The organism is Streptomyces sp. NPDC031365 (assembly GCF_055569765.1).
On record NZ_JBVIIM010000008.1, the window covers coordinates 1 to 111693 of the forward strand.

A 111693-nucleotide genomic window follows, 5' to 3' on the forward strand; every position below is an offset into this window, starting at 1 on the left:
CCCCCCCCTCCCCCCCCCCCCCCCCCCCCCCCCCCCCCCCCCCCCCCCCCCCCCCCCCCCCCCCCCCCCCCCCCCCCCCCCCCCCCCCCCCCCCCGCGTCGGCATGGGGTCACCGCACGGCACTGACCCGCGCACCCACCGGACACTGGCGCACGCACGGGTATTGACGCGCCGCTCGGCCAGACCATAGCGTCCGCCCATCCCTAATGTTTCGAAGTCCATTTCGAAACATTCGAGAACGACGATGGGAATGAGACTCCCCGCATGAGATCCATTCGTTTCGCCACCGTGGCCGTGGCCACCGCCGCCCTGACCCTGCCGCTCCTGGCGGGTTCGGCGAACGCCGACCCGTCCGACGGCCGCGAGGCCGCGCCGCACGCCCACGCCAAGTTCGACCGGCTGCGCGCGGCCGCCCCCGAGGGCTTCGTCGTGGGCACCGCCGTGGCAGGCGGCGGCCACCACCTGGAGCAGGACTACCCGGACCCCTTCACGCACGACAAGGAGTACCGGAAGATCCTGGCGCGCCAGTTCAGCTCGGTCTCCGCCGAGAACCAGATGAAGTGGGACTACATCCACCCCGAGCGCGACCGCTACGACTTCGCGCAGGCCGACGCCATCGTCGAGTTCGCCAAGCGCAACAAGCAGGTCGTGCGCGGCCACACCCTCCTGTGGCACAGCCAGAACCCGGCGTGGCTGGAGGAAGGTGACTTCTCCAAGGAGGAACTGCGCACGATCCTGCGCGACCACATCACGACCGTTGTCGGCCGTTACGCCGGCAGGATCCAGCAGTGGGACGTCGCCAACGAGATCTTCGACGACCAGGGCAACCTGCGCACCCAGGACAACATCTGGATCCGCGAACTGGGGCCGGGCATCGTCGCCGACGCCTTCCGTTGGGCCCACGAGGCCGACCCCAGGGCGAAGCTGTTCTTCAACGACTACAACGTCGAGAGTGTCAACGCCAAGAGCGACGCCTACCACACCCTCATCCAGGACCTGCTGGAGCAGGGCGTGCCCGTGGACGGGTTCTCCGTGCAGGGACACCTCAGCACGCGCTACGGCTTCCCGGGCGACCTGAAGGACAACCTGAACCGCTTCGACGCGCTCGGTCTGGAGACCGCCGTCACCGAGCTGGACGTCCGCATGGACCTGCCGGAGAGCGGCGTGCCGACCGCGGAGCAGGAGGAGAAGCAGGCCGACTACTACCAGCGGACGCTCGAGGCGTGCCTGGCCGTCGACGGCTGCAACTCGTTCACCATCTGGGGCTTCACCGACAAGTACTCGTGGGTGCCGGTGTTCTTCGAGGGCGAGGGCTTCGCGAACGTCATGACCGACGAGTTCGAGCGCAAGCCCGCCTTCTACGCCCTGCGGGACACGCTGAAGGAGGCGGCCCGGGAGGAGGACTGCAAGAAGCACGGCAAGCACCACCGGCACGGCAAGGGCTGAGACCGCCCACCCCTCGGACGCCCCCGGGACCGGCAGCCCACGCCCGGTCCGGGGGCGGCCCCCTTCCCGCGGGACTCACACCTTGCGGGCCACCGCCACATACGCCCCGCTGTGAACGCCCTCCTGCCCGGGAACCGGCTCACCGAGTTCCGGATGCCACTCCTCGGCCGCCACGATGCCGGGGTCGGCGATCTCCAGGCCCTCGAAGAACCGGGTGAACCGATCCCGGTTGCGCATGTCCATGGTGAGCCCGCCCGCACGGTAGAGGTCGATCACCTTCTTCGAGGCCTCCTCCGGGTGGAAGTCGGGCGTGAGGTGGGACATGACCAGGTAACTGCCCGGCGCCAGAGCCTCCTTGAGTCGCTCCACCAGCTCGTACGCCCCGTCCTCGTCGCCGATGAAGTGCAGCAGCGCGATCAGGGACAGCGCGACCGGACGCCCGAAGTCCAGTGTGTTCCGGGCCTGTTCGACGATGGCGGCGGTGTCACGGGCGTCCGCCTGTACATAGTCGACGCTCCCCTCCTCGGTCCCCCGCAGCAGCGCCTCGGCGTGGACGAGGACGATCGGGTCGTTGTCGCAGTACACGACCCGCGCGTCGGCGGCGACGTCCTGGGCCACCTGGTGCAGGTTCGGCTCCGTCGGGATGCCTGTCCCGATGTCGAGGAACTGGCGCACGCCCTGGCCGGCCACCCAGCGGGTGGCGCGATGCATGAAGGCCCGGTTCATGCGCGCCATGACCGGAATGACCGGCGCGAACCCCACGAGCTGCCGGCCCAGTTCCTCGTCCACCGGGTAGTTGTCCTTGCCGCCGAGGAACCAGTCGTACATCCGCGCGGGATGCGGCCTACTGGTGTCGATCCGTATGGGAGCGCCCATACCGGAGTCCTGCTCATCCACCGTGAGTCCCTCTGTTCCGCGCGGGAGTTGACCTGCGAAGGTGCTGTGGATCGCCACGATAGCCAGCCCCCGGCTCGCGTGGTGAACGGGGCGCCTGTGGTCCTTCGCTGTCGGACGCCTACGAGGCGCGGGGCTTCGGCGACGGCATCGCCGTCGTCCGCCGCCTCTTCGAGCGGCGTCCCGGGTCGGCCACGGCCGCGGGTGCCGGTGACCCCGACGCGGGTGGCTGGCCGGTCGAGCCGTGGTGGTGGCGGGTCCTGATGCATGGCGCCCAGGGTGGCGGCGCACCTTCACACAGGCGCGAGGCGGCGGGGATGCGGGCCGGCCGGTCCGGGACGGCGATCGGGTACGGGAGTGCCTGGTCCGCGAGGTCGACGGCGGCCGCCGCACCCGGAGGGAGACGGAGAGTCCGGTCGCTGCTCGCATGGCCCACAAGCCGGCCTTCGAGCCATCCGCACTCCGTACGCTCTGTCCAGATAGCGGACATTCAGGCCCGGCCCTTGGTATCGCGTTAACGCAGGGGTAACACTGGGAGGGTCGGCCGACCTGTCGTATACAACGGGGCGGCCGCTGTCCCGCGGTCGGCAACGGCGCCGAGCGCCCCTCACCGGTTCCCGGACCGGTGTCCGCCGTGCCAGAAAGGGACCCCGTGACCTCACGCCCTGATCCCAAGATTTCGCTCGACCAGCTGCGTGCCGAGGTGGAGCGCCGTAACCCGGCGGAGCCCGAGTTCCACCAGGCCACGCGTGAGGTGCTGGAGACGCTCGCTCCGGTGCTGACCGCCCGGCCCGAGTACGCGGTACCCGGGCTCGTGGAGCGGCTCGTCGAGCCGGAGCGGCAGATCATGTTCCGGGTGCCGTGGCAGGACGACGCCGGTCAGGTGCACGTGAACCGGGGCTTCCGGATCGAGTTCAACAGCGCCCTCGGCCCCTACAAGGGCGGCCTGCGGTTCCACCCCTCGGTGAACCTCGGGATCATCAAGTTCCTCGGCTTCGAGCAGATCTTCAAGAACGCGCTCACCGGACTCGGCATCGGCGGCGGCAAGGGCGGCAGCGACTTCGACCCGCAGGGGCGCAGCGACGCCGAGGTCATGCGCTTCTGCCAGGCCTTCATGACCGAGCTGTACCGGCACATCGGTGAGTACACCGACATCCCGGCCGGTGACATCGGCGTCGGCGCCCGCGAGATCGGCTACCTGTTCGGCCAGTACCGGCGGATCACCAACCGCTGGGAGGGCGGCGTCCTGACCGGCAAGAGCGCCGGCTGGGGCGGTTCGCTGATCCGCCCGGAGGCGACCGGGTACGGCAACGTGCTGTTCGCCGAGGCGATGCTGCGCGCCCGCGGCGAGGACCTGGAGGGGCAGACCGCGGTCGTCTCCGGCTCCGGCAACGTGGCGATCTACACCATCCAGAAGCTGGCCGCCCTCGGCGCCAACCCGGTGACCTGTTCCGACTCCAGCGGCTATGTCGTCGACGAGAAGGGCATCGACCTGGAGCTGCTGCGTCAGATCAAGGAGGTCGAGCGCGGCCGGGTCATCACCTACGCCGAGCGCCGGGGCGCCTCCGCGCGGTTCGTGCCCGGCGGGCGGGTGTGGGACGTCCCGGCGGACGTCGCCCTCCCCTCGGCCACGCAGAACGAGCTGAACGCGGACGACGCCGCCGCCCTGATCCGCAACGGTGTGAAGGCGGTCTCCGAGGGTGCGAACATGCCCACCACGCCCGACGCCGTCGTCCTGTTCCAGCAGGCCGGTGTCGCCTTCGGCCCCGGCAAGGCGGCCAACGCCGGCGGTGTCGCGGTCAGCGCGCTGGAGATGACGCAGAACGCCTCGCGCACCTCGTGGAAGGCCGACCAGGTCGAGCAGGAGCTGGCCCGCATCATGGCCGACATCCACACCACCTGCGCCGAGACCGCCGAGCGCTACGGCGCCCCCGGCGACTACGTGACCGGCGCCAACATCGCCGGCTTCGAGCGGGTGGCGGACGCGATGCTCGCGCAGGGCGTCATCTGACCGGCAAGTGACCGGAAAGCGACCACGTCACGGTGTGGGGATGCCGGCCGGACGGGCCGGGCGTCCGAAGCGGGCGGGGACGCCCGGTGAGTACAGCACGCTCACCGGCTCCCCGGCCGGCGCCGGCAGACCGGCCGCCGCGATCAGGTTCTCCTCGCACTCCACCAGCTCGGCCCGGTACAGCGGCCAGCGCGGATGCGCGTTGGGCAGATACATCGACCGCCCGAAGAACGCCCCGTGCATGCCCCAGCGCGCGGTGAGGAAGTGCTCCAGCTCCGTCGGCTCCCCGATCGCCCCGCCCCTGCGGACGGTGAGACGGCCGCCCGCGCCGCGCGGTCCGGGCCAGCGGCGGGAAGCGGTGTACCTCACCGTGCCGCCGTCGACATGCTCCACACTCATCCGGGACCAGAGGTACGGCATCCGGAACCCCAGGCGCCCGACCGCCACCGGGACCAGCCGGGAGGCGTCCAGGGAGAGGAAGACGACCCCGCGCCGTCCGTGCGCGTCCACCGAGTAGAGGCGGACGTTGGTCTCCGGGAAGTTCCCCAGATACGGGACCCCCGGCAGGCGCAGCCACCCCACCCGGTGCATCCGGAACGCGACGAGACCGACGTACGTGACCCCGTCCAGCGTGTCGGGCACGGTGCCCGGCGGGAGCAGACCGGCCACGTCGGCCGGGTCCACCGCCCAGTGCACGAACGTCAGGTCGAGCCAGGACTGGGTGAGCAGCGGGCGCGCGATCGCTTCCGGAGGGTCGGGCGTGATGGGCTCCGGGGTCAGCGGCAGCGGTGTCGACGGCACAGCGCCAGTATCACGGAGGGTCCCGCCCGCGGTACGGCTATACGGGTGAACGTGGCCGACACCACGATGTGCCCCACATGGCCCTGGTGGCTTCCGGCTTCGTGCGGGAAGGCTTGAGACCATGCAGAAGCTCTCCCTCGACGCCCTCGCCCGTGAGCACCTGGAACGCGCCGCCGCCACGTCCAGCGGGCGCAGCGCCACCACCGTCTACGGCGGCCATGAACACACCCTGCGCCAGACCCTCCTCGCGCTGACCGCCGGCACCAGCCTCGCGGAGCACGAGAACCCCGGTGAGGCGACCCTGCTGGTCCTGCGCGGCCGGGTCCGCCTCACCAGCGGCGACACGGAGTGGGAGGGCCGCACCGGCGACCTCATCGCGATCCCCCCGGCCCGGCACGCCCTGGAGGCCCTGGAGGACGCGGCGGTACTCCTCACGGTGGCCAAGACGGACTGAGGAAGCCGCCCGGCCGAACGAGCCGGTGTCGCCCAGTGGCACGATGTCGCAACGACGATCGAGTCATCGACCGAAGGGGGACACCGGCGTCATGGCCCGCTACATGGAGGCGCTGACCGTCGAACGGGGCGGTTTCCGGATCAAGGTGCCGGAGTCGTGGTGGGAGTTCGACGTGCGGCCGGAGTCGCGGGACGACTCGATCCACCAGATGGTGAACGAACGCCTGCGCGTGCACCCGGAGCTGGCCCCCCACCGGGACACGTACGTCTCCTTCCTGCGGAAGGCCGCCGCGGACGCCTGGAAGTCGGGCGCGCTGTACTGCGGCTGCATGGCGGAGAGCTTCGGCGGTGAGACCCCGATCACCGGTTCGGTGACGGTGTCCCTGGTCGGCGGTCGTACGAGCAAGGGCGACCCGCTGCCCACCGACCCGGCCGCCATCGTTGCCCAACTCGCCGTGAAGGAGGCGAAGAAGCCGGGCGACTCCTGGCGCAAGGTCACCACCGTCGACATCCCCGGCGTCGGCCCGGCCGCACGGACCTACGGCATCGAGGACATCCCCGTCCCCGGTGACGAACTCAACCGGACCATCCGCGCCGTACTGATGCAGACCTTCATCCCCGTGCCCGGCCAGGAGGGCAAGGTCGCCCTGGTCGCCGGCAGCAGCCAGGTGCTGGACCTCGCGGACTCCTTCTTCGACATCTTCGACGCGATCACGTCGACGTTCCGGTTCGTGGGCTGAGCGGTCCGGGCGCGCTTCCGTACCGGGGCCGACGGAACCGCGTCCGTATGAGGGGGAAGGAGGGCGGGGGACCCCGTGGAATCCGCGTGGGACCGGGAGACCGGCGAGGGGTTGCTCGGTCTGGACGACCCGGCATTGTGGGACGCCGCGTTCTGGCGCGGCGAAAGCCATCTCGGCACGGCGGCGATCGGGTTGGGCTTCACCTGTCCGCTGGAGGAAGCATCACCCCGGATCGTCCGGGCTGCGCGGCTGCCGGACCGGGGCCGGCGGGGGTTCGCGTTCACAGCGGTCCGGGACAAGCTGGAGGGCTGGTGGCTGCGGTCCGAGGACGCGGTGGGGGACGCCTGGCGGGCGGCGCGACGGCGACGTTCCTGACGCGGAACGGGTCGGCCTTTCCGTCGAACTGCTGTGCCTTGTAAGTTCACGGGTGCATACAGGCGTTGACGATGTGCGTGTGACGGGGGTTGCGGCATGGTGGGCCATCGGCCGAGTGATTGGCATGTCCTTGACCTGGACAAGGACCCGACCCCCGGCGATCCGCACCGGGTGCGCACCCTCGCCAGGGTCCTGCACGACTTCGCCGATGACGTCTCCGAGGCGTTGCGTCTGGTGAAGGGGATGGCCGGTGAGGGCACGCTGGCGGAGTGGGCGGGCAAGTCGGCCGATGTGTTCAAGGAGGAGTTCTCCGGGGTTCCGAAGAACCTGAAGAAGCTGGAGAAGTCGTACGCGATGTGCGGTGACGCGCTCGCGGACTACTGGCCGAAGCTGGAGCGGGCGCAGTCGCTGGCGGACAAGGCGCTGGCGAAGGCGCGCGAGGCGCGTGCCGACCTCTCCTCCGCTCAGTCGAAGCTGTCGTCGGCGGAGTCGTGGGTGGGCCGGGCGACGAAGGAGGCCGACAAGTACAAGGACGACCCCACGGGCTCCACGTCGGATGCGGACAAGCCGGACGAGGCGAAGGTGCGGGCCGCGACCCGGGACGTGCGGAGCGCCAAGTCGGCCCAGGACAAGGCGCAGTCGGACGTGTCCGAGGCGCAGGACGCGCTCGCGGCGGCGAAGAAGATGGCCGCGGACGCGCGGAAGATGCGCGAGGAGGCCGCGCGGGACGCCAAGTCGAAGATCGACGAGGCGTCGGACGCGGGTATCCAGAACCGGTCGTGGTGGGAGGAGATCGGCGACTGGTTCGTCGACAACTGGGACACCATCATCGCTGCCTGCAAGATCGTCGTCGCGGTCGTCGGCATCGTCGCCATGATCATCGGCGGGCCGATCCTGGCCGCGATCGTGCTGGTCGCAGCGCTCGCCCTGCTCGCCGACACGCTCTACAAATACTCAAAGGGACAGGCGTCCCTATGGGACGTCGGGTTCGCGGTGCTGGAATGCATCCCCGGCATGAAGGGCCTGACCACCCTCGGCGCCCTGGCCAAGGGCGCCAAAACCTTGGCCAAGGGAGGGTTGAAAGCCATGGCCAAGGGGCTCGGAAAGGGCCTGCGCCGGGAAGCCGACGACGCTGCGGCGAAGTCCAAGCCGTCCAAGGGCCGTTGCAAGAACGGCGACCCGATCGACATGGTCTCCGGCGAAATGCTCATGGAGGCGACCGATGCCGAACTTCCCGGCCTGCTTCCACTGGTACTGCGCCGCACCCACCTGTCCACATACCAGTGGGGCCGTTGCTTCGGCCCGTCCTGGGCCTCCACCCTGGACGAACGCCTCGAACTGGACGACGAGGGCGCCGTCTTCGCCACCGAGGACGGCATGCTGCTCTTCTACCCGGTGCCCCGGCCGGGCACCTCGGTCATGCCGCTGGAGGGCCCCCGCTGGCCGCTGGACTGGGACGGCACGGCGGGTGCCCCTCTCCGCGTCACCGACCCCGCCACGGGGATCACGCGCCATTTCGCACCCCGGTCGAGCCCGGCCGCGGCAAACGAGGCCTTCGCGCTGCCCCTTGCCGCGATCACCGACCGCAACGGGGCCCGTGTCGACTTCGACCGTGACGCCGGCGGTACCCCTGTCGCGGTACGCGATTCGGGCGGCCGGCACCTGCACGTCGACACGACGGACGGACGTGTCACCCGGCTCCGCCTGCGCAATACGGAAGACGGCCCCGAGGGCACGGTTCTCAGGAGCTTCGGCTACAGCCCCGAAGGAAACCTCACCGAGATCCGCGACTCGAGCGGCCGGCCGCTGAAGCTCACGTACGACGAGCGTGCCCGCATCACGTCGTGGACCGACCGCAACGACTACTGGTACCGCTTCACCTACGACGCCCTGGACCGCTGCATCGCCGGTGAGGGCGCCGACGGCAGCCTCTCCTGCACCATCGAGTACGACACCGACGACCGCCGGACGTACTACACGGACGCGCTCGGCAACACGACGACGTACCGGTACGACGACCTGTACCGGCTCACCACCGAGACCGACCCCCTCGGCCACAGTGTGCACACCGAGTGGGACCGGTTCGGGCGGCTGCTCTCCCGTACCGACGAGCTGGGCAACACCACTCGCTTCACGCTGGACGCGCACGGTCAGCCGGCACGGATGGACCGACCGGACGGGACCGGCGTCCAGGTGGAGTACGACGGCTTCCTGCCCGTCGCCGTCACGGAATCCGACGGGGCGCGCTGGGAGTGCGCCTACGACGACCGGGACAACCTCCTCACCAGCACCGATCCGCTGGGTGCGGTGAGTTCGTACAGCTACGACGAGCGGGGACACCGGATCGCGCAGACCGACGCGCTCGGCAACACGTTCCGCTTCGAAACGGATGCCGCGGGGCTTCCGGTGCGGGCCGTGGACCCGCGCGGCAGCGTCGTCACCGTGCGACGGAACGCGTTCGGGCGCGTCGTGCGGATCGAGGACCCGGTCGGTGGAACCGTCCGGCAGGAGTGGGACCCGGACGGCCGGCTGCTCTGGCGGGAGCATGCCGACGGCCGTCGGGAGACCTGGTCGTACGACGCCGAGGGCAACCTCACGTCGCACCGCGACGCCGGTGGCTTCGTCACCGCCTTCGAGTACGGCGCGTTCGACCTGCCGAGTGCCCGGACCGACCCGGACGGCACCCGCTACCGCTTCACCCACGACGCGGAGCTGCGGCTCGTGGGCGTGACCAATCCGCGCGGTGACGCATGGAGTTACCAGTACGACGCGGCGGGCCGCCTGACCGGCGAAACGGACTTCAACGGCCGCAGGCTCGGGTACGTCCTCGACGCCGCCGGCCACCAGGTGGAGCGGACCGACGGCACCGGGCAGACGGTCCGCCTCACCCGCGATGCCGCCGGGCGGGTGGTGACGGCACGGACGGGCGAAGGCGACGTCACCACCCTGCGCTACGACACGGCCGGCCGGCTGGCCGAGGCCGTGAACCCGGGCAGCAGGGTCGCCTACGGCTACGACGCCCTGGGCAGGATCCTCACCGAAACCGTCGACGGCCGTACGGTCACCAGCCAGTACGACCTACTGGGCCGACGGACACGGCGCACCACACCGTCGGGCGCCACCTCGCACTGGTCGTACGACTCGGCAGGACTGCCCACGTCGCTCGTCACCGACGCCGGAGAGCTGACCTTCACCCACGACGCGGCCGGCCGGGAAACCGCCCGCGGCCTGGCCGGCGCGGCGCTGCTGACGCAGTCCTGGGACGCGGGCCACCGCCTCGTCGAGCAGGTCATCAGTGCCGGCGCCCAGGGAGGCGAGCAGGTGCGCCAGGCACGCTCGTACGCCTACCGCGGTGACGGCCACATCACCTCGATCTCCGACCGGCTGGGCGGCACCCGCAGCTTCGGCCTGGATCACGCGGGCCGCGTCACCCGGGTGTCGGCCGACACCTGGACCGAGACCTACGCCTACGACGACCTGGGCAACCTCACCGAAGCCGCTCACCCCGCCCCCGGCGGACAGGACGCGCAGGGCCTGCTGCGGCACACCGGCACGAAGGTCACCTCGGCGGGCCGCACCACGTACGAGCACGACGGCCAGGGCCGCGTGGTCCGCATGATCCGGCGCACGCTGTCCGGGCTGCGGCGGATCTGGACCTACGCCTGGGACGCCGACGACCGCCTCACCGAGGCCGTGACGCCCGACAGAGGCGTGTGGCGGTACCGCTACGACGTACTCGGCCGGCGCACCGCCAAGTGGCGCGTGCTCGAGGACGGCTCGGTCGGCGACGAGACCCTCTTCAGCTGGGACCGCGCCAACCTGGCCGAGCAGCACAGATTCCACGACGGGCGGGTGGAGACCGACACCTGGGAATGGGAGCCGGGCACCCACCGGGCGGCGGCCCAGGTGCGGACCCGCCGGGGCACCGACGCCCAGGACGCGATCGACAGGCAGTTCTACGCGATCGTCACCGACCTGGCCGGAACCCCCAGCGAGCTGATCGACGAGGAGGGCGCGGTCGCCTGGCGGGCCGCCACCAGCCTGTGGGGACGCTCCCTGACCGGCGAAGACGACGCCCTCTGCCCGCTGGCCTTCCCGGGCCAGTACCGCGACCCGGAGACGGGCCTGCACTACAACCTGGCCCGCTACTACGACCCGGACACGGCGAGCTACCTCACCCCCGACCCCCTCGGCCTGCTCCCGGCCCCGAACCACCACGCGTATGTCGACAACCCGCTGCGCTGGATCGACCCACTGGGCCTCGAGGGCGACGAGCCGATCCGCATTTACGACGACTCGACATATGACAAGCATGGTTCGAGCAGCGGTTCGTCCGCCAAGGGAGAGATCGGGCGCGCCCCCGCGAACGGCCAGGCCGCGCTGGACCGGTCCATCACACGAGGCGACGGCAGCAACCCGGATGACTTCCGGCGCATCGGTGTGGACCACGTCAACAACGAGATCGTGGTCCTCGACCGGCACGACTACGAAACCGACAAGAACGGCAAGATCGTCAAGGAGATTTACCATGGCCACGTGCAGGCCTCGTACCCGTCGGGCGCTGTCAAGGAGAGGGACCTGACCAAACTCGTCAGGGCCGGAATGATCAACAACAAGAAGAAACAGAAGGTGCTCCCGCCCAAGTGCGACGGGTGACAGGCGAAGGGGGAAGACCGGTCATGGCGTCCGAATGGGACTGGGAGACCGGCGAGGGGTTGCTGGGTATCGACGACCCCGCGGACTGGGATGCCGCGTTCGAGCGTGGTGAGCGGCGTCTGGGGACGGCGGCGATCGGGTTGGCCTTCAACTGTCCGCTGGAGGAGGCGTCGCCCCGGATCGTCCGGGCGACGCGGTTGCCGGACATCGCTCAGCGGGGGTTCGCGTTCACGGCGGTGGGCACCGCGGCCCGGATCAACGGAGCGTTGACACCGGAGCTGTACGCCGTGTTGCGGGCGGCAGGCCCCGGACGCAGGAGCATCGCTGAGAACGCTGTCGACGACACCCTGACCTTTGTGCCCTTCCGGGAGCTGCCGCTGTGGCTCAAGTGGTGGAAGGTCGTGTCAAAGGCGCTGGACAAACTGGAGACCTGGCGGCTGGAGTGCGCCTACGCGGTGAGTGACGCATGGAAGGCCCTGCGTGGTCGGCGGCAATGAACCGGGCGAGTACGCACGGTGCGGCCGGGTGAGCGCAGTGTCCGCATGGGACTGGGGAACCGGCAAGGGTTGCTGGGGCCGGACGACCCCGAGGAGTGGGACGCCGCGTTCGAGCGTGGTGAGCGGCGTCTGGGGACGGCGGCGATCGGGTTGGCCTTCAACTGTCCGCTGGAGGAGGCGTCGCCCCGGATCGTCCGGGCGACGCGGTTGCCGGACATCGCTCAGCGGGGGTTCGCGTTCACGGCGGTGGGCACCGTGGCACGGCTCAACGGAGCGTTGACACCGGAGCTGTACGCCGCGCTGCGGGCGGCGGGCCCCGGCCGTATGAGCATCGCCGTGAACGCCGTCGACGACACCCTGACCTTCGTGTCGTTCCGGGACCTGCCGCCGTGGCTCAAGCGGTGGAGTGCGTATACGACGGTCCGGAACAAGCTGGAGGGCTGGTGGTTGCGGTCCGGGGACGCGGTGGGGGACGCCTGGCGGGCTTTGCGACGGCGACGTTCCTGACGCAGAACGGGTCGGCCTTTCCGTCGAACTGTCGTGCTGTGTAGGTTCACTTGTGCTTACGGGCGTTGACGATGTGCGTGTGACGGGGGTTGCGGCATGGTGGGCCATCGGCCGAGTGATTGGCATGTCCTTGACCTGGACAAGGACCCGGTCCCCGGTGATCCGCACCGGGTGCGCACCCTCGCCAGGGTCCTGCACGACTTCGCCGATGACGTCTCCGAGGCGTTGCGTCTGGTGAAGGGGATGGCCGGTGAGGGCACGCTGGCGGAGTGGGCGGGCAAGTCGGCCGATGTGTTCAAGGAGGAGTTCTCCGGGGTTCCGAAGAACCTGAAGAAGCTGGAGAAGTCGTACGCGATGTGCGGTGACGCGCTCGCGGACTACTGGCCGAAGCTGGAGCGGGCGCAGGCGCTGGCGGACAAGGCGCTGGCGAAGGCGCGTGAGGCGCGCGCGGACCTGTCCTCCGCTCAGTCGAAGCTGTCGTCGGCGGAGTCGTGGATGGGCCGGGCGACGAAGGAGGCCGACAAGTACAAGGACGACCCCACCGGTTCGAAGTCGGATGCGGACAAGCCGGACGAGGCGAAGGTGCGGGCCGCGACCCGGGACGTGCAGAGCGCCAAGTCGGCCCAGGAAAAGGCCCAGTCGGACGTGTCCGAGGCGCAGGACGCGCTCGCCGCGGCGAAGAAGATGGCCGCGGACGCGCGCACCATGCGTGAGGAGGCCGCGCGGGACGCCAAGTCGAAGATCGACGAGGCGTCCGACGCGGGAATCCAGAACCGGTCGTGGTGGGAGGAGGTCGGAGACTGGTTCACCGACAACTGGGACAGCATCGTCGCCGCCTGCAAGATCGTCGTCGCGGTCGTCGGCATCGTCGCTATGATCATCGGCGGGCCCATCCTCGGCGCGATCGTCCTCATTGCCGCCCTCGTCGTCCTCGCCGACACCCTCTACAAATATTCCAAAGGCCAAGCCTCTCTATGGGACGTCGGCCTGGCCGCGCTGGACTGCATCCCCGGCATGAAGGGCCTGACCACCCTCGGCGGCCTCGCCAAAGGCCTCAAGACCCTTGGCAAGACCGGCCTCAAGGGCATGGCACTCGGAGTCAAGGGACTGGGCAAGAGCGCGAGAAGCATGGTTGCGAATGGCCCGAGAGGCGCCTACAACCGGGTACGGAGCGTCGTCCGTTCTCGGGGAAGCGACCCTGTGGACATGGCCACTGGAGCCATGTATTTGCCGCAGGTCGATGTGGAACTCCCCGGTGACCTTCCGCTGTCCTTCACTCGCCGTGTCGCGTCCGATTACAGGTGCGGCTGGTGGTTCGGTCCAACCTGGTCTTCCACCGTCGACCAGCGCCTCGAGATCGACGATGAAGGCATCGTCTTCGTCACCGACGACGGCCTGCTGCTCGTATACGCTCAGCCCGTGGCACCGCACACCCCGGTGCTGCCCGAGGCCGGCCCGAGAAGGCCGCTGACTCGGCTGGGCGATGGTGGTTACCGGATCGACGACCCTCTGACCGGCCAAACCATCCACTTCACCTCACCTGTTCGTGGCGTCGCCCTCCCTGCCCGCATCACCGACCGCAATCAGCGAACGATCACCTTCGATTACAGCGACGACGGTGTTCCACGGGCGATACGCCACTCTGCCGGCTACCACATCAAGCTCACCACCGACGGGGGACGTGTCACTGCCCTGAGCCTGGTCCATGCGGCCGGTGACGGCTCCGACGTCGTCCTCAAGCGCTATGGCTACAGTGACGGCAACCTCACAGAGATATACAACTCCTCCGGTCTGCCTCTGCGGTTCACCTACGACGAACGACTGCGTGTCACGTCCTGGACGGACACGAACAACAGTCGCTACTCATACTCGTACGACGACCGGGATCGCTGCGTTGCCGAGGGAGGCGAGGCCGGACATATCACCATCACACTCGACTACGAGGGCCTCGATTCAGCCCAATGGCCCGACTGTCGTGTCACGACACTCACCACTACCGAAGGCGCGATAACCCGCTTCGTCGTCAACGACAACAGCCAGGTCGTCGCAGACGTCGATCCCCTGGGAAGCGTGGTGCGCACGGTCTACGACGATCACCATCACGTCGTTTCCAGGACAGACGAGCTCGGTGGCCGTACGACGATCAACCGCGACGAGGCCGGTCGTCCCACAGAGGTCATCCGGCCGGACGGAGAGGTCTTCAGCTTCGAGTACAGCGTCGAGGGGTTGCTGACGGTCATAGGCCGGCCCGACGGTCACAGTTGGCGCCGGACGTACGACGAACGTGGCAACTGCACGGCCATGACGGACCCGGCGGGAGGCACCACGCGGTTCACCTACGACACGACAGGGGCCGTGATCAAGGTGGTCGATACCTTGGATGGAACCCGGACCGTGCGCTGCAATGCCGCCGGGCTGCCCGTGGCCACCACAGACGCCCTCGGTGCCATGACCACGTGGAGACGGGACGCCTTCGGCAGGATCGTCGAATACGTCGATCCACTGGGTGGGAGTACTCGCCTGAGCTGGACGGTCGAGGGGCACCTGACCCAGCTGATCACCTCGGACGGTGCCGTTGAGTCCTGGGCGTATGACGGGGAGGGCAACTGCGTCAGCCACACCACCCCTACCGGTGCCATTACGTACTTCGAATACACCCACTTCGATCTGCCATCGGCGCGAACAGGACCCGACGGGGCGCGTTACGAGTTCGTCCACGATCACAGCCTGCGTCTCGTCCAGGTTCTCAGCCCGCAGGGACTGACGTGGACGTACGAGCATGATGCCGCAGGGCGCCTGGTGGCGGAGACGGACTTCGACGGGCGCACTCTCACGTATACCCATGACGCCGCCGGACGCCTCACCTCACGCACCGACATGCTCGGGCAGACTCTCCATTACTCCTACGACGCTGTCGGCAACCTGGTGCAGAAGCGCAGTGGTGACCGGGTGACCCAGTTCGTCTACGACACGAATCGGCACATGACCGCGGCGACAGCGCCCGAGGTGGAGTTGGTCCTTGCGCGCGACGCCAATGGACAGGTCACGTGTCAGAAGGTCAATGGGAGGCGGATGACCTACGAGTACGACCGGCTGGGACGTGTTTCCCGCCGCACGACGCCGTCCGGGGCCACGAGTAAATGGACGTATGACGAGGCGGGGAACCGCTCACGGCTTGACGCCTCCGGCCGCGACATACGTTTCGAGCACGACTGGTCGGGCCTGGAGACCGCCCGGTGGATAGGCGACAGTACCGTCTTCACTCAGACCTATGACGCCCTGGGACGATTGACGGAACAGAGGCTCACAAGCGGAGACGACGGGCGGATGCACCGCGCGTACGCGTACGCCGAAGACGGAAACCTAGTCGGCATACAGGACTCCCGTTCAGGGAGTCGCCGGTTCGACCTCGATGCCGCACACCGGGTCACGGTGGTGAGTGCCGAGAACTGGACCGAGCGCTATGCCTACGACGAGGCGGGAAATCTGACGGCCGCGTCCTGGCCGACTCGTCATCCCGGCTCGGAGGCGACCGGTCCGCGTACCTACAACGGGACCCGGATCAGTCGCGCGGGCCGCACTCGCTACTCGTACGACGGCTTGGGCCGCGTCGTGCAACGTCAGAAGAAGCACCTCTCCGGTACATACGAAACCTGGCGCTATACCTGGGACCCGGAAAACAGACTGATATCCGTCAGGACGCCGGACGACACCTGCTGGCGCTATCTCTACGACCCGTTGGGTCGGCGTGTCGCCAAACAACGATTGGCTCCGGACGGCGAGAGTGTCGTGGAGCAGACCGACTTCACCTGGGACGGAGTCGTCCTGTGCGAGCAGGCGGCCGGCGCGGGGCCCGGCTCTCCTTCGGTGGTGACGACGTGGGACTACGACGGATTCCAGCCGATCACGCAGACGGAGCGCATCCTTGCTGCGGACGCGTCTCAGGAAGAAATCGACTCCCGGTTCTTTTCCATCGTTACTGATCTCGTCGGCACGCCGACGGAACTCGTCGACGAAGGAGGTGATGTCGTGTGGCGCACACGCGCCACACTGTGGGGCCTCACGGCCTGGAATGTCGACGCCTCCGCCTATACACCGCTCCGTTTTCCCGGACAGTACTACGATCCCGAGACCGGACTGCACTATAACTACTTCAGGCACTACGATCCCGAGACGGCTCGGTACCTGACGCCGGACCCCCTCGGTCTGGCTCCAGCGCCCAACCCGGTCGCATACGTGGCCAACCCGCACACTGGAGTCGACCTTCTCGGACTGAGTCCCTATTACAGCGAAATCGCGCCCAACGGGCAGCGAGGCCCTGCCTACGCCGTTGTGACGCCTCAGACACTGGACGATGCTGCTGCCGGACTCATCGGCAGTCCGCCGGGGCGTGGTGCCCGGTACGCGCCTCCTGGATTCCAGGGTGGACCTGCCGGACATTCGCGCGGGCACCTGATCGGACAGCAGTTCGGTGGTGACGGCAGGGACATGCGGAACATCGTTACGCAGGGAAGCGCCCAGAACAACGGACCCATATCCGACGCCGAGGACCTCATAGCCGCTCACGTCAGGTCTTCGGGGAACACTGTCACCATGAGCGTCACTCCCGAGTATGCGAACGGGGGAGATGTTCCCAGTGACATCCTCATCGAGGCTGTCGACGATTTCGGATGGTCGTTCAGCAGAAGATTGCCCAACTTGTGAGAGGAATTCAAATATGGAGGGCGCATATCTTGGTGAAGAATTGTCCCGGCTCAAGGCGCTGTGTCCCCCTCCAGGTGATTCCGTACCTGTCCGGACAGTGATGTGTGGAGCGGGGAACCTGACCGTTCCAGTCAGTCACAAGGCTTTGACCGACGCGTATGGAACCGGTTGCTTCGACGAGTTCTTGTGGGTCTTCGTGGACGGCGCACTCAACAGCCATCTCGACATCGCCGAGCGCACTGAGCAGCTGCGTGTCATTCTCCGGGGCAAGGCGCTGACCGAACTCAGCCGTACGCTGAACAAGTACCAAGCCGGTCCCGACGACCTCGTCCAGTGGGGGGTCACGGACAATGCCGATCTGCTGGCATGGATCACCAGGGGAGACCCCGCCGACTGGCCAACCGTGATCATCCAAGCCGGTCAGCTGGGAGCAGTCGTTTCCACGGGGAGCTCGACCGCCACGATTCTCGACCTGCTCACGGGCGTACTGCGTGTTCCGTTCTTCCCCGTCGACTTCCCTGGTGAGCGGCCTGAGTTCTCCGTGAATCCGTACGGGTGAGCCCGAGGTGCACTCGCGGTTCTTCGAGGCCGGTACCGTGGCCGCCGCGGGAACGTGGGAAGTCACGCGGGCCTCGGTGGCCGGCTGGGTGAGCCGTCATCGGGGCGAGGTGGACCGGTTTTTGGTGCTCGTGCGTGAGATCCGGCGGTTCTCCGGGCCGAGCATGGCGATCGTGGACGAACTCGGCTGGCTGCGCGAGCATCCCGTCACAGCCCCCTCACTGCTGCTGTGGGCCGTCGGCATCGAGGAGATCCCGCCACGGCTCGAGGACCTGGAACAACCGCGCGCGGTACGGCGCATGGGCCGCATGGGCGCGGATCTTCAGCTCACCCGTCTGCTGCAGGCGATGGTGACCGCCGCCGTCGTCGGCCGGAGGACCCCCGACGACTCGGCAGGGAAAATCGCGGAGGCGCTGGACGTCGCTCTGCTCTGGCGAACCGGAGCGAGCCCGCCGCGGCGGCCACGGTCTTCAGGATGTGGCGGACGGCGTGCCTGTCCGACATCCTCCGTCCTGACTCGGGCGCCACCGCCGCGGGCAGGTCGGCGTTCCGCTCGTTCGCCCACGCGCTGGAGGACCGTCTCGATCCGTGACGACGTGTTCAACGCGAACATTCTCCGAAAGACGCACGAACTGCTCTGACCGCGCACCAGTGCACCGGCGGGGTTGTCGGGACCGAGATCAGGAGAGCGACGCACATGCCGGACGACACGGTGGAAGCGAAGGCGCTGCTGGAACGGGCGGACTCTCTCATCGCCGGCCGCGGATACGTGGGACGGGAGTGTGCCGAGGGCGTCGCGACGGAGATCCCCGAGGTGCGTACCCGGGTTCTCGGCTGGTTGCGGACCGTTTCGGAAGCGAAGGACTGGCGCCGGTTCGAACGGCTTGCGGGCGTGGCGGTCCACCTGCGCCCCGACGGCCTTGCCCCGCTGCTGACTTCGGTGCTCGTCTCACGCCCCTCGGGCGTGAACACCGAGGACCTGGTCGACATGCTCGGTGAGCTGCGGGCCCCGGAGGGGGTGGAGCCGATCTCCTCACTCGTCCAGGAGAGGAAGGACACGGACGGGCCCTTCTTCTCCTTCTGCGCCAAAGGCATCCAGGCGCTGGGGGAGATCGGTGGTGCCGAAGCCGAGCGGTTCCTGCGGAGCGTCGCCGTGAGCGAGCCGGGCGCCTGGCCGAACCCTTTGCGCTGGCACGCGGCGGAGGAACTGGGCATCGAGGACGAGCTCGGATTCGACGAGGACGACATGCTCGGCGGGGCATAGGCCCCATGGGCGTGGCGCGTCAGGGCGCTGCACGAGCGGACCTGGGACGGCTCTTTCCTCACCTCGCTCTGTGGCGGCGGTACCACGGGCATGGACCTGGCCGCGCACGCCGTACGACAGCAACTGGGCACCGGCGATCTGAGCATCGTCTCCGAGCGGACCTGTACGCGGACCGGGCGAGGGCCGAGGTTCGCATCTGGACGCTGGAGGCCACGATGGGGACGTGGGCCGAGCTGCCCTGAGCCTGGCCCGTACGGCCGTCTCGTCATGCGCCGAGCCGAGTCTTCGGTCACCGGGGCGGGACGACGGGCCGGGAACCGGTGGAGCCAGTTCCCACCTCGGCCCAGACGGTCTTGAGCGGGGGCGGGCCGGGGACGACTCCCCAGCGGTCGGCCAGGGCGTCCACGAGCAGCAGTCCGCGGCCGGACTCGGATTCGTCGGCGGAGTGCTGCGGGCACGGCATCCGGTCACTGCGTGTGTCGGTGACCTCGATGCGGAGGGTGTCGCCGACGACGTACAGCAACAGCCGGAAGTCCCGGCCGGAGACGCGGCCATGGGTGACAGCGTTGGCCGACAGCTCCGCGACGACGAGTTCCGCCGGGTGCGTCGGCAGTCCCCACGTGCGCAGTTGCTCGGTGGCGAGCAGCCGGGCGAGACGGGCGCCGCGCGGTGTGGAGGACAGCTGGAGGCTGAGGTTACGGACGGGGGCGGCGGCAAGTCGGGGCGCGGGGTCACTGATTTCCTGATTCACGTCACTCAGCGTGTCGGAACATGCTTCCGTGGATGAGTGACAACGCCTGCACGTACCGTCACTGTCCCGGCTTTTGTCTCGGCTGTCTCGGCTGTCTCGGCGTTGTACGAGTACGAGTACACGTACGCGCCGGAGGAGGAGCCGTGGACGAGGGTGTCGACGAGGCGGGCTGGGACGTCGAGCCGGGCGACGAGATCGAGCCGGTGGTGCAGGCGGTGGGCCGCCTGCTCAGGGTCTGCCGGGAGTCCGCCGGGATGAGCGTGTCCGAACTGGCGGACGCCCTCAGATACGGCGAGGACATGATCCGCAAGATCGAACGCGGGGCCCGCATCCCCCGCCCGGAGTGCCTGGACAGGGCGGACCAGATCCTGAAGGCACAGGGGCATCTGAGGGCCTTCATGGAGGACATGCGCAAGGCGCGGTATCCGAAGAAGGTGCGGCAACTGGCCGAGCTGGAGGAGCGGGCCGTGGAGATGCTGCTGTACAGCAACCACAACATCCACGGGCTGTTGCAGACGGAGGAGTACGCGCGGGCGCTGCTTCGCACTTGGCGGCCCGCCTACCCGCCGGACGAGCTGGAGCGGATGGCGACCGCGCGCATGGCCCGGAAGTCCGTCTTCGAGCGCTCACCCGCGCCGGAGTTCAGCTTCGTCCTGGAAGAGGTGACCCTGCGCCGCCCGGTCGGGGGCACAATGGTGCTGCGCCGACAGCTCGAACACATGCTGGACATGGCGAAGTTGCCGTTCGTGGAGCTTCAGGTGATCCCGACTGCCCGTGCGAACCACCCGGGAACCGGAGGGCGTATCCAGGTGCTGAAGTTCGCGGACGGTACGGGTGTAGGGCGTACCGACGGTGACTTCGGAGGCCGCCCGGTCTCGGAGCCCAGGCAGCTCCGCGTCCTCGATCTGCGCTATGGCATCATCCGGGCTCAGGCGCTCACGCCAGAGGAGTCTCTGGTCTTCATCGAGCAAACCCTGGGAGAGCTATGAGCACGCCGGAACTCCGCTGGTTCAAGAGCAGCTACAGCGACAGCAGTAACGGCAACGACTGCATCGAAGTCGCCCCCACCCCCGCCACGGTCCACGTCCGGGACTCCAAGAACGCGTCCGGACCGCGACTCGCGCTCACGCCGGAGGCATGGGCGGACTTCGTGTCCTACGCGTCGCAGAGCTGAGCCCACGACGCCCGCACCCCACGCGAAGCCGGAGCCTCGCGTGGGGTGTTCCGCGTTGGCGGCGGATCAGTCGGTGTCTTCGATGATGTCGAGCGGCGGGAGGTGCTTGACGATCTCGACGGTCGCGAGGCTGACCGTCACGATGCGCCTCAGCAGGTCGACGATGTAACGCGGGTCGTCGGACCATTCGTTGGGATCGTTGACGATGCCGGACTTGGGATCGGTCTTCACCTGGTACCGGTCGATGATCCACTCGATGGCGGAGCGCGCCTCGACTTCGGCAGGTGCCGGAAGACGGTGGTGGCCACAGCGTCGAAGGTCTCGCGCTCCGCCCGTTCCCTTTCGTCGGTCGGATCGGCGGAATAGGGGTAGATGCCGTCGCGCTGCCACTCGGCGACCTGCTCACGTCGTCGTTCGTCGACACGGGCGCGGAAGTGGGTACGCAAATGCTCACGCGCTGCCGCGAGCATCTCGGTCAGGGGGCCGTCCGGTGCCCAGTCGGTGAAGGCGAGTTCCTCGGAGTCGATGTCGTCGAAACCGCTCCAGCTCAGATGAGCGGTGAACTCGAAGCCGGGAGCCTGGATCCCCGGTTTGAGGTGGGCGCGGGACATACCCTCCGCGTCGCACAGGAAGAGTGCGCGGGGGACCGGCCTGCGCCACTCGACGACTCTGAGCTTCGCGGGCTCGCTGTTCCTCCCGCTGGAGGGCGCATCGAGCAGGTAGTCACCGGCGTGCAGCTGTTCCGCCGCGGGGTCGAGATCACGGCCGTCGTACTCGATACGGACGTCCGAGTACTTCTCCAGGTAGGTGGCGAAAGCCGCGGTGAGCGAGGATCTGGCGCGCTCGTCGGCGAGCACGTCCAGTTCATCGCCGCCGAAGGCCTCGAACAGTGTGCCTGTGGCCTCGTCCGCCGGCTCGGGCTCACCGATGTCGAACTCGTCCATGGAATGCCTGTCGGCCTCGGTGACGAGCTGTCGTCTCCCCTGACGGGCATCGCTCACGCTGGTCCAGCGGACGACGGAACCCAGAGCGAAGGCGCGTACCCGACCCCGTCCGTTCTTGCCGTGCAGAGCACGGTTCCTGACCGGCGTGCCCTTCGCCCGCTTCTTCCAGGACGAGCCGATGGGCCGGAAGTACTCCTCGCACTCTTCGGCGGACATTCCATGACCGTCGTCCTGGATCCGGACACGGTCCACGCCACCGAGGTCGTTTCGTTCCAGGGTGACGACGACGCATCCGCCGTCGGCGTCGAGGGCGTTCCACAGCAGCTCTTCGACCGCACCGACCGGATCCCGCAGACGTGCCAGTTCGGCGACATGCTCACGGCTGGTTTCCAGCCTCACCCTGACCATGATCGGGACCTCCCGGTGTCCGTGATCCGTGAGAGGTCAGTCTGCCCTGCTCACGTCGCGCTGAGGAGCGCAATTCGGTGAGATCACCCGACGGGAGAATGATCCGGCACCCGGAAGATCTGCACGTTGCCCGGCGGCACGCGACAGAGCGGGCGAGCCGAGCTCCGGGCGCTCCCGCGTTTGACCTACGTCACTCGCGGGGTACTGTCTTGCGCCCGATTGGCCAGGCCCCCGGCCGGTGTGGCAAACTGTCGGAGTTGCTCGGTCGAGTGTTGATGCTGCGCGCCTCCCGCCGGGAGGGCTGGAAGCGAGTCCCACAGTACTCGTCGCCCCTGATGAGGGGCGGACGTACGGGAATCTTCCGGAAAGCGTGTGTGCGATGCCGGCCAGGCGCCCGGTGGGCCTTTCGCCCTCGGTCCACGGTTCTGGTAAGGCCGTGTCAATCCCCGCAGGGATGTTCGAACGTGGGACATCCATGTCAGCGAGAGAGCGACACGCCCGACCGCGTGGGTCGGAGGACGAGAGTGTGGAGCACCGGGCTCCAGAGCGTTGAGAGAAACAGGACTACGGAGTAGCCATGGCGGGACAGAAGATCCGCATCCGGCTCAAGGCCTACGACCACGAGGTCATCGACTCTTCGGCGAAGAAGATCGTCGAGACGGTGACTCGCACTGGTGCGTCGGTCGCGGGCCCGGTGCCGCTGCCCACTGAGAAGAACGTGTACTGCGTCATCAAGTCGCCGCACAAGTACAAGGACTCGCGCGAGCACTTCGAGATGCGCACGCACAAGCGCCTGATCGACATCCTCGACCCGACCCCCAAGACCGTTGACTCTCTGATGCGACTCGACCTCCCGGCCGGTGTCGACATCGAGATCAAGCTCTGAGGGCGGTGATCTGAAGATGACCAAGCAGATCAAGGGCATCCTGGGCGAGAAGCTCGGCATGACGCAGGTGTGGGACGAGAACAACCGTGTTGTTCCGGTCACCGTCGTCAAGGCCGGCCCGAACGTCGTCACCCAGGTCCGTACGAACGATGTCGACGGCTACGAGTCGGTCCAGATCGCCTTCGGCGAGATCGACCCGCGCAAGGTGAACAAGCCCCTCAAGGGTCACTTCGCCAAGGCCGACGTCACCCCCCGTCGTCACCTCGTCGAGATCCGCACCGCGGACGCCTCCGAGTACACGCTGGGCCAGGAAGTCACCGCCGAGGTCTTCGAGTCCGGTGTGAAGGTCGACGTCACCGGCAAGAGCAAGGGCAAGGGCTTCGCCGGTGTCATGAAGCGTCACAACTTCAAGGGCCTCGGCGCCGGTCACGGCACCCAGCGCAAGCACCGCTCCCCGGGCTCCATCGGTGGCTGTGCCACCCCGGGCCGCGTGTTCAAGGGCCTCCGCATGGCGGGTCGCATGGGCAACGAGCGGGTCACCACCCAGAACCTGACCGTCCACGCCGTTGACGCGGAGAAGGGTCTGCTGCTCATCAAGGGCGCGGTTCCCGGTCCGAACGGCGGCCTCGTCCTGGTCCGCACCGCGGCCAAGGGGGCCTGAGGTAACCGATGAGCACTGTTGACATCCTTTCGCCTGCCGGCGAGAAGACCGGAAGCGTCGAGCTCCCCGCGGAGATCTTCGGCGTGGAGAAGATCAGCATTCCGCTGATCCACCAGGTCGTCGTCGCGCAGAACGCCGCTGCCCGCCAGGGCACGCACAAGACCAAGCGTCGCGGTGAAGTCCGTGGTGGCGGCCGCAAGCCGTACCGCCAGAAGGGCACCGGCCGCGCCCGCCAGGGCTCGACCCGCGCCCCGCAGTTCGCCGGCGGTGGCGTCGTCCACGGCCCGCAGCCGCGTGACTACTCGCAGCGGACCCCGAAGAAGATGAAGGCCGCGGCCCTGCGCCACGCCCTCACCGACCGGGCCCGCCACAACCGCATTCACGTCGTCACCGGCGTGATCGAGGGTGAGACGCCCTCCACGAAGGCCGCCCGGTCGCTGTTCGGCAAGATCTCGGAGCGCAAGAACCTGCTCCTGGTCGTCGACCGCGCCGACGAGGCCGCGTGGCTGTCCGCCCGCAACCTGCCCCAGGTCCACATCCTGGAGCCGGGCCAGCTGAACACGTACGACGTTCTCGTCTCGGATGACGTGGTCTTCACCAAGGCCGCTTTCGAGTCCTTCGTCGCCGGCCCGAACAAGGCCAACGACAACGAAGGGAGCGAGGTCTGATGGCTGCCCGTCACCCCTCGATCGCCTCGAAGGCCGCCAAGGCGGCCAAGGCCCGTCGCGTCGCCAAGGCGCGCCGCCACGAGGCCGAAGGCAAGAACACCGTCGTCACCCCGGTGAGCAAGTCGTACACGGACCCCCGTGACGTGCTGCTCAAGCCGGTCGTGTCGGAGAAGAGCTACGCGCTGATCGACGAGAACAAGTACACGTTCCTCGTCGACCCCCACGCGAACAAGACCCAGATCAAGCAGGCCGTCCAGGCGGTCTTCGAGGTCAAGGTCACCGGGGTCAACACGATCAACCGCATCGGCAAGCGCAAGCGGACCCGCACCGGCTTCGGCCAGCGTGCGGCGACCAAGCGCGCGATCGTGACCCTCGCCGAGGGCGACCGTATCGACATCTTCGGCGGTCCGACCGCGTAAGCGGTCGGGATCGTCCAGATTTCGGGATCACTTCCGAGGACTGAGAGACAATGGGTATCCGCAAGTACAAGCCGACGACTCCGGGCCGTCGTGGCTCCAGCGTCGCCGACTTCGTCGAGGTCACGCGGTCCACGCCGGAGAAGTCGCTGGTCCGTCCCCTGCACAGCAAGGGCGGCCGTAACAATTCCGGTCGTGTGACCGTCCGCCACCAGGGCGGTGGCCACAAGCGCGCCTTCCGCGTGATCGACTTCCGTCGTCACGACAAGGACGGCGTGCCGGCGAAGGTCGCGCACATCGAGTACGACCCCAACCGCACCGCGCGCATCGCGCTGCTGCACTACGCCGACGGCGAGAAGCGCTACATCCTCGCCCCGCGCAACCTGCAGCAGGGCGACCGCGTCGAGAACGGTCCCGGGGCCGACATCAAGCCGGGCAACAACCTTGCCCTGCGCAACATCCCGGTCGGTACGACGCTGCACGCCATCGAGCTGCGTCCCGGCGGCGGCGCCAAGTTCGCCCGCTCCGCCGGCGCCTCGGTGCAGCTGCTCGCGAAGGAGGGCACCATGGCCCACCTCCGCATGCCCTCCGGCGAGATCCGCCTGGTCGACCAGCGCTGCCGCGCCACGGTCGGCGAGGTCGGCAACGCCGAGCAGAGCAACATCAACTGGGGCAAGGCCGGCCGTAAGCGGTGGCTGGGCGTCCGCCCGACCGTCCGTGGTGTCGTGATGAACCCGGTCGACCACCCGCACGGTGGTGGTGAGGGCCGGACCTCCGGTGGCCGTCACCCCGTGTCCCCCTGGGGCAAGAAGGAAGGCCGTACTCGTTCGCCCAAGAAGGCGTCGAACAAGTACATCGTCCGCCGCCGCAAGACGAACAAGAAGCGCTAAGGACGGGTTGAGATGCCTCGTAGCTTGAAGAAGGGACCCTTCGTCGACGACCACCTGATCAAGAAGGTGGACGTCCAGAACGAAGCCGGTACCAAGAACGTCATCAAGACCTGGTCCCGTCGCTCGATGATCGTCCCGGCGATGCTGGGCCACACGATCGCGGTGCACAACGGCAAGACCCACATCCCGGTGTTTGTCACCGAGTCGATGGTCGGCCACAAGCTCGGCGAGTTCTCGCCGACCCGCACCTTCCGGGGCCACGTCAAGGACGACCGGAAGTCGAAGCGCCGCTAGTCGGCGGGGTGCAATCGACCATGACAGACACTGAAGGGACAACCATGGAAGCCAGGGCCCAGGCGCGGTACATCCGCGTCACGCCCATGAAGGCCCGCCGCGTGGTGGACCTCATCCGTGGCATGGATGCCACGGAGGCTCAGGCGGTCCTGCGTTTCGCCCCGCAGGCCGCGAGCGTGCCGGTCGGCAAGGTGCTGGACAGCGCCATTGCCAACGCCGCGCACAACTACGACCACACCGACGCCGACAGCCTCTTCATTTCCGAGGCCTACGTCGACGAGGGCCCGACCCTGAAGCGGTTCCGGCCGCGTGCCCAGGGCCGCGCCTACCGGATCCGCAAGCGGACCAGCCACATCACCGTGGTCGTCAGCAGCAAGGAAGGAACCCGGTAATGGGCCAGAAGGTTAACCCGCATGGGTTCCGGCTCGGCATCACCACCGACTTCAAGTCGCGCTGGTACGCCGACAAGCTGTACAAGGACTACGTCAAGGAAGACGTCGCCATCCGTCGGATGATGACGTCCGGCATGGAGCGCGCCGGCATCTCGAAGGTGGAGATCGAGCGCACCCGCGACCGTGTGCGTGTGGACATCCACACCGCGCGTCCGGGCATCGTGATCGGCCGCCGCGGCGCCGAGGCCGACCGCATCCGCGGTGACCTCGAGAAGCTCACGGGCAAGCAGGTCCAGCTCAACATCCTCGAGGTCAAGAGCCCGGAGACGGACGCTCAGCTGGTGGCCCAGGCCGTCGCCGAGCAGCTGTCCTCGCGTGTCTCCTTCCGTCGTGCCATGCGCAAGAGCATGCAGGGCACGATGAAGGCGGGCGCCAAGGGCATCAAGATCCAGTGCGGTGGCCGCCTCGGCGGCGCCGAGATGTCCCGCTCGGAGTTCTACCGCGAGGGCCGTGTGCCCCTGCACACGCTCCGCGCGAACGTGGACTACGGCTTCTTCGAGGCCAAGACGACCTTCGGCCGCATCGGTGTGAAGGTCTGGATCTACAAGGGCGACGTCAAGAACATCGCCGAGGTCCGCGCCGAGAACGCTGCTGCCCGCGCCGGCAACCGCCCGGCCCGCGGCGGCGCCGACCGCCCGGCCCGTGGTGGCCGCGGTGGCGAGCGTGGCGGTCGCGGCCGCAAGCCGCAGCAGGCTCCCGCTGCCGAGGCCCCCAAGGCCGAGGCTCCGGCTGCCGCTCCGGCTGAGAGCACCGGAACGGAGGCCTGACCGACATGCTGATCCCCCGTAGGGTCAAGCACCGCAAGCAGCACCACCCGAAGCGCCGCGGTCAGGCCAAGGGCGGTACGACGGTCGCGTTCGGCGAGTACGGCATTCAGGCCCTCACGCCGGCGTACGTGACCAACCGCCAGATCGAGGCGGCCCGTATCGCGATGACCCGCCACATCAAGCGTGGCGGCAAGGTCTGGATCAACATCTACCCGGACCGCCCGCTCACGAAGAAGCCGGCCGAGACCCGCATGGGTTCCGGTAAGGGTTCGCCGGAGTGGTGGATCGCGAACGTGCACCCGGGCCGGGTCATGTTCGAGCTGTCCTACCCCAACGAGAAGATCGCCCGTGAGGCCCTCACCCGCGCAGCGCACAAGCTGCCGATGAAGTGCCGGATCGTCAAGCGCGAGGCAGGTGAAGCGTGATGTCGGCCGGTACCAAGGCGTCCGAGCTGCGCGAGCTGGGTGACGAGGAGCTTCTGGCGAAGCTCCGCGAAGCCAAGGAAGAGCTGTTCAACCTCCGCTTCCAGGCGGCGACCGGACAGCTTGAGAACCATGGCCGTCTGAAGGCGGTCCGCAAGGACATCGCGCGGATCTACACCCTGATGCGCGAGCGTGAGCTGGGCATCGAAACGGTGGAGAACGCCTGATGAGCGAGAACAACGTGACTGAGACCAACCCCGAGGTCCGGGGCGACCGTAAGACCCGCGAGGGCATCGTCGTCAGCGACAAGATGGACAAGACCGTCGTCGTCGCCGTCGAGGACCGCAAGAAGCACGCGCTGTACGGCAAGGTCATCCGCAGCACGAGCAAGCTCAAGGCCCACGACGAGCAGAACGCCGCCGGTATCGGCGACCGCGTCCTCCTGATGGAGACCCGGCCGCTGTCCGCGACGAAGCACTGGCGCATCGTCGAGATCCTCGAGAAGGCCAAGTAGGTAATTCCCGCAAGGGAGTTCCCACGAGTTCGTTCCTGCGGGGCATCCCTCGCAGGGCAGTTCCGCCAGGCTCCGGGGTCCGCTCGCCCGACAGGGTGAGCGGCCCCCGGGGAACCGGCAGACAAACAGGAGATAGACGTGATCCAGCAGGAGTCGCGACTGCGCGTCGCCGACAACACGGGGGCGAAGGAAATCCTTTGCATCCGTGTGCTCGGTGGCTCCGGTCGCCGCTACGCGGGCATCGGTGACGTCATCGTCGCCACCGTCAAGGACGCGATCCCCGGTGGCAACGTGAAGAAGGGTGACGTCATCAAGGCGGTCATCGTTCGCACCGTCAAGGAGCGCCGCCGTCCGGACGGCTCGTACATCCGCTTCGACGAGAACGCCGCCGTCATTCTGAAGAACGACGGCGACCCTCGTGGCACCCGTATCTTCGGCCCGGTCGGCCGAGAGCTGCGCGAGAAGAAGTTCATGAAGATCATCTCCCTCGCGCCGGAGGTGCTGTGAGCATGAAGATCAAGAAGGGCGACCTGGTCCAGGTCATCACCGGCAAGGACAAGGGCAAGCAGGGCAAGGTCATTGCCGCTTACCCGCGCGAGGAGCGCGTCCTGGTCGAGGGTGTCAACCGGGTCAAGAAGCACACCAAGGCCGGCCCGACCGCAGGCGGTTCGCAGGCCGGCGGCATCGTGACCACCGAGGCCCCGGTCCACGTCTCCAACGTCCAGCTGGTCGTGGAGAAGGACGGCAACAAGGTCGTCACGCGCGTCGGTTACCGCTTCGACGACGAGGGCAACAAGATCCGCGTTGCCAAGCGGACGGGTGAGGACATCTGATGACGACCACCACCACTCCGCGTCTGAAGACGAAGTACCGCGAGGAGATCGCGGGCACGCTGCGCGAGCAGTTCTCCTACGAGAACGTCATGCAGGTTCCCGGCCTCGTCAAGATCGTGGTCAACATGGGTGTGGGCGACGCCGCCCGCGACTCCAAGCTGATCGAGGGCGCCATCCGCGACCTCACCACGATCACCGGTCAGAAGCCGGCCGTCACCAAGGCCCGCAAGTCCATCGCGCAGTTCAAGCTGCGTGAGGGTCAGCCGATCGGTGCCCACGTCACGCTTCGTGGCGACCGCATGTGGGAGTTCCTGGACCGCACCCTGTCGCTCGCGCTCCCGCGCATCCGCGACTTCCGTGGTCTGTCCCCCAAGCAGTTCGACGGCCGTGGCAACTACACCTTCGGTCTCACGGAGCAGGTCATGTTCCACGAGATCGACCAGGACAAGATCGACCGCGTCCGGGGTATGGACATCACCGTGGTCACCACGGCGACCAACGACGAAGAGGGCCGTGCCCTTCTCCGTCACCTCGGCTTCCCGTTCAAGGAGGCGTGAGCGAGATGGCGAAGAAGGCTCTCATCGCGAAGGCTGCTCGCAAGCCCAAGTTCGGAGTGCGCGGCTACACCCGCTGCCAGCGCTGCGGTCGTCCGCACTCCGTGTACCGCAAGTTCGGCCTGTGCCGCGTGTGCCTTCGTGAGATGGCTCACCGTGGCGAGCTGCCGGGCGTGACCAAGAGCTCCTGGTAGTCGGTTCATTCCGGACTCCCAGGGCTCTCGGTAAGCAAGGGGAACGGCAGGAGGCCCACTCCGCATGGCTTAGGCTTGCGGGGTTGGGCGCCTGCCGTGCCCACACACACGCGGGCGACGCCCGCTCATGTTTGCTTACTACGCCGTAGGTCCACCGCGCCGCACCCGTCCCGTCTCGGATCGGGGAGAGGGATGGCGCACCAGGAAACCCCGGCGAGAGAGGCCGAAGGCCAATTCATGACCATGACTGATCCGATCGCAGACATGCTTACGCGTCTGCGGAACGCGAACTCGGCGTACCACGACACCGTGGCGATGCCGCACTCGAAGATCAAGTCGCACATCGCGGAGATCCTCCAGCAGGAGGGCTTCATCACGGGCTGGAAGGTCGAGGACGCCGAGGTCGGCAAGAACCTCGTCCTGGACCTGAAGTTCGGTCCCAACCGTGAGCGCTCCATCGCGGGCATCAAGCGGATCTCCAAGCCCGGTCTCCGGGTGTACGCGAAGTCCACCAACCTGCCGAAGGTGCTCGGCGGTCTCGGCGTGGCGATCATCTCCACGTCGCACGGGCTCCTCACTGGACAGCAGGCCGGCAAGAAGGGCGTAGGCGGAGAAGTCCTCGCCTACGTCTGGTAGCGGAAGGGAACGGAGGAAACAGCTATGTCGCGCATCGGCAAGCTCCCCATCGCGGTTCCCGCCGGCGTGGACGTCACCATCGACGGCCAGACGGTCTCGGTCAAGGGCCCCAAGGGCTCGCTGACCCACACCGTCGCGGCGCCGATCGAGATCGCCAAGGGTGAGGACGGCGTGCTGAACGTCACCCGCCCCAACGACGAGCGTCAGAACAAGGCCCTGCACGGCCTGTCCCGCACGCTGGTGGCGAACATGATCACCGGCGTGACCCAGGGTTACGTGAAGAAGCTCGAGATCAGCGGTGTCGGTTACCGCGTGCTCGCCAAGGGTTCGAACCTGGAGTTCTCCCTCGGCTACAGCCACTCGATCACGATCGAGGCGCCCGAGGGCATCACGTTCAAGGTCGAGAACCCGACGCACTTCTCGGTCGAGGGCATCGACAAGCAGAAGGTCGGCGAGGTTGCGGCCAACATCCGCAAGCTGCGCAAGCCCGACCCGTACAAGGCCAAGGGCGTCAGGTACGAGGGCGAAGTCATCCGACGCAAGGTCGGAAAGGCGGGTAAGTAAGCCATGGCATACGGGCAGAAGATCCTCAAGGGCGACGCCTACAAGCGTGCTGCTATCAAGCGTCGTCACATCCGGATCCGCAAGAACGTCTCTGGTACCGCCGAGCGTCCTCGCCTGGTCGTGACCCGCTCCAACCGCCACATCGTGGCGCAGGTGATCGACGACCTGAAGGGCCACACGCTGGCTTCGGCGTCCACGCTGGACGCATCGATCCGTGGTGGCGAGGCCGACAAGTCCTCGCAGGCCAAGCAGGTCGGTGCGCTGGTCGCGGAGCGCGCCAAGGCCGCCGGTGTCGAGGCCGTCGTGTTCGACCGCGGTGGTAACCAGTACGCGGGGCGCATCGCCGCCCTGGCGGACGCCGCCCGCGAAGCCGGACTCAAGTTCTGAGTCGGTTCCGTAGCTAGCGGAAACAGAGAGAGGTAATTCCAATGGCTGGACCCCAGCGCCGCGGTGGCGGTGCCGGTGGCGGCGAGCGGCGGGACCGGAAGGGCCGTGACGGTGGCGCATCCGCCGCCGAGAAGACCGCATACGTTGAGCGCGTCGTCGCGATCAACCGTGTCGCCAAGGTTGTGAAGGGTGGTCGTCGCTTCAGCTTCACCGCGCTGGTCGTGGTGGGCGACGGTGACGGCACCGTGGGTGTCGGATACGGCAAGGCCAAGGAGGTGCCGGCCGCCATCGCCAAGGGCGTTGAGGAGGCCAAGAAGCACTTCTTCAAGGTCCCCCGCATCCAGGGCACCATCCCGCACCCCATCCAGGGTGAGAAGGCTGCCGGCGTCGTGCTGCTCAAGCCCGCGTCCCCGGGTACCGGCGTGATCGCCGGTGGTCCGGTGCGTGCCGTGCTCGAGTGCGCCGGTATCCACGACGTGCTGTCGAAGTCGCTCGGCTCCGACAACCAGATCAACATCGTGCACGCGACCGTGGCGGCCCTCAAGGGCCTGCAGCGTCCCGAGGAGATCGCGGCCCGCCGCGGTCTGCCCCTCGAGGACGTCGCTCCCGCGGCTCTTCTCCGTGCGCGTGCCGGGGCGGGTGCGTAATCATGGCGCAGCTCAAGGTTACGCAGGTCAAGTCCTACATCGGCAGCAAGCAGAACCACCGTGACACCCTGCGCTCCCTTGGTCTCAAGGGCATCAACACGCAGGTCGTCAAGGAGGATCGTCCCGAGTTCCGCGGCATGGTGCACACCGTCCGCCACCTCGTGACGGTCGAGGAGGTCGACTGATCATGGCGGAGCAGAACCCGCTCAAGATCCACAACCTCCGTCCCGCCCCCGGCGCCAAGACCGCGAAGACCCGTGTCGGTCGTGGTGAGGCGTCGAAGGGTAAGACGGCCGGTCGTGGTACCAAGGGCACCAAGGCCCGTTACCAGGTTCCGGAGCGCTTCGAGGGTGGCCAGATGCCCCTCCACATGCGTCTCCCGAAGCTCAAGGGCTTCAAGAACCCGTTCAAGACCGAGTTCCAGGTCGTCAACCTGGACAAGCTCGCCTCCCTCTACCCCGAGGGCGGGGAGGTCACGGTCGAGGACCTGGTCGCCAAGGGTGCCGTGCGCAAGAACAGCCTCGTCAAGGTCCTGGGCCAGGGCGAGATCTCCGTGGCGCTGCAGGTGACGGTCGACGCCGTCTCCGGCTCCGCCAAGGAGAAGATCACCGCCGCCGGCGGTACCGTCACCGAGCTCGTCTGACTCCATCAGGTGTCTCGATGACGTAGAGCGATCCCGACCGGGGATACCCCACAAATGGGGTATCCCCGGTTGGTCGTTCCTAGGGTGGCGGTGTCGCCGGTAAGGTGGCCTGCGCTGCCCATTGACCTCGGGCGCCCCATACGGGCACTCAGGGCGGCAGTTGACCGTTACGTATTCGTCCTTAGTCGGAATCTCAAAACCGTCACCCTTGACGCAGTCGCGCGGGGGGTCGCAGGAGGCACCGTGCTCACCGCGTTCGCCCGGGCGTTCAAGACGCCCGACCTGCGCAAGAAGCTGCTCTTCACGCTCGGCATCATCGTCGTGTACCGAATCGGTACGAACGTCCCGATCCCAGGTGTCGATTACCGAAACGTCCAGGCCTGTATCGACAACGCCGAGGCCGGCCAGGGCCTGCTGGGTCTGGTCAACATGTTCAGCGGCGGCGCGCTGCTCCAGATCACGATCTTCGCACTGGGCATCATGCCGTACATCACGGCGAGCATCATTCTGCAGCTGCTGGTGGTCGTGATCCCGCGCCTCGAGGCCCTGAAGAAGGAGGGCCAGGCCGGTACGGCGAAGATCACGCAGTACACCCGTTATCTGACGGTCGCGCTCGCCATCCTCCAGGGCACCGGCCTGGTGGCCACCGCCCGCAGCGGCGCCCTCTTCCCGGGCTGCCCGGTCGCCGGCCAGATCGTCCCGGACCAGTCGATCTTCGTGACCATCACCATGGTCGTCACCATGACCGCCGGCACGGCCGCCGTGATGTGGCTGGGTGAGCTGATCACCGACCGCGGCATCGGCAACGGTATGTCGATCCTGATGTTCATCTCGATCGCCGCGACGTTCCCCTCGGCCCTGTGGGCGATCAAGGAGCAGGGCACCCTCGCGGACGGCTGGATCGAGTTCGGCACCGTCATGATCGTCGGGTTCGTCATGGTCGCCCTGGTCGTCTTCGTCGAGCAGGCCCAGCGCCGGATCCCCGTGCAGTACGCCAAGCGCATGGTCGGCCGCCGTTCCTACGGTGGTACCTCGACGTACATCCCGCTGAAGGTGAACCAGGCGGGTGTGATCCCCGTCATCTTCGCCGCGTCGCTGCTGTACATTCCGGCGTTGGTCGCGCAGTTCGCGAGTGGAACAGCCGGCTGGAAGACCTGGGTCGAGAAGAACCTGGCGGATCCGGGAGCGACGCCGCACATCATTCTGTACTTCCTGTTGATCGTGTTCTTCGCCTTCTTCTATGTGGCGATCACGTTCAACCCCGAGGAAGTCGCCGACAACATGAAGAAGTATGGTGGCTTCATCCCGGGCATCCGGGCTGGCCGACCGACCGCTGAGTACCTGAGCTTCGTACTCAACCGGATCACCTGGCCGGGTTCGCTGTACTTGGGCCTGATCTCTCTCGTGCCGACAATGGCGTTGGCTGGTTTCGGGGCAAACCAGAACTTCCCGTTCGGCGGGACCAGCATCCTGATCATCGTGGGTGTCGGTCTCGAGACCGTGAAGCAGATCGAGAGCCAGCTCCAGCAGCGCAATTACGAAGGGTTCCTCCGCTGATGCGAATCGTCCTCGTCGGGCCGCCGGGTGCCGGTAAGGGTACGCAGGCCACCCGCCTTGCCGAGAAACTGCGCATCCCGCACATCTCCACGGGCGACCTGTTCCGCGCCAACATCAGCCGGCAGACCGAGCTCGGCAAGCTCGCGAAGTCGTATATGGACGCGGGCAATCTCGTCCCCGACGAGGTCACCATCGCCATGGCCAAGGACCGCATGGAGCAGCCCGACGCCGAGGGCGGCTTCCTGCTGGACGGTTTCCCGCGCAACGTGTCGCAGGCCGAGGTGCTGGACGAGCTGCTGCAGAACGAGGGCATCAAGCTGGACGCCGTGCTCGACCTGGAAGCCCCCGAGGACGAGGTGGTCAAGCGGATCGCCGGACGGCGCGTCTGCCGCAAGGACTCCGCGCACGTGTTCCACGTGACGTACAGCCCGCCGCAGCGGGAGGGTGTGTGCGACACCTGTGGTGGTGAGCTGTACCAGCGGGACGACGACTCCGAGGAGACGGTGCGGACGCGGCTGGAGGTCTACCACACGCAGACCGAGCCGATCATCGGCTACTACCGGGCGCAGGGCCTGGTGGTGACCATCTCGGCGATGGGGCCCGTCGACGAGGTCACGGGTCGTGCGCTGGAGGCGCTGAAGAGCGGTAAGTAGTTCGTCTTGTCGGTCACAGCCGCGGTCCCTTCGCACCAGGGGCCGCGGCTGTGGCTTGGCGGGGGTGAGTGCGCGCAGCCCGGTGTCTGAGGGGCGCGGTGTGCCTTCGCCGCTGTCGGCGTCTCCGCCACTGCCGCCTCACCCCTCCACTCCCGGCTCCGTTCGAGCGGGAGGGTTCTCATGAGCGGGAGGGGGACCCCCGCCGCCCACCCGTGCCGCCCACCCGTGCCGCTCCGAGGGCGCCTCCCAGGCCCTCGAGGGGAGGGCTGCCCGCCGCGGAGGGCGGGGCGGCCGGCGCGAGTGCCCGCGGGAGGGCCTGGAGGGCGGCGTCGGCCGCTCTCGGGGCACCGGGCCGTGGCCCTTATCGTTGGAAGCGTTCGTACGTCTCACTGGTCCCAGAAAGGCCGTCGTCCCCATGGTGCAGATCAAGAACCCTGAGCAGATCGCCAAGATGCGTGAGGCGGGGCTGGTCGTCGCAGCCATTCACGCGGCCACGCGCGAGGCCGCCGTGCCCGGGGCCACGACGAACGATCTGGACCAGGTCGCCCGCAAGGTACTCGCCGAGCACAACGCCAAGCCGAACTTCCTCGGCTACGGGGGCTTCCCCGCCACCATCTGCACCTCCGTGAACGAGGTCGTGGTCCATGGCATCCCCTCCGACGACGTCGTCCTCAAGGACGGCGACGTCATCTCCATCGACTGCGGTGCGATCATCGACGGCTGGCACGGCGACGCCGCCTACACCGCGTTCGTCGGCTCCGGTCACGCCCCCGAGCTGATCGAGCTGTCCCGGGTGACCGAGGAGTCGATGTGGGCCGGCATCGCGGCCATGAAGCAGGGCAACCGGCTCGTCGACATCTCCCGCGCGATCGAGACGTACATCCGCCGCCAGCCGAGGCCCGGCGGTGGCAAGTACGGGATCATCCAGGATTACGGCGGCCACGGCATCGGCACCGAGATGCACATGGACCCGCATCTGCTGAACTACGTCGAGCGCAAGCGGGGCAAGGGCCCCAAGCTGGTCCCCGGCTTCTGCCTGGCCATCGAGCCGATGGTCTCCCTGGGCACCCCGAAGACGAAGGTCCTCTCGGACGACTGGACGGTCATCACGACCGACGGCACCTGGTCCTCCCACTGGGAGCACTCCGTCGCCCTGACGGAACAGGGCCCCCTGGTCCTGACCGCCCCCGACGGTGGCAAGGCCAAGCTGGCGGAGATGGGCATCACGGCCGCTCCGGATCCTCTTGGTTAAGGATCTCCGGTGCGGGGCAGGATTGCTCGATTCGTGTTTCCGGGTGCGCTGACGTAGACTGACTCGTCGGCTCTTGTGCACCCGCATGTCTGCATGTAATCACGCAGGATACTCACGCGATGCACGTCGGAGTCGATCAAGGTAGTCGATTCGAAGGGCGAAGCGTGGCCAAGAAGCAAGGTGCCATCGAGATCGAGGGCACTGTCGTCGAGTCTCTTCCGAACGCCATGTTCAAGGTCGAGCTCCAGAACGGCCACCAGGTCCTGGCACACATCAGCGGCAAGATGCGCATGCACTACATCCGCATCCTCCCTGACGACCGGGTCGTGGTGGAGCTGTCTCCGTACGACCTGACGCGTGGCCGGATCGTCTACCGGTACAAGTAGATCTTGCCCGCGCCCCGGCCCGCCGGGGTGATGGCACTGACCCGGAGAACCTCACACCCATGAAGGTCAAGCCGAGCGTCAAGAAGATCTGCGACAAGTGCAGGGTGATCCGCCGTCACGGCCGGGTCATGGTCATCTGCGACAACCCGCGCCACAAGCAGCGCCAGGGCTGACCGCAGCACGATCGACCCTCTGCGACTTCCGCAGAACTTCGCGCGACGCGAGCAGTACACGTTCATACGCAGGTCCCGAGCCGCACGGCTCGACACCCCCGGCTCGGAGGCCGGGGACCCGGTCCGTACCTCGTACGGCGGGCTGGGATCCGGCCCTGTGGAAGACCTCCGACAATCAACTGGAGCCATTGAATGGCACGCGTTTCCGGTGTTGACATTCCGCGCGAAAAGCGCGTGGAGATCGCCCTCACCTATGTGTTCGGCATCGGCCGGACCCTTTCGCAGCAGACGCTGGCCGCTACCGGCGTCGACCCGAACACCCGCGTTCGCGACCTCTCCGAGGAGCAGCTCGTCGCGATCCGTGAGTTCGTGGACAACAACATCAAGACCGAGGGTGACCTTCGGCGCGAGATCCAGGCCGACATCCGCCGCAAGGTCGAGATCGGCACGTACCAGGGTCTGCGCCACCGTCGCGGTCTGCCCGTCCGCGGTCAGCGCACCAGCACCAACGCGCGTACCCGCAAGGGCCCGCGTCGCGCCATCGCCGGCAAGAAGAAGCCGGGCAAGAAGTAGTCCTCAGCGGACGCTCATCCAGCGGTCTTGCTGCAGGACCGACCACCTCCCGTAGGAGTAATAGATGCCCCCCAAGGGTCGTCAGGGCGCTGCCAAGAAGGTGCGCCGCAAGGAAAAGAAGAACGTCGCTCACGGCCACGCGCACATCAAGAGCACGTTCAACAACACGATCGTCTCGATCACGGACCCGTCCGGCAACGTGATCTCCTGGGCCTCCGCCGGCCACGTCGGCTTCAAGGGCTCGCGGAAGTCCACGCCGTTCGCCGCGCAGATGGCCGCCGAGTCGGCTGCCCGCCGCGCCCAGGAGCACGGCATGCGCAAGGTCGACGTGTTCGTCAAGGGTCCGGGTTCCGGTCGTGAGACCGCGATCCGTTCCCTGCAGGCCACGGGCCTCGAGGTCGGCTCCATCCAGGACGTCACCCCGACCCCGCACAACGGCTGCCGTCCGCCGAAGCGCCGTCGCGTCTGATCTCGCTCCACCAGGGTTTCCGGGCGGTACGGCTCTTTCGGGTCGTATCGCCCGTACCCTTGCAGTAATGGTCGGGCGTCAAATAGCGGGCGCCCCTGACTGAAGGATCTCCACATGCTGATCGCTCAGCGTCCCTCGTTGACCGAAGAGGTCGTCGACGAATTCCGCTCCCGGTTCGTGATCGAGCCGCTGGAGCCGGGCTTCGGCTACACCCTCGGCAACTCCCTCCGCCGCACCCTCCTGTCGTCGATCCCCGGTGCCGCTGTCACCAGCATCCGCATCGACGGCGTTCTGCACGAGTTCACCACCGTGCCGGGCGTCAAGGAGGACGTCACCGACCTGATCCTGAACATCAAGCAGCTGGTCGTCTCCTCGGAGCACGACGAGCCGGTCGTGATGTACCTGCGCAAGCAGGGCCCGGGTCTGGTCACCGCCGCCGACATCGCGCCCCCGGCCGGTGTCGAGGTGCACAACCCCGACCTCGTCCTCGCCACGCTCAACGGCAAGGGCAAGCTGGAGATGGAGCTGACGGTCGAGCGCGGCCGCGGTTACGTCTCGGCGGTCCAGAACAAGCAGGTCGGTCAGGAGATCGGGCGCATCCCGGTCGACTCGATCTACTCGCCGGTTCTCAAGGTCACCTACAAGGTCGAGGCGACCCGTGTCGAGCAGCGCACCGACTTCGACAAGCTGATCGTCGACGTCGAGACCAAGCAGGCCATGCGTCCGCGTGACGCCATGGCGTCGGCCGGCAAGACCCTGGTCGAGCTGTTCGGTCTGGCCCGCGAGCTCAACATCGACGCCGAGGGCATCGACATGGGCCCGTCCCCCACGGACGCCGCCCTCGCCGCCGATCTGGCGCTGCCGATCGAGGAGCTGGAGCTCACCGTTCGGTCGTACAACTGCCTCAAGCGTGAGGGCATCCACTCCGTGGGTGAGCTCGTCGCGCGCAGCGAGGCCGACCTGCTCGACATCCGCAACTTCGGTGCGAAGTCGATCGACGAGGTCAAGGCGAAGCTGGCGGGCATGGGTCTCGCGCTGAAGGACTCGCCCCCCGGATTCGACCCCACCGCCGCGGCGGACGCGTTCGGCGCGGACGACGACGCGGACGCCGGGTTCGTGGAGACCGAGCAGTACTGAGCGCTCCGCGAGGAGGCCGGTTCAACGGCTGCGGGCCCGTTGTGGCTGGTCGCGCAGTTCCCCGCGCCCCTTTGGGGCGCGGGTCTTCCGGCGCTTGCGAGAGCGACCGGATCTCCGACGGGCAACCGCCCGCTCGGATACTGACCCCGGTACCTGATACGGCCGGGGCAGACACCTAGGAGAAACACCATGCCGAGGCCCACCAAGGGTGCCCGTATGGGCGGCAGCGCCGCGCACGAGAAGCTGCTCCTCGCGAACCTCGCGAAGGCGCTGTTCGAGCACGGCCGCATCACCACCACCGAGGCGAAGGCGCGCAAGCTGCGTCCGTACGCCGAGCGTCTGGTCACCAAGGCGAAGAAGGGCGACCTTCACAACCGCCGTCAGGTGCTCCAGGTCATCACGGACAAGAGCATCGTCCACACGCTCTTCACCGAGATCGGCCCGCGGTACGAGAACCGTCCCGGTGGCTACACCCGCATCACCAAGATCGGTAACCGCCGTGGGGACAACGCGCCCATGGCCGTCATCGAGCTGGTCGAGGCGCTGACGGTGCAGCAGACCGCGGTCGGCGAGGCCGAGGCCGCAACGAAGCGTTCCGCGAAGGACGCGGAGGGCGCTTCCGCTGAGGCGAAGGCGGACCTGTCCAAGGACGAGGCGGTCGAGGCTGCCCCGGCTGAGGAGTCGAAGGACGCGTAAGCGTTCTGGTGGGGACTGTGCGTTTGCGGCTGCGGCTTCGCTGCGGCTGGTCGCGCAGTTCCCCGCGCCCCTGAGGGGCGCTCACGCGGGCCCGTTCCCTTGAGGAGCGGGCCCGCTTTTTGCGTGGGTGAGAGGATCTGTACGTGAGTGACGAAGTGCCTCCCGGGTTCGTGCGTGTCCGTCTCGACCTGTCCTACGACGGGACCGAATTCTCCGGCTGGGCCAAGCAGGCCGGCGGGCGGCGGACCGTGCAGGGGGAGATCGAGGACGCGCTGCGGACCGTGACACGGTCCGGGGGGACGACGTACGAGCTGACCGTGGCCGGGCGGACCGACGCCGGTGTGCACGCACGGGGGCAGGTCGCGCACGTCGATCTGCCGCGCGAGGTGTGGGCCGAGCATCACACGAAGCTGCTCAAGCGGCTCGCCGGGCGGCTGCCGAGGGACGTACGGGTGTGGGCGCTCAGGGAGGCGCCCAGTGGCTTCAACGCCCGCTTCTCCGCGGTCTGGCGGCGCTATGCCTACCGCGTCACCGACAACCCCGGGGGAGTGGACCCGCTGCTGCGCGGCCATGTGCTGTGGCACGACTGGCCGTTGGACGCCGACGCGATGAACGAGGCCGCGCGCGGGCTGCTCGGGGAGCACGACTTCGCCGCGTACTGCAAGAAGCGGGAGGGGGCCACGACCATCCGGACCCTCCAGGAACTGAGCCTGGTGCGGGGCGAGGACGGGATCATCACCGCCACCGTCCGGGCGGACGCCTTCTGCCACAACATGGTGCGCTCGCTGATCGGCGCGCTGCTGTTCGTCGGCGACGGCCACCGCCCGCCGGACTGGCCCGGCAAGGTGCTGGCGGCGGGCGTACGGGACTCGGCCGTCCACGTCGTACGCCCGCACGGCCTGACCCTGGAGGAGGTCGGCTACCCGGCCGACGAACTCCTCGCGGCCCGCAGCAGGGAGGCCCGCAACAAGCGCTCCCTGCCGACGGCCGGCTGCTGCTGAACCAGGGCGGGCCGGCTCAGTCGTCCGCCCGGTCGGAGAGCAGTCCGGACACGGTGTCCGCGGCCTCCTCGGCATCGCGCCCGTCACCACGGGCCGCGGGGGCGAGTCTCTCCAGCCGGGAGGAGGCCAACGGCCCTACCATCGGTGACATCGGTGGGGTCTTCCGTCTGGACGGCAACGGCTACTACGCCAAGCCGCTGCGCAGCGCCAAGCGGCTGCGACGTGCCGCCGTCGGCGGCGGCTACTCGTTCGCCGCCGCCGACGCCTGGGCCTCGCCCCGGCGGCGGATCTGACGGAACGTGAACTCCTGGAGGTCGTCGCCCGTGGCGAAGACGGCCTTGTCCTTCTCCGTCACGTCCTTGCCGTTGGTGAAACCGGCCAGGGTGAAGTAGGCGTAGCGGCCGAGGGCGTTGCGGGTGGAGCGGCAGACCGCGCCGGCACAGAAGTCCTTGACGCCGCCGCCCGACAGCGACTTGACGATGCTCTTGCCGTCGGTCTGCTGCTTGGCCCTGGCAGCCTTCGCCTGGGTGTCGAAGACGGCCACGCCGACCGTCACCGCCACGTCGCCCTTGGTGTAGGTGACCCGGATCAGGCGGGTACAGCCGTTGTCGGTGAGCGCCTTGGGGAGCGTGGCCTTCGCGGCCGAGGCGCAGTTCTCGGTGTCCGCCGTCGGGCCCTTCTTGTACACCGTCTCACCCATGGTCAGCTGGGTGCCCGGGAAGAGGATGTCGGGGCTCAGCGGGGCCTTGTCCTTCGTCGCGCTGGCGATGAAGTCGTTCGGGTCCAGCGGCGGCGGGGCGCTCGTCGGGGCGAACGACGGGACCGTGCCCGAAGGGTTCGGTGTGCCGGAGGCGCCGGGCAGCTGGGAGGAGGCACCCGGCGAGGCCTGGTTGCCGCCGTTCGCCGAGACGACGGCGACCGCCACGGCCGTGCCTATCGCGACGGTGGCCAGTGCGCCGCCGCCTATGAACAGCAACCGGCGCCGCTTGGCGCGGGCTTCGGACGCGTCGGCGAGCGCGGCCCAGTCGGGTGACTGGCCGCCGTCGCCGCCGCTCCACGGCTGCTGGGAATTCGGTTTCCAGGGATCCCACTGCTGCGGAGGTCCCCCCTGCCCAAAGCTCATGGGGCGCATCTTAGACGGGCCAAGGGGTGTGCTGGTCCGACTCAACCGGCCCCGCAGGGCCTAGCGTTGCGCGCATGGTGACGGACAAAAGCGACATCTCGGGGTGGTTGGTACGACCCGCGAGCGGCTGTGCGTGGGCCGGACTGGCGGCCGTACTGGGGGCCCTGACGGTCCATACGGTGCTGGTGACCTCGGGTGGAGGCATGGACAACGCGATCGTCGTGGACGCCGCGCGCACCTGGCTGGACGGTGGGTCGCCGTACGACGATCGGCATTTCCTCTATTTCCCGAGCGCGGTCATGGCCGCCGTGCCGCAGGCGCTGCTGCCGCGGTCCGTGCTCGACGTGCTGGTGCCGGCGGCGGCGACCGTGGCCCTCGTGCTGGGCTGGGCCTGCGCGCTGCGACTGCACCGCGTGCCGTTGCGCAGCAGGCTCGCCGTCCTCGGGCTGCTGGGCCTGGCGGCCGGTTTCGCGCCGTTCGGGCAGGTGGTCCGGCTGGGGAACTGGACCGTGACGGCCGCACTCGCGCTGCCGTTGTGCCTGCTGGCGGCGGGCCGGGGCCGATGGGTCGCGGCGGGCGCGGTCATCGGGGTGGCCGTGGCGGTGAAGCCGCTCCTCGCGCCGATGGCGCTGCTGTTCCTCTTCGCGCGCCGGTGGGGGGCGCTGGCCGTGGTGGTCCTGGTCCCGGCGGTCACCTCCGTGGTGGCGGCACTGTTCCTGCCCGACCCCACGGGTTTCCTCACCCGCACCCTCCCCTTCCTGCTGAGCGGCGACGACGCCTTCGTACGGCTCTACGAGGCGGGGCCGGCGGCCGTGCTGCCCCGGCTCGGCGTGCCCCAGGCCCTGGCCTCGCCGCTCGCGCTGCCGGCGGCCGCCGCGGGAGTGGTGTGCGCGTATCTGCGCTGGCGGGGGCCCGGGCCGGTGGCGCTGCGGCTCACGGAGACGTCGGCGGCGCTGATGCTGTCGGCGTTCCTCGTCTCGCGGCCCTCCTACAACCACTACCTCCTGGTCGTCCTGCCGCTGCTGCTCGCCGGTCTGCCGTACGCCGGGTCGGTGGCCCGAAGGCCCTGGTTCTGGCTCGCGCTGGTGCCGCAGCTGCCGGGGGTGACCTGGCCGTGGCTGGAGTCGGGGAAGCGCCGGGCGTTCCGGGACGCGTTCACGCTGTGCGTCCTGGCCGTGACGGTCGCGTACCACTGCGCGCGGGGCGTGCGCGGGGCTCGCGGGGCGGACGGGGCGCGGGAGGCGCCGGAGGAGCGGCGTGCGGCCGTAGAATCGGTGTAGCCCACCGGCGGCGGGCTCGTTTTGACCCGTCCGGCCGAGCATGGGTATTCTGCATCTCTGTTGTGTGTAGTGGCTTGCTCATTCTCACGTGAGGGGCCCTTACACCGGTCCACCGGACCGATGACCAGCGACCAGCGCGCGGTTTGCGTCACCGTAGTGCGGTCAAGGCTGTCGTGATCGTCTTCGGTGACCTTGTCAGGACCATTCACTGAAGAAGCGAAGGCTACGAACCGTGCGTACGTACAGCCCCAAGCCCGGCGATGTGACGCGCCAGTGGCACGTCATCGACGCTCAGGACATCGTCCTGGGTCGTCTGGCCTCCACTGCGGCCTCCATCCTGCGCGGCAAGCACAAGCCGATCTACGCGCCCCACGTCGACACCGGTGACTTCGTCATCATCATCAACGCGGACAAGGTGCACCTCTCCGGCAACAAGCGGACCCAGAAGATGGCGTACCGCCACTCGGGTTACCCGGGTGGTCTGCGCTCCGTCCGCTACGACGAGCTGCTCGCCAAGAACCCCGAGAAGGCCATCGAGAAGGCCGTCAAGGGCATGCTCCCCAAGAACACCCTGGGCCGTCAGATGCTCTCGAAGCTGAAGGTCTACTCGGGCGACCAGCACCCGCACGCTGCCCAGCAGCCGGTGCCGTTCGAGATCACCCAGGTCGCGCAGTAAGTCCGGCCACCCCCTAAGACTGAACAGAATCTGAGGAGCATCGTGGCCGAGACCACTGCCGAGCAGCCGCTCGAAGAGATCGACATCGACAGCTACACCACCGAGTCCGAGGTGCCCGTCGAGGGCGAGTACACCTCGGAGTCCATGGCCTCCCGCTTCGGCGAGCCCCAGCCGGCCGCCGGCCTGGGCCGCCGCAAGAACGCCATCGCCCGCGTCCGGATCGTCCCGGGCACCGGCAAGTGGAAGATCAACGGTCGCACCCTTGAGGACTACTTCCCGAACAAGGTGCACCAGCAGGAAGTCAACGAGCCCTTCAAGGTGCTCGAGCTCGAAGGCCGTTACGACGTCATCGCCCGCATCGCGGGTGGCGGTGTCTCCGGTCAGGCCGGTGCGCTCCGTCTCGGTGTCGCCCGTGCGCTGAACGAGGCGGACGTCGACAACAACCGCGGCGCGCTGAAGAAGGCCGGCTTCCTCAAGCGCGACGACCGTGCGGTCGAGCGCAAGAAGGCCGGTCTGAAGAAGGCCCGTAAGGCCCCGCAGTACAGCAAGCGCTAGTCACAAGGCGCTCGCGCGTACTCCGAACGCCCCGGCGGCACGCCACAGTGCTGCCGGGGCGTTCGTTTATTCAACGCCGTGGGCGTATAACGGCACAAGGCGCTCAAACGCTAGTGTGATCGGATGGTCGGGCGTCGGGCATGACCGCTGCGGTGCATGCCCGCAGATGCGGAGCCGCACTCGCATCGCGACCGCCGAACACATCACAAGCTTCGTCAGTGGCACAACCGTCGGCCGTACGGGTGGGTCCACAGCCTCGGCAGGACCTCTGACGGGTCCGGCGCCCCGGCGGGACCTCGGTGGCGGAGCCCTGGTTCGGCTTCCGATACTGACGCTTCCTCAGGAGGACAAGTGGGACGACTCTTCGGCACGGACGGTGTGCGCGGTGTCGCCAACGCGGACCTGACGGCGGAGATGGCGCTCGGCCTGTCCGTCGCCGCCGCGCATGTACTGGCCGAGGCGGGCACGTTCGAAGGGCACCGGCCCACCGCCGTGGTCGGGCGTGACCCGCGCGCGTCCGGAGAGTTCCTCGAGGCCGCCGTGGTCGCGGGCCTCGCGAGTGCGGGCGTGGACGTCCTGCGCGTCGGCGTGCTGCCGACACCGGCGGTCGCGTACCTCACCGGCGCGCTCCGCGCCGACCTCGGTGTGATGCTCTCCGCGAGCCACAACGCCATGCCGGACAACGGCATCAAGTTCTTCGCCCGCGGCGGTCACAAGCTCGCCGACGAGCTGGAGGGCCGGATCGAGTCCGTGTACGAGGAGCACCGCACCGGTGCCCCCTGGGACCGCCCGACCGGCGCCGGCGTCGGCCGCGTGCGGGACTACGAGGACGGGCTGGACAAGTACGTCGCCCATCTCGTCGGCGTGCTCCCCAACCGGCTGGACGGTCTGAAGATCGTCCTCGACGAGGCGCACGGCGCCGCCGCGAAGGTCTCGCCGGAGGCGTTCACGCGGGCCGGGGCCGAGGTCGTCACCATCGGCGCCGACCCGGACGGGCTCAACATCAACGACGGCTGCGGCTCGACCCACCTCGGTCAGCTGAAGGCCGCGGTCGTCGAGCACGGAGCCGCGCTGGGCATCGCGCACGACGGCGACGCCGACCGGTGCCTGGCCGTGGACCACACCGGTGAGGAGGTCGACGGCGACCAGATCCTCGCGGTGCTGGCGCTGGCGATGCGGGAGCGGTCCGCGCTGCGGTCCGACACCGTCGTCGCGACGGTGATGTCCAACCTGGGCTTCAAGCTGGCCATGGAGCGCGAGGGTATCCAGCTCGTGCAGACCGCTGTCGGGGACCGGTACGTCCTCGAGGAGATGAAGAACAAGGACTACGCCCTCGGTGGGGAGCAGTCCGGCCACGTCATCATCCTGGACCACGCGACGACCGGTGACGGCACGCTCACCGGTCTGCTGCTCGCCGCGCGGGTCGCGGGCAGCGGGCGGCCGCTGCGGGAGCTGGCGTCGGTGATGGAGCGTCTCCCACAGGTGCTCATCAACGTGCCGGACGTGGACAAGTCCCGGGTGAAGACCTCCGCGGAACTCGCTGCCGCGGTGGGTGAGGCGGAGCGTGAGCTGGGTGAGACGGGGCGCGTGCTCCTTCGGTCCTCGGGCACGGAACCGCTGGTCCGCGTCATGGTCGAGGCCGCGGACATCGACCAGGCACGGTCGGTGGCGGGGCGGCTGGCGGACGCGGTGAAGTCGGCGCTGGGGTAGCCGGGGGTGCGGGCGGGACGCCTGCGGTGAAGTCCGCCGCCGGGGTGGTCGGCGGCCAGGGAGGCCCGGGCCCACCGCCCATCCGGCCGGCGCCGACACCGGCAGCCGATGGAGCCCCGGGCTGTACAGCCCATGACCGCCCCGTGAGTCCGGCTACAGCTTGCGCAGGCTGAGGCGCTGGACCTTGTGGTCCGGGCCCTTGCGCAGGATCAGCGTGGCCCGGCCCCGGGTGGGGGCGATGTTCTCCACCAGGTTCGGCTTGTTGATGGTGCGCCACATCGTGCGGGCGTAGTCGAGGGCCTCCTCCTCGGAGACCTGGGTGTACGTGCGGAAGTACGAGGACGGATCCTGGAACGCCGTCTCGCGCAGCCGCTTGAAGCGGTGGAGGTACCAGCGCTCGATGTCCTCGGTGCGGGCATCGACGTACACGCTGAAGTCGAAGTAGTCGGCGAGGCCGACGCGGGTGCGGCCGTCCTGGCCGGGCAGCGCGGGCTGGAGGACGTTGAGCCCTTCGACGATCAGGATGTCCGGGCGGCGCACGGTGAGCTTCTCGCCGGGGACGATGTCGTAGATCAGGTGGGAGTAGACGGGGGCGGTGACCTCGCTCTTGCCCGCCTTGATGTCGGCGACGAAGCGGGTGAGCGCGCGGCGGTCGTAGGACTCGGGGAACCCTTTGCGCGACATCAGGCCGCGCTCCTGGAGTTCCTCGGTCGGCAGCAGGAAGCCGTCCGTCGTCACCAGCTCCACGCGCGGATGCTCCGGCCAGCGCGACAGCAGGGCGCGGAGCAGTCGGGCGACCGTGGACTTGCCGACGGCGACGGAGCCGGCGACCCCTATGACGAAGGGCGTGCCGGACTGGGAGCCCTGCTCCCCGAGGAACGTGTTCAGCGCGCCTCGCAGGCCCTCGGTGGCGCCGACGTAGAGATTGAGCAGCCGGGACAGCGGGAGGTAGATGTCCCGCACCTCGTCGAGGTCGATGACGTCACCGAGACCGCGTAGCTGTTCGACCTCCCCTGCCGACAGCGGCAATGGCGTCTTCTCGCGCAGCGCGCTCCATTCGGCGCGCGTGAGATCGAGGTAGGGAGTCGCCTCCGGCCGCTGCCGGTGGGCGCTCCGGGGTATCGGGGAGACCGGAGAGATCACATTCCATTGTTAACGGAGTTCGAATGGGGCGACAGGTGGGCTGCGTCACGCTCACCCGTCGCCGGGGCCGGTCCGAGATCACGTGGCGATCACGAGGGTGTACCGGGTGGTGATCCGGTGATCATTTGTGCGTCCGCTGTGTTTACAGTGCGCGCTATGCGTTGCGGTCCCTCCGCATCTTCGAGAAAGAGTTTTCCGTGAGAACCAGTCCCGTCCGTCGTACCGTGCTCGCCGCTTCCGCTGCCGCGCTCGCCCTGCTCGTCACCGCCTGCGGTGGCTCCGGTGACGAGAAGAAGGCCGACGACAGCAAGGGCAAGGCCGACGCGACCGCCTCCACCGCCCCGGCGGGCAAGGCGCTCACCGCCGCCGAGCTGGAGAAGGCCGCGCTCGCCCAGTCGGACGTCAAGAACGGCAAGGTCGCCACCAAGCTCCCGGCGACGGACGACATCGCCAAGGACCAGGTGAAGGCGGACGACGCGGCCTGTCTGCCGCTGGCCCACGCCCAGGCCGGTGTGGCCCAGGGTGAGCCGGCCGCGACCGTGAAGCGGTCCTGGACGGGCGAGCCCGTGAAGCCCTCCGAGGGCACGGACCCCGAGGACGCCCTGATGGCCGCCCTCGACGTGGACAAGATGCTGGTCAACCTCGCCTCTTACGAGGGCGAGGGCGCCGTGCAGGCGATGAAGGGCCTGGCCGCCGCCGCCGAGAAGTGCGCGGGCGGCTTCACCGCCACCGTGACCGGTGAGAAGGCCGAGGTCGTCAAGGTCGCCACCACCGCCGCGCCCGAGGGCGGGGACGAGGGCACCGCCATCACCCTGACCGTGGCCGCCGACGAGGACGTCAAGGCCCCGAACAAGATCGTCGTCGTTCGCAAGGGCGCCACCCTGGTCTCCTTCAGCGCCGTCAACCTCGCCGCCATGGCCACCGGTGAGGACTTCGAGGTCCCGGCGGACGTCGTCGCCGCCCAGGTCGGCAAGCTCGGCTGAGGTACCCCGTTTCCGTTCCCACCGGTGTCTCGTGCACCGGTGGGAATTTCCGATTTCGGGCAGGCGGTGGCCGTTTGCGGCGGCGGAGGGATCGTAGGCTGCCGGTCATGTGCGGAATCGTGGGATACGTGGGGCCGCAGTCGGCGCTGGACGTCGTGACGGCCGGACTGAAACGACTGGAGTACCGGGGCTACGACTCGGCGGGCGTCGCCGTACAGGCCGACGGCGGACTGGCCACGGCGAAGCGGGCCGGAAAGCTGGTCAACCTCGAGAAGGAACTGGCCGACCGGCCTTTGCCGGCCGGCACCACCGGCATCGGCCACACCCGTTGGGCCACGCACGGCGGCCCGACCGACGCCAACGCCCATCCGCACCTCGACAACGCGGGGCGCGTCGCCGTCGTCCACAACGGCATCATCGAGAACTTCGCCGTCCTGCGCGAGGAGTTGACCGAGCGAGGCCACGACCTCCACTCCGAGACGGACACCGAGGTCGTCGCCCATCTGCTCGCCGAGGAGTTCTCCGTCTGCGCGGACCTCGCGGAGGCGATGCGGCTGGTGTGCCGGCGCCTGGAGGGCGCGTTCACCCTGGTCGCCGTCCATGCCGACGAGCCGGACGTGGTCGTCGGCGCGCGCCGCAACTCGCCGCTGGTGGTGGGTGTGGGGGAGGGGGAGGCCTTCCTCGCCTCCGACGTCGCCGCCTTCATCGCGCACACCCGGGACGCCATCGAGCTGGGGCAGGACCAGGTGGTCGAGCTGCGCCGCGAAGCGGTGACCGTCACCGACTTCGACGGGGGCGCGGCCGACGTCCGCGCGTACCACATCGACTGGGACGCCTCCGCCGCCGAGAAGGGCGGATACGACTACTTCATGCTCAAGGAGATCGCCGAGCAGCCGAAGGCGGTCGCCGACACCCTGCTGGGCCGCATCGACGGGTCGGGTTCGCTGACGCTGGACGAGGTCCGGATTCCGGCGGGTGTGCTGCGCGAGGTCGACAAGGTCGTCATCGTCGCCTGCGGTACGGCCTTCCACGCCGGGCTGATCGCCAAGTACGCCATTGAGCACTGGACGCGGATCCCGTGCGAGGTGGAACTGGCGAGCGAGTTCCGCTACCGGGACCCGATCCTCGACCAGCAGACCCTGGTCATCGCCATCTCCCAGTCCGGCGAGACCATGGACACGCTGATGGCGCTGCGCCACGCACGTGAGCAGGGCGCCAAGGTCCTCGCGATCTGCAACACCAACGGTTCCACGATCCCGCGCGAGTCGGACGCGGTGTTGTACACGCATGCCGGGCCGGAGGTCGCGGTCGCCTCGACCAAGGCGTTCCTGACCCAGCTGGTCGCCTGCTATCTGGTCGCGCTGTACCTGGGCCAGGTGCGCGGCACCAAGTGGGCCGACGAGATCCGCGCGGTGGTGCGGGACCTGGCCTCGGTCTCCGGTGCGGTGGACCGGGTCCTGGAGACCATGGAACCAGTACGGGAGCTGGCGCGTTCCCTCGCGGCGAAGAACACGGTGCTGTTCCTGGGCCGGCACGTGGGCTATCCGGTGGCGCTGGAGGGGGCTCTGAAGCTGAAGGAGCTCGCCTACATGCATGCGGAGGGTTTCGCGGCGGGCGAGCTGAAGCACGGGCCGATCGCCCTGATCGAGGACGACCTGCCGGTGGTGGTGGTCGTACCGTCGCCGCGGGGGCGGTCCGTCCTGCACGACAAGATCGTCTCCAACATTCAGGAGATCCGGGCGCGTGGTGCGCGGACGATCGTCATCGCGGAGGAGGGGGACGAGGCGGTGGTGCCGTACGCGGATCACCTGATCCGGATTCCGGTCACCCCCACGCTGCTCCAGCCGCTGGTGGCGACGGTGCCGTTGCAGGTGTTCGCGTGCGAGCTGGCGACGGCCCGGGGCAACGAGGTGGACCAGCCGCGCAATCTGGCGAAGTCGGTCACGGTGGAGTAGGCGCGGTCGGCGTCCGCGGGGCTCGGTCCGGAACGCTCGTGGGGATGGGTCGTGAGGAATCCGGTGGTCGGCGCTCCCTGCGTGGCGCCGATCACGGTGGGGCTTGGTGGAGGGGGAGTGTGTGACGCTGGGCCGGGGTGGTGAAGGATGGAGTCCGTGAGACCCGAAGAAGCTGCAGAACCGCGTCGGCGGACCCTGCGCAAGGTGTTCACCCCGATGCGGGTGGCGGTGGCGGGCGTCGTCGCGGCGGCCGTGGTGTCCGCCTTCCTCGTGGTGGATTCCCACAGGATCGATTCCGCTCCCCGGGGCGGGACGTCCCAGTGTTCCGACGTCGTGGATCTGCTCCCCGACGAGGCCGGCGCGCACGCGCGTGACTGGGCTCTCGGTGACGGTGTCGCCTCGTGGGGCGACCGCTCGCTGGTGCTGCGCTGCGGGGTCGAGGAGCTCCAGCCCAATATCGACCTCTGTGTTTCGGCGGACGGGGTCGACTGGGTCCTGGACGAGGACAGGCTGAAAGCGGAGGGCGTGAGTGTGCTCACGACCTATGGGCGCTCCCCGGCGGTGGAACTCAGTTACGACGGCCCGCGGGAGGACGTCGGCGGAATACTCGTCGAGCTCAATGAATCGGTCGACTGGATTCCGCAGCGGCGCCGGTGCATCGGGGCCGGTGACACCTTGTAAGGGGCTTTGCGGGGCCGATCCGGCCGGCCGCCGTAGGGTGCCCGTATGAGCATCATCGGAGTCGGCATCGACGTGGCCGAGATCGACCGGTTCGCCGCCTCGCTGGAGCGGACGCCCGCGCTGGCTCAGCGGCTCTTCCTGGACAGCGAACGGCTGCTGCCCGGCGGGGAGCGGCGCGGTGTCGCCTCCCTCGCCGCGCGGTTCGCCGCCAAGGAGGCGTTGGCCAAGGCGTTGGGTGCGCCCGCGGGACTGTCATGGACCGATGTCGAGGTGTGGTGCGAGGACAGTGGGCAGCCGCGGCTGCGGGTCCGGGGGACGGTGGCGGCCCGCGCGGCCGAACTGGGCGTGCGGTCCTGGCACGTGTCCCTCAGCCATGACGCCGGAGTGGCGTCGGCGGTCGTCGTCGCGGAGGGATGAGGTCGTCGTATGAGGGTGTTGCTCGCCTTTCCCGGGGCCGGGGTCGACCTGCCGGTCTGGGGCGACGCGTTCCTCGTCGTCGCCGCCGTGCTCACCGTCGTCTTCACCCTCCTACGGCTGATCCGCGGGCGTCGCCGGTGACTCCCTTACGGTTGTTCTCGTACGGCGGTGCGTGCTCCGCCTGAACCGGGGTAGACGCATCGAGCCGGTGCCCGGACGGGTGCCGATGGATTTGGGAGGGCTTACTGTGACGTCGACGATGGCGAGGACGGACCGAGCTCAGAGCGTGACCGAGCTGCCGGAGATCGCCGATCCCGGCCAGGTCGCGCCGCAGGACGCCCGGGAGCTCTCCAAGCAGTTCTTCCGCCGGCTCACGGAGCTGGAGGAGGGCACGCACGAGTACCAGTACGCGCGCAACACGCTGATCGAGATGAACATGTCCCTCGTCCGCTACGCGGCGGGCCGGTTCCGCAGCCGCGGGCCGGAGGAGATGGAGGACATCGTCCAGGTCGGCATGATCGGTCTGATCAAGGCGATCGACCGGTTCGAGCTGTCCCGCGAGGTGGAGTTCACCTCCTTCGCGATCCCTTACATCGTCGGTGAGATCAAGCGCTTCTTCCGGGACACCTCCTGGTCCGTGCACGTGCCGCGGCGCCTTCAGGAGGCCCGGGTGCAGCTCGCCCGTGCCACCGAGGAACTGCGCAGCCGGCTGGGCCGTACGCCCACGACCGCCGAACTCGCCCAGCTGATGAGCCTGACCGAGGCCGAGGTCAACGAGGCCCGGATCGCCTCCAACGGCTACAACTCCTCCTCCCTCGACGCCACCATCGGCAGTGAGCCGGACGGCGAGAGCGTGCTCGCGGACTTCATCGGGGCCGAGGACGCCGCGCTGGAGCTCGTCGAGGACTTCCACGCGCTCGCGCCGATGATCGCCGACCTGGACGAGCGTGAGCGCAAGATCGTTCACTGGCGGTTCGTGGAGGAGCTGACGCAGGCGGAGATCGGTGAGCGGCTGGGCTGCTCCCAGATGCACGTGTCGCGGCTGCTCTCGCGGACGCTGAAGCGGCTGCGGGCGGGGATGCTCAGCACGAGCTGAGGCGACGACGGGTGTGCGTGGGCGGGGGGGGGGGGGGGGGGGGGGGGGGGGGGGGGGGGGGGGGGGGGGGGGGGAGGGGGGGGGGGGGGGGGGGGGGTGGGGGGTGGGGGGGGGGGGGGGGCCCCCCCCCCCCCCCCGCGGTCACCGTGCCGATGGCCAGGCGGTCGACGCCGTAGGTCTCCACGGCGTGGCTGGACGCGCCGGAGACGTAGACGTTGTCGATGCGCACGTTGCGCGTCCACTGGCTGGTGTCGCCCCGGTTGTCGATGCGGACGCCGAGGCCGCGCGAGAGGCGCATGTCGATCTGGCCCAGGACCACGTTCTGCACGTTGCGCAGGAAGATGCCGTTCAGCGGGGTGCCGGTGACGTTGAGGTGCTGCACCTCGATGTCGCGGGTGACAGGAGTTGACGGGCCGTCTGCGGGAGACTCGGACGCATGCGTACTGCGTACAGCGTGGAGACGGTCAGGACGGCGGAGCGGGAACTGATGGCGCGACTGCCGGAGGGTGCGCTGATGCGACGCGCGGCCGCCGGGCTCGCCTCGGCCTGCGCGGATGTGCTGGGGCGGGTGTACGGCAGCAGGGTCGTCCTGCTGGTCGGCAGCGGGGACAACGGGGGTGACGCCCTGTACGCCGGTGCCCGGCTGGCCCGGCGCGGCGCGGGGGTGAGCGCGGTACTGCTCGCGCCGGAGCGTGCCCACGCGGGCGGGCTCGCGGCGTTGCGCCGGGCGGGGGGCCGGGTGGTGGGGACGGACGGGGCCGCCGCGCTCGTGGGACGGGCCGATCTCGTCGTCGACGGCATCGTCGGGATCGGCGGTACGGGCGGGCTGCGCCCGGATGCGGTACCGCTCGCCGAGGCCGCCGAGCGGGCGCGGGCGGCGGTGGTCGCCGTCGATCTGCCGAGCGGGGTGGACGCGGACAGCGGCGAGGTGCGGGGGAGGGCGCTGCGGGCCGACCTCACGGTGACGTTCGGGACGCACAAACCGGGGCTGCTGATCGATCCGGCGCGGGAGTACGCGGGGGCGGTGCGGCTGGTCGACATCGGGCTGTCGCTCCCCGAGGAGCCGGAGGTGGAGGCGTTGCAGCACGCGGACGTGGCCCGGTTGCTGCCGGTGCCGGCCGCCGGGAGCGACAAGTACCGGCGGGGCGTCGTCGGCATCGCGGCCGGGTCCTCCCGTTATCCGGGGGCCGCGGTGCTCGCGGTGGCGGGCGCGCTGCGGGGCGGGGCGGGGGCCGTACGGTACGTCGGTCCCGCCGGGAAGGCCGTGATCGCCCGCTTCCCCGAGACGCTGGTGTCGGACCGGGGGCCGAGGCACGCGGGGCGGGTGCAGGCGTGGGTGGTCGGACCGGGGGCCGGGGACGACGCGGCGACGGTCGCGGAGCTGCTGGCGGCGGACGTCCCGGTGCTGATCGACGCGGACGGGCTGCGGCTGGCGGACGCGTCGGCGGTACGGGGGCGGCGGGCGCCGACGTTGATGACCCCGCATGCGGGGGAGGCCGCCGCGCTGCTCGGTGTCGAGCGGGAGCAGGTCGAGGAGGGTCGGCTGGCGGCGGTGCGGGAGCTGGCGGGGCGGTACGGGGCGACGGTGCTGTTGAAGGGGTCCACGACGTTGGTCGCTGGTGCTGGTGCTGGTGCTGGTGCTGGTGCTGGTGCTGGTGCTGGTGCTGGTGCGGGCGGTGGCGTCGGCGGTGGTGGGGGCGGTGGGCCCGTGCGGGTGAATCCGACGGGGACGTCGTGGTTGGCCACGGCGGGGAGTGGTGACGTGCTGTCGGGTCTCGGGGGGTCGTTGCTGGCGGCGGGGCTGTCGGCGGTGGACGCGGCGAGTGCGGCGGCGTATCTGCACGGGCTGGCGGGCCGGTTCGCGGCGGACGGGGCTCCAGTGGGGGCGCGGGATGTGGCGGAGCGGGTCGCGGAGGCGTGGCGGAGTGTGGTGCGGGGGTGAGAGGGGGAGCGGGGGAGGGGGTGTTGCGCGGGTGGGGGAGGGAGGGGCGGGGGGCTGATTGCGGTGCTCTGAGAGACTGTGCGGGATGAACGAGACAGTTGCCCCGACAGGCGCGGAGCTGCGGGCCCGTGCCGAGATCGACCTGGCCGCCGTGCGGGCCAATGTGCGGGCCCTGCGTGAGCGCGCGCCCGGCGCCGCCCTCATGGCCGTCGTCAAGGCCGACGGGTACGGGCACGGCGCGGTCGCCTGCGCCCGGGCCGCTGTCGAGGCCGGGGCGACCTGGCTGGGCACCGCCACCCCGCAGGAGGCGCTCGCGCTGCGCGCGCCCGGTGCCGGGCTGCCGGATCACGTACGGATCATGTGCTGGCTGTGGACACCCGGCGGGCCCTGGCGGGAGGCGATCGAGGCCGGTGTCGACGTGTCCCTGAGCGGGATGTGGGCGCTGGACGAGGTCACACGGGCCGCGCGTCTCGCGGGGCGGCCCGCGCGGGTGCAGCTGGAGACCGACACCGGGCTGGGACGTGGCGGCTGCCAGCCCGGCGACTGGGCGGAACTGGTCGCGGGGGCGCTGCGCGCCGAGGCCGAGGGGCTGCTGCGGATCACCGGCCTGTGGTCCCACTTCGCCTGCGCCGACGAGCCCGGGCATCCCTCCATCGCCGCCCAGCTGTCCCGGTTCCGGGAGATGATCGCGTACGCGGAGGGCCGGGGCCTCGACCCCGAGGTGCGGCACATCGCCAACTCGCCCGCCACCCTCACCCTCCCCGAGAGCCACTTCGATCTCGTCCGGCCCGGCATCGCGCTGTACGGTGTCTCGCCCAGCCCCGCGATCGGCACCTCCGCCGACTTCGGACTGCGTCCGGTGATGACCCTGACCGCCTCGCTGGCCCTGGTGAAGCACGTCCCCGGCGGCCACGGTGTCGGGTACGGCCACCATTACGTCACCCCGGGCGCGACCACCCTCGGGCTGGTCCCGCTCGGCTACGCGGACGGCATCCCGCGGCACGCCTCCTCCGCCGGACCGGTGCTGGTCGAGGGCAAGTGGCGTACGGTCGCGGGGCGGGTCGCGATGGACCAGTTCACCGTCGACCTGGGCGGGGACCTCCCGGGGGCGGGCGCCGAGGCCGTGCTCTTCGGCCCCGGCGACCGCGGCGAGCCCACCGCCGAGGACTGGGCGCAGGCGGCCGGGACCATCGCGTACGAGATCGTCACGCGGATCGGAACCCGCGTTCCGCGCGTCCATGTGAACGAGGATCCGGTCGGTGGCCCGAGGGGGAGCGGTACGTGAGCGAGAGCATCACGGAGGCCGTGGCCTCCGCGGCGGAGGTGTCCCGCGGGGGCTGGCGCCGGGCCACCGGCGTCGCGGGCGTCGCGATAGGCGTGCTCGCGACCGGCGCCGCCGCGGGCGTCGCCATAGAGCGGATGACGGTCGGCCGGGGCATGCGCAAGAAGGCCAGACTCGCCCTCGACTCCGCCGGACCGTACGGCTCGATGCGCGGCACACCCGGCAAGGCGTACGCCGATGACGGCACCGAGCTGTACTACGAGGTCGACGACCTCGACCCCGACCCGGAGGCGACGCCCGCCCGGCGGCGTCGGCTGTTCGGCCGCAAGTCCCCGGCTCCGGTGACCGTCGTCTTCAGCCACGGCTACTGCCTCAACCAGGACTCCTGGCACTTCCAGCGGGCCGCGCTCAAGGGCGTCGTACGGACCGTGTACTGGGACCAGCGCAGCCACGGCCGCTCGGCGCGGGGCGCGGCCCAGACGGAACGGGGCGAGCCGGTCACGATCGATCAGCTGGGGCGCGACCTGAAGGCCGTCATCGACGCGGCGGCGCCCGAGGGGCCCGTGGTGCTCGTCGGTCACTCCATGGGCGGGATGACGGTGATGGCCCTCGCCGAGCAGTATCCGGAGCTGATGCTGGAGCGGTGCGTCGGTGTCGCCCTGGTCGGTACGTCGTCGGGGCGGCTCGGCGAGGTCAACTTCGGGCTGCCGGTGGCCGGTGTCAACGCGGTGCGGCGATTGCTGCCGGGGGTGCTGAAGGCGCTGGGGCAGCGGGCCGAACTGGTGGAGAAGGGGCGCCGGGCCACCGCGGACCTGTTCGCGGGGATCATCAAGCGGTACTCGTTCGCGTCCCGGGACGTGGACCCGGCCGTCGTCCGGTTCGCCGAGCGGATGATCGAGGGCACGCCCATCGACGTGGTCGCCGAGTACTACCCGGCGTTCGACGACCACGACAAGACCGAGGCCCTCGCCCACTTCACCGGACTTCCGGCGCTGGTGCTGGCCGGGACCCAGGACCTGGTGACGCCCAGTGAACACAGCGAGGCGATCGCCGACATGCTCCCCGACGGGGAACTGGTGCTGGTCCCGGACGCCGGACACCTGGTCATGCTGGAGCACCCGGAGGTGGTCACCGACCGGCTCGCCGACCTGCTCGTCCGCGCGGGTGCGATACCCGCGGGCGTTACGGTGGGTGGCTATGGAAGCAGCAGCACCGCAGAACCCGGCTGAACAGGGGCCGGCCGCGAACTCCGTCGAGCTGACCGTCACCTCCCCCGAGCAGATGCGTGAACTGGGGCGCAGGCTCGCCAAGCTGTTGCGCGCGGGCGACCTCGTCCTGCTCTCGGGCGAGCTCGGCGCGGGCAAGACGACGCTGACCCGGGGGCTCGGCGAGGGGCTCGGCGTGCGGGGCGCGGTCACCTCCCCGACGTTCGTGATCGCCCGCGTGCACCCGTCGCTGGGGGACGGTCCACCGCTGGTGCACGTCGACGCGTACCGGCTGGCCGGCGGGCTGGACGAGATGGAGGACCTGGACCTCGACGTCTCGCTGCCGGAGTCGGTGATCGTCGTGGAGTGGGGCGAGGGGAAGGTCGAGGAGCTGACCGACGACCGGCTGCGGATCGGCATCCACCGGGCGGTCGGGGACACCACGGACGAGGTGCGGCAGGTGACCGTGACCGGTCTGGGCGCGCGGTGGGCGGGGGCCGGCCTGAGCGTGCTGTCGGCCTGAGCGGGTGCGGCGCCGTACCTGGTTGCGATCCTCCTGGTGAAGCGCCCTGCGGACCTCGTTCCGACACAGTGTCGGCAAAGTGTTGCGTTCGGTGTCCTCGGCGTGGTCACATGGTATCCAGTTCGTAGTTAGGTCTGCCTAACCACGTCCGCCCCCGGCCTTCAGGAGGCGTCCATGCCGGCCACCCAGAACTCTCGTGAGGCCACGGCGCAGCCGCAGTCGCTTTCCGGGGTGCCCATGCGTGATCTGCTCGCCGCCTGCGCCGCCGCGGCGGCGGTCTCCACCCCGCCGCGCGCTCCCGAGCCGCGCGCCCCCGAGTCCCGGCGCTCCGAGCCGGTCCGGAACCACCGCGAGGCGGCGTAGCCCCGGGGTTCCGGGGGCGGCGGCCGTCCGTCCGGTCGTCGCGTCCCCGGGTTCTACGGGACGACGACGACCGTGCGTCCGATCGTCGCGAACTTCCACATGGCCGCGCCGTCCGCGCGCGTCTCGCGGATGCCGCCCGTGCGCTCCCGCGGGTCGAGCGCCGGCGCCGCACCGTCGACCGCCGCGCTGAACCCGATCGCCGTGCCGTCCACGCCGGCGAAGCGCACGACGTGCTCGATCGGAACACCGTCCGATCCGGTGACCGCCCCGGACCGGGACGTGACCCGGTAGGTGCCGGGAGCCGGGTCCACCGTGCTGGGGCTGACCCCGAAGGTGTGCCGCACCGTGTCCCCGTCCTCCACCAGCCACACCCGGTCGCCCTTCAGCGAGTACACGACCCGTTTGCCCCTTCCCGACCACGCGGGCAGTGCGGTGGGGTGGTCCTTGTCCGGCAGCGCCTTGCGTGCGGCCCCCGCCGCCCCGGCCGCCGCGGCGCGGCGCAGCTCGGGCGGGACGTTCGCCGACGCCTGGTGGCCGAGGAAGCCGACCGTCGAGAGGGCCGCCGCGGTCAGCCCCGCCACGACCATCGAGCTGGTGCCTGACACCGCCGTCACCTCTGTCCAGATCTGCTCCGCTATGTACGTATACCGACCGACGGTAGCAGTACGTGACCGTCCACCCGGTGCGGCCGTGGCCGGGGCGCGGGAGCCGTAGGCTGTTTGCGTGCTCTTGCTCGCTCTGGATACCGCAACCCCCGCCGTCACCGTCGCGCTGCACGACGGCGACGACGTCATCGCCTCGTCCAGCCAGGTGGATGCCCGCCGGCACGGCGAGCTGCTGCTCCCGGCGGTCGACCGGGTCCTCGCCGAGGCAGGCCTGCGGCTGGACGCCGTCACCGGGATCGTCGTCGGCGTCGGACCGGGCCCGTACACCGGACTGCGGGTCGGCCTGATGACGGCGGACACCTTCGGGCTCGCGCTCGGTGTGCCCGTGCACGGCGTGTGCACGCTGGACGGCCTCGCCTACGCGGCCGACCTGGAGGGCCCCTTCGTCGTGGCGACCGACGCCCGCCGCAAGGAGGTCTACTGGGCGCGCTACGCCGACTCGCGCACCCGCCTCACCGAGCCGGCCGTGGACCGGCCCGCCGACATCGCCGGGGAGGTCGCGGGCCTGCCCGCGGTCGGCGCCGGCGCGCTGCTCTACCCGGACACCTTCCCCAAGGCGCACGAGCCCGAGCACGTGACCGCGGCGGCGCTGGCCCGGCTGGCCGTGGAGCGGCTCGCGGCGGGCGGGGAGCTGCCCGCGCCCCGGCCGCTGTACATGCGCCGGCCCGATGCCCAGGTCCCCAAGAACTACAAGGTGGTCACCCCCAAGTGACGGGAACCGAGACGGCCGTGCTGCGTGAGATGCGCTGGTGGGACATCGACTCCGTACTGGAGCTGGAGCGGAACCTGTTCCCCGAGGACGCCTGGTCGCGCGGGATGTTCTGGTCCGAGCTGGCCCATGCGCGCGGGCCCGGGGCGACCCGGCACTATGTCGTGGCCCAGGAGGGCGACCGGATCGTCGGGTACGCGGGCCTGACCACATCCGGCGCGGAGTCCGAAGGTGGCGGCTCCGCCGAGGGGGCCGACATCCAGACCGTCGCCGTCACCCGGGACCACTGGGGCACCGGCCTGGGCTCACTGCTGCTGACCGAACTGCTGCGGGCGGCGACCGTGTTCGAGTGCGCGGAAGTGATGCTGGAGTGCCGGGTCGACAACGTCCGCGCCCAGAAGCTCTACGAGCGCTTCGGCTTCGAGGTCATCGGGGTCCGGCGCGGCTACTACCAGCCGGGGAACGTGGACGCCCTGGTGATGCGCCTGACCGATCCGTCCACCTCAGTGAACCCGGCGAGTCCCGTCGACGGGAACGGCGTACAAGGAACCGAGACCCATGGCTGACGAACCCCTGGTACTGGGGATCGAGACCTCCTGCGACGAGACCGGTGTCGGCATCGTGCGCGGGACCACCCTGCTGGCGGACGCCGTCGCCTCCAGCGTCGACGAGCACGCCCGCTTCGGCGGCGTCGTCCCGGAGGTCGCCTCCCGCGCCCACCTGGAGGCGATGGTCCCCACCATCGAGCGTGCCCTGAGGGAGGCGGGCGTCGGCGCCCGCGACCTCGACGGCATCGCCGTCACCGCCGGTCCCGGGCTGGCCGGCGCGCTGCTGGTCGGCGTCTCGGCGGCCAAGGCGTACGCCTACGCCCTCGGCAAGCCGCTCTACGGCGTCAACCATCTCGCCTCCCACATCTGCGTCGACCAGCTGGAGCACGGCGCGCTGCCCGAGCCGACGATGGCCCTGCTGGTCTCCGGCGGCCACTCCTCGCTCCTGCTGTCCGCGGACATCACCTCCGACGTCCGGCCCCTCGGCGCGACCATCGACGACGCGGCCGGCGAGGCCTTCGACAAGATCGCCCGCGTGATGGACCTGGGCTTCCCCGGCGGCCCGGTCATCGACCGCTACGCCCGCGAGGGCGACCCGGACGCGATCGCGTTCCCGCGCGGACTGACCGGCCCCCGGGACCCGGCGTACGACTTCTCCTTCTCCGGGCTGAAGACGGCCGTGGCCCGCTGGATCGAGGCCAAGCGGGCGGCCGGGGAGGAGGTGCCGGTGCGTGACGTGTCGGCGTCCTTCCAGGAGGCGGTCGTGGACGTCCTCACCCGCAAGGCCGTACGGGCCTGCAAGGACGAAGGCGTCGACCATCTGATGATCGGCGGCGGAGTGGCCGCCAACACCCGGTTGCGGGCGCTGGCCCGGGAGCGCTGCGAGGCGGCCGGTATCCGGCTGCGCGTGCCCCGCCCCAAGCTGTGCACGGACAACGGCGCGATGGTGGCCGCGCTGGGCGCGGAGATGGTCGCCCGGGGCCGCACGGCCTCCGACTGGGACCTGTCGGCCGACTCCTCGCTCCCGGTGACGGAGCCGCACGTGCCGGGCGGCTCGCACTCCCACGACCACGTGCACGAGACCGCCAAGGAGAACCTGTACTCATGACGGTGGCCCTGATGTGGGAGGCCCGTGCGCTCCCCGGCCGTTGCCCGGACCTGCTGGCCTGGACCGAGGAGCGGGTCCGCGAACTCACCGGGCGCCCCCTGCGCCGCGAGACCTTCCGCGCTCCGCAGGACCGCGTCCTGGTCATCACCTGGTGGGACGCCCCGTTCGACGCGGACCTCCCCGAACTCCCGGAACCGGACGACGAGCTGATCACCCGCCCGGTGCACCGGTGGCGGTTCGAGTCGCTGGGTGGCGTCTGAACGCCGGCGTCACACGCCTTGGGGAGGGCGCCCGGCCTGACGGATGGTGAGGTGCCCTCTCGTCTGACGGTGGCCCTGACATCCTCCTGTCCCCGCGGAGTCTCGGACGCGTCACGCGTGCCCATCCCGAAGGCCGGGGACGACTGCCCCCGGGTGAGGGCGCGGTGACGGAGTCCGAGAGGCTCTGCCCGGAGCGGGAGCGGGAGCGGGAGCGGGAGCGCCCCGCATCCGTACCTGTGGTTGCCCGGCCGGTCAGGGGTGTCGTCGGGTCACCCCAGCGGCGACACCTCCGCGTCGCACCGCAGCCGCCGCCCCGGGCCGAGTTCGCGTACCGGGCCCGTGAGGCGCAGCCGGACCGTGTGGCGGATGTCCGCGCTGGAGGCCGCCAACCGCAGCTCCAGTGCGCCCGGTTCGACGACCCGGCGGCCGGAGCGGTCGGTGAACGACGACAGGTCGGCGTGGAAGCGGAAGGTCACGCGCGCCGCCTCGCCCGGGGCGAGTTCCAGTCGCCGGTAGCCGATCAGGCGGACGTCCGGGCGGGTCACCGACGCCACCGGGTCGTGCAGGTAGAGCTGGACGACCTCGGCGCCGGCGCGGTCGCCGGTGTTGCGGACGGTCAGCGGGACGTCGTACGAGCCGTCCGTACCCAGCTCCACTGGCGCGGCGCCGGCAGAACCGCCCTCCCACGCGAACGTCGTGTACGACCGGCCGTGGCCGAAGGGGTACAGCGGGGTCGGGTCGAGGTTGCTGACCTCGCCGGCCAGACCGAGCGGGGGCTGGAGGTAGGTCCATGGCTGGCCACCCGGCAGGCGCGGGACGCTCACCGGGAGGCGGCCGGAGGGATGGACGCGGCCCGACAGCACTCCCGCCACCGCCGGGCCACCCTCCTCCCCGGGGAAGAAGGCCTGGACGACGGCGCCCAGGCGGCCCTGCCAGCGGCCCAGCGCGTACGGGCGGCCGGTGAGCAGCACCAGGACGACGGGGACGCCGGTCGCGACGAGTGCGTCCAGCAGCTCCGCCTGGACGCCGGGGAGGTTCAGGTCCGTGGCGTCGCAGCCCTCGCCGGAGGTGCCCCGGCCGAACAGGCCTGCCCGGTCGCCCAGCACCGCCACGCACACATCCGCCTCGGCGGCGCGCGTGACCGCGTCTTCCAGACCCACGGTGTCCGGGTCGGAGGTGTCACATCCTGTCGCGAACGTCACCTTGGCGTCGGGCAGTTCGGCGCGCAGCGCCTCCAGCACGGTCGGGATCGCGATACCGGCCGGGACGCCGGGGTGGTGGGTGAGGACATGGGAGGGGAAGGAGTAGCAGCCCAGCATGGCGAGCGCGTCGGCCGCGCGGGGGCCGACGACCGCGATCCGGGTGTCGGGGGAGAGGGGGAGCAGGCCGTCGGGGTTGTCGAGGAGGACCACGGACTCCTCGGCCAGGCGGCGGGCCAGCTCTCGGTTCCCGGAGGAGTCGAGGTCGATCAGCGCCTTCGGCTCCGGGACCCAGTCCTCGTCCAGGAGGCCCAGTTCGCATTTCTGGAGCAGTACGCGGCGGGCCGCGCGGTCGACCAGTTCCTCCGGGATATCGCCGGCCCGGACGGCCGCCGACAGGGGGCTGCCGTAGCAGTTGAGCGTGGGCAGTTCGACGTCGATGCCGGCCAGCAGCGCCGTGTGCGCCGCCTCCGCGGGGGTGCCGGCCACCCGGTGCAGGCTCTGCAGGAAGCCGACACCGAAGTAGTCGGAGACGACCGTGCCGGTGAAGCCCCATGCTCCGCGCAGGAGTTGGGTGAGCAGCCCGGGGTCGGCCGACGCGGGCACGCCGTCGGTCTCGGTGTACGCGGCCATCACCGAGCGCGCCCCGCCCTCGCGCAGCGCCATCTCGAACGGCGGCAGGGTGATGTCCGCGAACTCCCGTACCCCGGCCCGTACCGGCGCCAGGTTGCGCGCCCCTGCCGAGGACGCGTACCCGGCGAAGTGCTTGAGGGTGGCGACGACCCCGGCGGATTCGAGGCCGCGTACGTAGGCGGCACCGATGGTGCCGACCAGGTACGGATCCTCGCCGATCGTCTCCTCCACCCGGCCCCAGCGTGCATCCCGTACGACGTCCAGGACGGGCGCGAGACCCTGGTGGACGCCCGCCGAGCGCAGGTCGTGGCCGATGCGGCGGGCCATGTCCTCGACCAGGTCGGGGTCGAAGCTCGCGCCCCAGGCGAGCGGCACCGGGTAGGCGGTGGCCTGCCAGGCGGTGAAACCGGCCAGGCACTCCTCGTGCGCGACCGCCGGGATGCCGAAGCGGCCGGCCGCGGTGATCTGCCGCTGGGCGCGGGCCAGCGCCTGCGCGCCGAGGTCGGGATCGACGGGGGCCGTGCCGAAGGAGCGGGTGAGCTGACCGAGGCCGTGGGTGATCAGCTCGTCCCAGTCGTGGTCGGCGGTCATGTCGTGCTGGTGCGGGGCGACTCCCCCGCCGTCGGTGTCGGCGCCGACCCAGACGCCGTACAGCTGGGCGGTCTTCTCCTCCAGGGTCATCCGGGAGAGCAGGTCGTCGACGCGGGCGGCGGCGGGCAGGGCGGGGTCACGCCAGGGCGCGGTGGTCATGGAGCTCCTGTCGGGTGGACGAACGGCTCTCTCACGGACACGGCTGCTCGAATGTTTCGGCATAATTGCCGAATGTTCCGGGAACCTATGGTGTGCGGAGGTCTTCGTCAAGAGGGCAGGCGGGGATACGATCGCGCCCATGACTTCCCCGCAGCCCGCTGAAACCCGGACGCAAGGGCGCAGCGCACAGACCGCGACGCTTGCCGAAATCGCCCGCGAGGCCGGTGTCTCCGCGCCGACTGTTTCGAAGGTCCTCAATGGTCGTGCTGATGTCGCTCCCGGCACCCGGAGCCGGGTCGAGGGACTGCTGCGCGCCCACGGCTACCGGCGCCGGCGCGCCGAGGCCACCCGCTCCCCCTTGATCGACCTGGTCTTCCACGAGCTGGAGAGCGCCTGGGCGATGGAGGTCATCCGGGGCGTGGAGAACGTGGCCCGGGACGCGGGGCTGAGCGTGGTGCTCTCCGAGAGCGCGGGGCGACTCACACCGGGGCGCACCTGGGCCGACCAGGTCGCCGCGCGCCGCCCGCACGGCGTGATCCTCGTACTGTCCGGCCTCGACGAGTCCGGGCGGGCCCTGCTGACCAGCCGCTCCATCCCGTTCGTGGTGATGGACCCGGCCGGTGACCCGGGCACCGATGTCCCCTCCATCGGCGCGACCAACTGGCAGGGCGGACTGGCCGCCACCCGGCATCTCATCGAGCTGGGGCACACCAGGATCGGCGCGATCAGCGGACCCTCGCGGATGATGTGCAGCCGCGCCCGTGTGGACGGCTACCGGGCCGCCCTGGAGACGGCCGGGCTCCCGGTGGATCCGGGACTGATCGTGGCCGGAGACTTCCACCACGACGCCGGCTACCGGCAGGGTCTCGCCCTGCTGGACCGCGAGGACCGGCCCACCGCGATCTTCACCGGCAACGACCTCCAGGCGCTCGGTCTGTACGAAGCCGCCCGGGAGCTGGGTCTGCGGATCCCGGAGGACCTGAGCGTGGTCGGGTTCGACGATCTGCCGTTGGCCCGCTGGGTGGGGCCGCCGCTGACGACCGTACGGCAGCCGTTGACGGAGATGGCGGAGGCGGCGGCCAAGCTGGTCCTCGACCTCGGCAAGGGCGGGGACGTGGCGGCGGCGACCCGGGTGGAGCTGGCGACGAGTCTGGTGGTGCGGAGCAGTACGGCGGCGCCGGGTGGGGCGTGAGTCCCTTCGAAAGTTTCGAGACGTCGGAAGTCTGAGAATTTCGCAAGAAACTGACCCGTAGTCGTTGCTCGTCATAATTCGGACTTATGTTCACGCTTGTGACGGGACATCAGGGGAACGACGGGGCCGGGAACGGCGGGGCCGGGGACAGCGGGGGCGCCGGGAGTGACGGGGACGGCGCCGACGGTGCGGGCATACGGGCCGGCCGGCGGGCGCGGGTACTGAAGATCACAGGGCTCTCACTGGCGGGCCTGCTCGTGCTGGGTGCCGGAGCGGCCGGCTGGGTGTACTGGCAGCTCAACGACAACATCACCGTGACCATGCCGGTGCTGCCCGCGCCCTGGGACCGCGACCGCGTGGTGGCGGACGAGCCGGAGGCGGGAGAGCTGTGGGCCTCGCTGCGGTGAGCGGCGAGCGCCGGTCCGCGGCGGGGACCGACGCCGAAAAAAGGTGCCGCGCGGATGTCGATTCCCACTCCTCCCGTTCGACACGGGGATGAGAGGCCGGGAAGGACCCGGCCCGCACGATGCGAGGAGCCACCATGCCGCGCTATCTCTCCATGATCCGGATCGACGAGAACAACGCCCCCGAGGGCGGCCCCAGCTCCGAGCTGATGCAGCGGATGGGCGAGCTGATCGAGGAGATGACCAAGGCCGGGGTCCTGCTGGACACCGCCGGGCTGACCCCGACCGCCCAGGGCACCCGGGTGCACTACGAGGGCGGCCGGCTGTCCGTGACCGACGGCCCGTTCACCGAGACCAAGGAGGTCATCGGCGGCTACGCGATGCTTCAGGCCAAGGACAAGGCCGAGGCGATCGAGTGGACCAAGCGCTTCCTGAAGGTGCACGAGGAGCACTGGACGGTCACCTGCGAGGTGCGGGAGGTGGTGGAGGGCTGACACCCCCCGCACCCCGTTCCTTCCTTGGATCCGCCGCCGTACGGGTGTCTGATGGGGGGTTGTGACACCACAGCCCTCCACAGGCCCCCGCGGTACAGGCACGGACGCAGGCACGAGCACGGGCGCAGGCACGAGCACGGGCATGGACGCAGGCGCAGGTGCGAGCAGGGACGCAGGCGCAGGCGCAGGCGCAGGCACAGGCACGGACGCAGGCGCAGGTGCGAACGCAGAGACGGCGCGGACCGTCGAGACCGTGTTCCGCATGGAGTCCCCCCGGGTGATCGCCGGCGTGACCCGCATCGTCCGGGACGTCGGCATCGCCGAGGAACTCGCCCAGGACGCCCTCGTCGCCGCGCTGGAGCAGTGGCCGAGGGACGGGGTCCCCGACAACCCGGGCGCCTGGCTCACGGCCACCGCCCGCAACCGCGCCGTCGACCTGATCCGCCGCCGGGAGACCTACGCCCGCAAGCTGGCCGAGATCGGCCGGGACCAGTCGATGGTGACGGCCCCGCCGGAGGAGCCCGCCGACCCGGAAGGCATCGACGACGACCTGCTCCGCCTCGTCTTCACCGCCTGCCACCCGGTGCTGTCCGCCGAGGCCCGCACCGCCCTCACCCTGCGTCTGCTCGGCGGCCTGACCACGACCGAGATCGCCCGCGCCTTCCTCGTACCGGAACCGACGGTGGCCCAGCGCATCGTGCGCGCCAAACGCACCCTGGCGACGAAGAACGTCGCCTTCGAGGTTCCCCACGGTCCCGATCGCGCGGCCCGCCTGGGCTCGGTCCTCGACGTCATCTACCTGATCTTCAACGAGGGGTACGCCGCCACGGCCGGCGACGACTGGCTGCGCCCCGCGCTCTGCGAGGACGCGCTGCGGCTGGCCCGGGTGCTGTCCGGGCTGATGCCGAAGGAGCCCGAAGTGCACGGGCTCACCGCCCTCCTGGAGTTCCAGGCATCCCGCGCCGCCGCCCGCACCGGCCCGGACGGCGAACCGGTCCTCCTCAGGGACCAGAACCGCTCCCGCTGGAACCGCATGCTCATCGCCCGCGGTGTCACCGCCCTCACCCGCGCCGACGCCACCGCCGCCGGGGCCCCGGGCCCGTACGTCCTCCAGGCGGCCATCGCCGCCTGCCACGCGCACGCCCACCGCTACGAGGAGACCGACTGGCCCCGCATCGCCACCCTGTACGCCCTGCTGGCCTCCCGCGCCCCCTCACCGGTCGTCGAACTCAACCGCGCGGTCGCCGTCTCCATGGCCGAGGGCCCCGCCGCCGCACTGCCCCTCGTCGACGCCCTGACCGGCGTTCCGGCGCTTCGGGACTACCACCTGCTGCCCAGCTCCGCGGCGACCTGCTGGCCCGCCTCGGCCGTACGCGGGAGGCCCGGGCGGAGTTCGAGCGGGCGGCGTCGCTCACCCGCAACGCACGTGAACGGGAGCTGCTGACGCGCCGGGCGGTGGAGGCCGACGGCTGATCGGCGCACCGGGTGGCGGCAGTGGCACGCCGGGATGCGGTGGACGCGGGGTGGGGCGGGAGGACCGCGGCGGAGGGGGCACCGCGCGGCGGGCGTGGGGCTGTGCGGCGCCGGGGGTGCCGGGGGCGCCGGCGGTTCAATCGCGGGGTCGCTGCCGCGCCGCCGGTGGGGGCCGGTGTGGGGGCCCCACGGCCGTACGGGCCGCCCTCGCGTGATTACCGCGCCGGGTGCCCCAGCAGCATGGCCGGGGCACCGTCGACGCGGGTCAGGAAGACCGTGACGGACGCGGAGCCGTGCGGCTTGGGCAGGACCTTGCGGCGCAGTTCCTCCGGTTCGACGGCCGATCCGCGTTTCTTCACGGTCAGCGTGCCGACCCCGCGCTCCCGCAGCAGCGCCTTGAGTTTCTTGACGTTGAAGGGGAGCCGGTCGGTGAGTTCGTAGGCGGTGGCGTACGGCGTCGGGCGGTGTTCGTCCGCCGTGATGTAGGCGATGGTCGCGTCGACGAGCCCGCCGTCGAGCCGCTCGGCGACCTCGGCGACGAGATGCGCCCGGATGACGGCGCCGTCGGGCTCGTACAGATACCGGCCGGGCGGACGCACGGCGGGATCGGGCAGTCCCCGGGAGGGGAGGGTGCGCGGGCCGGGAAGCAGGGTCGCGCGGACCGGGGCCGCCTGCCCGGCGCCGAACCACAGCACCGCCTCCTTCACGTCCCCGCGGTCCGAGATCCACTCGGCCTCCGCGTCGGTGGGGACGGCCTCGTGCGGGATGCCCGGCGCGACCTTCAGCGCGGCGGCACGGGATGCCGTACGGGCCGCCTCGACCGCCCAGGACAGCGGGGGCGAGTACGCCTCGGGGTCGAAGATGCGGCCCCGCCCGCCGCGCCGGGCCGGGTCGACGAACACGGCGTCGTAGCCGGCGGTCTCCACCTCCGTCACGTCCGCCTCCCTCACCTCGATCAGGTCGGCGAGCCCCAGCGCGTCGGCGTTCGCCCGCGCGGCCGCCGCGGTGAGCGGGTCCCGGTCCACCGCCAGCACCCGGATGCCGGCGCGGGCCAGCGCGATCGCGTCCCCGCCGATCCCGCAGCACAGGTCGGCCACGGAGGCCACGCCGAGCTCCTTGAACCGCCCGGCCCGGTACGCCGCCACACTCGCCCGGGTCGACTGCTCGACCCCGTTCGGTGTGAAGAACATCCGCCGGGCGTCCTCGGCCCCGAACTTCGCCACCGCCCGCTGCCGAAGCCGCGCCTGGCCGAGTGCGGCCGACACCAGTTCGGCGGGGTGTTCGCGGCGCAGCCGGGTCGCGACGGCGAGTTCGTGCGCCGGTTCGGTGTCGCGCACCTCGTCGAGGAGGGCGCGGCCTTCGGGGGTGAGGAGCGGGGCGAGGTCGTTCACCGGGTCATTGTGGGCCAGTCGGTGGACCGTACGCCTCAGGCCGCGGTGTCGGGCCGGAGCCGGACGGTCCGGCTGCGATGATCCAGCCCCATGCGAGCAGTAGGACAAAATGATAAAAAGTGGCCGCTGCGGGGTGCGCGGACCGGTCTCGCCGTACTCGCTCTCGCCACCCTCGCCTCGGCCTGCGGACCGGACGGCGGCGAGAGGGTCGCACCGGCGGGCGGCCAGCAGCCCCTCCAGGCGCCCCCGGCCCGCGCGCTCGACTCCTACGCCACCAAGCTGCGTGCCGCACACGCCGCGCGGGTCGCCGCCGCGAAACGCTGGGGCCTGAAGAAGGTGCCTCTGACGGCCCCGGCACCACCGGCGAAGAAGCCGAAGATCACCACCCGCGACGGCTTCGAGGTCGACGGCCACCGCCGGCTGGGGCTGCCGCCGGTCTTCACCACGGTCCCTACCAAGAAGAAGATCCTCTTCCTCACCATCGACGACGGGGAGGAGAAGGACCCGGCGTTCCTGCGGATGATGAGCGAACTGAAGATCCCGTACACCGCCTTCCTCAGCGACTACCTCGTCAAGGAGGACTACGGCTACTTCAGGAAGATGCGGGACCGGGGCGTCGGCCTGCACAACCACACCCTCCACCACCCCTACCTGCCGGCCCTCTCCCACGCCCGCCAGAAGCGCGAGATCTGCGGTATGCAGAAGATCATCGAGAAGCGCTACGGCGAGCGCCCCGCCCTCTTCCGCCCGCCCTACGGCAACTACGACAAGAACACCCTGCGCGCCGCGAAGTCCTGCGGGATCACCCATGTCCCTCTCTGGAACGAGGAGGTCTTCGTCGACCGCTGGGAGTACCGCGAGTGGGACCGCTCCCTGCGCCCCGGCGATATTGTCCTCACCCACTTCCGGGGCCGCGACGACTGGAAGGGCACCATGGCGGACATGATCCGCCGCTTCCTGGACAAGGCCACGGCCGAGGGCTACGCGGTGGCGCGGCTGGAGGACTACCTGTGAGGCGCGGGAGGGTCCTGACGGCCCTCCTCGCGGCCGTCGTCCTGCCGGCCGCGACCGCCGGATGCGCTCCGCCGGACGGGGCGGGCCGGCTGCCCGCACCGGCCGGGGCGACGGCAACGGACGGTGCCCCCTCCCCGGCCGCCCTCCCGCCCGTCATCGACCACATCCCGACCGACGACCGGGTCGTCTTCCTCACCTACGACGACGGCGCCGAACGCGACCCCCGCTTCATCGACCTGGTCCGCGAACGCCGGCTCCCCGTCAGCATGTTCCTGACGGACAGTGTGATGGGCCCCGGCTACGCCCACTTCGCCCGCCTGCGCGCGGTCGGCGCGAGTCTGCAGAACCACACCCTCGACCATCCCGCCCTGCGCGGTCTGCCCTACGCCGGTCAGCGCGCCGAGATCTGCGGCCAGCAGCGCAAGCTCACGTCCCGCTTCGGCATCAGGCCCCGCCTCTTCCGCCCGCCCTACGGCACGTACGACACCACCACCCTGCGGGCCGCCGCCGGCTGTGGCATCGCGGCGGTGGTCCTGTGGCGGGTCACCCTGGAGGCCGACGGCCACCTCACCTACGCCCGCGGCCCCCACCACCTGAAACCCGGCGACATCATCTCCGTACCGTCGGGCGAGGCGCCGTCGCTGTCGCTGACGGAACGGACCGTACGGCTGCTGGGCGAGTTGGAGCAGCGAGGGCTGAGGGTGGGCAGGCTCGAGGACCACGCGGACCGTCCCTGAACCGGCGGCGGCGGGGCGGGGGGCGCTTCCCGGTCCCCACGGTGCCGTCCGGGGCGCGCGGGGTGCCTTCCGGCTGGATCCGATGCCGGAAGGGGGAGCACGGCTCACCTTCCAGTCCGTGCGCCGGTGTTCGTACGCCGGCCGCTGGGCGCGCCGCTCACCTCGGAGGCCGGACGCCGGCCACCGGCGTGCACCGCCCACTCTCCAGCCCGTCCGGCGTTTGAGGACATGGCCCGTTCAGGGCCGAAGGGGTCCTGGGGGCACAGCCCTCAGTGACGGTCACGCACCACCGTCAGCTGCGCAACCCGGTGCCCAGAGGCGCCCGCGGCCTCCGACGCGCCGCACGGCAACTGGCACTCCGCTTGACCGAGTGCTAATCCCGGTCATAGTCTCGGGTCTGGCACTCCCCCCTGGAGAGTGCCAATGCGCGACGGGCAGGTCCGGCACCCGCGACGACGGATCCACCTGGTCGCCACCTCAGACAGTTAACCCCGTGAGATCTCCGAAGGGGGAGGTCGGATCGTGACGACCACCAGCTCCAAGGTTGCCATCAAGCCGCTCGAGGACCGCATTGTGGTCCAGCCGCTCGACGCCGAACAGACCACCGCCTCTGGCCTGGTCATCCCGGACACTGCCAAGGAGAAGCCCCAGGAGGGCGTCGTCCTGGCCGTGGGCCCGGGCCGCTTCGAGAACGGCGATCGCCTGCCGCTCGACGTCAAGACCGGCGACATCGTGCTGTACAGCAAGTACGGCGGCACCGAGGTGAAGTACAACGGCGAGGAGTACCTCGTCCTCTCGGCTCGCGACGTCCTGGCGATCATCGAGAAGTAGTTCACCCGCTTCCACCGAAGCACATTGCTTTTGAGCTGCGCCCCGGGCCCCCGCGACCTTATGAAGCCGGGCGTCAGGGGCGCAGTTCGTTTCACCCACGCTTTCCGAGAGGGCTGAACCGCTCCCATGGCGAAGATCCTGAAGTTCGACGAGGACGCCCGTCGCGCCCTCGAGCGCGGCGTCAACAAGCTTGCCGACACGGTGAAGGTGACGATCGGCCCCAAGGGCCGCAACGTCGTCATCGACAAGAAGTTCGGCGCCCCCACCATCACCAACGACGGTGTCACGATCGCCCGCGAGGTCGAGATCGAGGACCCGTACGAGAACCTCGGCGCGCAGCTGGTGAAGGAGGTGGCGACCAAGACCAACGACATCGCGGGTGACGGCACCACCACCGCCACCGTGCTGGCCCAGGCGCTGGTCCGCGAGGGCCTGCGGAACGTCGCCGCCGGCGCTTCCCCGGCCGCCCTGAAGAAGGGCATCGACGCCGCCGTCGCCGCGGTCTCCGAGGACCTGCTCGCCTCGGCCCGTCCGATCGACGAGAAGTCCGACATCGCCGCCGTCGCCGGGCTGTCCGCCCAGGACCAGCAGGTCGGCGAGCTCATCGCCGAGGCGATGGACAAGGTCGGCAAGGACGGTGTCATCACCGTCGAGGAGTCCAACACCTTCGGTCTGGAGCTGGACTTCACCGAGGGCATGGCCTTCGACAAGGGCTACCTGTCGCCGTACTTCGTGACGGACCAGGAGCGCATGGAGGCCGTCCTCGACGACCCCTACATCCTGATCACCCAGGGCAAGATCGGCTCCATCGCGGAGCTGCTGCCGCTGCTGGAGAAGGTCATCCAGGCCAACGCCTCCAAGCCGTTGCTGATCATCGCCGAGGACGTCGAGGGCGAGGCCCTGTCGACCCTGGTCGTCAACAAGATCCGCGGCACCTTCAACGCGGTCGCCGTCAAGGCGCCCGGCTTCGGTGACCGCCGCAAGGCGATGCTGCAGGACATGGCCGTCCTCACCGGCGCCACGGTCATCGCCGAGGAGGTCGGCCTCAAGCTCGACCAGGTCGGCCTGGACGTGCTCGGCTCCGCCCGCCGCGTCACCGTCACCAAGGACGACACCACGGTCGTCGACGGCGGCGGCAACAAGGAGGACGTGACCGGTCGCGTCGGCCAGATCAAGGCCGAGATCGAGACCACGGACTCCGACTGGGACCGCGAGAAGCTCCAGGAGCGCCTCGCGAAGCTGGCCGGCGGCGTGTGCGTGATCAAGGTCGGCGCCGCCACCGAGGTGGAGCTGAAGGAGAAGAAGCACCGTCTGGAGGACGCCATCTCCGCGACCCGCGCCGCGGTCGAGGAGGGCATCGTCTCCGGTGGTGGCTCCGCGCTGGTCCACGCCGTCAAGGTCCTCGAGGGCAACCTCGGCAAGACCGGCGACGAGGCCACCGGTGTCGCCGTGGTCCGCAAGGCCGCCGTCGAGCCGCTGCGCTGGATCGCCGAGAACGCCGGCCTCGAGGGCTACGTCATCGTCTCCAAGGTCGCCGAGCTCGAGAAGGGCAGCGGCTACAACGCCGCCACCGGCGAGTACGGCGACCTGATCAAGGCCGGCGTCATCGACCCGGTCAAGGTGACGCGCTCCGCCCTGGAGAACGCCGCCTCGATCGCCTCCCTCCTCCTCACGACCGAGACCCTGGTCGTCGAGAAGAAGGAAGAGGAAGAGCCGGCCGCCGGTGGACACAGCCACGGCCACTCCCACTGACGACGTAAGGTCGCCGGAACCGGAGTGAGGGCCCGGTTCCCCGTCCACCAGGACGGGGAACCGGGCCCTCGCCGTACCCCGATCATGGAACCGAGCCACGGCCGGAGAGTGTCTACCCCGACAGCGGACGGAGCAGGAAGGGGAAGACGTTGAACCAGGTGCTCTACGGAGAACGGTCCCGGAACCCCTTGGCCCGCACCGTGGAACTCACCGAGAGCGGGCTGCGCAGAGGAGGCCGAACGACTCCGCTGGACGAGCTGAACCTCGCCGCCATGGCAGAAGCGTTCCTGCGCGGACAGTGGCTCGGTGGCGGAGGCAGCGAACGCCCCCTGGCATCGTTGCCGCCCGACCGCGGCATCGTCCCGGTCACCCGGGTGACCGGAACCAGCGTTCCTCTGAAAACACGTCAGGCCGCCGCGTTCGCCCGTGCGCTGGGCGGGCTGGCGGTGCGCAGATGCGGCGGACCCGACCAGGTGGCCGCCCTGGCCGCGCGGGCGCACGCGGAGGGCGTACCGCTGTGGATCGCGCGCCGTTACGCGCACGCCCCCGCCGGACCGGTGACCGTCGCCGTGGACCGCCGCTCGGTGCGCGTGGACGTCTGGGGCCCGCACGCCCCGGCCGTACGGCTCAGAGCCCCGCACGGCTACCTCCTCGACTCCGCCGACCGGGCTCACGGCCTGGTCCTGACCGTCGGTGACATCCCCACCGGGCTCGAACTCCGCAAGAAGCTCCGCAAGTCCAGGAACAAGGTCGAGATTCGCCTGCCCGACCGGCAGTGGACCCTGCGCCGCGAGACCGCGGTGAGCTCGTCACTGCTGCGCGACGGCACCAGGATCGCCGTCCTCACCCGCCCGCCCCGCGGCACGACCCCCGCCCCCGGCACCGTACTGCTGCCGCTGGCCGACGTGTACCACGAGAGCCCCGACCCCCTGGACGCCGTGATGGCCCACGCGGTCGCGGTCTCCTTCGGCCTCGGCGACACCACGGGCACGGCCAGATTCCGTCCCGCTCACCTCTCCCGCCGGGGCACGGACGACGCCGCCTGGGACCGCCCCTGGTTCAGCAACCTCGGCAGGGACCGCGACGACAACGAACCAGGGGGCGGCGACGGCTGGGGCAGCGACGGCGGAGACGGCGGCGACGGCGGCGGGGGCGACGGAGGAGGCGGTGACGGAGGAGGCGGTGACGGGGGCGGCGGAGGCGGCGGCGATTAGCCCAGCCGTCGGGCGACCGCACCGGCCCTTCTCCCCGTGCCATCGCCCGAGCACCTGCCTCACCACGCCTTGCTGCGGTCGAACTCCGTGATGTTGATGGTCACGCCCGCGGTCTTGAGCGTGGTGGGCGACTCGCCCGTCGCCGTCTGCCCCGGCTGTACGTCGGTGGCCCACTCGGTCGAGTTGTAGAGCCGCTTGCCGTCCGGGCCCACGGCTTCCCACTCCCAGGTGTAGTCCGACTTCTCCGAACTCCGGTTCGTGATGGTCCAGGTGACCCAGATGTCCTCGAACCCGGCCTGCGAGCGGTCGTCGATCTCGAAGCTGACGAGATCGTCGCGCTCGCCGCCCGCCGTCTCCGACCGCCCGCCCTGCGGCTCCTCGCCCTGCTCCTCGCCCTGCTCCTCGGCCTGTTGCTTCTCCGTGGTCGCGGTGCCCTTGTCCGGGGCCGGAGTGGAGCTGTCGTCCTCGACGGCACAGCCTCCGACGGCCAGCCCGCCCACCATGGTCACCGCCGCACAGGCGGCCACAACACCGAATCTTCGCATCGTGAGCCCCTTCTGACGCTGTATGTCATATATAGACCCGTTTGGCGTACCGCGCAGGTCGAGGCCGCGTGAGTACCGGCGGTGAGGGGCGAGGGGCGAGGACCGAGGGCAGGTGTGGGGGACGGGGCGTCAACCGTCCTGGCACAGCAGGAACGGCACGGGTTCGAGCGACGTCAGGGGCTTTCGACGGTCGACGTGACCGGCAGCTCACCCACCTCGGCCGTTCGGCTCACCGGCACCCCGGACACCGCGCGTTCGCCCTGTCAGGCGGCCGTCGGGACGGCCCTGCGCGCGGCCCGCACCGTGGCGGACAGGGCGGCGAAGGCCCGCGCCAGGTCCTCCTGGGTGGAGGGCACGACCCCGCGCATCAGGACGAAGGCGTGGATGTGTCCATCGGCTTCGAGGAAGGTCGTGGGCACGCCCGCGGTGACGAGAGCGGCCGCATAGGCGCGGCCCTCGTCACGGATCGGGTCCTCGCCCGCGGTGAGGACGACGGCCGGCGGCAGGCCGGTGAGGTCGCCGAGGAGCGGCGAGCCGCGCCAGTCGTGGGCGTCGGCACGGTAGTGGTCGTAGTACCAGCGGAGGCCGGCCTCGGTCAGCAGCCGTCCGGTGGCGAACTCCTCCTGCGAGGGGTACGGACGTGAGAGGTCGGTGGCCGGGTAGATCGTGACGTGTGCCTGGACCTGGACCGCGGCCGGGGCGTCACGCAGGGCCATCGCCGTCACGATGGTCAGCGTCCCCCCGGCGCTGTCTCCGCCGAGCACCAGGGCATCGGCCTCACGACCGAGCTCACGGGGCCGTGAGGCGACCCATCGGGCGGCGTCCTCGGCGTCCTCGACCGCTGCCGGGTACGGGTGCTCCGGGGCCAGCCGGTAGTCGACGAGCACCACCGGGAGGTCGAGCGTCCGTGCGATGTCGGCCGCGAAGCCGCCGTGCGTCTCCAGGTCTCCGGTGACGAATCCGCCCCCGTGGTACCACACGACCACCGGGCCGGCCTCACGCTCCGCTCGTGGGTCGAGGAGCAGGCCGGCGATCGTGCCGGACCGTGTCGGGATGGTCAGCGGCCGCTGTACGGCGATCTCGCCGACGGGCAGGTCCGCGGCCTTGACCGACGCGCGCAGGCCTGCGCGTGCCTGGTGTGGGGTCTGGGTCTCTATGCCGGGCATGTCGGCGGCGGCGAGGTAGGAGAGAAGCGCTTCCACATCTGCACGGGGCATGATCGTCCTCACGTCGATGTCAGACTATGACATCGACGAGGCTAGCACCTGACGTCACAATCTGACATCACTGATAGGGTCGGCTCATGAGCCGCTGGAAACCGGGAAGCCGTGCGCGACTCCAGGAAGCCGCCCTCGACCTGTTCCTGGAACGCGGCTATTCGGCGACGACCACCGCGTCCATCGCCGAGCGGGCCGGTGTGACCGACCGGACCTTCTACCGCCACTTCAAGGACAAGAGCGAAGTGCTGTTCGGCGACGAAGGCCGGATCGAGCACCTCATGGTCACCGCCGTGACGAACTCCGGGTCGTCCGCCTCCGGTGCCCTGCGGGAGGCCCTGCGTGCGGTCGCGCGGGACTTCGAGCCGCGTCGCGGCGCCATGGCCAGACGCGCGACCGTCATCGAGTCCGTACCGGACCTGGCGGAACGCGAACTGTGGAAGCTCCGCACCTGGTCACAGGCGCTCACGCAAGCACTCGTCGAACGGGGCGAGGAACCCTTCACCGCTCAGGCCCAGGTCGAGGTGGCCCTGGCCCTGTTCCGTACGGCTTTCCAGTCGTGGACACATGACGACGCCCCGCCGGACCTCGATGAACTGATCCGGAACGCCTACACCGCCGTCCGTCTCCCGGACGCCTGACGGCTGAGGATTCGCCCTGTCAGGTCGTGGCAGTCTGCGGGGAGTGGACCGGGAGCAGGGCTCCGGTCGGTGAAGGGCAAGTCCATGCAACGTGTACCTGAGCCCTGCACCATCCAACTGGTACGACATTCCCGTACCGCTTCTATGGAGGAGGGGGTGTGGCACCAGCCTCACCCTCCGGACCGAAGACGTACACAACGTCTCGGAGGACGTGGCCGGGGGCAGGAGCGATCACCATCAGCGTCTCCATCCTGGAATAAGCGTCGGACGCGGTGAACAGCAGACCGCACGTCGTGATCGGCGACGGCAGATGCGTCAAGTTGACGTGACACCCGCCGCAGTACCCGCTTGGCACGTACTTCGCCGCGTCGCCGCGCGCGCTCTCCGCGTACGACCGCATCGGCCCGGTGAGCAGCGCGGACTCCAGCCGCTCCCGGCGCGCGTCCCCGGCTCGACCCGCCCGGCGGGCCGGCCGCTGAACCCCTGGGACAGTTCGACCTTGAAGTCACCGGCGTAGACGTCCTCCTTGATGTCGAGTACGTCCCTCAGGCTACGACCGTCTCGCCCGCGCCCCTGGCCATCAGCCGCTCCCGCTCCCCACAGCACACGCCCGGCCACCCCCGCGGCCGGGCTTCTTCCGGGGCCCGCGCGGTCAGACCCGGGCACCTCGCATCTCCTTCCTTGTCCTGCCGGCCGAAGCGGGAACCCCGGCCCGGGGAACAAGAGGTCATGCGGCTGGTACCGGATACTTGTACCATTCGACTGGTACGGTCTTCCCGTACCGGTTTCTGCGGAGGAGGGGCATGTCCATCACTGCGAGCGAGGCCCGGGCCAGACTTTTCCCGCTGATCCAGCAGGTCAACGACGACCACGAGCCCGTGGAGATCACCTCCAGGGGCGGCGACGCCATACTGATGTCGGCCGACGACTTCCGTTCCTGGCAGGAGACCGTCTACCTGCTGCGTTCGCCGGCCAATGCGGCCCACCTCATGGCGGCCGTCGCCGCCGACAAGGCCGCCGACACCCCAGTGATCACTAGGAGCATGGCGGAGCTGGAGGCCCTGGCGGAGGACGGCGAGTGAGGGACGTACGGCTCCGTCCCACCGGGTGGGAGGACCTCCTGTACTGGCAGGCCGCCGACACGAAACTGTTCCGCAAACTCGTCCGTCTGATCGGCGAGATCCAGCGGGACCCCTTTACCGGCATCGGCAAACCGGAGCCGCTGAAGGGCGACCTGTCGGGCTACTGGTCACGCAGGATCGACGACGAGCACCGCCTCGTCTACCGGGCCACCGAGAAGGAAGTCGTGATCATCAAGGCCCGGTACCACTACTGACGGACCGGTTCCCTCCCCGGCTCACCCACGGACCGGCGCGGCGGGCACCACGGCCCACACCGTCTTGCCGGGGGCGCCGGGGCGCGGAGCCGTTCCCCATTCCTTGGCCAGGGCGGCGACGAGAAGGAGCCCTCGCCCGCCGTCGTCCTCGCTTCCGGCGTCCCGTGTCTCGGGCAGTCGCTCGCCCCGCGCGTCGCTGACCTCGACGCGGACGCGCCCGCCGTCCTCCCTGCTGAGCCGCATCTCGGCGTCCCGGCCGGGGACCCGGCCGTGGTCGCGGCGTTGGCGGCCAGTTCGGCCGCGATCAGTTCGACGGAATCGTGCGCCGGGGTGCCGTACCGCCACCCCCAGGCGTCCATCTGGCAGGAGGCGAGCCGGCGGGCGAGCCGGGCGCCGCGCGGGGACGGGGTGAAGCGGAACGAGAACACCGTCTGATCGGCGAGCGGGAGCGGCAGCGCGGACCGCCGCTCCTGGCGGGGGGAAGTGGTCATGCCCCGAAGATCCCGCGCCCACACCCCCGCCCACCAGGAGCGACGCCCGCACGGCGGTGCTCTGTCGGGGCGGCGGGCGAGGCGGTCGGGCTTGTCGGGGCGGTCTCCGGGCAGGCCGACGCGGACCATGCGGGTAAAGGGGTCTCAGGGAACCTGACGGTAGACCTCGCGGCGGTTGCTCACGGTCAGCACCCACACGATGAGCCGACCGTCCTCGATGGTGTAGACGACCCGGTAGTCACCGACCCTGAGCCGCCACCGGGCGTCGTGCCCTCGGAGGGCTTTCACGTCGAACGCCGCCGTGTCCCCCGCGTCCATCGCCTTCTGGAGTTCGGCCAGGCGGTGCAGGATGCGCAGGGCGTCGGGGCGCGGGATCTTGAGCATGTCCCGCTGGGCGTGCGGGATGAAGCGCGTGACGTACCCCATGCGCGTCAGCCCTGCTGGTCGCGGAGCAGGGCGGCCATCTCTTCGAGCGAGACCGATCCGTCGGTTCCTTCGGACTCGGCTTCGTCGGCCAGCCGGTTGAGCCATGCCTCTTCGGCGTCCTCGGCGAGTTGGCGCAGCCGCTGGTACTCCTGGATGTCGATCACGACGGCTTCCTGCTTGCCGCGCCGCGTGATGATTGTCGGCGTCTCCTCGCGGCGGGCGCGGTCGATGACATCGGCGAGGTGGTTGCGGACCTCGGCCATGGACTCGACTACCGGTTCACTCATGTCGCGAATGTAGCAGATGTACATGGAGGCCGGTCTGCCGGTGATGTGTCCTCGCGCCGACGCTCGGCGGACCGGCATGGGGCGGTGGTGAGGTGAGGCAGCGGTGGCAGAGGGTTTCGTCGCCCGTCGGACGGAAGAGCGTCGCCTGGACGTGGCGCCGGAGCGGCAACCGGTATTCCTCTGAGGGGAACTTGAGGTTCTCGACCGTCAAGATCAGCCATTCCATGCCGTCGGTTTGCCCGATTCGGGCAGCCGGAAAGGTCTGCTCGGCCACGGGACCTGGCTCGTCTACGACGACGAGAGTGAGATGACCTGCTCGTCCACTCTTACGGCGCAACTTGTTTCGGTCTCGGCGTGGTGGGTGCGGAGGGCGTCCTACGGTGCGAGCACGGGTGACCGATGGACGGATGTGCTGAGGGGCGGGTGCGATGGAGTCGGGTACGGACTCGGGTACGGGCGTGGACGGCGCGGGCGCTGATTCCAACGGGGAGTTCCTGCGCTGCTTCGGCCGCCAGATGAAGCTGCTGCGGGAGGCCGCGGGGCTGACGCAGGCGCAGTTGGGCGAGCGGGTCGGGTACGGCGAGGCGCAGATCGCGGCGGTGGAGCAGGGGCGACGGATTCCCCGGCCGGAGCTGGTGGACGCGGTGGATCGGGAGGTGGGCGGGCGGGGGTTGCTCGTGGCGATGAAGGGGGGGTGGCGAAGGCGCGGTATCCGGGGTTCTTCCGGCGGTATGCGGAGATGGAGGCCGAGGCGGTCGAGTTGCACGCGTACGACAACCACGTGATCAAAGGGCTCTTGCAGACGGAGGAGTACGCGCGCGCCGTCTTCACGATGTGGCGGCCCCTGCTGGACGCCGAAGTTATCGAGCAGCGGGTGGCTGCCCGGTTGGAGAGGCAGAAGCTCTTCTCTCGACGACCTGTGCCTCTCCTGAGCTTCGTGATCGAGGAACAGGCCCTGCGCCGTCCCATCGGTGGGCGCCAGGTACTGCGCGGCCAACTCGAACAACTGCTGCTCTACGGGCACGAGCGCAACGTTGAGATGCAGGTCATGCCGATGGACCGCGACGAACATGCGGGCCTGGGCGGGGCCTTCACGTTGATCCACCTCAAAGGCCAGAGCAGGATGGGCTACATGGAGGTGCAGGAGGCGAGCATCCTGTACACCGCGCCCAAGAAGGTCAGCCCGTTGGAAGCAACGTACGGCGTTCTCCGAGCGCAGGCGCTCACTCCTCGGGATTCACTGGCCTTCATCGAGAAGCTGTGGGGAGAGCAATGAAGGCAAGCAGCACCGAGCCTGCCGCTGACACGCTGAGCTGGTTCAAGAGCAGCTACAGCTCTGGAAGCGGTGGTGACTGTGTTGAGATCGCCGATGCGGGTACGGCCGTGATGATCCGGGACTCCAAGCGACCGGACATGACGTCCCTCAACGTCCCCACTGCCCAGTGGACGGCGTTCGTGCGGATGACCGCAGGCGTCTGAGACGAACGAGGGGCGGTGGGAAGCCGTTTGCGCTCCCCACCGCCCCCCACTCATGCCCGAAGGGCACTGCTCTGCTCACTCGCTCTTCTTCGGCCGCCCACGCGTCTTCTTCTCGGGACGCCAGTTGACGAGATCCGCCTCGGACAGCTCGCGCTCCGCGCGGCCGGAGTCGAGGGCGGCCTGGAACTCCTCGGCGGGGTTGACCTCCCACTCCTCGTCGTACTTGCCGTACCACTGCTGCACCCACGGCAGCACCTCGCGCAGCCCGGCGAGGAGCGGTACGAAACGGGGGTCGTCCTTGGTCCAGCCGCCGGTCTCGACACGGCTGCGGATCAGGCTGACGCGGGCGTCGGCCTGGTCGCGGTGGTTCCAGCCGGCCCAGCCGAGCAGCAGGGTGGAGTCGGCTCCGGTGCACGGCGTGCTGGCTCTCGCCGAGGACGCCTTCGGGCTGCGCGTGACGCCGGCCGGGGACGACGAGGAGCGCTGGAGCGGAAGCCTGCTGCCGCTCCCCTCCTCCGAGGCGTAGCAGCGGCCTGGCCGTCCCGCCCGGTGATCGCGCATACCCGGTTACAGCTCCGTCGGCTCCAGCGCCCCCAGCTGCGTCATCAGCCCCAGCCGGTCGTACTGCCACCAGCCCTCGACGATCTTGCCGTTGCCCCCGAAGCGGAAGATGGTCGTGCCCGACATGGAGACCTTCTTCCCCGTCGCCGGGATGCCCAGGAAGTCGGCCTTGTGGGTGCCCTCCCAGCTCCAGCGGGTGCACACCCGGTCGTCCTGGGCGATCTGGTCCTCGATCCGGAGCGAGAAGTCGAAGCCGCCCCGCCACACGTCCATCTCGCGCCGGAAGTGGTCGAGGCCGATCACGTCCTGCTCGTTCGCCGGATCGTGGTCGCGGTAATGCTCCTCGATCAGACCCGTCATCGGGGACAGGTCGTCCGCGGTGGTCAGCACCTCGAAGAAGCGCCGTGCGGAGTCCGTGTGCAGCTGCGCGTCGCGCACCACGTCCAGGTCCCTGAACGTCGGCATCTCGTCGCAGAGCGCCACCAGCTCCCGGAAGATCCGGTCGGTCTCCGGGAGCTGTGAGTTCCGCATCGCCTCCTCGTACGACGGGAACTCGACGATCTCGACGACGTGCGACGTGTCCGAGCGGTCCTTGCCGACCACCGCATGCGTCGCCGTCCGCTTCCCCTTGGTCTGCTCGGCCCACTGGTCCATGAGCCGGTCCATCTCCTCGAACCGGCTCGTCCTGCAGTCGATGAGCTGAAGGAAGGTCATGCCGCTCGCCTCCGGTCCCCCCTGGGTCCGGGTCCTTGTCCCCACCCATTCTGCTCTGGCGGGCGGGCTTCGTCCCGTGGTCACGGCGCGTCCGTGGGGTCAGCCGCGTCCCGGCGTCAGGGCCCACCCCCGGGCCCACCCCCGGGCCCACCCCCGGGCGCGCCCCCGGGCGCGCCGCTAGCGGGGCCCGTACTTCCGCCCCGTCCGCGACGAGAGCCCGCCCAGCATCCCGCGTGGGACCAGCTTCGCCGCCCCCATCAGCGCCTTGTAGCGCGGGTCCGGGATCGACACCCTCTTGCCCCGGGCCAGGTCCGCGAGCGCCGCCGAGGCGACCTTGTCCGCGTCCAGCCACATCCAGTTCGGGATGTTGTCGGTCCCCATACCGGCCCGTTCGTGGAACTCCGTGCGCACGAAGCCGGGGCACAGCGCCATCAGGCGTACGCCGTGGCCCGCCAGATCCACTGCCGCGCCCTGGGTGAACTGCACGACCCACGCCTTGGACGCGCCGTACGTCCCGCGCGGGACGAACGCGGCGGTCGAGGCGACGTTCACGACACCTCCGCGTCCGCGCTCCCGCATGGCCTCCACGGCGGCCGACGTCAGGAGGAGCACGGCCTCGCAGTGCACCTTGAGCATCCGCAGCTCGTCGGCCATGGGGACCTCGAGGTAGCGGCCCTTGTTGCCGAAGCCGGCGTTGTTGATCAGCAGGTCGACGGGGTTCTTGCGGTCACCGAGCCGGTCGGCCACCGCCGCGATGTCCTTGTCCCGCGCCAGGTCGGCGGTCAGTACCTCCGCCTCGATGCCGTGGCGGTCGTGCAATTCGGTGGCCTGTTCGTGCAGCCGGCCGGCATCGCGGGCCACCAGCACCAGGTCATGTCCGTCGGCCGCCAGCCGCCGCGCGAAAGCGGCACCGATCCCAGCCGTCGATCCCGTAATCAGAGCCGTTGTCATGGCGCAAGAGTAGTTACCCGGAGCGGAGTCGTCCGCTCGGCGGCGGCGGTCCCGGGGCCGCCGTCAGACCGTCGACTCCGCACCGTGCTGCTCCACGTACGTCCGTGCCGTCGCGATCGCCTCCGGGTGCAGTGCCACACCCGCCGCGAGCAGCCGGGGCAGCAGCGTCCGTTCGGTGGTCACCGCGCGGAACTGCAGGGCGACCGTCACCTCGTGATCCGGGCGGTGAATGACCCGTACGGCGTCACCCGCGCGTATCTCACCGGGCCGGATCACCCGCAGATACGCCCCCGGCGCACCCCGCTGCGTGAACCGCTTCACCCAGCCCTTCTCACCCAGATGGCCCTGGAAGGTGCGGCAGGGGATACGCCCGGAGGTGATCTCCAGGACCACCCCGGACCCGACGGCCCATCGCTCACCGATCAGGGCACCGGACACGTCGATGCCCTCCGTGGTGAGGTTCTCGCCGAACGAGCCGTTCGTCAGCGGGCGTCCCAGAGTGCGCTCCCACTCGTCGAGGTCCTCACGGGCCACGGCGTACACGGCCTGGTCGTCCCCGCCGTGATGCCGCATCTCGCACACGGCGTCCCCCGAGAGACCGCTCCCTGCGGTCCCCTTCGGTCCCGGCGCGGCCACCCGCACCGGCCCGTCCACCGGGCGCTTGTCGATGCCCGTCACGCCGTCGCGCTGGTCCGTGTAGGGCGCGGACATCGGGCGGCCCAGGTTCACTGACAGAAGCTTCATGCGCGCACGGTAAGCGATGAGTATCAAAGCGTCGACGTATTAATCGCCGCCGTATCAAAGGGCCGCTTATCCTTGAGGCGTGATAGAAGCCCGTCATCTCCGCGTGCTGCGCGCCGTGGCCACCACCGGTTCCTTCTCCGCGGCGGCCCGCGGGCTGGGCTGCACCCAGCCCGCGGTCAGCCAGCAGATGAAGGCCCTGGAGGCGTCGGTCGGCACGCCTCTGCTCATCCGCAGCGGCCGGGAAATGCGTCTGACCCAGGCAGGTGAGGCACTGGTGCGGCACGCCGCCGGGATCATCGCCGGACTCACCGCGGCCGAGGAGGAGGTCGCCGCCATCGCCGGTCTGCGCGCGGGCCGGGTCCGCCTCGTCTCCTTCCCCAGCGGCAGCTCCACGCTCGTCCCCACGGCCCTCGCCGCCCTGCGCGACGCCCACCCGGGCACGCGGGTCTCCCTGGAGGAGGCCGAACCGCCCAGCTCCGTGCAGATGCTGCGTGAGGGTGACTGCGACGTGGCCCTCGCCTTCCGGTACGAAGGGGCGGCGGGCTCTGAGGAGTGGGACGACCTCGTCGTACGGCCGCTGCTGTCGGACCGGCTCGTGGGGCTCGTGCCGGAACGGCACCGGCTGGCCCGCGCGGAGTCCCTCGCCATCGGCGAACTCGCCGACGAGCCGTGGATCGCCGGCTGTCCGCGCTGCCGCGGGCAGCTGGTCGAGGTGTGTGAGACGGCGGGCTTCACCCCGCGCATCGACTTCGCGACCGACGACTACCCGGCGGTCGCCGGACTGGTCGGAGCGGGACTCGGGGTCGCGGTCCTGCCCCAACTGGCCATCGAGTCCGTGCGGCCCCGGGGTGTGCGCGCCGTCGCGCTGGAGCCCGCCGTGCGGCGGGAGATCGTCGCACTCACCCTCCTGGATCTCGCCCAGGTGCCCGCGGTCGCCGCGACGCTGGAGAAGCTGGCGGCGGCAGCGGCCCGCTGAGGGCGTGGCGGCAGTCCGCGGACGAACAAGGGCACCTGTGCGTGCCCGAGTTCTTGAAGAAACGTTCCTTCAGTTGTTCGAGGCGGTGGCGTGTCCACCGCCGGCCGATGCCGACACCAGCCGGTGGCGGGCCCGCCCCATCAGCTCTTCGCGCTCGTCCTCGGTCAGGCCGCCCCATACGCCGTACGGTTCGCGGACCGCCAGCGCGTGCGCGGCGCACTCGGCGCGTACCGGGCACCTCATGCAGACCTCTTTGGCCGAGTTCTCGCGAGCGCTCCGAGCCGCACCACGCTCACCCTCGGGGTGGAAGAAGAGCGAGCTGTCCACCCCGCGACAGGCGGCCAGGAGCTGCCAGTCCCACAGGTCCGCGTTCGGTCCGGGAAGGCGGGAGAAATCTGCCATTGCGTGACCCCTTGTAGCCGTTCTGGGCGGATCCGGTGTCCACGACCGTACAACTACGATCAAAGGAGATGAAAATATGACTCATTGCGAATCTAGCCCCAGACACCAACGAATGGGAAGAAAAGGGTCTAAATGGGGCATGGGTTGTGGTGAAAGTTCGAGGGTCCGTCGTGCGTGTCTGCACCGTGAGCGGCTCCTCACGTAGAGTGCCGAAGATGGCAGACGGCCCCGTAACTCTTTCGAGTGACCGTCGTTGAGAGTGCGAGGCGGTTGAAGGAACAAGTGCTCGGGCGGGTGTCCGGGACGGTCGACCGCACAGGTGACTATTTCGTACCAGCCTGGAGGCTCAAGGTGACGCGCATCAGCTGCGGAGGGCGGCCATGACTTCCGTCCTCGTCTGCGACGACTCCCCGCTTGCCCGAGAGGCGCTCCGCCGCGCGGTCGCGACCGTGCCCGGTGTCGAGCGCGTGACGACGGCTGCCAACGGCGAGGAAGTCCTCCGCCGCTGGGGTGCCGATCGCTCGGATCTGATTCTGATGGACGTACGCATGCCCGGACTGGGCGGCGTCGAGACGGTCCGGCGGCTGCTGTCCGCCGACCCGGGAGCGCGCATCATCATGCTCACCGTCGCCGAGGACCTCGACGGCGTGGCGCTCGCGGTGGCCGCGGGTGCGCGCGGCTACCTGCACAAGGACGCCTCCCGCGCGGAGCTGCGTGCCACGGTCACGCAGGCGCTCGCCGACCCGACCTGGCGGCTCGCCCCGCGGCGGCTGCGCTCCGCCGAGATGGGTGCGGCGCCGACGCTCACCGCGCGTGAGATCCAGGTCCTCGAAGGCATGAGCCACGGCCGCTCCAACGCGGAGATCGGCCGTGAGCTGTTCCTCTCCGAGGACACCGTCAAGACGCACGCGCGACGGCTCTTCAAGAAGCTCGGCGCCTCCGACCGGGCGCACGCGGTGGCGCTCGGATTCCGGTGGGGCCTGGTGCGTTAGGGCCCGTCCTTCGGGCCGGGCCGGTCCGGATGCGGCGTACGGCATCGGGCGTCGACCGGTGCCCGCGTGGCACCGGGAACGCCTGCCCGGCCTGGGGCGCCGTGGGTAGCCGGTGCTCTCCGGAGACCCGGGTGTTCCGGGTGCGCGGCCGTGCGGGTGTGAGGATGCCTCGCGCGTGGGGTGGCGTGGGCACCGGGACGTTCGCGGCGTGCGGTGAGGTCCATCTCCGGGTTGGCCCGTGTGGGGCGGTCCGGGTGCGTGGGCCGCTCGCCCGTCGGGTGGTGCGGGTGTGAGGGCGCGTCCGGTGTGCGGTGGTCCGGTGTCTCCCGCGGATGCGCACGGCGGTGTGGATGCGCCGGTCCTCCGCGCGTGCGGCGCTTCCGTGCTCGGCCCGGCACGCGCGCGTGGCGCCGCGTACGGCCTGCCGTCATGCCGGCCCGCGCTGCGGGCATCCCGGCGTCGTACGGCGGTCCCGTGCGGTGTCGTGCGGTGTCGTCGGTGGGCCGGGGTCCGGGACGGGCGAGGCGAGCGGAACGGCGGGGGCGTGAGCGGCCCTCCTGTGTCGGACCGGTCCGTACGACCGGCCCCGACGCCGGTCCCAGAACCCGCGGGAAGCACCCCGGAGACCCGGCCCACCAGGGCGTCAGCGGTGGCCGGAAGGTGCCCGCTGCTCGTTTCGCCGCGGATGACGCATCCTTGAGGTGTGGAGTTCCTCGGGGACGAGTCGGTCGAGCGGGAGGGGAGGGCGGCGGGTATGAGTTCCGGCGCACCTGCTCATAACGCTTCGGTGCACAACCAGGGACACGGTGCCGCGGACCAGACGTCCGCAAGGCACCATGGACCGATGCGCGACGACGAGGCGGGCACTGCCCAGGGGGCTTTCGGTGCGCTCGTCCATCGCGCTGTCGACGGAGACGAGCAGGCCACACACGATCTGCTCGCGCACGTCCACCCCCTGGCGCTGCGCTACTGCCGCACCCGTCTGTCCCGGCTGCCCGGCGATGCCCGGCACTTCGTCGAGGACCTCGCCCAGGAGGTCTGCGTCGCGGTGCTCCTCGCACTGCCCCGCTACAAGGACACCGGCCGGCCCTTCGAGGCGTTCATCTTCGCCATCGCCTCCCACAAGGTCGCCGACCTCCAGCGCGCGGCGATGCGGCACCCCGGCTCGACCGCCGTGCCCTCCGACGAGATGCCCGAGCGCCCCGACGACTCCCTCGGCCCGGAAGAGCGCGCCCTGCTCAGCAGCGACGCCGAATGGGCCAAGAAACTGCTGGCCAGTCTGCCCGAGAACCAGCGGGAGCTGATCCTGCTGCGCATTGCCGTGGGACTCACGGCGGAGGAGACCGGTCAGATGTTGGGAATGTCACCCGGCGCCGTCCGGGTGGCCCAGCATCGCGCGCTGAGCCGGCTGCGTGCCCTGGCGGAGCAGTAACCGCCGCTTTCACGCCGCCCCTTCGGCGTATGAACGGACCGTCGGCCGTTCCCGTACGAACATACGAAGCCGGGAGCCGTGTGAAACCGTGGAATGAGACACCCGCGCTTCCCGTTAGCATGGACATCCGCACCGAGCAAGGCCATTTGGGGAAGGTGTCATGACTGCCAACGTCGACGGAGTGCCCGGAAAATTCGCGACACTCGGGCTGACCTACGACGACGTGCTGCTGCTGCCGGGCGCATCCGAGGTGCTCCCCAACGCGGTTGACACCTCGTCCCGCATCTCCCGCAACGTCCGGGTGAACATCCCCCTGCTCTCGGCCGCGATGGACAAGGTCACCGAGTCCCGCATGGCGATCGCCATGGCGCGTCAGGGCGGCGTCGGCGTGCTCCACCGCAACCTGTCCGTCGAGGACCAGGCCAACCAGGTCGACCTGGTGAAGCGCTCCGAGTCCGGCATGGTCACCGACCCCATCACCATTCACCCGGACGCCACGCTCGGCGAGGCCGACGCCCTGTGCGCGAAGTTCCGCATCAGCGGCGTCCCGGTCACCGACGGCAACAAGAAGCTGCTCGGCATCGTCACCAACCGTGACATGGCCTTCGAGACCGACCGCTCCCGTGAGGTGCGCGAGGTCATGACCCCGATGCCGCTGGTCACCGGACACGTCGGCATCTCCGGCGTGGAGGCGATGGAGCTGCTGCGCCGCCACAAGATCGAGAAGCTTCCCCTGGTCGACGGCGCGGGTGTGCTCAAGGGCTTGATCACGGTCAAGGACTTCGTGAAGGCCGAGCAGTACCCCCACGCCGCCAAGGACGGGGAGGGCCGCCTGATCGTCGGCGCCGCCGTGGGCGCCAGCCCCGAGGCCCTGGAGCGGGCCCAGGCGCTCGCCGAGGCCGGTGTGGACTTCCTGGTCGTCGACACCTCGCACGGCCACAACAGCAACGCCCTCAGCTGGATGGCGAAGATCAAGTCGAGCGTCGGCATCGACGTGATCGGCGGCAACGTGGCCACGCGCGACGGCGCCCAGGCGCTCATCGACGCCGGTGTGGACGGCATCAAGGTCGGCGTCGGCCCCGGTTCCATCTGCACCACCCGAGTCGTCGCCGGCATCGGTGTTCCGCAGGTCACGGCCATCTACGAGGCGTCCCTCGCGGCCCGCGCGGCGGGCGTCCCGCTGATCGGCGACGGTGGGCTGCAGTACTCCGGTGACATCGGCAAGGCGCTCGCCGCCGGCGCCGACACCGTGATGCTGGGCAGCCTCCTCGCGGGCTGCGAGGAGTCCCCCGGCGAGCTGCAGTTCATCAACGGCAAGCAGTTCAAGTCGTACCGCGGCATGGGCTCACTGGGCGCCATGCAGTCCCGGGGCCAGGGCCGGTCGTACTCGAAGGACCGCTACTTCCAGGGCGAGGTCGCCTCCGACGACAAGCTCGTGCCGGAGGGGATCGAGGGCCAGGTGCCCTACCGCGGCCCGCTGGCCAACGTGCTGCACCAGCTCGTCGGCGGCCTGCGCCAGACGATGGGCTACGTGGGCGCCGCGACCATCGAGGAGATGGAGTCCAAGGGCCGCTTCGTGCGCATCACGTCGGCCGGTCTCAAGGAGAGCCACCCGCACGACATCCAGATGACGGTCGAGGCACCGAACTACAGCCGCCAGTAGCGGCGGGCATCGGCGAGGGCGGCCCCGGATCTCTCCGGGGCCGCCCTCGCCGTACGTCCGGGGCGGTGGGCGCCGCGGCCGTCGGGGATACTGGAAGGCGCTGCAAACGCATCAGGGAAAGGCCACAGACGTGACTGAGATCGAGATCGGGCGCGGCAAGCGCGGCCGCCGGGCGTACGCCTTCGACGACATCGCCGTCGTCCCCAGCCGCCGTACGCGGGACCCGAAGGAGGTCTCGATCGCCTGGCAGATCGACGCCTACCGCTTCGAGCTGCCGTTCCTGGCCGCTCCCATGGACTCGGTCGTCTCGCCGGCCACCGCGATCCGCATCGGCGAGCTCGGCGGCCTCGGCGTGCTGAACCTCGAGGGCCTGTGGACGCGCCACGAGGACCCGCAGCCGCTGCTGGACGAGATCGCCGGTCTGCCCGCCGAGGCGGCCACCCGGCGCCTCCAGGAGATCTACGCCGCTCCCATCCGGGAGGAGCTGATCGGGCAGCGCATCAAGGAGGTGCGCGACTCGGGCGTGGTCACCGCCGCCGCGCTCTCCCCGCAGCGCACCGCCCAGTTCTCCAAGGCCGTCGTCGACGCGGGCGTGGACATCTTCGTCATCCGCGGTACGACGGTGTCGGCCGAGCACGTCTCGGGTTCGCACGAGCCGCTGAACCTGAAGCAGTTCATCTACGAGCTCGACGTCCCGGTGATCGTCGGTGGCTGCGCGACCTACACGGCCGCCCTGCACCTCATGCGCACCGGCGCGGCGGGCGTCCTGGTCGGCTTCGGCGGCGGCGCCGCGCACACCACGCGCAACGTGCTGGGCATCCAGGTCCCCATGGCCACCGCGGTCGCCGACGTGGCCGCCGCCCGCCGCGACTACATGGACGAGTCCGGCGGCCGGTACGTGCACGTCATCGCGGACGGTGGTGTCGGCTGGTCGGGCGACATCCCCAAGGCGATCGCCTGCGGCGCGGACTCCGTGATGATGGGGTCCCCGCTGGCCCGCGCGACGGACGGTCCGGGCAAGGGCAACCACTGGGGCATGGAGGCCGTCAACGAGGAACTGCCGCGCGGCCAGAAGGTCGACCTCGGCACGGTCGGCACGCTGGAGGAGATCCTCACCGGCCCGTCCCACACCCCCGACGGCTCGATGAACCTCTTCGGCGCCCTGCGCCGCGCGATGGCCACCACAGGCTACAGCGAGCTGAAGGAGTTCCAGCGCGTCGAGGTGACGGTGGCGGACTCGCAGCACCGGCGGTAGGGGTCGGGCGGGCTTTTCGTACGGCACCGAGAGAGCCGGTCACCTGGTGAGGTGACCGGCCCTCTCGCACGTCAGGGGCGTGCGGAGGCGCTCGTGGCAGTCGGGGGGCGCGGTTGTCATCGGGGCCGATGCGCGAGGTATGGGCGGTGCCGAGTCGGTCATGTCTGTTCCCGGCGACCCAGTTCTCTGGAGCGCGCCCTTCCAAGGAGATGGTTCCGGACCCCGCCCTCGGGGTTCGGCCCGAATTCCAGACGGACCGCCTACCGGGCTATTGGCGGCATCGTGGAAGGGGGTGCGCCATGGGCCGTCACCGCAAGCCCACCGCCTGGGATCGAATCCGTCTGCGGATGGTGAAATTCCGGAGGAGGTGCGTCCTGTGGATTCACGGATGGTGAGCGACCACCCCTAAGAGAAGTAGGGGTGGACACTCGGTTCACCATTCAGGAGCCTGCCGCAGTACCCGCTGCGGTGGGCTCCACCTGTTTTCTACCGTACCCGCGCCATGCCGCGTCGACCACCAGCCCCTGTGGTGCGGGCGGGGCCGGTGCGCCCCCTCTCACAACCGATGCGCCGCCCCCGTAGGTGTGGCCCCGCGCGTGTCGAGCAGCAGCTGCGCCTTCACCGACAGGCCCTGGAGGTCGTACGTGCGGTGCTGCTGGAGCAGGACCGTCAGGTCGGCCTCGGCGGCGGCCTCGTAGAGGGAGTCCGCGCGGGGGACGGGGCGGTCGAGGACGTTCCAGGAGGGGACGTGGGGGTCGTGATAGCTGATGGAGGCGCCCAGCTCCATCAGCCGGACCGCGATCTCCCGCGCCGGGCTGCCCTGCTGGTCGGCGAGATCGGCCTTGTAGGTGACGCCGAGGAGCAGCACGCGTGCGCCGCGCGCGGACTTGCCGTGCTCGTTGAGGAGGGCGGCGGCGCGCTGCACCACGTAGCGCGGCATGCGGCCGTTGACCTCCTGGGCCAGCTCCGCCATGCGCAGGGTGCGGCCCGCGTGGGCGGTCAGGTCCTGGGGGACGGTGTGGCCGCCGACACCGGGGCCGGGGCGGAAGGCGTGGAAGCCGAAGGGCTTGGTCTCCGCGCAGCGCAGGACGTCCCACAGGTCGATGCCCAGGTCGTGACAGAGGGCGGCCATCTCGTTGACGAGGGCGATGTTGACGTGCCGGAAGTTGCTCTCCAGGAGCTGCACGGTCTCGGCCTCGCGCAGGCCCCGCGCACGTACCACCTTGTCGGTGATGCGCCCGTAGAAGGTGGCGGCCGACTCGGTGCAGGCGGGGGTGAGGCCCCCGATGACCTTCGGGGTGTTGGCCGGGGTGAAGTCGCGGTTGCCGGGGTCGACACGGCTGGGGGAGTGGGCGAGGTGGAAATCGCGCCCCGCGCGGAGGCCCGAACCCGACTCGAGCAGGCGCAGCAGGGGCCCCTCCGTCGTCCCCGGGGGGACCGGGGACTCCAGGATCACCGTGGTGTGCGGGCGCAGCCGCGCGGCGAGGGTACGGGCGGCCGTCTCGACCTGGCCGAGGGCCGGCCCGCCGTCCGCACCGCGCGGGGTCGGTGCGCAGATGACGGCGGTGCGCACCCGGCCCAGCTCGGCGGGGTTGGTGGTCGTACGGAAGCCCTGCGCGAGCATACGGCGCTGTTCGGCGGCGCTGAGGGAGCCGGGTTCGGGGCCGGTCCGGTAACCGATGGTGGGGATGCCGGCGGTGACGGCGGCCTGGGCCAGGGGCAGTCCATACGGGCCGAGTCCGATGACGGCGAGATCTGCGGGCATGGCGTGGGCCGTCCTTCCCAATAACCGGAGTGCGACAGGTGCGCAAGCGCTGTGGACTGGACAGGCGGGCGCAATGTCAGACTAGGAGTAAATATGACCGATATGTGGGATTGATCGGTTGGTTTTCGGTGAGTCGCTCCGAAGGTGTTGTCCACAGGCTGGGGGCGCGTGTGGCTGAAGTCGGGCAAGCCGGTCAGAATTTGGGCATGAGGACGGGGAACCGGGCTTCGCCGACAGGTGCGGCCGACGCGACCGATGAGCGGGAGGCAGCGTGAGGACAGCGACACTGGGGCCGGCGCAGCGCGCCGAATCACTCGCATCCATGGCCGAGCACGAACTGGACGTGCTGGTGGTGGGCGGCGGAGTGGTCGGTGCGGGCACGGCGCTCGACGCCGCGACACGCGGCCTGTCCACGGGCCTGGTCGAAGCGCGTGACTGGGCGTCGGGCACCTCCAGCCGGTCCAGCAAGCTGATCCACGGCGGCCTTCGCTATCTGGAGATGCTCGACTTCGCGCTCGTACGGGAGGCGTTGAAGGAGCGCGGCCTGCTGCTGGGGAGGCTCGCTCCGCATCTCGTGCGGCCGGTGCCGTTCTTGTACCCGTTGCAGCACAAGGGCTGGGAGCGGCTGTACGCCGGAGCGGGCGTCGCGCTCTACGACACCATGGCGATGGCCCGCGGGCACGGACGGGGCCTGCCCGTGCACCGGCACCTGAGCCGCCGTCACGCGCTGCGAGCGGCGCCGTGTCTGAAGAAGGACGCGCTGGTCGGCGCCCTGCAGTACTACGACGCCCAGATGGACGACGCCCGGTTCGTGGCGACCCTGGTCCGCACGGCCGCCGCGTACGGCGCGAAGACCGCCAACCACGCCAGGGTGACCGGTTTCCTGCGCGAGGGCGAACGCGTCGTCGGTGCCCGGGTGCAGGACGTCGAGGGCGGCGGCGAGTACGAGGTCCGCGCCAAGCAGGTCGTCAACGCCACCGGTGTGTGGACCGACGACACGCAGGCGATGGTCGGGGAGCGCGGACAGTTCCACGTCCGCGCCTCCAAGGGCATCCACCTGGTCGTCCCCAAGGACCGCATCCACTCCACGACCGGGCTCATCCTGCGCACCGAGAAGTCCGTCCTGTTCGTCATACCCTGGGGCCGGCACTGGATCGTCGGCACCACGGACACCGACTGGGACCTGGACAAGGCGCACCCGGCCGCGTCCAGCGCGGACATCGACTATCTGCTCGAGCACGTGAACTCGGTGCTCGCGGTGCCGCTGACACGGGACGACGTCGAAGGCGTGTTCGCCGGCCTGCGGCCGCTGCTCTCCGGCGAGTCGGACGCCACGAGCAAGTTGTCCCGCGAGCACACCGTGGCCCACCCCGTACCCGGGCTGGTCGTGGTGGCGGGCGGCAAGTACACGACGTACCGGGTGATGGCCAAGGACGCGGTGGACGCGGCGGTGCACGGTCTCGACGTGCGCGTCGCCGCCTGCGTCACCGAGGAGACACCGCTGGTGGGCGCCGAGGGCTACCACGCGCTGTGGAACGGGCGGGCACGGACGGCGGCGCGCACCGGACTGCACCCGGTACGGGTCGAGCACCTGCTGCAGCGGTACGGGACGATGGCGGAGGAGGTCCTGGACCTCATCGCCGCCGATCCCTCGCTGGGCGAGCCGCTGCGGGCGGCCGACGACTACCTGCGTGCCGAGATCACCTACGCCGCCTCGCACGAAGGGGCACGGCACCTGGACGACGTGCTGACCCGGCGCACCCGCATCTCGATCGAGACGTTCGACCGGGGCACACGGTCCGCACGGGAGGCGGCCGAGCTGATGGCGCCGGTACTGGGCTGGGACAAGGGGCAGGTCGAGCGCGAGGTGCAGCACTACGAGAAGCGCGTGGAGGCCGAGCGGGAGTCGCAGCGCCAGCCCGACGACCTGACGGCGGACGCGGCGCGCCTGGGGGCGCCGGACATCGTGCAGCGGTAGTCCTCCCGTGATGCGGCCGGCGGCGTCCCGAATCACTCGAACGGGTGGTGAGATCCGGGATCTTCGTTCGACACCCGGCCGTTTTCATGGGTGCGAGGGCAGAACTCGGCCGCGAGAACCGCGGACTCGAGACCGGGATCCGCGATCGCGTCCGTGTTCACCCGGAAGGTGAGGACACGCCGGCCGTCGACCGTGGCTGCGGTGCGCACGTAGCTGCCGGAGATCCGCCCGTTGTGCCCCCACACCGTGGTGCCGCACGGAAGCGTCACAGGAAACAGCCCCATGCCGTACGAGCCGTGTGCGGTGCGGGTGTCGAGCATCTCGCGCAGCCGGCGCGGGGGCAGCAGTTCACCGCCGAGCAGGGCCGAGTAGAAGCGGTCCAGGTCGGCGAGCGTGGTCACCAACTCGCCCGCGGCGCCGGCCACGCGCGGGTCGAGCCTGGTGACGTCGGTTCCGTCGGCGGCGTACGAGCGGCCGTGCGGCCGGGGCAGAGAGGTGCCCGAACCCGGGAAGGAGGTGTTGTTCAGGCCCAGTGGAATGAGCACACGGCGCTCGGTCTCGTCGGCGTACGAGCGGCCGGTGACCTGTTCGACGATCATGCCCAGCAGGACGTAGTTGGTGTTCGAGTAGAAGAAACGGCCGCGGTCGGCCGGGGGGTGGGTGAGTGCGACGCGTACGGCTTGAAGGGGTGTCACCGGGACGGAGCCCCGGGTGTCCGCGGCGAAGTCGGGAAGACCGCTGGTGTGGGTGAGCAGGGAACGCAGGGTCAGCGTGCGCCCGTCGTTGCCCGCCCCCCGCACCAGGCCCGGCAGATGCGTCTCCACGGTGTCGGACAGCGACAGGCGCCCCTCCCCGGCCAGTTGCAGTACGACCGTGGCGATGAACGTCTTGGTGATACTGCCGGCGCGGAAGTGGTCGGAGCGGCCGATGTCCTGGCCGGCGTGGGCGTAGCGCGGACCCGACTTCTCCGACGCCAGCAGGGCAGCGGCGGGGGCGCCACCCCGGGTGACCAGCAGCGGAAGGACCGCGTCGGCGGGCCGGTCCGCCGGAGCAGGGGAGGCGGAAGGAGCCAGGGCGAGCAGGGCCAGGGACACGGGAACGGCCAGTAGGGTCCGAAGCGGCGGCATACCGGGTCCTTCCTTGTCGGAGCACATCATGCAGGGCCGGGGAGCGCGTCCTTCGCCCGGGCTCCGTATGCGCCGGGCCCGGCGCGCGCCCACAGGCACCCTGGGCGTCGGCCACTTGTCGGGTGAGGGACAATGAAGGCTCTGTCAGGGCGGGTTGCATGAGGGGACGCATGTCGGAGGCGGAGCGGGCGGGGACATCCCGTCAGGACGAGAGCGCACGTCTCCTCGCCGGGCGGTACCGGCTGGGAGATGTGCTCGGCCGCGGCGGCATGGGGACGGTGTGGCGTGCCCAGGACGAAACCCTGGGGAGGACCGTCGCCGTCAAGGAGCTCCGCTTCCCGTCGAGCATCGACGAAGAGGAGAAACGGCGGCTGATCACGCGGACGCTGCGCGAGGCCAAGGCGATCGCGCGGATCCGCAACAACAGCGCCGTGACCGTCTTCGACGTGGTGCAGGAGGACGACCGCCCCTGGATCGTCATGGAGCTCGTCGAGGGCAAGTCGCTCGCCGAGGTCATCCGGGAGGACGGCCTGCTGGATCCGGGGCGTGCCGCGGAGGTCGGGCTCGCCGTGCTCGACGTGCTGCGCTCCGCGCACCGGGAGGGCATCCTGCACCGCGACGTGAAGCCGTCGAACGTGCTGATCGCCGAGGACGGCCGGGTCGTCCTCACCGACTTCGGCATCGCCCAGGTCGAGGGCGACCCGTCCATCACCTCGACCGGCATGCTGGTCGGGGCTCCCTCCTACATCTCCCCGGAGCGCGCGCGCGGGCACAAACCCGGGCCGGCGGCGGACCTCTGGTCTCTCGGCGGGCTGCTCTACGCGTCGGTGGAGGGCACGCCCCCGTACGACAAGGGCTCCGCGATCGCGACGCTCACGGCGGTGATGACCGAACCGCTCGAGGAACCCAAGAACGCGGGACCGCTTCGGGACGTCATCTACGGGCTGCTCACCAAGGATCCCGCCCAGCGGCTCGACGTCAGCGGCGCCCGAACCCTGCTGAACGCCGTCGTCAACGCGCCCGGGCCCAGGGAGGCCGACCGGGAGCCGGCGGACGCCACGAAGGTCGTGCCGCTGCCCGAGCAGCCCGGCGAGGCGGACGTCAGGAGCAAGCGGGGCGAGGAGGCGGGGGAGAAGCTGCGGGGCGCGCTGCGTTCCGTGCGCAAGGCCGCCGTGGCAGCGGGCTCGGCGGGAGCCGCCGCGGCGGCTCGTGCCAAGTCCGGCCGTGGCACGACCGCTTCGGCGTCCGGGACGACCGCCGCGACGGCTCCGGAGAAGGCGGCAGGGACGTCCGGGAGAGGGACCGGCACGACGGAGCCCCCCTCCGCGCCCCGGTCCCCTTCCGCGTCCCCCTCCGCAGGCCCCGGCCCGGCCCCGGCAGCCGGACCGGGTGCGCAGGGCACCGTGCCGCGGAAGCCGGGGACGGGCGGCCGCAGTTCGGGGTGGCCGGTGATGACGCCGCCGGATCTGCCGGCCCGGCCCGTGCCGCGGGCGTCGCTCACCGATGTGGTGCCGCGGCGGACGCTGGTCGTCATCGCGGTCGCGGTCCTCGCCGTGCTCGGCGCCGTACTGGCCATCGTGCTCAGTGGTGGCGACGACGAGGGCGACAACAACGGGGCGAAGAGCGGCGGTGGCGACCGGACCGCCGCCAGTCAGGACCCCAGCGCCGACACCAAGGGCGACGAGAACGACGGCACCCGCACCGACGGCAAGACGACCGAATCGGCGGGTACGGGAACGGGGTCGGGGACGAGCGACCCCGGCGCCGGTGTCGGCGGACCGGACGACTCGGCCGGGGAGAACGGCGGTACGCCGGCGAAGAATACGTACAAGGGAAGCCAGGGTTACTCGATCGGGCTGCCCGAGGGGTGGAAGTTCCAGACGTCGGGGGCTGCGGGTGACCGGTTCACCGGACCCGGCGGACAGAAACTGCTCATCGGCTGGACGACCACGCCGAAGGACGACCCGGTCGCGGACTGGACGAACCAGGAGCGCAGCATGGTCCGCTCCCAGTACCAGAGGATCAGTATCAAGGCGGTGGACTACCGGGGCTGGAAGACGGCGGACTGGGAGTTCACCTACGTGGACAACGGGACCACGTACCGGTCCATCGACCGGGGGACGGTCGTCGATGACCGGCTCGGGTACGGGCTGATGTACACGGCCAAGGCCGATCAGTGGGGCAGCGATCAGCGCAAGGACACCTGGCGGACGCTGACCGAGACGTTCCGGCCCAAGGACTGAGCGGGACCTTCCGGCCCAAGGCCTGAGCGTGACCGGTTTCCGGAAAGGGGAGTCAGATGTGGCATCCCCTCTCTGCGGGTTGCCTCCGGCACGTATCGTGAGTGCTTGCGGACCGTACGCAGCCACAACGGTTCGCTGGGCGAACGGAACTGACCGACCGTAGGGCCGGGGGAGGCAACGTGGACGACTATGCGGGACGGGTTCTCGCCGACCGCTACCGCCTGCCGCTGCCCCCCTCCGACGAGTACGAACTGGCCGAGACCCGCGCCTTCGACACCTACAGCGGGCAGGAAGTCCTGGTCAGGCAGGTTCCGTTGCCGGAGGTCGTCGAGGCCGAGGTGCTCGACGCCGAGGGGCTGCCCGACGGCTTCACCGCCCGTGACGGATCCGCGCGGCGTGGCGGCTCCGGGCCGGCCTCCGCGCGCGCAGGCACCCGGCGGCCCACCGACCCGGTCGTGCGGCGCGCGGTCGAGGCCGCGCAGGCGGCGGCCGCCATTCCCGATCACCCGCGCCTGGACCAGGTCTTCGACGTGTTCGCGGAGGGCGGTTCGCTGTGGATAGTCAGCGAACTCGTGGCCGCGCGTCCGCTGGCCGCCCTGCTCGCGGAGAAACCGCTGTCCCCGTACCGGGCGGCGGAGGTCGCCTCCGACGTCCTGACGGCCCTGCGGGTGCTGCACTCCCACGGCTGGGTGCACCGCAACATCACCGCCCGCACGGTACTCGTCTGCGACGACGGCCGGGTCATGCTGACCGGTCTCGCGGTCGGCGCGGCGGAGGAGGCGCTCTGCGGCTACGACCCGGTGCCGCCCCCGGACACGGAACCGGCACCGCGAGCGGGGGCGCCCGAGGCCCTGGGACCGGCGGCGCGGGCCGGAACGCCGGAAGCCGGGCCCGGCCCGTCCTGGCCACCCGGTTTCGCCCGCGAGCCCGAACCCGAACCCGACCCCGACGCCGCGCGCCGGGCCGCCATCGAAGCGCGGGCCGGCCGGCTGCCCGGCGGCGGGACGGACATGCCGGACGGCCTCACCCCCGCCGCGGCACCCAGAGCGCTCGACAGCGCGGGAGACGTGCGCGCCGCCCGTGCGGGCGCGATCGCCGCGTACCGGGCCGGCACCCGTGCCGCCGCCCGGGTGCAGGAGGCACAGCAGAGCGGCCGTACGGCCCTGCCCGGCGCCCGTCCCGAGCCCGGGGGCGACGGCCCGTCGTCCGGCGCCGTCCCACCGGGACGGATAGCCGACCCCTACGGCGTCGGCGCCACCGGCCGGCCCGGAGCCACGCACCACACCGGCCCGCCAGGCCCTGGAGCTCTGGGAGGACTCCCGGGCGGCCCCGCAGGACCCGGCGCCCTGGAAGCAGCGGCCGCCCCCGGCACGGCCGCCCCTCCCGCCCGCTGGGACGACCTGGTGGCGCACACCCCCGCCCGCCGGGGCCCGACCACCGCGCTGGCCGCCGAGCGGGCGCGGCAGGCGCGGATGGCCGTCGTCGGACCCGTGACCGAGCGCTGGGCGCCGGAGCAGGCCGGCCCGGTGCACGAGAACTGGCAGCTGGCCGCGCCCATCGGCCCCGCCACCGACCTGTGGGCGCTGGGCTCCCTGCTGTTCCGGGCCGTGCAGGGACACGCCCCCTACCCGGAGGAGTCGACGGCCGAACTGGTGCAGATGGTGTGTGCCGAGCCGCCCGCCTTCGCCGAGGAGTGCGGGCCGCTCCGTCCGGTCGTGGAGTCGCTGCTGCGTCAGGACCCCACCGAGCGCTCCGACTTCGAGGAGCTGCGCGGCTGGCTCCGTTCGCTGGTGCGCTCCGCGCCCGAGCCCGAGGCCGGCGTACACGTCATAGCGGCACCGCCCGCCGACACCAGCAGACTGCCGGTCATACGGCGCCGCGGCGAGCTGGTGCGCAGGCGGCGCGCCGGGCCCCCCGCACACCACGGACGGCACAAGCGGGCGAAGCGGGAGACCGGCTCCCCACGTCGGCTCGGCCGGGGCCTGCTCCTGCTGGTGCTGCTCGCCATGGCGGCGGCGATCGCGTACGCCGTGCTGTTCATGCCGAAGGCGGGCGAGGGCAACGCGGGGGCGTCGACCGACCGTTCCGGCGCCGCCGGCCAGGTCGGTGACGCGCCGGGCCCGCCGGACGCCGGGCGGAACTCGCCGCAGCCCGGGGACGGTTCCAAGGACACCCCCCGGAGCAGCCCCGAGGAGTCGGCCGCCGACAACGAGACCCAGACCACCGGCCCCGAGGCCGCCGACGGCTTCACCCTGCGCAAGGACCCGGAGGGCTTCCGGGTCGCCGTCGCCGAGAACTGGCAGCGCACCGCGAAGAACGGCAGCGGCCAGGTCGTCTACTCCCGCGGCGACTTCGAACTCATCGTCGTCCCCGGCCGGGACAGCGCGGAGCAGTACGGCAGCGACCCCATGAGCTACCAGCGGGACGACGAGCATGAGCTCCAGCCCTACCGCGACTCCAGCTGGGCCACGTCCACCGGTCTGAAGACCATCGAGGTGGGCGGCCGGACCATGGCCGAGGGCCAGTTCACCTGGACCGGCGGCGGGGGCGAGCTGTACGTCCGTAACCTCGCGGCACTGATCGACGGCCGCTACCACGTGGTGCAGGTACGCGGACCGGAGGCCGAACGGGACGAGGTGACACGGCTGTACGAGCAGGCGGCGGCGACCTACCAGTTCACCGGCTGAACCGCGGACACCACGCGAACGCGGGCGTTTTGGTTGCCTCCTGCCGTATACAGCGACAACCATCACAGTGCGGTCTCCATGGCACGTCGCTGGTTCCCAGGATGGCCCGGGGCTACCTACTCTGACCCTGTCAAGACCATTGCGGGGCAACGTGAATCAGATGCAGGGCTCGCTCGTCGCGGGCCGCTACCGGCTCGGTGCGTCCATCGGGAGCGGTGGCATGGGCCGGGTGTGGCGTGCGCACGATGAGGTGCTGCACCGTTCCGTCGCCATCAAGGAACTGACCGCGGCGCTCTACGTGTCCGACAGTGAACAGGCCACACTGCTGGCCCGCACCCGTGCGGAGGCACGGGCGGCAGCGCGGATCAACCACTCCGCCGTCGTCACGGTGCACGACGTGCTGGAGCACGACGGCCGGCCGTGGATCGTGATGGAACTGGTCGAGGGCCACTCCCTGGCCGACGCGGTGAAGGAGCGGGAACGGGTCGAGCCCCGCGAGGCCGCCCGGATCGGCCTGTGGGTGCTGCGCGCCCTGCGCGCCGCGCACACCGCCGGCGTGCTGCACCGTGACATCAAGCCCGGCAACGTCCTGCTCGGCCGGGACGGCCGGGTGCTGCTCACCGACTTCGGTATCGCGCAGATAGACGGCGACACGGCCATCACCCGCACCGGAGAGGTCGTCGGCTCGGTCGACTACCTGGCGCCCGAGCGCGTCCGCGGCCACGACCCCGGCCCGTCCTCCGACCTGTGGGCGCTCGGCGCGACGCTGTACACGGCGGTGGAGGGCAGATCGCCGTTCCGCCGCACCTCACCGCTGACCACCATGCAGGCCGTCGTCGAGGAGGAGGCCGACGAGCCGCGGCACGCCGGCCCGCTCGCCCCCGTGATCAGCGCACTTCTGCGCAAGGATCCGGCCACCCGGCCCGACGCCTCCCAGACCGAGCAGATGCTCGCCGAGGCCGCGGAGGGACGCCGGCCGCCCGCCGCGCAGGAGTACGTGCCGACCCTGGCCGTCGACGCCCACGTGCCGCTGCCGCACCAGCGCGGACCGGAGGCGCCCCCCACGGCCACGCGGCCGCCGTACCACCCGCAGGGCAGCGGTTCCACGGCCGTCCAACAGCCGTACGGGCCGCCTGCCACGCAGCGCCGACGGGTGCGCGGGCGGATGATCGCCCTGGTCGTCGCCCTGGCCGCCATCATCGGCGGGGGAACCGCGGTGGTGCTCCAGCAGTGGGACCCGGGTGGCACCGCGGCCGGCCCCGCCAAGCCCTCCGGGCCCGCCCCGGAGCCCAGCGCCACGAAGACGGGGAAGGCCGACACCGCGGGGAGCCTCCCCGAGGGCTGGGTGCGCCGCACCGACCCCTTGGGCTTCACCGTCGTCCTGCCCGGCGAGGACTGGAAGCGCGTGGTCTTCGACGAGGAGACCCGGCAGGTCGACTACACGCCCGACGGCGGCAAGCACTTCCTCCGCATCGCCGCGGACGACTCCCCGGACTTCGACGACCCCTACGAGCATCTGCGCGATCTCGACCAGCAGATCGGCGCCCGCCTGGTCGACTACCGGCAGCTGGGCCTGCAGCGCCTGACCTACCGTGACCGCGACAGCGCACGGCTGGAGTACAGCTGGACGGCGCTGGCCAAGGACACGGAGTTCCCCGGCCCGCGCCGGGCGATCGACCAGATGTACATCACGCGCGACGGTGTCGAGTACGCGATCTACATGTCCTCCCCGGACGCCGACTGGGACACGACCCGCGAGCAGTTCCGGACGATCCTGCGGGGATGGCGCGAGCCCTGACGCCCGTGGCACGGGCGCCTGTCCGCCGCTTGGCCGGATCGCCGTACCGGAGCGGACACATCCGGTGGGGCATGATGGGCCCATGGTGACCGAGGGGGAACCGGAGAACGGGGCCGCGCGGCACAATGCCCGTGTCATCGCGGGCCGTTACCGTCTGGAGGCGAGGATCGGGCGCGGCGGCATGGGCGTGGTCTGGCGGGCCACCGACCAACTGCTCGGGCGGGGCGTCGCCGTGAAGGAACTCCCCTTCGACGAGACACTCTCCGCGGCCGAAGCCCGGCGGCAACGGGACCGCACCCTGCGTGAGGCGCGTGCCCTCGCCCAGTTGAGCCACCCGAACATCATCGTCGTCCACGACGTCGTCGAGGACGACGAACGCCCGTACATCGTCCTCGAGCTGATCGAGGGACCGTCCCTCGCCGACCGTATCGCCGAACAGGGCCCGGTCGACGCAGCGGAGGCCGCGCGGATCGGCGTCGACCTGCTCGGCGCACTGCGCGCCGCCCATGCCTCCGGCGTGCTGCACCGTGACCTCAAGCCCGCCAACGTCCTGTTGGAGGACGACACCGACCGGGTCCTGCTCACCGACTTCGGCATCGCCCAGGTGTCGGGCTCCACCACGCTCACCGAGACCGGCTCCTTCGTCGGCTCCCCCGAGTACACCGCGCCCGAGCGGATGTCCGGTGCGCGGACGGGACCCGCGTCCGACCTGTGGTCCCTGGGCGCGCTGCTGTGTACGGCGCTCAGCGGCGAGTCGCCGTTCCGCCGCGACTCCCTGAGCGGGGTCCTGCACGCGGTCGTGGTCGACGAGATCCGTCCGCCCGCCGAGGCCGGGCCGATCCTGCCCGTGGTACGCGGTCTGCTGGAACGCGACCCGGACCGCCGGCTGGACGCGGACCGGGCCGAACGGATGCTGATGGCGTTCCTCGCGACGGGCCGTACGCCGGAGTCGGCGCCCCCGGAGCCGTCGCCCTCGGACCGGGACCTGCCCCGCCGGCGGTTCGCGGCCCGCCGGACGGTGACGGCCGGTGCCGTGCCCGGCGCCCCCGGGGAGCGTCCCGTCCGGTGGCAGCCCACGAAGGGCGTGCTCGTGGCCGCGCTGGCGGTCGCCGCCATGGCGGGGGCGGGGGTGTCCGCGGCGGCGCTGCTCCTGCAGGACCGGGACGGCGACGGGGGCGGTACGCCGGCCAGCACGGCGCCGGAGACACCCCCGGGCGAGTCGGCCCCCGGCCCCCGGCCGCCCGCGTCCCTCCCCACGACCACCAGCCCCCAGCGGACACTGCCGCCGGAGGCCACCCCGCCGGAGGCCACCCCGACGGCGGCCACCCCGACGGCGGCCACCCCGACGACGGCCACCCCGACGGCGGCCACCTCCTCGGTGTCGGCTTCCTCACCTCAGGCCGGCACCAAAGGGTGATAAAGGGGAGATAAGTTCCGCCGAGGGTCACGGGTCTGTGACCGGTGGGCGTTCGCAGTGGATACGTGGGTGTCTCGCGCGATATGGATGAACCATGAGCAGCAACGGGGGAGCCCGCAGCGGGGCCGACGAGCCAACCAGTTTTGGTCTGCAACCGCCGAACCCGCCCACGCCGGCGCCGCACCCCGACAACCCGTACGCGGCATCGACCCGGGTGGCCCCGCAGCAGGCGCGGCACCCGCACGGTCAGGGGGAGGGCCGCACGGAGCGACAGGTGCCCGCGCCCGACGCCGAGCCCGGCGCCGGTCGGCTGATCGCCGGGCGCTACCGGCTGCTCGCCAAGCTCGGGCACGGCGGCATGGGCACGGTGTGGCGGGCCAAGGACGAGACGGTGGACCGGGAGGTCGCCGTCAAGGAGCCCCGGGTTCCGGACCACCTTCCCGAACGTGAACGTGTCAACGCCTTCGAGCGGATGCGCCGTGAGGCCCGGGCCGCCGCCCGGCTCGACCATCCCGCGGTGGTCAACGTCCATGACGTCGCCGTGGTCGACGGCCGGCCGTGGATCGTGATGGAGCTGGTCCAGGGCCGTTCGCTGGGTGGTGTGCTGCAGGAAGAGGGCACCCTCTCCGCACGTGAGGCGGCCAGGGTCGGCCTGGAGGTGCTCGGCGCGCTGGAGGCCGCCCACGCGGCGGGCATCCTGCACCGGGACGTGAAGCCGGACAACGTCCTGCTCGGCCGGCACGACCGGGTGGTGCTCACCGACTTCGGCATCGCCCAGATCGAGGGCGAGACCAATCTGACCGACACCGGCGGCTTCGTCGGCTCGCCCGAGTACATCGCGCCGGAGCGGGTGCTGGGCCAGCGCCCGGGCCCCGCCTCCGACCTGTGGTCGCTCGGTGTGGTGCTGTACGCGGCGACGGAGGGCGTCTCGCCGTTCCGCCGCAGCAACACCCCCGCCACCCTCCAGTCCGTGCTCAACGCCACCCCGGCGCCGCCCGCCTCCGCGCAGGGACCGCTGGCCGGGATCATCACCGCCCTGCTGCAGAAGGACCCGGCGCGCCGACCGAACGCCGCCCAGGTCCGCGCCGTACTGGAGACGGCCGCGAACCCGCCCGCCCCGGTGCCCACGCAGGTCGCCCCGCTCCCGGCGCGGAGCCAGGACGGCAAGGGCATCCGGATCGGCCGCAAGACGCTGACCGGGCTGGGCGCGGTGGTGGTGGCCGGGGCGGTCGCGGCGTACCTCGTGGTGGCCGACCCGTTCGCGGGCCCTCTCCCGGACGGCTGGGAGAAGCACGACCTCGGTGACAAGGTGGGGGTCGCCCTCGCGGTTCCCGGGGGCTTCGTGAAGGACAAGCCCGCCGACGACTCGGACGGGACGGTCGCCTCCTTCACCGACCCGAGCGGAATGGTGCGCGTCGAGACCGACCGCGACCTCAAGGCCGATGACGAGAACGGTGAACTGGAGGCCTCGGCGCCGGAGGAGGCGTTCGCGCACTGGAACGAACTCAAGGACGGTGAGTACGGTTGGGGCATCGCCGCCACCCCCGCGCCCGAGGGACAGCCGCGCGAGACCACGTACAAGGACCGCGAGGCGGCCACGAACACCATCGTGTACACGACGACCACCACACCGCCGCTGGTACGCGAGGCGCAGGTCATGTACTACCGGAACAAGGACGGCGACATGTACCGGCTCTGGGTCGTCTACCCGGGCAAGGGCCACTTCGCCGAGGAGGGCCGGGAGATCGCCCGCACGGTCATCGAGTCGTGGGACATCCACAAGCCCTGAACCGCCGCGCCGGACCGGCTCCGTGCGTCGGACCCTCGCGCACCGCACGGTAGTGGTGGGGGAGTAGCGACGGTGGCCCGCGTGGCGGTCGGGGTCGGCTGACCGCCGGGCGGCACCGACCGGCCCAGCGCGTCGGCTCCGAGGGCTCCGGCCTTGTTCGGCGGGCGGGGGACGAGGCGCGGAAGGCCGCCGCGGCCGGGACGGCTGACGGGGACGGCCCCACCGGGTCGCGCAGTTGATGATCCGCGCCGGCGCCGGCGGCACGTCCGGACTGCGTGCGGGATGCCGGAGGGACGTCGGCCCGGGAAACCGGCGCCGGCGGCGGTCTTCGAAGGCATCCGGGACCGACTCGAGATCGAAACGTAGCCAAGCGGCGCCGGTGCGATCATCAACGTCCTGATCAGGGGCTTTGTTGCCAGCGTTCACTGGCAATGTGTGGACCGTGCGGGAATCTGTTACCGACGGGTACACAAAGGGTGCGCTCCGGCATACCCTGCGGCTCATGACGGACGCGCAGACCCGGGAAACCACCGGCACGAACCCCCTCGCCCCCTCCCCGGAGGGCGCCCGCACCGCCGCCGACGTGGTCACGCCGGAGCTGGTCGCCCAGCTCACCAAGGGTGTGGCCGGCTCCGGCCGGACCGCCAACCACACACCGTTCACCGGGGAGAAGCTGGCCGATCTGCCGGAATCGACGCCCGAGGACGTGGCCGGGGCCTTCGAGGCGGCCCGCGCCGCCCAGGCCGTCTGGGCACGGATCCCGGTACGGCAGCGCGCCGCCGTTCTGCTCCGCTTCCACGACCTGGTGCTGGAGCGCCAGGCCGAGGTGCTCGACCTGATCCAGCTGGAGACCGGCAAGGCCCGGCTGCACGCCCACGAGGAAGTGCAGGCCGTCGCCGTCGCCGCCCGCCACTACGGCCGCCGGGCCGCCGCCTACCTGCGGCCCAAGCGGCACGCCGGCGCCATGCCCACCCTGACCAAGGTCACCGAGCTGCGGCACCCGCGCGGTGTCGTGGGGCAGATAGCGCCCTGGAACTACCCCCTCGAACTCTCCGTCGGCGACGCGCTCCCGGCGTTCGTCGCGGGCAACGCGGTCGTGATGAAGCCGGACACGGAGACCTGCCTCACCGCGCTGTGGGCCCGTGACCTGCTGATCGAGGCCGGACTGCCCGCCGACGTCTTCCAGGTCGTCCTCGGCGAGGGCCCGGTCATCGGTCCTGAGGTCGTCCGGCACGCCGACTACGTCTCCTTCACCGGCTCCACCCGCACCGGCCGCGAGGTCGCCCAGGGCGCTGCCGCCCGTCTCGTCGGCGTCTCCCTCGAACTCGGCGGCAAGAACGCCATGCTGGTGCTGGAGGACGCCGACCTCGACAAGGCCGCGGCCGGCGCCGTCCGCGCCTGCTTCTCCAGCGCGGGCCAGCTGTGCATCTCCATAGAGCGGCTGTACGTCCACGATTCGGTCGCCGACGCCTTCCTGGAGCGCTTCGCCGCCCGCACCAAGGCCATCCGCCTCGGCACGTCGCTCGCCTACGGCGCCGACATGGGCTCACTGGTCGGGCAGCGCCAGCTGGACGCCGTCACCCGGCACGTGGACGATGCCGTCGCCAAGGGTGCCAAGGTGCTCGCGGGCGGCACGGCCCGCCCGGACATCGGCCCCTTCTTCTACGAGCCGACCATCCTCGACGAGGTCGAAGCACCCATGAGCGTCTGCTCCGAGGAGACCTTCGGCCCGGTCGTCTCCGTCTACCGCTTCTCGTCCGACGACGAGGCGGTCGAGGTGGCCAATTCCACCCCGTACGGCCTGAACTCCTCCGTCTGGACGAAGGACGCCCGGCGCGGCCGCGAGGTCGCCGCCCGGCTGCGCACCGGCACGGTGAACATCAACGAGGGCTACGCGCCCGCGTACGGCAGTGTCCAGTCGCCGATGGGCGGCATGAAGGACTCCGGACTGGGCCGCCGGCATGGCTCCGAGGGCCTCCTCAAGTACACCGAGGCCCAGACCGTCGCCCACCAGCGGCTGTTGCCGATGGCCCCGTCACTGGGCATGGACGACGAGAAGTACGCGGCCTTCATGAGCCGCAGCCTGCGCCTCATGAAGACACTCCGGTTCAGGTGACCGACACAGGGGCGCGGGGAACCGCGCGAAAGACCACGGATTACCCGCACGCGAAACTCAAAGAGGAGACACCCGTGCCTCAGGAGGATTACGACTACGACGTCCTCGTCGTGGGCTCCGGATTCGGCGGCTCCGTCTCGGCGCTCAGGCTCACGGAGAAGGGCTACCGCGTCGGCGTCCTGGAAGCCGGCCGCCGCTTCACCCGCGAAACCCTGCCGAAGAACTCCTGGGACCTGAAGAACTACCTCTGGGCACCGAAGCTCGGCATGTACGGCATCCAGCGCATCCATCTGCTGGGCAACGTCATGGTCCTGGCCGGCGCGGGCGTCGGCGGCGGCTCCCTCAACTACGCCAACACCCTCTACGTACCGCCCAAGCCGTTCTTCGACGACCCGCAGTGGGGGCACATCACCGACTGGCAGGAGGAGCTGAAGCCGTACTACGACCAGGCGCGGCGCATGCTCGGCGTGCGGCTCAACCCGACGATGACGCCCTCGGACGTGCATCTGAAGGCGGCCGCCGAGCGGATGGGTGTGGGCGACACCTTCCACATGGCGCCCGTCGGCGTCTTCTTCGGCGACGGCGAGGACGCCGACGGCACGGTGAAGGCCAAGCCGGGCCAGGAGGTGCCCGACCCGTACTTCGGCGGGGCGGGACCGTCGCGGCGGGCCTGTGCCGAGTGCGGCGAGTGCATGACCGGCTGCCGGCACGGCGCGAAGAACACCCTCAACGAGAACTACCTCCACCTCGCCGAGAAGGCGGGCGCGGTCGTCCACCCCATGACCACGGCGGTGTCGGTGACGGAGGACTCCCGCGGCGGGTACGCGGTCGCCACGCTCCCGACGGACAACCGCCGCAAGGGAAAGGGCCGTACCTTCCGCGCCCGCCGGGTGGTCCTGGCCGCCGGCACCTACGGCACCCAGACGCTGCTGCACCGGATGCGGGACGGCGGTCAGCTGCCGCACGTCTCGCACAGGCTGGGCGAGCTGACCCGTACCAACTCCGAGGCTCTCGTCGGCGCGCAGACCGACAACCGCCGCTACCGCAAGGTCACCGGCGAGCCGAAGGCCGACTTCACCCGCGGTGTGGCCATCACGTCCTCGATCCACCCCGACGAGAACACCCACATCGAGCCGGTCCGTTACGGCAGGGGCTCCAACTCGATGGGCGGGCTGTCCATCCTCCAGGTGCCCTACGCGGGCGGCGGATCCGGTGCCGCCCGGGTGCTGGGCTGGCTGGGCAACGCGGCGAGGCACCCCGTGATGATGATGCGTTCGCTGTCCAACCGGCGCTGGTCGGAGCGGACCATCATCGGGCTGGTGATGCAGTCGCTGGACAACTCGCTGACGACGTCTCTCAAGCCGTCCGGGGCCGGCCGCGGGCTGCTCACCGCCCGGCAGGGCCACGGCGCACCCAACCCCAAGCAGATCAAGGCGGCCACCGACGGCGCCTCGGCGCTGGCGGCCGAGATCAACGGCTTCGCCGGCTCCAACATCGGTGAGCTGACGGGCATGCCGCTGACCGCGCACTTCCTGGGCGGCTGTCCCATCGGCGGCTCCCGCGACACCGGGGTGATCGACCCGTACCACCGCCTCTACGGCCACCCCGGTATCTCGGTCGTGGACGGGGCCGCGGTCTCGGCGAACCTGGGCGTCAACCCGTCCCTGACCATCACGGCACAGGCCGAGCGGGCGATGTCGTACTGGCCCAACAAGGGCGATGCCGACCCGCGGCCGCAGCAGGGTGAGCCGTACCAGCGGCTCACGCCGGTCGAGCCGGCGTCCCCGGCGGTCCCGGCGGACGCGTTCGGCGCGCTCAAGCTGCCGTTCCTGGGCATCCCGGCGGTACCGCCGAAGAAGTAGCCGGCGGATCGGAAGAACGGAACGCGGAAGAGAAGACGGGACGGAAGAGAAACCGGAAGAGAAAAGGAAAAAGGACCTGTGCCCCCCTCCGAGCTCAGGTCCTTTTCCCTTGTCCTGGGTGACGCCGCGCGGACAGCGCGGCGAGGCGGTGTTACGCCTCAGCACCGGCCTTGCGCCGGCGCACCACGAACACCGCACCGGCACCGGCCACGACGGCGGCGCCACCGACCAGCCCGATCATCGGCAGGGCGGAGCTCGAACCGGTCTCGGCGAGGCTGCCGGTGACCTCCGGGGTGTTGGAGGCGGGCTTCTTGTCCGTCACGGGCGCCTTGCCGCCTTCCTGCGGCTTGGTGCCGTCGGTGTCCGTGCCGGCGGACACGATCTGGAACCTGTACGACACGTCGCCGAAGCCGGTGCACTCGCCGTCGGCGTCGCCGTAGATCGTCGCGCCGAGCGAGAAGCCCGCACCGACCGGGGCGGAGGCCTTCACGTTGAGGCGCATTGGGATGGCGACCTCGTAGCCCGGCTCGAGCTCGTCGGTGTAGCCGACGTAACCCACCGCGTAGCCGTCCTCGCTGAGGTCCTCCCAGACCTTGGCGTCGGGGTTCCAAGCCTGGAGCCGGACCTGCTTGCTCGTGAACAGGTCCAGGCCGTCCGCGTCGGAGGAGGCCCCGGCGAAGAAGTCCAGGTCCTGGAGCGTGGAGTCGGAGTCGTTCAGCACGTTCAGCGAGAACTTGTGCCAGCCGCTGCCCGCGGAGATCTTGCCGGGCAGGCCGGTGATGCCGACGTCGACCTTGGTGTCCTCGCACACGGACGGCTCGGGGTCCGGGGTCTCCTCCGGCGCGGAGGTGCTCGGCGCGGGGGCGCTCGTCGACGGCGAGGTGGTCGCGGACGGCGAGGTGGACGTGGACGGCTCGCCCGTCGAGGAGCTGGGCTTGGCCCCGTCCGTCGGGGTCGGCGCGTCCGCTGACTCGGTCGTGGACGGCGACGGGGACGTGCTGGTGGTCTCGCCGCCGCCCGCGGACTCGCTCGCGGACGCGGTCGGCGCGGGGTCGGTCGCGTACGCGGCCGGGGCCGCGAGCAGCGCGACCGGCGCTATGACGGCCGTCGCGGCCGCTACGGCCATGGCACGGCGAAGCTTCATGAACACCTCAGGAAGTCCGGTGTGCCACGCGGTCGCGGCACGAACGAGTGCGGGGAAGGCCCCCGCTGATGAGACGCGGGTGGGGCCCTTGGTTCCAGTGGTTTGATCAATGAGGCCGGTGAATGGTTGTCCTGGCCTTCACATCATTTTTATGTGATGTGGATCACTGACAGGCGGTCATGATCACTGTCGTACGCTCGGCCGCCGACAGCCGTCCCTGAGGGAAGGCCAGACGCCGTGGCTGAACAGCCGTCCGAAGACAACAGACCGGAGACCTCGCCGGAACCCTCGTCCCCACCGGACGACCTCCGGGAGAGATTCGTCCAGGACAGCGAGTACGACATCCGCACGTCCGCGTCCACGGAACCGTCCGCGCGGGCGCGCATGGTGACCGACCGGGGCGGAGCGCGATCCGTACGACCGCAGCGGCGAACCGACACCCGCCGGGGCGGACGAGTGCGGCGTGGTGACCCGCGTCTGAGGCGGACCGGGGGACGTCTGACGGCCGGCTCCGGGCGTCCCCGGAGCCGGCCGTTCTCCCGTGACCGGCCGACTGTCCCCGGCCGCCCGGTCACTTGTCCGGAACGAGGTCCCACGACGTACGACATGATCCGTACGCCTCATCGCTCCGGCGAGCCACGCGTGGTTCTCTCTCGGACCCGCCCCTGGCTGACACGGACACCGGTACCAACGAAGCGGCCGGGGCGCCGGTCACGCGCCCGGACGGGTGAGAGGCGGCCCGTACGTCCGTGCGGGGAACGCGGATTCAGACCCTGCCCCGGCACAGCTCCAGCAGGGTCATCGCCAGCGTGGTGCCGGGCCTGCCCAGGGCGTCGCGGTACGTGGCGAGGATCTCCATCTCACGGGAAAGGCTCACGCGCCGGCCGCCGGAGGCGATCCGTTCCTTCTGGATGACGGCCGACACGGCCATCCGCTCCTGCACGAGGCCAATGATCCGGTCGTCGAGCGCGTCGATCCGCTCACGGGCGCCGGTGATCAGTTCGGCGGCCTCGGGGGTGCGGGCGCCGGTCCTCTCGGCCGGCTCCGTGGTGCTCGGCTCCGTGGTGGTGGCGGTCATGTCGGGGGCTCCTCGGTGAGTGGGTGGGCGGTGCCCCGGAGCCGGCAGGGTCCGGCGGAAAACGACAGGCGCCCCGGACCTTGTCGGCCCGGGGCGCCTGGGAAGTCGCTTGTCAGTTGCTCAAGCAGCACGACCATGGCAGCCGGCGGGCCGGGTGCCATAGGTAAAGAGGAAGGTCGGGTGCGTGAGCATGGGGCAAGTATGCCCGGCGGGCCGGGGCTGTCCAACACGGGCCGCATGGTGAGACGGGACCTCCGGGCGGTCCTTGTTCCGCGGCCCTGTGCCGTTCCCGTCCGGCCCGGGACATGACCCTTCGCCGCCTCGGTAGAATCGGGAGGCACAAGACCCCCGCCCCACCGCCGGAAGGCACCTCGTGTCATCAGCGTCTCCCGCTGCCAACGCGCCCGACACCGTTCTGGTCGTCGACTTCGGCGCGCAGTACGCCCAACTCATCGCCCGTCGCGTCCGCGAGGCGCGGGTCTACAGCGAGATCGTGCCGAGCACCATGCCGGTCACGGAGATGCTCGCCAAGAACCCGGCGGCGATCATCCTCTCCGGCGGCCCCTCGTCCGTGTACGAGGAGGGCGCTCCCCGCCTCGACCGCGAGATCTTCGAAGCCGGCGTCCCTGTCTTCGGCATGTGCTACGGCTTCCAGCTCATGGCCCAGAGCCTGGGCGGCCAGGTGGACAACACCGGCTCCCGTGAGTACGGCCGTACGGATCTGCACGTCTCCAGGAACTCCTCCACCCTCTTCGAGGGCA

General features: G+C 70.3%; 115 protein-coding genes and 4 pseudogenes (1 of these 119 only partly in view). 93 read left to right on the forward strand and 26 right to left on the reverse strand.

Features of this window, described 5'->3' with window-relative positions:
* Positions 1–264: 264 nt before the first annotated feature.
* Positions 265–1446 (forward strand): endo-1,4-beta-xylanase, encoded by a 1182-nt coding sequence (locus tag ACZ5C2_RS14380; RefSeq protein WP_468790164.1) that lies wholly within the window; start codon positions 265–267, stop codon positions 1444–1446.
* Between the two features lie 75 nt (positions 1447–1521).
* On the opposite strand, the gene ACZ5C2_RS14385 is transcribed toward ACZ5C2_RS14380, so the two are convergent.
* The gene (locus tag ACZ5C2_RS14385) at positions 1522–2343 is read right to left on the reverse strand and encodes an SAM-dependent methyltransferase (protein ID WP_468790166.1); all 822 of its coding nucleotides are present in this window, start codon (positions 2341–2343) and stop codon (positions 1522–1524) included.
* Positions 2344–2992: 649 nt separating this feature from the next.
* On the opposite strand from ACZ5C2_RS14385, the gene gdhA reads away from it, so the two are divergent.
* A complete protein-coding gene (gene gdhA / locus ACZ5C2_RS14390) occupies positions 2993–4351 on the forward strand; it encodes an NADP-specific glutamate dehydrogenase (RefSeq protein WP_468790168.1) in 1359 nt (452 codons plus the stop codon).
* A 27-nt stretch (positions 4352–4378) separates the two neighbouring features.
* Here gdhA and ACZ5C2_RS14395 read toward each other — a convergent pair whose 3' ends face one another.
* Positions 4379–5152, reverse strand: coding sequence for a YqjF family protein (locus ACZ5C2_RS14395; protein ID WP_468790170.1), 774 nt, complete (start codon positions 5150–5152; stop codon positions 4379–4381).
* 121 nt (positions 5153–5273) lie between these two features.
* On the opposite strand from ACZ5C2_RS14395, the gene ACZ5C2_RS14400 reads away from it, so the two are divergent.
* From ACZ5C2_RS14400 to ACZ5C2_RS14445, 10 genes are all read left to right on the forward strand, one after another.
* Positions 5274–5606, forward strand: a complete 333-nt coding sequence (locus tag ACZ5C2_RS14400) for a cupin domain-containing protein (protein WP_468790172.1) — start codon at positions 5274–5276, stop codon at positions 5604–5606.
* Positions 5607–5697: 91 nt separating this feature from the next.
* Positions 5698–6345 (forward strand): hypothetical protein, encoded by a 648-nt coding sequence (locus ACZ5C2_RS14405; protein ID WP_468790174.1) that lies wholly within the window; start codon positions 5698–5700, stop codon positions 6343–6345.
* 75 nt (positions 6346–6420) lie between these two features.
* Positions 6421–6720 (forward strand): hypothetical protein, encoded by a 300-nt coding sequence (locus tag ACZ5C2_RS14410; protein WP_468790176.1) that lies wholly within the window; start codon positions 6421–6423, stop codon positions 6718–6720.
* Positions 6721–6816: 96 nt separating this feature from the next.
* The gene (locus ACZ5C2_RS14415; RefSeq protein WP_468790178.1) at positions 6817–11376 is read left to right on the forward strand and encodes a DUF6531 domain-containing protein; all 4560 of its coding nucleotides are present in this window, start codon (positions 6817–6819) and stop codon (positions 11374–11376) included.
* 23 nt (positions 11377–11399) lie between these two features.
* Entirely contained in the window at positions 11400–11873 is a 474-nt protein-coding gene (locus ACZ5C2_RS14420; protein ID WP_468790180.1) for a hypothetical protein, read from the forward strand.
* A gap of 45 nt (positions 11874–11918) precedes the next feature.
* On the forward strand, positions 11919–12380 hold the full coding sequence (locus ACZ5C2_RS14425) for a hypothetical protein (RefSeq protein ID WP_468790181.1): 462 nt from the start codon (positions 11919–11921) through the stop codon (positions 12378–12380).
* 96 nt (positions 12381–12476) lie between these two features.
* The gene (locus ACZ5C2_RS14430) at positions 12477–17084 is read left to right on the forward strand and encodes a DUF6531 domain-containing protein (protein ID WP_468790183.1); all 4608 of its coding nucleotides are present in this window, start codon (positions 12477–12479) and stop codon (positions 17082–17084) included.
* A 13-nt stretch (positions 17085–17097) separates the two neighbouring features.
* Positions 17098–17643: a hypothetical protein gene (locus tag ACZ5C2_RS14435; protein ID WP_468790185.1), complete on the forward strand. Its 546-nt coding sequence runs from the start codon at positions 17098–17100 to the stop codon at positions 17641–17643.
* Between the two features lie 7 nt (positions 17644–17650).
* Entirely contained in the window at positions 17651–18283 is a 633-nt protein-coding gene (locus tag ACZ5C2_RS14440; protein ID WP_451770101.1) for a hypothetical protein, read from the forward strand.
* 56 nt (positions 18284–18339) lie between these two features.
* A complete protein-coding gene (locus tag ACZ5C2_RS14445) occupies positions 18340–18906 on the forward strand; it encodes a hypothetical protein (protein ID WP_386614872.1) in 567 nt (188 codons plus the stop codon).
* 289 nt (positions 18907–19195) lie between these two features.
* Here ACZ5C2_RS14445 and ACZ5C2_RS14450 read toward each other — a convergent pair whose 3' ends face one another.
* On the reverse strand, positions 19196–19657 hold the full coding sequence (locus tag ACZ5C2_RS14450) for an ATP-binding protein (protein WP_386614874.1): 462 nt from the start codon (positions 19655–19657) through the stop codon (positions 19196–19198).
* A 143-nt stretch (positions 19658–19800) separates the two neighbouring features.
* Here ACZ5C2_RS14450 and ACZ5C2_RS14455 point away from each other — a divergent pair, with 143 nt between their 5' ends.
* A complete protein-coding gene (locus tag ACZ5C2_RS14455; RefSeq protein WP_468790188.1) occupies positions 19801–20646 on the forward strand; it encodes a helix-turn-helix domain-containing protein in 846 nt (281 codons plus the stop codon).
* Positions 20643–20831 (forward strand): DUF397 domain-containing protein, encoded by a 189-nt coding sequence (locus ACZ5C2_RS14460; protein WP_386614876.1) that lies wholly within the window; start codon positions 20643–20645, stop codon positions 20829–20831. Before ACZ5C2_RS14455 ends, ACZ5C2_RS14460 begins: the two co-directional genes overlap by 4 nt.
* Before the next feature lie 66 nt (positions 20832–20897).
* On the opposite strand, the gene ACZ5C2_RS14465 is transcribed toward ACZ5C2_RS14460, so the two are convergent.
* Both ACZ5C2_RS14465 and ACZ5C2_RS14470 read right to left on the reverse strand, forming a co-directional pair.
* A complete protein-coding gene (locus ACZ5C2_RS14465) occupies positions 20898–21062 on the reverse strand; it encodes a hypothetical protein (RefSeq protein WP_386614877.1) in 165 nt (54 codons plus the stop codon).
* Positions 21059–22183: an ATP-binding protein gene (locus ACZ5C2_RS14470; RefSeq protein ID WP_468790190.1), complete on the reverse strand. Its 1125-nt coding sequence runs from the start codon at positions 22181–22183 to the stop codon at positions 21059–21061. The genes ACZ5C2_RS14465 and ACZ5C2_RS14470 overlap by 4 nt, the downstream gene beginning before the upstream one ends.
* Positions 22184–22760: 577 nt before the next feature.
* Here ACZ5C2_RS14470 and rpsJ point away from each other — a divergent pair.
* The 32 genes from rpsJ to ACZ5C2_RS14630 all read left to right on the forward strand — a co-directional run bounded on the left by rpsJ (position 22761) and on the right by ACZ5C2_RS14630 (position 40801).
* Positions 22761–23069, forward strand: coding sequence for a 30S ribosomal protein S10 (gene rpsJ / locus ACZ5C2_RS14475; protein ID WP_003948644.1), 309 nt, complete (start codon positions 22761–22763; stop codon positions 23067–23069).
* Between the two features lie 16 nt (positions 23070–23085).
* Complete coding sequence (gene rplC, locus ACZ5C2_RS14480; RefSeq protein WP_030220985.1) at positions 23086–23730, forward strand: 50S ribosomal protein L3; 645 nt, start codon at positions 23086–23088, stop codon at positions 23728–23730.
* A gap of 8 nt (positions 23731–23738) precedes the next feature.
* The gene (rplD, locus tag ACZ5C2_RS14485; RefSeq protein WP_468790192.1) at positions 23739–24398 is read left to right on the forward strand and encodes a 50S ribosomal protein L4; all 660 of its coding nucleotides are present in this window, start codon (positions 23739–23741) and stop codon (positions 24396–24398) included.
* Entirely contained in the window at positions 24398–24817 is a 420-nt protein-coding gene (gene rplW, locus ACZ5C2_RS14490; RefSeq protein WP_215208708.1) for a 50S ribosomal protein L23, read from the forward strand. The genes rplD and rplW overlap by 1 nt, the downstream gene beginning before the upstream one ends.
* Before the next feature lie 50 nt (positions 24818–24867).
* On the forward strand, positions 24868–25704 hold the full coding sequence (gene rplB / locus ACZ5C2_RS14495; RefSeq protein ID WP_468790195.1) for a 50S ribosomal protein L2: 837 nt from the start codon (positions 24868–24870) through the stop codon (positions 25702–25704).
* A gap of 12 nt (positions 25705–25716) precedes the next feature.
* Positions 25717–25998, forward strand: coding sequence for a 30S ribosomal protein S19 (gene rpsS / locus ACZ5C2_RS14500; RefSeq protein ID WP_003948639.1), 282 nt, complete (start codon positions 25717–25719; stop codon positions 25996–25998).
* A 44-nt stretch (positions 25999–26042) separates the two neighbouring features.
* Complete coding sequence (gene rplV / locus ACZ5C2_RS14505; protein ID WP_003974262.1) at positions 26043–26390, forward strand: 50S ribosomal protein L22; 348 nt, start codon at positions 26043–26045, stop codon at positions 26388–26390.
* Complete coding sequence (gene rpsC / locus ACZ5C2_RS14510) at positions 26390–27217, forward strand: 30S ribosomal protein S3 (protein ID WP_030220998.1); 828 nt, start codon at positions 26390–26392, stop codon at positions 27215–27217. Before rplV ends, rpsC begins: the two co-directional genes overlap by 1 nt.
* Before the next feature lie 5 nt (positions 27218–27222).
* Entirely contained in the window at positions 27223–27642 is a 420-nt protein-coding gene (gene rplP / locus ACZ5C2_RS14515; protein WP_004927269.1) for a 50S ribosomal protein L16, read from the forward strand.
* Positions 27642–27866 (forward strand): 50S ribosomal protein L29, encoded by a 225-nt coding sequence (rpmC, locus tag ACZ5C2_RS14520; RefSeq protein WP_030831683.1) that lies wholly within the window; start codon positions 27642–27644, stop codon positions 27864–27866. Before rplP ends, rpmC begins: the two co-directional genes overlap by 1 nt.
* A complete protein-coding gene (gene rpsQ, locus ACZ5C2_RS14525) occupies positions 27866–28153 on the forward strand; it encodes a 30S ribosomal protein S17 (protein WP_030221003.1) in 288 nt (95 codons plus the stop codon). The genes rpmC and rpsQ overlap by 1 nt, the downstream gene beginning before the upstream one ends.
* A gap of 138 nt (positions 28154–28291) precedes the next feature.
* Positions 28292–28660, forward strand: coding sequence for a 50S ribosomal protein L14 (gene rplN, locus ACZ5C2_RS14530; protein WP_003992364.1), 369 nt, complete (start codon positions 28292–28294; stop codon positions 28658–28660).
* 2 nt (positions 28661–28662) lie between these two features.
* Positions 28663–28986, forward strand: coding sequence for a 50S ribosomal protein L24 (gene rplX, locus ACZ5C2_RS14535; RefSeq protein WP_192229674.1), 324 nt, complete (start codon positions 28663–28665; stop codon positions 28984–28986).
* Positions 28986–29543 carry a 50S ribosomal protein L5 gene (gene rplE, locus ACZ5C2_RS14540; RefSeq protein ID WP_468790198.1) on the forward strand — a complete coding sequence of 186 codons (558 nt, stop codon included), beginning with the start codon at positions 28986–28988 and terminating at the stop codon, positions 29541–29543. The genes rplX and rplE overlap by 1 nt, the downstream gene beginning before the upstream one ends.
* A gap of 5 nt (positions 29544–29548) precedes the next feature.
* A complete protein-coding gene (locus ACZ5C2_RS14545) occupies positions 29549–29734 on the forward strand; it encodes a type Z 30S ribosomal protein S14 (RefSeq protein ID WP_003948630.1) in 186 nt (61 codons plus the stop codon).
* 237 nt (positions 29735–29971) lie between these two features.
* Positions 29972–30370: a 30S ribosomal protein S8 gene (gene rpsH, locus ACZ5C2_RS14550; RefSeq protein WP_103546597.1), complete on the forward strand. Its 399-nt coding sequence runs from the start codon at positions 29972–29974 to the stop codon at positions 30368–30370.
* Between the two features lie 24 nt (positions 30371–30394).
* Entirely contained in the window at positions 30395–30934 is a 540-nt protein-coding gene (rplF, locus tag ACZ5C2_RS14555) for a 50S ribosomal protein L6 (RefSeq protein WP_468790199.1), read from the forward strand.
* A gap of 3 nt (positions 30935–30937) precedes the next feature.
* Complete coding sequence (gene rplR, locus ACZ5C2_RS14560) at positions 30938–31321, forward strand: 50S ribosomal protein L18 (RefSeq protein WP_055592173.1); 384 nt, start codon at positions 30938–30940, stop codon at positions 31319–31321.
* A 41-nt stretch (positions 31322–31362) separates the two neighbouring features.
* Positions 31363–31968, forward strand: a complete 606-nt coding sequence (rpsE, locus tag ACZ5C2_RS14565; protein WP_399975295.1) for a 30S ribosomal protein S5 — start codon at positions 31363–31365, stop codon at positions 31966–31968.
* Between the two features lie 2 nt (positions 31969–31970).
* Positions 31971–32153, forward strand: coding sequence for a 50S ribosomal protein L30 (gene rpmD, locus ACZ5C2_RS14570; protein WP_071364958.1), 183 nt, complete (start codon positions 31971–31973; stop codon positions 32151–32153).
* A 2-nt stretch (positions 32154–32155) separates the two neighbouring features.
* Positions 32156–32611 (forward strand): 50S ribosomal protein L15, encoded by a 456-nt coding sequence (gene rplO, locus ACZ5C2_RS14575; RefSeq protein WP_004927223.1) that lies wholly within the window; start codon positions 32156–32158, stop codon positions 32609–32611.
* A gap of 243 nt (positions 32612–32854) precedes the next feature.
* Positions 32855–34168: a preprotein translocase subunit SecY gene (secY, locus tag ACZ5C2_RS14580; RefSeq protein WP_468790601.1), complete on the forward strand. Its 1314-nt coding sequence runs from the start codon at positions 32855–32857 to the stop codon at positions 34166–34168.
* Positions 34168–34821 carry an adenylate kinase gene (locus ACZ5C2_RS14585; protein WP_468790203.1) on the forward strand — a complete coding sequence of 218 codons (654 nt, stop codon included), beginning with the start codon at positions 34168–34170 and terminating at the stop codon, positions 34819–34821. Before secY ends, ACZ5C2_RS14585 begins: the two co-directional genes overlap by 1 nt.
* Positions 34822–35236: 415 nt before the next feature.
* Complete coding sequence (gene map / locus ACZ5C2_RS14590; protein WP_468790205.1) at positions 35237–36073, forward strand: type I methionyl aminopeptidase; 837 nt, start codon at positions 35237–35239, stop codon at positions 36071–36073.
* A gap of 164 nt (positions 36074–36237) precedes the next feature.
* Complete coding sequence (gene infA, locus ACZ5C2_RS14595) at positions 36238–36459, forward strand: translation initiation factor IF-1 (RefSeq protein ID WP_003948620.1); 222 nt, start codon at positions 36238–36240, stop codon at positions 36457–36459.
* A 59-nt stretch (positions 36460–36518) separates the two neighbouring features.
* The gene (gene rpmJ, locus ACZ5C2_RS14600; RefSeq protein ID WP_003974245.1) at positions 36519–36632 is read left to right on the forward strand and encodes a 50S ribosomal protein L36; all 114 of its coding nucleotides are present in this window, start codon (positions 36519–36521) and stop codon (positions 36630–36632) included.
* Positions 36633–36824: 192 nt separating this feature from the next.
* On the forward strand, positions 36825–37205 hold the full coding sequence (gene rpsM, locus ACZ5C2_RS14605) for a 30S ribosomal protein S13 (RefSeq protein ID WP_006140893.1): 381 nt from the start codon (positions 36825–36827) through the stop codon (positions 37203–37205).
* 64 nt (positions 37206–37269) lie between these two features.
* Positions 37270–37674: a 30S ribosomal protein S11 gene (gene rpsK / locus ACZ5C2_RS14610; RefSeq protein WP_003956432.1), complete on the forward strand. Its 405-nt coding sequence runs from the start codon at positions 37270–37272 to the stop codon at positions 37672–37674.
* A gap of 114 nt (positions 37675–37788) precedes the next feature.
* Complete coding sequence (locus ACZ5C2_RS14615) at positions 37789–38811, forward strand: DNA-directed RNA polymerase subunit alpha (RefSeq protein ID WP_003966937.1); 1023 nt, start codon at positions 37789–37791, stop codon at positions 38809–38811.
* A gap of 189 nt (positions 38812–39000) precedes the next feature.
* Positions 39001–39507: a 50S ribosomal protein L17 gene (gene rplQ / locus ACZ5C2_RS14620; protein ID WP_468790207.1), complete on the forward strand. Its 507-nt coding sequence runs from the start codon at positions 39001–39003 to the stop codon at positions 39505–39507.
* Positions 39508–39650: 143 nt separating this feature from the next.
* The gene (truA, locus tag ACZ5C2_RS14625; protein ID WP_468790209.1) at positions 39651–40508 is read left to right on the forward strand and encodes a tRNA pseudouridine(38-40) synthase TruA; all 858 of its coding nucleotides are present in this window, start codon (positions 39651–39653) and stop codon (positions 40506–40508) included.
* A gap of 53 nt (positions 40509–40561) precedes the next feature.
* A complete protein-coding gene (locus ACZ5C2_RS14630) occupies positions 40562–40801 on the forward strand; it encodes a hypothetical protein (RefSeq protein ID WP_468790621.1) in 240 nt (79 codons plus the stop codon).
* Here the strand turns inward: ACZ5C2_RS14630 and ACZ5C2_RS14635 are convergent.
* Positions 40750–41631 carry a hypothetical protein gene (locus ACZ5C2_RS14635; RefSeq protein ID WP_468790211.1) on the reverse strand — a complete coding sequence of 294 codons (882 nt, stop codon included), beginning with the start codon at positions 41629–41631 and terminating at the stop codon, positions 40750–40752. The two genes, ACZ5C2_RS14630 and ACZ5C2_RS14635, sit on opposite strands and share 52 nt — an antisense overlap.
* Positions 41632–41705: 74 nt before the next feature.
* Here ACZ5C2_RS14635 and ACZ5C2_RS14640 point away from each other — a divergent pair, with 74 nt between their 5' ends.
* From ACZ5C2_RS14640 to glmM, 4 genes are all read left to right on the forward strand, one after another.
* Positions 41706–42911: a glycosyltransferase family 87 protein gene (locus ACZ5C2_RS14640; RefSeq protein WP_468790213.1), complete on the forward strand. Its 1206-nt coding sequence runs from the start codon at positions 41706–41708 to the stop codon at positions 42909–42911.
* 232 nt (positions 42912–43143) lie between these two features.
* Complete coding sequence (gene rplM, locus ACZ5C2_RS14645) at positions 43144–43587, forward strand: 50S ribosomal protein L13 (RefSeq protein WP_190098396.1); 444 nt, start codon at positions 43144–43146, stop codon at positions 43585–43587.
* A gap of 42 nt (positions 43588–43629) precedes the next feature.
* Complete coding sequence (rpsI, locus tag ACZ5C2_RS14650) at positions 43630–44142, forward strand: 30S ribosomal protein S9 (protein WP_276110718.1); 513 nt, start codon at positions 43630–43632, stop codon at positions 44140–44142.
* A gap of 351 nt (positions 44143–44493) precedes the next feature.
* Positions 44494–45852 (forward strand): phosphoglucosamine mutase, encoded by a 1359-nt coding sequence (gene glmM, locus ACZ5C2_RS14655; protein ID WP_468790216.1) that lies wholly within the window; start codon positions 44494–44496, stop codon positions 45850–45852.
* 153 nt (positions 45853–46005) lie between these two features.
* Here the strand turns inward: glmM and coaA are convergent, their stop codons facing one another.
* The gene (coaA, locus tag ACZ5C2_RS14660) at positions 46006–46995 is read right to left on the reverse strand and encodes a type I pantothenate kinase (protein WP_468790218.1); all 990 of its coding nucleotides are present in this window, start codon (positions 46993–46995) and stop codon (positions 46006–46008) included.
* Between the two features lie 197 nt (positions 46996–47192).
* Here coaA and ACZ5C2_RS14665 point away from each other — a divergent pair, with 197 nt between their 5' ends.
* The 6 genes from ACZ5C2_RS14665 (at position 47193) to ACZ5C2_RS14690 (ending at position 52127) form a co-directional block, all read left to right on the forward strand.
* Positions 47193–47978: a hypothetical protein gene (locus tag ACZ5C2_RS14665; RefSeq protein ID WP_468790219.1), complete on the forward strand. Its 786-nt coding sequence runs from the start codon at positions 47193–47195 to the stop codon at positions 47976–47978.
* Positions 47979–48085: 107 nt separating this feature from the next.
* Entirely contained in the window at positions 48086–49933 is a 1848-nt protein-coding gene (gene glmS, locus ACZ5C2_RS14670; protein ID WP_468790221.1) for a glutamine--fructose-6-phosphate transaminase (isomerizing), read from the forward strand.
* Between the two features lie 156 nt (positions 49934–50089).
* Entirely contained in the window at positions 50090–50614 is a 525-nt protein-coding gene (locus ACZ5C2_RS14675) for a DUF3515 family protein (RefSeq protein ID WP_468790223.1), read from the forward strand.
* A 45-nt stretch (positions 50615–50659) separates the two neighbouring features.
* The gene (locus tag ACZ5C2_RS14680) at positions 50660–51031 is read left to right on the forward strand and encodes a holo-ACP synthase (RefSeq protein ID WP_468790225.1); all 372 of its coding nucleotides are present in this window, start codon (positions 50660–50662) and stop codon (positions 51029–51031) included.
* 9 nt (positions 51032–51040) lie between these two features.
* Positions 51041–51172, forward strand: coding sequence for a hypothetical protein (locus tag ACZ5C2_RS14685; protein WP_468790227.1), 132 nt, complete (start codon positions 51041–51043; stop codon positions 51170–51172).
* Positions 51173–51290: 118 nt separating this feature from the next.
* Complete coding sequence (locus ACZ5C2_RS14690; protein ID WP_468790229.1) at positions 51291–52127, forward strand: RNA polymerase sigma factor SigF; 837 nt, start codon at positions 51291–51293, stop codon at positions 52125–52127.
* Positions 52128–52251: 124 nt separating this feature from the next.
* On the opposite strand, the pseudogene ACZ5C2_RS14695 reads toward ACZ5C2_RS14690, so the two are convergent.
* Positions 52252–52524: pseudogene (locus ACZ5C2_RS14695) on the reverse strand (hypothetical protein); the annotation flags it as partial.
* A gap of 39 nt (positions 52525–52563) precedes the next feature.
* Here ACZ5C2_RS14695 and ACZ5C2_RS14700 point away from each other — a divergent pair.
* The 5 genes from ACZ5C2_RS14700 (at position 52564) to ACZ5C2_RS14720 (ending at position 57442) form a co-directional block, all read left to right on the forward strand.
* Entirely contained in the window at positions 52564–54069 is a 1506-nt protein-coding gene (locus ACZ5C2_RS14700; RefSeq protein ID WP_468790231.1) for an NAD(P)H-hydrate epimerase, read from the forward strand.
* Between the two features lie 85 nt (positions 54070–54154).
* On the forward strand, positions 54155–55354 hold the full coding sequence (gene alr, locus ACZ5C2_RS14705) for an alanine racemase (RefSeq protein ID WP_468790233.1): 1200 nt from the start codon (positions 54155–54157) through the stop codon (positions 55352–55354).
* Positions 55351–56580, forward strand: coding sequence for an alpha/beta fold hydrolase (locus tag ACZ5C2_RS14710; protein WP_468790235.1), 1230 nt, complete (start codon positions 55351–55353; stop codon positions 56578–56580). Before alr ends, ACZ5C2_RS14710 begins: the two co-directional genes overlap by 4 nt.
* Positions 56549–57079, forward strand: a complete 531-nt coding sequence (gene tsaE / locus ACZ5C2_RS14715; protein ID WP_468790237.1) for a tRNA (adenosine(37)-N6)-threonylcarbamoyltransferase complex ATPase subunit type 1 TsaE — start codon at positions 56549–56551, stop codon at positions 57077–57079. Before ACZ5C2_RS14710 ends, tsaE begins: the two co-directional genes overlap by 32 nt.
* A 174-nt stretch (positions 57080–57253) precedes the next feature.
* Entirely contained in the window at positions 57254–57442 is a 189-nt protein-coding gene (locus ACZ5C2_RS14720) for a hypothetical protein (RefSeq protein WP_468790239.1), read from the forward strand.
* A 53-nt stretch (positions 57443–57495) separates the two neighbouring features.
* Here the strand turns inward: ACZ5C2_RS14720 and ACZ5C2_RS14725 are convergent, their stop codons facing one another.
* Positions 57496–58047: a hypothetical protein gene (locus ACZ5C2_RS14725; RefSeq protein ID WP_468790241.1), complete on the reverse strand. Its 552-nt coding sequence runs from the start codon at positions 58045–58047 to the stop codon at positions 57496–57498.
* Between the two features lie 118 nt (positions 58048–58165).
* Here ACZ5C2_RS14725 and tsaB point away from each other — a divergent pair, with 118 nt between their 5' ends.
* The 4 genes from tsaB to ACZ5C2_RS14745 are packed head-to-tail and all read left to right on the forward strand — an operon-like array spanning position 58166 to position 60732.
* The gene (gene tsaB / locus ACZ5C2_RS14730) at positions 58166–58819 is read left to right on the forward strand and encodes a tRNA (adenosine(37)-N6)-threonylcarbamoyltransferase complex dimerization subunit type 1 TsaB (RefSeq protein WP_468790243.1); all 654 of its coding nucleotides are present in this window, start codon (positions 58166–58168) and stop codon (positions 58817–58819) included.
* The gene (gene rimI, locus ACZ5C2_RS14735) at positions 58816–59382 is read left to right on the forward strand and encodes a ribosomal protein S18-alanine N-acetyltransferase (protein ID WP_468790245.1); all 567 of its coding nucleotides are present in this window, start codon (positions 58816–58818) and stop codon (positions 59380–59382) included. The genes tsaB and rimI overlap by 4 nt, the downstream gene beginning before the upstream one ends.
* Positions 59375–60472: a tRNA (adenosine(37)-N6)-threonylcarbamoyltransferase complex transferase subunit TsaD gene (gene tsaD, locus ACZ5C2_RS14740; protein WP_468790247.1), complete on the forward strand. Its 1098-nt coding sequence runs from the start codon at positions 59375–59377 to the stop codon at positions 60470–60472. Before rimI ends, tsaD begins: the two co-directional genes overlap by 8 nt.
* Complete coding sequence (locus ACZ5C2_RS14745; protein WP_468790249.1) at positions 60469–60732, forward strand: hypothetical protein; 264 nt, start codon at positions 60469–60471, stop codon at positions 60730–60732. Before tsaD ends, ACZ5C2_RS14745 begins: the two co-directional genes overlap by 4 nt.
* Positions 60733–61001: 269 nt before the next feature.
* Here the strand turns inward: ACZ5C2_RS14745 and ACZ5C2_RS14750 are convergent, their stop codons facing one another.
* The gene (locus ACZ5C2_RS14750; RefSeq protein ID WP_468790251.1) at positions 61002–63314 is read right to left on the reverse strand and encodes a beta-xylosidase/alpha-l-arabinosidase; all 2313 of its coding nucleotides are present in this window, start codon (positions 63312–63314) and stop codon (positions 61002–61004) included.
* Between the two features lie 139 nt (positions 63315–63453).
* On the opposite strand from ACZ5C2_RS14750, the gene ACZ5C2_RS14755 reads away from it, so the two are divergent.
* The 4 genes and pseudogenes from ACZ5C2_RS14755 to ACZ5C2_RS14770 all read left to right on the forward strand — a co-directional run bounded on the left by ACZ5C2_RS14755 (position 63454) and on the right by ACZ5C2_RS14770 (position 66877).
* Positions 63454–64506, forward strand: coding sequence for a LacI family DNA-binding transcriptional regulator (locus tag ACZ5C2_RS14755; protein WP_468790253.1), 1053 nt, complete (start codon positions 63454–63456; stop codon positions 64504–64506).
* A 98-nt stretch (positions 64507–64604) separates the two neighbouring features.
* Positions 64605–64913, forward strand: coding sequence for a hypothetical protein (locus ACZ5C2_RS14760; RefSeq protein WP_468790255.1), 309 nt, complete (start codon positions 64605–64607; stop codon positions 64911–64913).
* Positions 64914–65047: 134 nt separating this feature from the next.
* Positions 65048–65404: a YciI family protein gene (locus ACZ5C2_RS14765; RefSeq protein WP_468790257.1), complete on the forward strand. Its 357-nt coding sequence runs from the start codon at positions 65048–65050 to the stop codon at positions 65402–65404.
* A gap of 262 nt (positions 65405–65666) precedes the next feature.
* A pseudogene (locus ACZ5C2_RS14770) lies at positions 65667–66877 on the forward strand (RNA polymerase sigma factor).
* Between the two features lie 215 nt (positions 66878–67092).
* Here ACZ5C2_RS14770 and ACZ5C2_RS14775 read toward each other — a convergent pair.
* Positions 67093–68268 (reverse strand): THUMP-like domain-containing protein, encoded by a 1176-nt coding sequence (locus ACZ5C2_RS14775; RefSeq protein WP_468790259.1) that lies wholly within the window; start codon positions 68266–68268, stop codon positions 67093–67095.
* A 90-nt stretch (positions 68269–68358) separates the two neighbouring features.
* On the opposite strand from ACZ5C2_RS14775, the gene ACZ5C2_RS14780 reads away from it, so the two are divergent.
* From ACZ5C2_RS14780 to ACZ5C2_RS14800, 5 genes are all read left to right on the forward strand, one after another.
* Entirely contained in the window at positions 68359–69282 is a 924-nt protein-coding gene (locus tag ACZ5C2_RS14780) for a polysaccharide deacetylase family protein (protein WP_468790261.1), read from the forward strand.
* Positions 69279–70019, forward strand: a complete 741-nt coding sequence (locus ACZ5C2_RS14785; protein WP_468790263.1) for a polysaccharide deacetylase family protein — start codon at positions 69279–69281, stop codon at positions 70017–70019. The genes ACZ5C2_RS14780 and ACZ5C2_RS14785 overlap by 4 nt, the downstream gene beginning before the upstream one ends.
* 522 nt (positions 70020–70541) lie before the next feature.
* Complete coding sequence (gene groES / locus ACZ5C2_RS14790; RefSeq protein ID WP_149511938.1) at positions 70542–70850, forward strand: co-chaperone GroES; 309 nt, start codon at positions 70542–70544, stop codon at positions 70848–70850.
* 126 nt (positions 70851–70976) lie between these two features.
* Positions 70977–72602 carry a chaperonin GroEL gene (gene groL, locus ACZ5C2_RS14795; protein WP_468790265.1) on the forward strand — a complete coding sequence of 542 codons (1626 nt, stop codon included), beginning with the start codon at positions 70977–70979 and terminating at the stop codon, positions 72600–72602.
* A 158-nt stretch (positions 72603–72760) separates the two neighbouring features.
* Positions 72761–73816, forward strand: coding sequence for a hypothetical protein (locus ACZ5C2_RS14800; protein ID WP_468790603.1), 1056 nt, complete (start codon positions 72761–72763; stop codon positions 73814–73816).
* A 59-nt stretch (positions 73817–73875) separates the two neighbouring features.
* On the opposite strand, the gene ACZ5C2_RS14805 is transcribed toward ACZ5C2_RS14800, so the two are convergent.
* Both ACZ5C2_RS14805 and ACZ5C2_RS14810 read right to left on the reverse strand, forming a co-directional pair.
* The gene (locus ACZ5C2_RS14805) at positions 73876–74361 is read right to left on the reverse strand and encodes a hypothetical protein (RefSeq protein ID WP_468790267.1); all 486 of its coding nucleotides are present in this window, start codon (positions 74359–74361) and stop codon (positions 73876–73878) included.
* A 263-nt stretch (positions 74362–74624) separates the two neighbouring features.
* Positions 74625–75578, reverse strand: coding sequence for an alpha/beta hydrolase (locus tag ACZ5C2_RS14810; RefSeq protein WP_468790269.1), 954 nt, complete (start codon positions 75576–75578; stop codon positions 74625–74627).
* Between the two features lie 86 nt (positions 75579–75664).
* On the opposite strand from ACZ5C2_RS14810, the gene ACZ5C2_RS14815 reads away from it, so the two are divergent.
* From ACZ5C2_RS14815 to ACZ5C2_RS14825, 3 genes are all read left to right on the forward strand, one after another.
* Entirely contained in the window at positions 75665–76219 is a 555-nt protein-coding gene (locus ACZ5C2_RS14815) for a TetR/AcrR family transcriptional regulator (protein WP_468790271.1), read from the forward strand.
* 803 nt (positions 76220–77022) lie between these two features.
* Positions 77023–77301 (forward strand): type II toxin-antitoxin system Phd/YefM family antitoxin, encoded by a 279-nt coding sequence (locus ACZ5C2_RS14820; protein WP_407110957.1) that lies wholly within the window; start codon positions 77023–77025, stop codon positions 77299–77301.
* The gene (locus ACZ5C2_RS14825; RefSeq protein WP_468790273.1) at positions 77298–77555 is read left to right on the forward strand and encodes a Txe/YoeB family addiction module toxin; all 258 of its coding nucleotides are present in this window, start codon (positions 77298–77300) and stop codon (positions 77553–77555) included. Before ACZ5C2_RS14820 ends, ACZ5C2_RS14825 begins: the two co-directional genes overlap by 4 nt.
* A 21-nt stretch (positions 77556–77576) precedes the next feature.
* On the opposite strand, the pseudogene ACZ5C2_RS14830 reads toward ACZ5C2_RS14825, so the two are convergent.
* From ACZ5C2_RS14830 to ACZ5C2_RS14845, 4 genes and pseudogenes are all read right to left on the reverse strand, one after another.
* A pseudogene (locus ACZ5C2_RS14830) lies at positions 77577–78046 on the reverse strand (ATP-binding protein).
* A 144-nt stretch (positions 78047–78190) separates the two neighbouring features.
* Entirely contained in the window at positions 78191–78472 is a 282-nt protein-coding gene (locus tag ACZ5C2_RS14835; protein WP_468790275.1) for a type II toxin-antitoxin system RelE family toxin, read from the reverse strand.
* Positions 78473–78477: 5 nt separating this feature from the next.
* Complete coding sequence (locus tag ACZ5C2_RS14840; protein WP_468790277.1) at positions 78478–78759, reverse strand: type II toxin-antitoxin system Phd/YefM family antitoxin; 282 nt, start codon at positions 78757–78759, stop codon at positions 78478–78480.
* The gene (locus tag ACZ5C2_RS14845; RefSeq protein WP_468790279.1) at positions 78752–79033 is read right to left on the reverse strand and encodes a hypothetical protein; all 282 of its coding nucleotides are present in this window, start codon (positions 79031–79033) and stop codon (positions 78752–78754) included. Before ACZ5C2_RS14845 ends, ACZ5C2_RS14840 begins: the two co-directional genes overlap by 8 nt.
* 154 nt (positions 79034–79187) lie before the next feature.
* Between ACZ5C2_RS14845 and ACZ5C2_RS14850 the strand changes: the two are divergent.
* Positions 79188–80035, forward strand: a pseudogene (locus ACZ5C2_RS14850) (helix-turn-helix domain-containing protein).
* A complete protein-coding gene (locus ACZ5C2_RS14855) occupies positions 80032–80238 on the forward strand; it encodes a DUF397 domain-containing protein (RefSeq protein ID WP_468790281.1) in 207 nt (68 codons plus the stop codon). The pseudogene ACZ5C2_RS14850 and the gene ACZ5C2_RS14855 overlap by 4 nt, the downstream one beginning before the upstream one ends.
* Before the next feature lie 75 nt (positions 80239–80313).
* On the opposite strand, the gene ACZ5C2_RS14860 is transcribed toward ACZ5C2_RS14855, so the two are convergent.
* From ACZ5C2_RS14860 to ACZ5C2_RS14875, 4 genes are all read right to left on the reverse strand, one after another.
* A complete protein-coding gene (locus ACZ5C2_RS14860) occupies positions 80314–80799 on the reverse strand; it encodes a DUF7008 domain-containing protein (protein WP_468790283.1) in 486 nt (161 codons plus the stop codon).
* 6 nt (positions 80800–80805) lie between these two features.
* On the reverse strand, positions 80806–81513 hold the full coding sequence (locus tag ACZ5C2_RS14865; RefSeq protein WP_468790285.1) for an ester cyclase: 708 nt from the start codon (positions 81511–81513) through the stop codon (positions 80806–80808).
* Positions 81514–81690: 177 nt separating this feature from the next.
* Positions 81691–82464, reverse strand: a complete 774-nt coding sequence (locus tag ACZ5C2_RS14870; RefSeq protein WP_468790287.1) for an SDR family NAD(P)-dependent oxidoreductase — start codon at positions 82462–82464, stop codon at positions 81691–81693.
* Between the two features lie 63 nt (positions 82465–82527).
* Positions 82528–83208 carry an MOSC domain-containing protein gene (locus ACZ5C2_RS14875; protein WP_468790289.1) on the reverse strand — a complete coding sequence of 227 codons (681 nt, stop codon included), beginning with the start codon at positions 83206–83208 and terminating at the stop codon, positions 82528–82530.
* Between the two features lie 79 nt (positions 83209–83287).
* On the opposite strand from ACZ5C2_RS14875, the gene ACZ5C2_RS14880 reads away from it, so the two are divergent.
* Positions 83288–84184, forward strand: a complete 897-nt coding sequence (locus tag ACZ5C2_RS14880; RefSeq protein WP_468790291.1) for a LysR family transcriptional regulator — start codon at positions 83288–83290, stop codon at positions 84182–84184.
* A gap of 69 nt (positions 84185–84253) precedes the next feature.
* On the opposite strand, the gene ACZ5C2_RS14885 is transcribed toward ACZ5C2_RS14880, so the two are convergent.
* Positions 84254–84586: a WhiB family transcriptional regulator gene (locus ACZ5C2_RS14885; protein WP_365897184.1), complete on the reverse strand. Its 333-nt coding sequence runs from the start codon at positions 84584–84586 to the stop codon at positions 84254–84256.
* A gap of 380 nt (positions 84587–84966) precedes the next feature.
* Between ACZ5C2_RS14885 and ACZ5C2_RS14890 the strand changes: the two genes are divergently transcribed.
* The 4 genes from ACZ5C2_RS14890 (at position 84967) to ACZ5C2_RS14905 (ending at position 89928) form a co-directional block, all read left to right on the forward strand.
* Complete coding sequence (locus tag ACZ5C2_RS14890) at positions 84967–85578, forward strand: response regulator transcription factor (RefSeq protein ID WP_003948568.1); 612 nt, start codon at positions 84967–84969, stop codon at positions 85576–85578.
* Positions 85579–86422: 844 nt separating this feature from the next.
* A complete protein-coding gene (locus ACZ5C2_RS14895) occupies positions 86423–87010 on the forward strand; it encodes a sigma-70 family RNA polymerase sigma factor (protein WP_030221188.1) in 588 nt (195 codons plus the stop codon).
* 160 nt (positions 87011–87170) lie between these two features.
* The gene (gene guaB / locus ACZ5C2_RS14900; protein WP_468790294.1) at positions 87171–88673 is read left to right on the forward strand and encodes an IMP dehydrogenase; all 1503 of its coding nucleotides are present in this window, start codon (positions 87171–87173) and stop codon (positions 88671–88673) included.
* Between the two features lie 130 nt (positions 88674–88803).
* Positions 88804–89928, forward strand: a complete 1125-nt coding sequence (locus ACZ5C2_RS14905) for a GuaB3 family IMP dehydrogenase-related protein (RefSeq protein ID WP_468790296.1) — start codon at positions 88804–88806, stop codon at positions 89926–89928.
* 556 nt (positions 89929–90484) lie between these two features.
* On the opposite strand, the gene ACZ5C2_RS14910 is transcribed toward ACZ5C2_RS14905, so the two are convergent.
* A complete protein-coding gene (locus ACZ5C2_RS14910; protein ID WP_468790298.1) occupies positions 90485–91693 on the reverse strand; it encodes a nucleotide sugar dehydrogenase in 1209 nt (402 codons plus the stop codon).
* 271 nt (positions 91694–91964) lie between these two features.
* Between ACZ5C2_RS14910 and ACZ5C2_RS14915 the strand changes: the two genes are divergently transcribed.
* Positions 91965–93671 carry a glycerol-3-phosphate dehydrogenase/oxidase gene (locus ACZ5C2_RS14915; protein ID WP_468790300.1) on the forward strand — a complete coding sequence of 569 codons (1707 nt, stop codon included), beginning with the start codon at positions 91965–91967 and terminating at the stop codon, positions 93669–93671.
* A 32-nt stretch (positions 93672–93703) separates the two neighbouring features.
* On the opposite strand, the gene ACZ5C2_RS14920 is transcribed toward ACZ5C2_RS14915, so the two are convergent.
* Positions 93704–94798: a serine hydrolase domain-containing protein gene (locus tag ACZ5C2_RS14920; RefSeq protein ID WP_468790302.1), complete on the reverse strand. Its 1095-nt coding sequence runs from the start codon at positions 94796–94798 to the stop codon at positions 93704–93706.
* Positions 94799–94968: 170 nt separating this feature from the next.
* On the opposite strand from ACZ5C2_RS14920, the gene ACZ5C2_RS14925 reads away from it, so the two are divergent.
* The 7 genes from ACZ5C2_RS14925 (at position 94969) to ACZ5C2_RS14955 (ending at position 108710) form a co-directional block, all read left to right on the forward strand.
* Positions 94969–97041, forward strand: a complete 2073-nt coding sequence (locus ACZ5C2_RS14925) for a serine/threonine-protein kinase (protein WP_468790304.1) — start codon at positions 94969–94971, stop codon at positions 97039–97041.
* Positions 97042–97220: 179 nt separating this feature from the next.
* Positions 97221–99728 carry a protein kinase gene (locus tag ACZ5C2_RS14930; protein WP_468790306.1) on the forward strand — a complete coding sequence of 836 codons (2508 nt, stop codon included), beginning with the start codon at positions 97221–97223 and terminating at the stop codon, positions 99726–99728.
* Between the two features lie 160 nt (positions 99729–99888).
* A complete protein-coding gene (locus ACZ5C2_RS14935) occupies positions 99889–101526 on the forward strand; it encodes a serine/threonine-protein kinase (RefSeq protein WP_468790308.1) in 1638 nt (545 codons plus the stop codon).
* An 82-nt stretch (positions 101527–101608) separates the two neighbouring features.
* The gene (locus ACZ5C2_RS14940; protein WP_468790310.1) at positions 101609–102943 is read left to right on the forward strand and encodes a serine/threonine-protein kinase; all 1335 of its coding nucleotides are present in this window, start codon (positions 101609–101611) and stop codon (positions 102941–102943) included.
* Positions 102944–103037: 94 nt separating this feature from the next.
* Entirely contained in the window at positions 103038–104732 is a 1695-nt protein-coding gene (locus ACZ5C2_RS14945; protein ID WP_468790312.1) for a serine/threonine-protein kinase, read from the forward strand.
* Positions 104733–105234: 502 nt separating this feature from the next.
* Positions 105235–106848 (forward strand): succinic semialdehyde dehydrogenase, encoded by a 1614-nt coding sequence (locus ACZ5C2_RS14950; protein ID WP_468790314.1) that lies wholly within the window; start codon positions 105235–105237, stop codon positions 106846–106848.
* A 74-nt stretch (positions 106849–106922) separates the two neighbouring features.
* Positions 106923–108710, forward strand: coding sequence for a GMC family oxidoreductase N-terminal domain-containing protein (locus ACZ5C2_RS14955; protein WP_468790316.1), 1788 nt, complete (start codon positions 106923–106925; stop codon positions 108708–108710).
* Between the two features lie 151 nt (positions 108711–108861).
* On the opposite strand, the gene ACZ5C2_RS14960 is transcribed toward ACZ5C2_RS14955, so the two are convergent.
* Together ACZ5C2_RS14960 and ACZ5C2_RS14965 are read right to left on the reverse strand one after the other, a co-directional pair.
* Positions 108862–109854 carry an LAETG motif-containing sortase-dependent surface protein gene (locus ACZ5C2_RS14960; RefSeq protein ID WP_468790318.1) on the reverse strand — a complete coding sequence of 331 codons (993 nt, stop codon included), beginning with the start codon at positions 109852–109854 and terminating at the stop codon, positions 108862–108864.
* A gap of 766 nt (positions 109855–110620) precedes the next feature.
* A complete protein-coding gene (locus ACZ5C2_RS14965) occupies positions 110621–110932 on the reverse strand; it encodes a chorismate mutase (RefSeq protein WP_468790320.1) in 312 nt (103 codons plus the stop codon).
* A 373-nt stretch (positions 110933–111305) separates the two neighbouring features.
* On the opposite strand from ACZ5C2_RS14965, the gene guaA reads away from it, so the two are divergent.
* Positions 111306–111693, forward strand: the beginning of a protein-coding gene (gene guaA / locus ACZ5C2_RS14970; RefSeq protein ID WP_468790322.1) for a glutamine-hydrolyzing GMP synthase. The gene runs 1193 nt beyond the window's last position; only the first 388 of its 1581 coding nucleotides appear in the window; its start codon is at positions 111306–111308; the stop codon falls past the right edge of the window.

Coding starts and splice junctions, on each gene's coding strand:
- rplQ (WP_468790207.1), top strand. CDS start 39,001: ATGCCGAGGCCCACCAAGGGTGCCCGTATGGGCGGCAGCGCCGCGCAC.
- ACZ5C2_RS14840 (WP_468790277.1), bottom strand. CDS start 78,759: ATGAGTGAACCGGTAGTCGAGTCCATGGCCGAGGTCCGCAACCACCTC.
- ACZ5C2_RS14430 (WP_468790183.1), top strand. CDS start 12,477: ATGGTGGGCCATCGGCCGAGTGATTGGCATGTCCTTGACCTGGACAAG.
- ACZ5C2_RS14470 (WP_468790190.1), bottom strand. CDS start 22,183: ATGGTCAGGGTGAGGCTGGAAACCAGCCGTGAGCATGTCGCCGAACTG.
- ACZ5C2_RS14805 (WP_468790267.1), bottom strand. CDS start 74,361: ATGCGAAGATTCGGTGTTGTGGCCGCCTGTGCGGCGGTGACCATGGTG.
- ACZ5C2_RS14865 (WP_468790285.1), bottom strand. CDS start 81,513: ATGACCTTCCTTCAGCTCATCGACTGCAGGACGAGCCGGTTCGAGGAG.
- ACZ5C2_RS14950 (WP_468790314.1), top strand. CDS start 105,235: ATGACGGACGCGCAGACCCGGGAAACCACCGGCACGAACCCCCTCGCC.
- rpsH (WP_103546597.1), top strand. CDS start 29,972: ATGACCATGACTGATCCGATCGCAGACATGCTTACGCGTCTGCGGAAC.
- ACZ5C2_RS14635 (WP_468790211.1), bottom strand. CDS start 41,631: ATGAGCTTTGGGCAGGGGGGACCTCCGCAGCAGTGGGATCCCTGGAAA.
- ACZ5C2_RS14910 (WP_468790298.1), bottom strand. CDS start 91,693: ATGCCCGCAGATCTCGCCGTCATCGGACTCGGCCCGTATGGACTGCCC.
- ACZ5C2_RS14615 (WP_003966937.1), top strand. CDS start 37,789: ATGCTGATCGCTCAGCGTCCCTCGTTGACCGAAGAGGTCGTCGACGAA.
- ACZ5C2_RS14945 (WP_468790312.1), top strand. CDS start 103,038: ATGAGCAGCAACGGGGGAGCCCGCAGCGGGGCCGACGAGCCAACCAGT.
- ACZ5C2_RS14380 (WP_468790164.1), top strand. CDS start 265: ATGAGATCCATTCGTTTCGCCACCGTGGCCGTGGCCACCGCCGCCCTG.
- rpsK (WP_003956432.1), top strand. CDS start 37,270: ATGCCCCCCAAGGGTCGTCAGGGCGCTGCCAAGAAGGTGCGCCGCAAG.
- ACZ5C2_RS14400 (WP_468790172.1), top strand. CDS start 5,274: ATGCAGAAGCTCTCCCTCGACGCCCTCGCCCGTGAGCACCTGGAACGC.
- rpsJ (WP_003948644.1), top strand. CDS start 22,761: ATGGCGGGACAGAAGATCCGCATCCGGCTCAAGGCCTACGACCACGAG.
- ACZ5C2_RS14965 (WP_468790320.1), bottom strand. CDS start 110,932: ATGACCGCCACCACCACGGAGCCGAGCACCACGGAGCCGGCCGAGAGG.
- ACZ5C2_RS14425 (WP_468790181.1), top strand. CDS start 11,919: ATGGGACTGGGGAACCGGCAAGGGTTGCTGGGGCCGGACGACCCCGAG.
- ACZ5C2_RS14780 (WP_468790261.1), top strand. CDS start 68,359: ATGCGAGCAGTAGGACAAAATGATAAAAAGTGGCCGCTGCGGGGTGCG.
- ACZ5C2_RS14585 (WP_468790203.1), top strand. CDS start 34,168: ATGCGAATCGTCCTCGTCGGGCCGCCGGGTGCCGGTAAGGGTACGCAG.
- ACZ5C2_RS14855 (WP_468790281.1), top strand. CDS start 80,032: ATGAAGGCAAGCAGCACCGAGCCTGCCGCTGACACGCTGAGCTGGTTC.
- ACZ5C2_RS14960 (WP_468790318.1), bottom strand. CDS start 109,854: ATGAAGCTTCGCCGTGCCATGGCCGTAGCGGCCGCGACGGCCGTCATA.
- ACZ5C2_RS14720 (WP_468790239.1), top strand. CDS start 57,254: ATGCCGGCCACCCAGAACTCTCGTGAGGCCACGGCGCAGCCGCAGTCG.
- ACZ5C2_RS14745 (WP_468790249.1), top strand. CDS start 60,469: ATGACGGTGGCCCTGATGTGGGAGGCCCGTGCGCTCCCCGGCCGTTGC.
- ACZ5C2_RS14685 (WP_468790227.1), top strand. CDS start 51,041: ATGAGGGTGTTGCTCGCCTTTCCCGGGGCCGGGGTCGACCTGCCGGTC.
- rplC (WP_030220985.1), top strand. CDS start 23,086: ATGACCAAGCAGATCAAGGGCATCCTGGGCGAGAAGCTCGGCATGACG.
- ACZ5C2_RS14420 (WP_468790180.1), top strand. CDS start 11,400: ATGGCGTCCGAATGGGACTGGGAGACCGGCGAGGGGTTGCTGGGTATC.
- ACZ5C2_RS14835 (WP_468790275.1), bottom strand. CDS start 78,472: ATGGGGTACGTCACGCGCTTCATCCCGCACGCCCAGCGGGACATGCTC.
- tsaE (WP_468790237.1), top strand. CDS start 56,549: ATGGAAGCAGCAGCACCGCAGAACCCGGCTGAACAGGGGCCGGCCGCG.
- ACZ5C2_RS14815 (WP_468790271.1), top strand. CDS start 75,665: ATGAGCCGCTGGAAACCGGGAAGCCGTGCGCGACTCCAGGAAGCCGCC.
- rplR (WP_055592173.1), top strand. CDS start 30,938: ATGGCATACGGGCAGAAGATCCTCAAGGGCGACGCCTACAAGCGTGCT.
- ACZ5C2_RS14885 (WP_365897184.1), bottom strand. CDS start 84,586: ATGGCAGATTTCTCCCGCCTTCCCGGACCGAACGCGGACCTGTGGGAC.
- rplO (WP_004927223.1), top strand. CDS start 32,156: ATGGCGGAGCAGAACCCGCTCAAGATCCACAACCTCCGTCCCGCCCCC.
- ACZ5C2_RS14690 (WP_468790229.1), top strand. CDS start 51,291: ATGGCGAGGACGGACCGAGCTCAGAGCGTGACCGAGCTGCCGGAGATC.
- ACZ5C2_RS14895 (WP_030221188.1), top strand. CDS start 86,423: ATGCGCGACGACGAGGCGGGCACTGCCCAGGGGGCTTTCGGTGCGCTC.
- ACZ5C2_RS14860 (WP_468790283.1), bottom strand. CDS start 80,799: ATGCGCGATCACCGGGCGGGACGGCCAGGCCGCTGCTACGCCTCGGAG.
- guaB (WP_468790294.1), top strand. CDS start 87,171: ATGACTGCCAACGTCGACGGAGTGCCCGGAAAATTCGCGACACTCGGG.
- ACZ5C2_RS14640 (WP_468790213.1), top strand. CDS start 41,706: ATGGTGACGGACAAAAGCGACATCTCGGGGTGGTTGGTACGACCCGCG.
- ACZ5C2_RS14460 (WP_386614876.1), top strand. CDS start 20,643: ATGAGCACGCCGGAACTCCGCTGGTTCAAGAGCAGCTACAGCGACAGC.
- rplP (WP_004927269.1), top strand. CDS start 27,223: ATGCTGATCCCCCGTAGGGTCAAGCACCGCAAGCAGCACCACCCGAAG.
- rplB (WP_468790195.1), top strand. CDS start 24,868: ATGGGTATCCGCAAGTACAAGCCGACGACTCCGGGCCGTCGTGGCTCC.
- rpsS (WP_003948639.1), top strand. CDS start 25,717: ATGCCTCGTAGCTTGAAGAAGGGACCCTTCGTCGACGACCACCTGATC.
- rpsQ (WP_030221003.1), top strand. CDS start 27,866: ATGAGCGAGAACAACGTGACTGAGACCAACCCCGAGGTCCGGGGCGAC.
- rplE (WP_468790198.1), top strand. CDS start 28,986: ATGACGACCACCACCACTCCGCGTCTGAAGACGAAGTACCGCGAGGAG.
- rpmC (WP_030831683.1), top strand. CDS start 27,642: ATGTCGGCCGGTACCAAGGCGTCCGAGCTGCGCGAGCTGGGTGACGAG.
- ACZ5C2_RS14415 (WP_468790178.1), top strand. CDS start 6,817: ATGGTGGGCCATCGGCCGAGTGATTGGCATGTCCTTGACCTGGACAAG.
- rpsC (WP_030220998.1), top strand. CDS start 26,390: ATGGGCCAGAAGGTTAACCCGCATGGGTTCCGGCTCGGCATCACCACC.
- rplV (WP_003974262.1), top strand. CDS start 26,043: ATGGAAGCCAGGGCCCAGGCGCGGTACATCCGCGTCACGCCCATGAAG.
- ACZ5C2_RS14890 (WP_003948568.1), top strand. CDS start 84,967: ATGACTTCCGTCCTCGTCTGCGACGACTCCCCGCTTGCCCGAGAGGCG.
- rpsE (WP_399975295.1), top strand. CDS start 31,363: ATGGCTGGACCCCAGCGCCGCGGTGGCGGTGCCGGTGGCGGCGAGCGG.
- ACZ5C2_RS14545 (WP_003948630.1), top strand. CDS start 29,549: ATGGCGAAGAAGGCTCTCATCGCGAAGGCTGCTCGCAAGCCCAAGTTC.
- ACZ5C2_RS14405 (WP_468790174.1), top strand. CDS start 5,698: ATGGCCCGCTACATGGAGGCGCTGACCGTCGAACGGGGCGGTTTCCGG.
- rpsM (WP_006140893.1), top strand. CDS start 36,825: ATGGCACGCGTTTCCGGTGTTGACATTCCGCGCGAAAAGCGCGTGGAG.
- tsaD (WP_468790247.1), top strand. CDS start 59,375: ATGGCTGACGAACCCCTGGTACTGGGGATCGAGACCTCCTGCGACGAG.
- ACZ5C2_RS14820 (WP_407110957.1), top strand. CDS start 77,023: ATGTCCATCACTGCGAGCGAGGCCCGGGCCAGACTTTTCCCGCTGATC.
- rplW (WP_215208708.1), top strand. CDS start 24,398: ATGGCTGCCCGTCACCCCTCGATCGCCTCGAAGGCCGCCAAGGCGGCC.
- rplX (WP_192229674.1), top strand. CDS start 28,663: ATGAAGATCAAGAAGGGCGACCTGGTCCAGGTCATCACCGGCAAGGAC.
- ACZ5C2_RS14765 (WP_468790257.1), top strand. CDS start 65,048: ATGCCGCGCTATCTCTCCATGATCCGGATCGACGAGAACAACGCCCCC.
- alr (WP_468790233.1), top strand. CDS start 54,155: ATGAACGAGACAGTTGCCCCGACAGGCGCGGAGCTGCGGGCCCGTGCC.
- ACZ5C2_RS14755 (WP_468790253.1), top strand. CDS start 63,454: ATGACTTCCCCGCAGCCCGCTGAAACCCGGACGCAAGGGCGCAGCGCA.
- ACZ5C2_RS14925 (WP_468790304.1), top strand. CDS start 94,969: ATGTCGGAGGCGGAGCGGGCGGGGACATCCCGTCAGGACGAGAGCGCA.
- ACZ5C2_RS14810 (WP_468790269.1), bottom strand. CDS start 75,578: ATGCCCCGTGCAGATGTGGAAGCGCTTCTCTCCTACCTCGCCGCCGCC.
- ACZ5C2_RS14875 (WP_468790289.1), bottom strand. CDS start 83,208: ATGAAGCTTCTGTCAGTGAACCTGGGCCGCCCGATGTCCGCGCCCTAC.
- ACZ5C2_RS14445 (WP_386614872.1), top strand. CDS start 18,340: ATGCCGGACGACACGGTGGAAGCGAAGGCGCTGCTGGAACGGGCGGAC.
- ACZ5C2_RS14750 (WP_468790251.1), bottom strand. CDS start 63,314: ATGACCACCGCGCCCTGGCGTGACCCCGCCCTGCCCGCCGCCGCCCGC.
- ACZ5C2_RS14680 (WP_468790225.1), top strand. CDS start 50,660: ATGAGCATCATCGGAGTCGGCATCGACGTGGCCGAGATCGACCGGTTC.
- groL (WP_468790265.1), top strand. CDS start 70,977: ATGGCGAAGATCCTGAAGTTCGACGAGGACGCCCGTCGCGCCCTCGAG.
- glmS (WP_468790221.1), top strand. CDS start 48,086: ATGTGCGGAATCGTGGGATACGTGGGGCCGCAGTCGGCGCTGGACGTC.
- ACZ5C2_RS14920 (WP_468790302.1), bottom strand. CDS start 94,798: ATGCCGCCGCTTCGGACCCTACTGGCCGTTCCCGTGTCCCTGGCCCTG.
- ACZ5C2_RS14940 (WP_468790310.1), top strand. CDS start 101,609: ATGGTGACCGAGGGGGAACCGGAGAACGGGGCCGCGCGGCACAATGCC.
- ACZ5C2_RS14935 (WP_468790308.1), top strand. CDS start 99,889: ATGCAGGGCTCGCTCGTCGCGGGCCGCTACCGGCTCGGTGCGTCCATC.
- rpmJ (WP_003974245.1), top strand. CDS start 36,519: ATGAAGGTCAAGCCGAGCGTCAAGAAGATCTGCGACAAGTGCAGGGTG.
- ACZ5C2_RS14700 (WP_468790231.1), top strand. CDS start 52,564: ATGCGTACTGCGTACAGCGTGGAGACGGTCAGGACGGCGGAGCGGGAA.
- map (WP_468790205.1), top strand. CDS start 35,237: ATGGTGCAGATCAAGAACCCTGAGCAGATCGCCAAGATGCGTGAGGCG.
- rplF (WP_468790199.1), top strand. CDS start 30,395: ATGTCGCGCATCGGCAAGCTCCCCATCGCGGTTCCCGCCGGCGTGGAC.
- ACZ5C2_RS14870 (WP_468790287.1), bottom strand. CDS start 82,464: ATGACAACGGCTCTGATTACGGGATCGACGGCTGGGATCGGTGCCGCT.
- rpmD (WP_071364958.1), top strand. CDS start 31,971: ATGGCGCAGCTCAAGGTTACGCAGGTCAAGTCCTACATCGGCAGCAAG.
- rplD (WP_468790192.1), top strand. CDS start 23,739: ATGAGCACTGTTGACATCCTTTCGCCTGCCGGCGAGAAGACCGGAAGC.
- ACZ5C2_RS14435 (WP_468790185.1), top strand. CDS start 17,098: ATGGAGGGCGCATATCTTGGTGAAGAATTGTCCCGGCTCAAGGCGCTG.